Source organism: Yoonia sp. SS1-5 (assembly GCF_038443705.2).
GTDB lineage: Bacteria > Pseudomonadota > Alphaproteobacteria > Rhodobacterales > Rhodobacteraceae > Yoonia > Yoonia rhodophyticola.
The window spans coordinates 862929-975821 of sequence record NZ_CP151767.2; the positions used below are offsets into that span (position 1 = coordinate 862929).

Here is a 112893-nt window from a genome sequence, read left to right on the forward strand (position 1 = left end):
ATTTTCGAACACCAAAACGCCGTTCCGCTCGACCGCGTCAAAACCATAGGCCAGCATCAAGGGCTGCAAGGCTGCCCGGGCCGACATGCCGTTTGGCACGCCATAGCCGCGCAGGACGCCGTAGAGCCGGGACACATCAAACTGCGTCACACCTGACTGGGAACAGATCTCGGCCACAACAGAGGCCAGCGATCTGTTCGTTGCCCGCCCATTCAGCCAATGCCCCCGCACATAATTGTCGCAATCCGACCACAGGGCGCGATTGCCGGGAAAAAACGGAAAAGGCCGCGCATCCCAGGCCCAGACATGCATCCGGTCGGTTGCGATCATTGACCCGTCATATTCGATAGAGACCGGGTTATTCGCGGGGTCCTCGAAATGCGCATGTACCGCACGAATATATTGCATCTGGATGAAATCATCCCGATTGCCGTTTGAATAATATGGCAATTGCGATTCAGATGATTTCGGGTCCAGAAACTTGTTGGGCTGGTTGGCCCCCTTGTCTATCGCCGCGCAGCCAAACTCGGTAAACCAGATCGGCTTGCTTTGCGGCAACCAGGGCGACGGGGTGGATTGGCGCACGCCACCGATCCGGTCATGGTGCTGATTGGACCACCAGCCGACAAAATCCTTGTAGCGCCAGACCCATGGCTCCCCCGCACCATCGGTAATGGCGGTGCGACGTTGCGCATCCCGCGCCTCGGGCGTGCTATAGAACCAGTCATATCCCTCGCCGCCAGCAACATTTGATTGCAAGTAGCCAAGGTCGTATATCGACCCCGCAGCGGCATCGAGATGCGTCTCCCCATCCCGCCAATCAGCAAGCGGCATATAATTGTCGACGCCGATGAAATCGATATTCGGGTCCGCCCATAGCGGATCAAGGTGAAAGTACTTATCGCCCGTCCCGGCAGGTTGGTAACCGTGATATTCGGACCAGTCGGCAGCATAACTGATCTTGCAATCAGGCCCCAGAATCGCCCGAACGTCAGCGGCAAGCTGGCGGAACGCAGCCACCGCGGGGAATGATCCAGCCGCACCCCGGATCTGCGTCAGACTGCGCATTTCCGATCCGATGCAGAACGCCGGCACACCGCCGGCGGCAGCACAAAGATGCGCATAATGCAGGATAAATCGACGGTAGCCCCATGCGTCCGGACCGGCGTAATTCACCCGGGTGCCGACAATGGTAAAATCATCAATCGCGGCGGTCCCCATGAACGCGTCAACTTCGGCAGCGGCGGCAGCTGTGCCATCGACGGTTCCGGCCAGGGTCGGCGCGAGGGATGTCGTGATCCGCCCGCGCCATGGCAAGGCGGGCTGTCCCACCTCCCCCGTCCACGGATTTGGCAGGGCGTTGTCATCAAGCTGATCCATCAGGATGAAGGGATAAAACACCGGGTCCAGCCCACGCTGTTTCATATCCCGAATGGCCTCGACGACAGAGGCATCAGTCGGCGTTCCGCCATAAACCGGCTGACCGTCGCGCAAGGGGATACGGGCCGCCTGGGCGCGGGTGACACCCGCGACACGCCACGGCATCGCATCCGCATCAACGTCTTTCTGCTCGACCTTTGGCTGGACGTTACAATCGGCGCAGCGCAAATCATCACCGAACCAGGACACAACCGTCATCACCGATTTGCAGCGCGGCACCTCATCCTGCAAGGCCTGCATCGAGACCGCAAAATCTGTGCCGCCAAGGGGGGTATTTGTGTTGATCGGGACAAACGCGCCATATGAGGGGGACAGGTAAACCGGCGTTGTCGCCATGGCATATTCGCCCGTCCCGGGGATCAACGCGACGGCCTGCACGGTGTCATGCAGATCATCCGCCACGGCAAGGCCGGACGGTCTGGCAACCTCGAACGTGAACTGTGGAATGCGGTTGCCGAACTGACCCAACGCGAGATCTTCGAACACCACATAGGCCGTCCCACGATAGGCGGGCGTATTCTCCAAACCTTCAACCGCCGCGATTTTCGGATCGGGCAATTGATCTGGCGATCCGGGATAGACCCGCATGTTCAGATCGCCCGGCGACACTTCGACGCCGTCGGCCCATACCCGCCCCACGCGGCTGATCTCACCCTCACATAATGCGACGGCCATACTGACACTATAGGCATAGGTCGTCGTTTTTGGCTGCGGGGGGCTGCCCTTGCCGCCGCCCTGGGTCTTGCTGGTTTCGCGAAACTGGCTGGCCCAGATCACCTGCCCAGGCACGCGCATCCGGCCATAGATCTGCTGAATATCAGCGCCCTCACTGGCACCGGTCAACCGAAAGCGGTCAATCCGACCGGTCTCTACCGGTTCGCTGCCCGCCCCCATGATCTGCTGGTCAATGCGCCGGCCAATCATGGCACCGGCGGCCCGGCCAATCGTGGCCATGGAAAGGCCCAGAACCGATCCGCCGATAGACCCGCCAAGGGCCATCCCCGCCGCAGATAATGCAATCGTAGCCATCAATATGTTCCTTCTGAAACGGCAAAGCGAGCGGCGATCCGGCGGCGCCACGGGGCGGAAAGCGGGCTTTCGATCACACCGTGACCCGCATAGGCATGAATGAAGGTCGGGACGACGCCTGCTTCGGCCAGAATGCCCAGATGCTTGGCAACCGCACCCTGACGCATCCGAAACAACAGCACCTGCCCCGATTGCAAAGGTGTATCTGTCAAAGGCGTCATATGACGGCAGGCAGCCTCGAACAGCAGTTCGCGCCCCTGCGGCTCGGACCAGTCGGCGGTATATGACGGCACTTTTTCAGGCTCTGCGCCAAAGACATCCGCCCAGACGCCCCGCAAAAGACCCAGGCAGTCGCAGCCAGCGCCTTTGACCGCGGCCTGATGCATATATGGGGTGCCGATCCAGCCCCGCGCGGCATTGACAAGGGCGCGCGTCATCGGCTTCGGCTTCCGCCGGTATTCTGGCCATCGTTTCGGGGGACATCCATCAGCCAGTCTTCACCGGGGATATCCGGAAAACCCTGAAAATTGATCAGGTTGGAAAACTTCTGCGCGCAGGTCTTGGAACGCTTGTCACAGCCGGCCGTCACCCGCACGAGATCACCCGGCATCACCGCAGCGCCCAAGGGCTGCCATAGGGTCATCATACGATCCGCGAGCCCCGTCTTATCGGCCTTGATAACCGCCGACAGCCCGGCAGCGGCGCCGGACAGGACACGAAGCTCGCCAGCCTCAAACCAGCGATCGTTAAAGCCCGCGATGTCAGTGAAACCAAAGAACTGGCTGGACTGCACCGTGGTGACGGGCTGCTCAAAGAAATAGGCAGGGTCTGCCAGATCAACCGTACAGCGCGCATCGCCAAGAATTGCACTGCAGTTGCGCAGGAAAGATCGGCCCTGCGGCTGGTTCAATGCATCCGTCAGGCCACGCAGCTCGGCCTGAAAACCACCATCGGCACGGGTCATCTCGCCGATCGTCCCGACAAAGCGGACCACGCGATTGTCGATGCTGTCCCATTGGACCAGCCACGTGGTAACGGTGGCGCCATCATAGCGGCCTGCCTCGATATCGGCTTCGGTGATGGCATCATCCTGCAGAACACCAATCGTCTCGGTGTTGTTGACCGACAGACCTGTGGTGCTGGACAACGCGCGGGCGCTCAGCCCGCTTTCGGGCATGAAATCAATGCCATCGAACTGCAGCGGCAGGTCATGATCCGTGAAACCCAGCGTGACACCGTCGCGACGGTTGATGGCCCAGCAGTTACACACATGCGTCGCGCCGGTTGCGAGATGGGCGATCAGATCATCAGCCGTCATACCCGGACCTCGACAATCGGCACATTGGGGGCTTCGCCAGCCTGAAAATTCGAGATCGCGGCCATGATGGCATCGGTGTCAAACCGGACCGGCACGTCAAACTCATACCCGGCGCGGACCTCTGCGGCGATATCGGGCGGGTGCAGAAAGGTCACCAGCCCGGTGAGATGATCCACGGTGTAGTCAATCGTCTCCTGCAACGGATCGCCGCCAATCGCGATGCGGACTGTTCCAGCCACTGGCTTGGTGATGGGACGCAGATAGATATTCTCACCGGACCGGTAGGTTTTGGTCAGCGGAAACACCGTCTCGACCTCATCACCGATACCGATCAGCTGATCGGTTGGCGTGATTTCCGCCGAAGGAAGGGCGGACTTGTAGTCGCTCCAATCTTTCCAGCGAAACCCGATCAATTGGCCTTGCCGGGCCTCAAAGAAGGCAATGACGGTCGCGACGTCGTCCAGCGAGCGCAAGCCCAACCCGGCGTCATAGCGGCGCCGCGAATGCGCCCACGGGGTGTTGCGTTCCTCAAAGCCATTGGCAAGGGTCACGATGTCAGTGCGCCGCTCGGGGCCGCCTACAGATCCAAAACTCAGATTGGCCGGAAATCGTATCTCATGAAACGCCATGCGTGCTGCCCCTTATCTGTTACGTTGACCGCGACCCAATGCACGGGTCATCTGGGCCGCAATCTGACCCTGGCTGCGCTGAAAACCCTGCGCGTCGGGGGTCGAGATATTCATGTTCACGGTCACGTTGGACCCACCCTGGGTGCGGACCCCCAGTCGGCCATCCGCACCGCGGGCCAATGGCATGATGGCCTCGGGTCCGGCTTCGCCCATCAGCCCCGTGCCGCCGCGCATCGGAAATGTTGTGGGGGCGCTGACAACGCCGCCCTTTGCAAATGGCATGACGCGGCCCTGGGAAAACGGGGCGCCATCGGCATAGGGCATCACGCTGGATATCGCGGCGTTCAGACCATCTGCTAATGCGCCGCCAAAATGATCGGTGATCGGGCGCATGGCGGCGGAATAGGCTGTATTCACCATGGATTGCGCCAGACCTCCCAACACATCCGAAAGCTTGGCGCCGTCCAGCACCAGACCGTCAATCGCCCGGCGCAACCCGGCCGAAAAGCCACGTTCCAGATTGCCCAGATCTCGGGTGGTTTCCGTAAGTGTCGATTGGACGCCGCGCAATTGATCATCAAATGCAGACGTCATCGCAGCCGTGTCACCCAAGGTACGCTCCAGCGCGCTGATATCGCTATCAAGCGCGTCCAGCCTGTCCAAATCATCCATCATTCATATCCTTTGGTTCGTCGGGGAAGGCATCCAGCAGTGATTTCAGCCTGTCGCGCCCCATCGGTTGCGCCGTCGGCGATAGACCCAGCATCAACTGCAACTCTGCAGGCGTCAGCGCCCAGAATTGGGCCGGGGTCAGGCGCAAACCATGCAGGCCGGAACGCATAAGCCCCGCCCAATCCAGACCGGTCATGTGGGCAGCGCAAAAGCGCGCGCCAGCAACGTCGCGGCAATCCGGGCGGCCCCAACCGGGCCACCCTCAATCTCGGCGCTGATCAGGTCCTCGGACCGGCCCGTCCAGCCGCCGCCACGCAAGCCGGCCACAATAACGGCCATGACGTCGCGGCTGGAAAAGGCCCCCGTCTCGAAACGGCGGATCAGATCGACAAGCGATCCGGTCCCCAAACCCGCCTCAAGCTCTGCAAGGGCGCCCAGCGTCAGCTTGCACTCGCGCGGTGTGCCATCAATGGCCACACTGACCTGCCCCGCCCAGGGATTGGCCATCAGATCAACGCCGTAAAGGTCAGCGCACCAGCCGAGGCCAGAGACAGCTCGTAGGTCGCCTCCCCGTTATGCGAGCCTGCATATTCGATTGATGTGATCTGGAACGGGCCTTCGACCGTGCCAAAATCGGGGATAATAACCTGAAAGTCAGGGGTCTCCCCGTCAAAGAATATCTGGCGGGCACGCTCGTCAGTCGATTCGTCCTTGAACACGCCAGAGCCCGAGATCGAGGCCGTCTTTACCCCCGCCCCGCCCAGCAGCTGACGCCAACCGCCGGTACTTTCCAGGCTGGTGACGTCCACACTTTCGGCGTTGAAGCTTAGGCGCGTCGCGCGCAAACCGGCTGCAGTTTCAAACAATCCGTCACCGGTCATATCAATCTTTACAAGCAGGTCTTTTCCGTTTTGGGCTGGCATGGCCATCACTCCTTCGAGGCATTTGGATTAAGTGTCGTCGGCAACGCGGGCACGAAAAATCAGGTTGATCTGGCGCATATCGCCCGTGCCCACCCGCGCCGCCTTGGCTTTGTAAAAGCGCAGCGAAACAAGGCTGCCGCGTGTCAGGCTGAGAGGTGCGTCAACCAACGCATCAGAGACTGCCGCGGCGGCCGTCTTGGCCGACGAAAATCCGGCACTCTCTGTGACGACCGTGACCGTGAACTCATGCAAGGCGCCGCCACCTGTCTTGTCCGATGCATCACGCACATCTTCAGGACCCAGCACCACGTAAAGCGATGGCAAGCTGCCGGCGGGCAGCGCATCGTAGATCGCGGTACCAACCAGGTCCGCCAACGCCGTGTCAGCTGCGAGGCGCTGAAATACGGCAGCCTGCAGCGCCGAGGACATCGCATAACTCATGAGACAACCTCTTCCTCGGCAAAGCACAGCAAATACTGGGCGTTGGCATCGCGCTCGGCGACGGCGTTGATATGAAAAAGTCGCGCGCCATCGCGAAAGCGCTGACCGGCGGTCGGCCGGGACGCGGCACCATGGGGTGCGGCCCGCACGGTGATGCGGCAAGGAACGCGGGACACTGTCGCAGCAAAGGCTGCCGTCTCGCGACCTGATCCGGCCTTCACCTCCGCCCAAAGGACGCCAAGGGTCTGCCAATCGCTGGTAAACCCGCCGGCCCCGTCCGAAACACGTGTCGGGGCCTCCAGCAAAAGGGACCTGTTCAAGCGGGGAACACTCATGCGCGTGACCCCAGAAACAAGCGAACCGTGCGATAACGCTCAATCAGCGACGACACGCCAAAGGGCATCGCAGTTGCGCCGGTGCTGACGTCATGGCGATATTCATAATAATGGGCTGCCAACATCAAAACGGCCTGCGCCAGATCAGCGGGTAAATCGCCCCATTCGGGGCCGAAACCCGCCAGCATCTCGATGCGGACCGATCCATTTGCGGGGATCGCGGGAAGGCAGGCGGCAACAGCCTTAAGGCTGGGGCGCTGTTGATCCAGTTCCAGATACCAGGCGTCGGTATCGGCAATTGTCTCGTCACCGGTCACATCCAGCAGGGTAACGGCCGCAATAGCACTGACCGGGGCCACTGGCAGCGGTTGGCGACGATCATCGCGCCATGCGGTCAAGGTCCAACTGAATTCGCGCTCGATCAGGACTTTGCCAGTCCGGGCCTCAATTGCGGCAATGGCGGCACGCAAGTAGCTCTCCAGTATCGAATCTTGAAACCCGTCATCCGAGAACCCCGAGCCCAGGCGCATATGGTCTTTGAAAATTGCGACCGGCAGCGCCGATTGTGGCACGGTGGTCTCTTCGACTAACATCATGGAAATTCTCCGAAAAATCACTGACCCCAGCAGATCAGGTCGTCAGAACCCGGGCGCACGCCCCCCGCATCACTCGGACGGAAGGGAGCAGCTAGACAATGCGGGGATTGCCTTGCGCGCGCCCGGGGTGGTGCCGCCCCCGGGACAGAGAGCAGCACCGTTTCACGCCAACATCAGCTGGTCGCGAACCGCAAAAGCTTGATGGCCGCAAAATCGCTCACCGCGCCGCCGACACGCTTTGTTGCATAGAAAAGGACATGCGGTTTGGCGCTGAACGGATCGCGCAAAACGCGCAGATCGGGGCGCTCGGCGACCGTGTAACCAGCCGTGAAATCACCAAACGCAATAGAATAACTGTCCTCGGCGATATCCGGCATATCTTCGGCGATCAGCACGCGATACCCCATCAGGCGGGCGGGCTCACCAACCGCCAGGCCGTCGACCCAGACGAAGCGACCGTCATTATCCTTCAACTTGCGGACATGTCCGGCAGTCTTGGAATTCATCACGAATGTACCATTTGCGCGGTACTCAGCCCCAAGCGAATAGACCAGATCGACAATCGGATCCGCGCGGGTGATGCCGCCTGCCGTGCCGGACGCCACATAGCCAATATTGCCCCAATCCCATGTGTCATTCTCGACAGCGGGATAGCTCAAAAGCCCGGTAGGTTTGTCAGCACCATCACCCGAAATGAAGGCCGCTGCCTCTGAACGGGCAAACTTGTCGGCGATGCGCCCGGCCAGCCAGGTCTCGATATCAAAGGCGCTGTCATCCAGCAGACGCTGCGAGGCCTTGGGCAATGCGGACAACTCATGCAGCGGGATCGTGATCCGCTCGATCTGCGGGGTTGTCGTCTCGGTAATGGTGCTGGCTTCGGTGGCCCAACCAGCGCCCAGGTCCGAATGATCCACCAGCACATCATAAGAGGTCGCATCGACATTAACGACATTTGCAATCGCACGAATGGATGCGGTTGAACTCAGCGTGTTCTGGATCGTCTCTGCGGTCTGCGGATCCACCAGATAACCACCTTCGGCCGCGATGGTCGTCGCTAAGGCCTTACCCTCGATCTCCAGGCCACGCAGGGCGTCATCGTCGCCAGAGCGTAGATAGGCGGCAAAGGCCTTTTGATGCGGCGCTTCCTCGCGCGCAGCGGCCGACAGCGCGGGACGGGCAGCAATCATCGTCTTTCGGTCCAACTTATTCATCCGGTCATCCTGTCTTTGAAGTTTGGCGCTAACGCCGTTGGAGAAGTCTTTGAAATCGTTCATGAAGCCGGCAATCGCGCGGTTCAGTTCCTCGGCCGGAGACATATCTTCCCCAGCCTGAGACTTGGTCTCAGTTTTACGCATCTTTCATCCTTTGGTTTTGGTACTGGGCGGGGTCAGTCCCGCGCCATCACGCGGCGCGCAGTCTCAAAAGCGGCGGCCAAATCACGCATCAGATCAGCTTGGGGCGCATCACCCTTTGCTGCCACACGCGCATCCGGAAGCATCGGGAATGTGACAAGCGACACCTCCCAAAGCTCCAACTCGGACAAAAGGCGGCGCCCCTTGTCATCCTTGTGGGATTTCACAGTGCGATATCCGATCGACAGGCCGTCAATCGCCCCTGCCCCGATCAGCGATGCAGCCTCACGGCCTTTGGCAACATCCGTCAGCAAGCGGCCCTTGACCCAAAGGCCCTTGGCGTCCTCGCGGACCTCATCCCAGACGCCAATGGGCTGTGCGGGATCATGTTGCCATAACATCTTGACTGACCGCTGATTGGTCAGTGATGTGGCATAGGCGCCGGCAACAACGGTATCGCCGCCCTGATCGGGTTTCCCGAATAGGGAGGCATAACCGCTGATGATCGTCCCATCGGTCACGGTGACCTCCGTGCCCAACGCGCAGAACTTGTGTTCCAAACTCATACCGGTCTCCCGCTCAGTGTTTTTACAATTTCAAAGATCAGCAAACCAGCGCAGCTGCAGACGATCACCCAAATCTGCCATTCCAGCCGGGACACCATCTGCTCGATCCGGCTTAGGCGGACATCGACCTGCGCAAACCAGAAGTCAGACACTGGTGGCGGCGAATACTGGCGAGGGCGCCCTTTGAGGTCGACGATTTTATCGCTCATCGCCAGCCTCCAATGCCGGTAGCCCCAGCAGGTTGCGCTTTTCGGCATCTGTCAGGAATGCCGCTTCGGAAACGCGGCGCCATTGTGCATCGCGTTCCACCGACAAGGCCGGGATCTGATCAAGGTCGGGCCGAAGCTGAACCTGCTCGCCATGATAGTCCGACAACCAGTCAGCAAGGGCGCTGGCGACACGGGTCGCCAGTGGCAGAACCGTTAATCGGTAAAAGGCGCGGTTGGCCTCCTGATAATTCGCATATGTGGCGTCCCCCGGAATGCCCAGCAACATTGGCGGGACACCAAAAGCGACCGAGATTTCGCGGGCGGCGGCCTCTTTGGTTTTCTGAAACTCCATGTCGGACGGGGAAAAGCCCATCGGCTTCCAGTCCAGACCGCCTTCCAGCAGCATCGGCCGGCCCGCATTCCGGGCGCCCTGGTGCTGGGTCTCCATCTCGCCCAACAGCCGGTCATACTGATCCGCGCTCAGTGAGGCCTGACCATCCGCGCCGCGATAGACAATCGCGCCTGATGGGCGGGCGGCATTGTCCAGCAAGGCCTTGGACCAACGGGATGCGGCGTTATGCACATCAATGGCACTTGCGGCGGCCTGCAAAGGCGAGAATCCATAGTGATCGTCTTGGGGATGAAAACTCTTGATATGGCAGATCGGGCTGTGATCGGGGGACACGGCAAAACGATGCTTGCGACCACCAACATTATACTCATAGGCCGCCGGCCAACCATCGGGACCAGGCACAATCGACATCCGGTCCGAGCGCAACACGTGCAACTCGACAGGCAAGTCCTCATCCGCTACCGCCTCGAGATAGCCGTTGCCGGTCAACAGGATCTGGCCAAACAACGCCTCCAGCAACTCCGCGCGGCCCTGCCCGCTATTCGGACGGGCAAGCAAAGTCTGCACCGGGTGCATCTCATAGCGACGTTCGGCATCCTGCAAGACCAGCGGCAGGGCCGCGGCCGCCTCCGCAATCAGCTTGACCGCACGAAAGCCGATGGGATTGCCGGTGAACCCGGCCCGCGTCAGCGATGTGACGTCACGCGGACTCCACACCACACGGCCTGCACCCTGCATCGCCATGACACGGCCAGTCGCCGAGGCCTTGACCTCGGCAGCGGGCACATCAGGCTTTGCACGGTTTAGAAAATCAAACATCAATCACTCCTTGGTCCGGGCCAGTCTGACCGGCTGCAATCCACGAAAAACAATTTGCGTCAGAAGAGTTACAAAGAAGAAACGGGTCCGTACGGGGATCGGGCAACACCCTCAAAGGCCGCGAATACGGGGGTCCCGCCACTTTGCAGCCGGATCAATCATCAGATCCTGCAGGGCCCAGACCAATGCATCAACACGGTCCGGGGACCCCTGCCCGGCATAGCCCCTGATGGTCATTTGACACATCTGATCCTCCAACGCGCCTAAACCGTGCAAATGCGATACACGGCCCTGCTCATACAAGGCGGCAACAGGTTCGGCGCGGGCCGACTTGCTACGGGTCGCGTGGACAGATCTGTAAGGCACCAAAGGATCCACCTGACGGATTACAGCCTCAACCATGTCGCCACCCTGATTGACCTCTGCAACAAGACGGTCGGCATCATGACGCCGCATGGCCGCGATGGCTGCCTTGGCCCATTCCGCAGGTCGGGCCGCATGCATCGTGGCATCCTCAAGCACGATGGCCCGCCAATCCTGGATCGGGCCAGACATATCGACACCAGCAATGATGATCCCGCATTCGTCCGATTTGGCATGAGATGTGCCGGGGGGGTCAATGGCGACAACAACGCGGGTCAGTGACGGGGCTTTTGCAATCTGCGCCGTGGCAAGCTGCTTGGGCGTCCACAAGGCATCATCAACCTCTGCCTGCATGATGCCATCAATCTCTTGCCGACCAAGGGATGTGCCACCGTATCGGGCCTCGACCTCTGTCAGAAAACTCGCCGCCAGATTGGCCCGATTGGCATATGTCGACGCATGGGTCACCACGGTTGTTTCCTGCTCAAGTATATTGGCCAAAACGGCAGATCGCCGGGGGGTCGTGGTCACGCAAACGCGGGGATCCACGCCAAGCCGTACGGCAAACTGCAGCATGTCCCATGGATCACCGGTCAGGGGCCATTTCGCCAGCTCATCTGCCCAGGCCGCATCAAATTGCGGGCCACGCAATGCCTCCGGGGCGTGGGCCGAAAAGGCCTGCGCGCTGGCACCATTCGGCCATATCAGCATTTGACGACCGGCAATCCATGTCGGTTTTCGGTCCGCGGGGGACACGGCCATGATCCCGCTCTCCCCAAAGATCATGACCTCGCGGGCTTGCTCCAGCGTATCGGCGACAAGGGCCACACGGGCCGAAATACCGGGGGCCACACGTGTGGGGCCCTCTACCTGCTGACGGACCCATTCCGAACCTGCACGGGTCTTGCCCGCACCACGGCCGCCCAGAACCACCCAGTTGCGCCAGGCGCCAGCCGGGGGGATCTGGTGCGGCATGGCCCAGAACTCGAACAGGTAAGGCAGGGCTTCAAGCTGCCGGGGGGTCAGTGTCTTCAAGAACGCTGCTTGCGTCGGTCGTGTTGCGGATGCGATCAAGCTGGCGCCCGATCTCAATCCGGATTGCATCAAAGTCGGGGGTTTCGGCTGTGTCGAGCTTTCCATAATGGACGTCAAACGCCTCCTCTGCCGACAACACCTTGAGGTGTGCGGCTTGCAATTCATTCATTTTTGTCACGATTGATTTTGGTGTATCGCCTTGAGTCGTGCCCAAGGTTTCAAGCATATGGACAAGCGTCTCCCGGATTTGTCTGAACAGCTTCTTGGTCTCCGCAACACGTGTTGCGGGGTCGTCATGGGCACCGATGGCCCGTTTCTTGGGTTTCGTCATGATAAACTGGCCTGTAAGGATGCTTCCGTTACAGTCGAGAGCCGACGCTACATACTTTGGTAACTTCGCCTTCTAGCCATTAAGAAATACGGCAAAACACTGAAAAATGTCAAACAATCTGGGGTTGTGGCTCGGGCCGCGCGTTAGTAATTCGTTAACATTTGCAGAAGGTTAACCATCACTGGCGCGCTCGGCCTCGATCTCGCGCCAGCGCGCAACGTTGCGATTGTGATCATCCAGATTGGTGGCAAACGCGTGGCCACCCGTTCCGTCAGCAACAAAAAAGATGTAGTCTGTCGTGTCAGGGTTCAGCGCGGCTTCAATACTCGCGCGACCCGGATTTGCGATCGGCGTCGGGGGCAATCCCTCAATCACATATGTGTTCCACGGGGTCTCGGCGCGCAACTCGCTCTGCCGCAAACCACGGCCCAGAACACCTTCGCCCTGCGTGATACCATAGATGACCGTCGGGTCGGTTTGCAGCCGCATGCCTTGATTGAGACGGTTCACAAATACGCTGGCAACCTGACGGCGTTCATCGGCAATGCCCGTTTCCTTCTCGACAATGCTGGCAAGAACAAGCGCCTCTTCCGGGGTTTGCAGCGGCAGGCCCTCGGCGCGATTTTCCCAGGCCTCGGCAAGAATGGCTTCCTGCTTTGTGGTCATGCGCGCAAGCACGGCCGATACAGGCTCACCGGGGCGCAACTCATAGCTTTCCGGCGCAAGTGATCCTTCCGGCGGGGTCTGGTCCACATCGGCTTGCAACACGTCCAGCTCGCTCAAAGAATATGCAATCTGCCAGCTGGTGACACCTTCGGCAATCGTCACCTGATAGGTGGTGTCACTGCCTTCGCGGACCTCGGCATATTCGGCCGGGCGCGGATCGTCCACCGCATCAAAGCTGGCAATCTCGACAAATTCATTTGTTGCAGGATCAAGCTCGCGGACATCGACCAGTGTCCGGTTGATCCCAACACGATAAATGACCTGCGTGCCGCATGTATTGCGGCCACCACGGGTCACGATGTCGACAATTTCTTCCATCGACGCCTGTGGGGGAACACGAAAGCTGCCGGCTTTCAACTGGCCGGACTTTTCCGAATAATCGGCACCGATCTTGAAGATCGACGGCGAAGTGACCGCGCCGTTTTCGACCAGCTGATCGGCGACCGCACTCATGTTGGACCCGCTGGGCACCTGCAAACAGATCGCTTGGCCCAGAGGGCCGGGATCACGAAATTGCTTTGTGCCCCAGCCAATTGCGCCAACAACCAGAAACAATGCGACCGTCAGAAACGTCAGCGCATTTGCGGCGATGTGGCGCCACATCAGGTGACTTTCCCAAAGATGACGCTTGCATTGGTGCCACCAAACCCAAAGGAGTTTGACAGCGCGACATCAATCTTGGTTTCGCGTTTTTCGTTGGCGCAAAGATCGACAACTGTTTCGACCGCCGGATTATCAAGGTTGATTGTGGGCGGGGCCACCTGATCGCGGATCGCAAGGATTGAAAAGATCGCTTCAATCGCCCCCGCCGCACCCAGCAAATGGCCCGTTGCGGATTTCGTTGATGACATGGTCAGCTTTGCAGCCGCCTCCGGGCCGACAAGGCGCTCTACCGCGCCAAGCTCAATCGTGTCGGCCATGGTCGAGGTACCATGCGCATTCACATAGTCGATCTGCGACGGCTCGATACCGGCATTGCGGCAGGCAGCGCGCATAGCGCGCTCCGCACCTTCATGATCCGGCGGCGGGGCGGTGATATGGTGGGCATCGCCGCTTAGGCCATAGCCCAATATCTCGGCGTAAATTTTGGCGCCGCGTGCCTTGGCGTGCTCATACTCCTCCAAAACGACCATCCCGGCACCCTCACCCATGACAAAGCCATCGCGATCTTCGTCCCATGGACGGCTGGCAATCTTGGGGTTGTCATTATGCTTTGTACTCAATGCCTTACAGGCATTAAACCCGGCAATACCCACCTCGCAAATCGCGGCTTCGGCACCGCCAGCCACCATGACATCGGCATCGCCATGCTGGATCAGACGCGAGGCATCGCCAATTGCATGCGCGCCAGTTGAACAGGCGGTCACAACAGCGTGGTTCGGGCCGCGGAAGCCATATTTGATCGACACCTGCCCAGATATCAGGTTGATCAGCGCACCAGGCACAAAGAATGGCGATACCCGGCGGGGGCCTTTCTCGGCCATCATCACGGCGGTGTTGGCGATGGAATTCAGCCCACCGATACCCGACCCCATCAAAACCCCGGTGCGTTCAAGGCTCTCGCGATCCTCCGGCATCCAGTTGGCATCCTTGATGGCCTGCTCTGCAGCGGCCAGGCCAAACAGAATGAAGGTATCGACCTTTCGCTGTTCCTTGGGTTCCATGTATTTGTCGGCATTGAACGTACCAGCGGTCCCATCACCCAGCGGGACCTCACACGCGTATTGCGTGGTCAGCTTGCTGGGATCAAAACCCGTGATTTTACCTGCACCTGACTGACCATCCAGCAAACGGCTCCAGGTGTCGTCCACACCATCGGCAAGCGGGGTTACCAAACCCAACCCAGTGACTACAACGCGACGCATATTCTGCCCTCACCTCTTGGCGTATTTACGGACACTGATACATCAGGCCTTGGCAGAGGGGCAAGAGGACCCGCGCCATTCGGCAAGAGAACGCAAGGGCATGGTTCAGCTTACATTAACCAATCTGACCTAAAGAAGAGCGGTGTGGGCAGGCGGATCAATCAGTACGATTATTTGCGATCATCTTTACGTTCTGCGTCAACATCATGGGAATGCCCGCCTTTGCGGATCAAAGCTGCGCTGTGATGATCGGTCTGTACAATCTGCACTTTGCACAAGACAGGCTTGCGCGGGGGTACGATCAGACCAGCTTTGCATTCGACGTCAGTTTCCTTGAACGGCAGGTCGGTGTTTTTTCGCAAGGGCTGGATGCAACATCATTGGGGGTCGAGGCGCAGTCATCCGCACATCTGACATTCGAACGATTGATTGACAGCGCAAGGCATGCTGTCAGGGCAATTGACCCATCCGACCCGAACACGGCGGCCACGTATTTCGATCAGCCACAGGTGCGTCAAACACTGGCCGCCGCAGATCATCTGCTGGCAAAGATGCATTGCGCGCGGGTCGCCTCAGAACGGCCGGGTCAAACGTCCGCACAGCCACATTTCGACGAGGCCCCAACCCCGGCGCGGCCACCATCAACGACAACGCAGACCCGTGGCGGAACCACAGACAGCGATGATGGGCCCGCTTCGCCGATCAAGGCATCCTATGTGACGTTGATCTTGTTGATCGGCAGCATCATCGGCACAATCATTGCGGTGCGGCTGATACGGCGGCATTTACAGCGCAAACGCAGACGCGCGCGGCGATATCCGGCGCTCTACGCAACGCGGTACACGCGCGAGGGGCGCGAATATGAGGGCGTCCTGCACGATATCAGCGGCAACGGCGCAAAACTGGCGCATGACGCCGAGAATGCGCCGAAACTTAAAACCGCCATCGCGATCATGATCGGGGCCGATTGGCATCACGGTGTCATCGCGTGGAATAACCAGCACTACAGCGGGATCCTCTTTAACAAAGCCCTCAGCGCTGCGCAGGTCGCGGACATCCGCAATTCCGCCGGCATTTCAAAGACACTCGCTCAAACGCAACGCGGCGCCCCATTGGACGCCGCATAAACGATCAAGATATGTGGTGGGCAGTTACTGCGCGCCGTTGATGAACTTTACTGCGTCACCAAAGGTTTGAATGGTTTCAGCAGCGTCATCAGGGATTTCGATACCGAACTCTTCTTCAAAAGCCATCACCAGCTCAACAGTATCAAGGCTATCTGCGCCCAGATCATCAATGAAGGAAGCCGATTCCGTCACTTTATCTTCTTCAACACCAAGATGTTCTACAACGATCTTGCGTACGCGCTCAGCAACGTCGCTCATATCAATTCCTCATGTCTTTCTGGGCTTCGGCCCGTTTTCACTCTGGGCATTCGCCCTCTTCGTCGATCCGGTTGTTTCCGGACCAATACCAATCTGCGCAGAGACATCTGACGTCGGGTCACATGCACATTTTGGCAAATCTGCGTGGCCTATAACAGAGAATTCCGTATAGGCAAACGATTTCACCTCCGCGCCTAGAACATGGCCATGCCGCCATTCACATGCAAGGTCGTGCCGGTCACATAAGCGGCCTCAGGGCTAGAAAGATACAGTACAGCAGCCGCAATTTCATCGGAATCGCCCATCCGGCCCGCAGGAATCTGGCCCAAAATTCCGGCCTTCTGATCATCTGTCAGCTTCTCGGTCATGGCGGTTGCAATAAATCCGGGCGCCACACAATTGACGGTAATGCCGCGGCTGGCGACCTCATAAGCGATGGATTTGGACATACCAACCATACCGGCCTTCGAGGCCGCATAGTTCGCCTGTCCGGGGTTGCCCGTCGCACCGACAACGGACGAGATGTTCACAATCCGGCCCCAGCGGGACTTCATCATGCCGCGGATCACACCTTTGCACAGGCGCATGGTCGACGTCAGATTGACCTCCAGCACCGATGCCCATTCCTCGTCTGACATGCGCATAAAGATGTTGTCGCGGGTGATGCCTGCATTATTCACCAAAATATCGACCGCGCCCATCGCATCGGCGGCCTGTTTTGGCAGCGCATTGACCGCATCTGCATCGCTCAAATCGCAGGGCAGGACATGCGCCCGTGACTCCAAATCAGCGGCCAGCGCCTCTAATGGGGCAACACGGGTTCCCGACAGAGCGACAGTTGCACCAGCGCCATGCAGCGCTGTCGCAATCGCATTACCAATCCCACCAGAGGCACCCGTCACAAGTACATTTTTTTCTTTTAAATCAAACATCTGAAAGACCCTATTCTAGTCCTGAAAAGCTGCGGCAGCGGCGCGCACATCATCCGGCGTACCAATTGCTTGCGGTGTGACGGCACGATCAATCCGCTTGATCATCCCTGACAGGGCCTTGCCTGCGCCAATTTCATATATGTCACTCACACCCTGTGCGGCCATAAAGGCGACGCTTTCGCGCCAGCGCACGGATCCGGTGATCTGTGCTACTAACAGCGTCCTGATCTCTTCGGGGTCAGTCACCGCCTCGGCTTTGACATTGGCAACAACCGGCACCATGGGGGCATTGATCTGCACGTCGGCCAGCGCGGCAGCCATAACATCCGCAGCCGGGGCCATCAGGCTGCAATGGAATGGGGCGCTGACAGGCAGCAACACGGCGCGTTTGGCCCCCTTTTCCTTGGCAATGACCAATGCGCGTTCCACGGCCGCCTTATGCCCTGAAACGACGACTTGCGCGGGGTCATTGTCATTTGCAGCCTCGCAGACGTCACCTTGCGCAGCCTCCGCGGCGACAGCGGAAGCCGCCTCAAAATCCAGCCCCAGCAACGCGGCCATGGCACCAACACCAACGGGAACGGCCTCTTGCATCGCGGTGCCGCGGGCGCGCAACAGGCGGGCCGTGTCGGCAATGCTCAGCGCATCCACAGCCGCAAGGGCTGAATATTCGCCCAGGGAATGACCCGCGACAAAAGACGCCGAGGTGACGCTGACGCCCTCGGCCTGCAGGGCGCGCAGGGCCGCCAGCGATGTGGCCATCAAGGCCGGTTGCGCATTGCGGGTCAGCGTCAGATCGGCGATGTCGCCCTCCCAGATCAATGCCGACAGATCCTGATCCAGCGCGTCATTGACCTCTTCAAACACCGCTTTTGCGGCTGGATAGGCCTCTGCAAGTGCCTTGCCCATGCCGATGGTTTGCGCCCCCTGGCCGGGAAATACGAATGCGCGCATCTGCGCCCTCCTCTTGATCTGGGTCTTCACGCAGGCTTAGCGCGCCCAGCCGGGGCGCACAAGCAACCCACCCGATGCACAGGGGCTGCGCATTTCTTGCACTGTGCGGTCAGCCGCGCGGATGATAAAAGCAGCCAAGCAAACAGGAACGGGATCTGACCATGTCAACAGCGAACACCCAGACAGTTTACGGCAGCGTAACAAAGACCTTTCACTGGCTCACCGCACTTCTGATTATCACCATCATTCCACTGGGGGCCATCGCCAACCGGCTGCCATTTGAAACAGATGCGCAGATCGCACTAAAGGCGACCCTGTTTTCCCTGCACAAAACACTGGGCATCATTGTGTTTGCTGTCGCCTTGGGGCGGATCATCTGGGCGATCACCCAAACCAAGCCCGGGCCGCTTCACCCCGAACGCAAGGCCGAAACCTTGTTGGCCGAGATCGTGCATTGGCTGCTTTACGTCTCACTTGTCGCGGTCCCGCTGACCGGCTGGATTCACCACGCAGCAACAACCGGCTTTGCGCCCATCCTGTTGCCAATCGGGCAAGGACTGCCGCTTGTGGGCAAGGATGAAGGCACGGCAGAGCTGTTTGCGGGTCTGCATTGGATCTGGTCGAAAATCATGGTCGGCGCGATCCTGCTGCATATTGCGGGCGCGTTGAAGCATCAGATCATTGACAAGGATGCGACGTTGCGCCGGATGTGGTTCGGGCAGTCCGAAACGCCTGCTGTCGGCCCGCATCACAGCAGTCTCGCCCCTCCGCTGGCGGCCGTGCTGATTTATGCCGCAGCAACAGCCGCCGGTGCGGGCGCGGGCATTCTCAGCCACCAATCCGAACAAGGTGGCCCCGCCCTTGATGCGGTGGCCTCACAATGGCAGGTCACGAATGGTGAGATAGCGATCACCGTCGCCCAACTTGGCAGCCCCGTCACAGGCAGTTTCGAAGACTGGACATCCAGCATCACATTCGATCCCGACGCCCAAGGCAAAATGGGCGAAGTGACAACGACAATCGCCATTACATCGCTCAAGCTTGGCTCTGTGTCCGATCAGGCAATGGGCGCCGACTTTTTTGACGCCACAACCTTCCCCACCGCGGTTTTCCAGGCCGACATCGTGCAAGACGGCGACGGTCTTCGGGCAGAGGGAACGTTGCGGATCAAGGAAAACGAAATGCCAGTCAGCCTGCCTTTTGATCTGACAATTGCGGGCGATGATGCCGAAATGTCGGGGGGGACAACGCTTGATCGGCGGGACTTTGCAATTGGTCAAAGCATGTCCGACGAAAGCAGCCTTGGATTTAACGTTGAGGTTTTGATTTCCCTCAACGCAACGCGCACGGCCGAATAAGGCGCCACACGCACAAGAAAAGGGCCGCCACTGCGATAGTGGCGGCCCTTTTTGGTACCTTTCGTCAGGCGCTCTTATTCAGCCTTGGACGCCTCGATTGAGATATTCACTTCAACTTCGTCGCTGACGAATGGCGCAAATGCACCAACTTCAAAGTCAGAGCGGAGAAGTGTTGTTGTCGCATCAAATCCAGCCCATGGTTTTTCGCGCTGCGGGTGAACACCCACCTGGTTCAGCTTGGCGTCCAGAACGACGGGCTTCGTGATGCCGTTCAGCGTCAGATCGCCCGTGATCAGCGCGGTGTCATCACCGGTCACTTCGATAGCGGTTGATGTGAACGTCACCATTTCGTCCTCTGCCGCAGCAAAGAAATCGTCGCTCATAAAGTGGCCAAAGCGGGCTTCCCAGCCTGTCAGCATGCTTCTGACGGGGAATGAGACACTGACAGAGGATGCGGCAGGATCTTCCTGGTCAAACGCGATCGTGCCTTCAAAGCCAGAGAACATGCCATATGTCGTGGAATAACCCAGGTGGTCATAGCTAAAAACGATCTGGCTGTGGCTTGCATCCAGAACATAATCCTCTGCGGCAGCAAAGGCAGGCGTCGTCAACGTGGCTGCGACCAGCGTCGCAGCAGTCAGAAGGGTCTTCATCGTGATCTCCTCAGATGTGTGTTACGCAACCCTTAAGATAGTGCGCAACGGTCCAAGGCAATTCCACAAAATCGAACACGCATTGTTCGGCAGCCCGCGCAGCGGGATTTGGTCAGGCGGCGCGGGCCTGCGAAAACGACCCGCCAGCGGCGGTACACACCATCAAATCACGCGCCAATTGGTCCCGAAGGCCGATCAACTGCGCCTCGGTGCCTTCGGCGACAGCAACGGTTTGCACGGTATTGCGGTAGCGCAAGACGAGCGTCGAGAGGGACGATTCCGGATCAGTTTCGATGAAAACACCACCAATCGTGTCAAAACCGTAGCAGCCCACAGTGGTCGGCTTGCCCGCGCGGTTACAGATGACCTCGCGAATTTCGCCAACGGCATTGTCAACGTGAAGCTCGGGACGGGTGCCGCGGCTGGCGAACCATAGCAGGTAGAATGCAACGGCGCCGAACAATGTCGCCGCACCAACGCGGAACGCGCCTGTGCCGCCATCAAAGGCAATCGAGGGCATCAAAAGAATGCCGAAACAGGCCGTCAGGAAACATGCGCCAAAGAAAAATGACGCGATCTGCGACATCACAACGCTTAATGACGGGCCACGGCCGGACCGAACGACATAACCCCAATAGGTATCTTCCACCGAAAACGTCGATGGGCGGGCTAGATGTTGTGCGCCACCAGGCACTGCGACATTGATATTGGTCATCAGCCAATCCTCACCACTGCGATACGATATTGCTGCATGTCAAACTTGACAATAAAGGGGCAAGCTCAAGGCATCGTTAAGAAATTTGCGATTGTTGCCATGCTGTGGCATTTGGGCGGCACACAAGGGTTGCATCAATGGCATCGGGCTGTATAAGGCCGCATTCTTCCGCAGAACTTATGAACTGCGCAGTCTCTCGTGGATGGGGGGCGGAAGATGCAAACGCCCCATCCTTTGAAATGCGCCGATATATGAACTGGAGTACGCATGCCGCTATACGAGCATGTCATGATTGCGCGTCAGGACTTGTCCAACACGCAAGCTGAAAGCCTCATCGAACATTTCGGAACCGTTCTTGCCGATAACGGCGGCAAGTTGCTGGAAAACGAATATTGGGGCGTCAAGACGATGGCCTACAAGATCAACAAGAACCGCAAAGGGCATTATGCCTTTCTGCGCACAGACGCCCCTGCCCCTGCCGTGCAGGAAATGGAACGCCTGATGCGCCTGCACGAAGACGTCATGCGTGTGCTGACCATCAAGGTTGACGCCCACGAAGAGGGCCCATCCGTGCAGATGCAAAAACGCGAAGAACGTGGCGACCGCCGCGAGCGCCGTTGATCTAGGAAAGGACAAACAATCATGGCAACCAAACCATTTTTCCGCCGTCGCAAGTCTGATCCGTTTGAAGGCGATAACGCCCCAAAGATCGACTATAAAGACACCCGCCTTTTGCAGCGCTACATCTCTGAGCGCGGCAAAATCGTTCCCGCCCGTATCACCGCTGTCGGTGCCAAGAACCAGCGCGCGCTCGCCCGTGCGATCAAACGCGCCCGGTTCCTTGCCCTGCTGCCCTACGCTGTAAAGTAAGGACATATCATGGATATCATTCTACTTGAGCGCGTCGCAAAGCTGGGTCAGATGGGCGAAGTGGTTTCCGTCAAGGAAGGCTACGCGCGCAACTTTCTGCTGCCACAGGGCAAAGCCCTGCGGGTGAACGCCGCCAACATGGCGCGGTTCGAGGCTGAAAAGGCCCAGATGGAAGCCCGCAACCTCGAAAGCAAAAAAGAGGCCGATGCGCTGGCCGCAAAGCTGGATGGACAAAAGTTCATCATCATCCGCTCTGCATCTGACGCAGGCTCGCTTTATGGCTCGGTCACCACACGCGATGCGGCTGATGCGGCAACTGAGGCTGGCTTTACCGTCGACAAAAAGCAGGTCGTGCTGCAAGGCGCGATTAAAGAGCTGGGCTTGCATGACGTCAGCGTCATTCTGCACCCCGAGGTTGAGGCAACAATCACGCTGAACGTTGCGCGCTCTGTCGAAGAGGCTGAACTGCAAGAAGCCGGCAAATCCATTGCCGAGCTGGCCGCAGAAGAAGAAGCCGCCGCTGAATTCGAAATTCAGGAACTGTTCGACGATATCGGTGCTGCGGCATCTGATGACGAAGAACTGGCTGAAAGCGCTGGCGTCGAAACGGCTGATGAGCCCGCCGCTGACGACAGCGACGACGACTAAACGCCAGCAGCTTAGAAGATCTGAAGGCCGCCCCAACATTTGGGGCGGCCTTTTCATTTGCATCACCCCCCGACCACCGACATCAATGGAGGCGGCGCGCGTCATCACGGGGGCAATTCCATGGACCACCCAGAAATAATCCAAACCATCACGGATGCAATCATCACGAAACCTCAAATCCGGGCGTTGTTTCTGGGCGGAAGCTATGGAACCGGCATGGCGGATGCCTATAGCGATATTGATTTTGTCATCGTGACCCCCGAAGGCGCCACAGACGATATTGCCGCAATCTGGCAGGACGCCATCGCGCAAACCGGCGAGATTGTCCTGTGGTGGGATCGAAAACCTGTTCCAGTCCTGATCAACGCAATCACTGATGACTGGACCCGCACAGACGTGATGATCCTCAAACCCGATCAGATGGGCGCCCAATCACAAGCCAACCTGAGGCCACTATTCGATCATGACGGTATCCATGATCGCTTGAAGGAACGACCCGCGCCAACAAAACCTGACCTGAAGAAGGCAAAATATCAGTTTGAGGAATTTATCCGTATTCTCGGCCTTCTCCATCTGGTTGTCGGGCGCAAGGAATACATCAACGGCGTTTTGGGCGTGTTCCACTTGCGCAATCTGCTGGTGGATCTGTTGATCCAGGAAACCGACGCGCCACATCGGGGCGGGCAATTGCACCTCAACCGGCTGATCACAGATGAACAAAAGGCGTTGCTAGTCGCGCTGCCGCCGCCGGTTGCAGACCGGGACCAGTTGATCGCGGCCCACCTCGCTTATGCCAAGGCGTATCTACCGCGCGCCCGAAAAAGGGCCGCCAAGTTGGGCATCGCATGGCCCGACCGGTTCGAGACCGCGACTTGGGCCAAACTGCACGCGGACCTCGGGACCACGCGGCCTTATGATCCGGTCCAGTGAACCGGATCACCACGGCGCTGAGATGCCTCAGATACCGACCGCGTTAAAGGCCGACCGGACCACAAGGCTCATCAAACCCTTGCGGAACCGCTCCAGCCGGGCCTGTGACAGGCCAAGCGCCTTGAGGGCATGCATCTTGGCAAGCGATTTCTGACCACCGACAAGAAACTCGAAATCATCCTTTGAAATCGTGCCGGCTTTCAGCGCCTCACCCCAGCGCTTGATGGATTTTTTGTTCAGCTCAACAAAGTCCTTCGCGTCCGAGCGGGCGTGATCCACAGCATCACCGACACTGTTCTTGGCAAGTGTCTTTACGCCATCCTCGACGCCCTGGACAAAGCCATCCCAATCAAATGTTACAGCCATGATAATCTCCTTAAAATAAATGGTTTAGCAGTCAGCAGGGCGCTTCTTGGTGACCTCGACGCAAATAATGATGTCGTAAGCTTCGGCGATCTGAATGGAACTTTCACCGGCCAGAAATGTACTCAACCTGCCCTGCTCTTCCCACCGGGCGGCAAAACCACCCAAAAGGTTCTCCTCGGGATCACGCAACGTGTCCCACAGCCGGGTCGACACGTCATTGCGCGGACGGCCCTTGGCAAACTCATAGGCCGCATCCACATCAACAAGCAGTTGTTCAACGGCATCCTGATGCTGGGCATAAGGTTGGTCGGCCTTGGCAATGATCGCCAAGCTTCGCGCCTTCAGGCTGGTCGCGCTCTTGAAAGCTTCCTGACTGAATGGGCTGATGAATGGCCCGCAAGAGGCCAACAGGAATAGCAGTGCAAAAAGCGCTGCTCCTTTGCGTTGCAAAAAATGTCTCATGAAAATCCTCCGTGCAATGAGGGCATCATAGGCGACATCGGCAAATTCACAAAGTAAGGCTATCCACCATCGCGGCAGCGGGGGCAAGCATTGCCAGCCCCCGCCGCGTTTGCGCTATGATATTGTGTACTGGAACGACGCGCCCTGGCCTCTGTTGCGGCGGATCGTCAATGTGTCGCCGCTGCGTTCCCAGACCTGGCAGTCTTCCGGTGACGGGCCACGCGGCCCCGCCGTCAGCGTGCGACACCAAAAGCCATCCTTGACCTGCCATGTGCCGCGGGTATCGGCACCCGAGAACATGCCGCTCAACGTGCCATCGGCGTTCATGACGGCGAAATCCGTTTCATTCAGCCGCAAGGTCTTGCCCACCAAAGGGGCAAAATCAGCCGCCGTTGACAGCTTGCCGGCGGCGGGCGCCGGATCAGTCATTTGGCAGGCGGACAGCAAAAGTACGGAAAGGAATGCGATTTTCTTGAACATGGAAATCCTCACTATCTCAACAATGGTGAAAGGCTACGGCGATCCACGGCGCAAAGCAACGGTTCAACCGCCGAACGGTTTTCTGGGTGGGTTGCGCCAGTCCAACGGCAGATCATCAAACAAGGATGAAGGCCCCCCACCCCATTCGCGCATCCAGCGCGAAACCGGCGCAAATGATGCGGCACGTTCCCAGGTGAAATAGCCCAACGCGCCCTTGGCCGGAATGGGATCACACATGGCCGCATGATCCAGAACCAGTCCCATCTGGCCACCAAACCATTCGCTGTCGCTTTCAGAAACGATATCGACAACATCCACCGCGCCAATAATGGCACCGCGGACCAACTGATCAGGCCGGGGGCAATCCAGACCGTGACGCGCCAACCGCCACGCGCCCCAGTCATATTCATCCTGCTTAAGTCCACTGGCCGCATGGATCGCAATCCGGCGACAGGTCATACCACCGGCCCGGATCGAACCGGCAGAGCGATTCTCGATTTTCTTGTGCCCTGCCACAATCGCCCAGGCCCAGGGTTGCCGGACAGACAGCGCGCATGAAGGAAGATCAACCATGAAAGACAATTAGCGGAATTCCGGCAAAGGCAACCAACATCCTCTTGTGAGCCGGGCCATTCATCGGTCTACTGTGGGCATATCACACATTGGGGGTTCACAAATGTCATTGCGTCTCAATCGCCGTCACTTCATCGCCGGGTCTGCCGGGCTGGTTGCCATGCACCCATTCTCGGTCAATGCAGCCACCGGGCAGGCCCATCTGCGCCTGATGGAAACAACCGACCTGCATGTCCACGTTTTTCCCTATGATTACTATGCGGACAAACCTGTCGACACAGTCGGGCTGGCGCGAACCGCCAGCATCATCGAAGGCGTCCGGGCGGAATCCACCAATTCACTGCTGCTCGACAATGGCGACTTTCTGCAGGGCAACCCGATGGGTGACTACATCGCCTACGAGCGTGGTATGAAAGAAGGCGACATGCACCCGGTCATCACCGCGATGAATACGCTCGGGTTTGACGGCTCTACCTTGGGCAATCACGAATTCAACTATGGTGTTTCCTTCCTGATGAAATCCGTGGCGGGCGCGGCCTTCCCGGTCGTCTCGGCCAATGTTGTCAAGGAAATGGGCGCGACGCCGACCGCAGACACAACGCTCGTGCCGCCCTACACCATTCTGGAACGCGAGATCACCGATGGGGATGGCAATACAGCCCCGATCAAGATCGGCCTGATCGGCTTTGTGCCGCCACAGATCATGAATTGGGACCGCAAACATCTGGAAGGCAACGTGCAGGCCCGCGACATCATTGAAAGCGCGCGCGCCTATGTCCCGCAGATGAAAGAGCAAGGCGCCGATATCATTGTTGCACTTTGCCATTCAGGGATCGGGGCTGCCAATGCCGAGGATGGGATGGAAAACGCCGCAATCCCGCTGGCCGCGGTCGACGGGATTGATGCGATCCTGACCGGGCACAGCCATCTGGTCTTCCCCTCGTCGAACTACGATGACTGGGCCGGGGTTGATACCGCCGCAGGGACCATCGGCGGCAAGCCCGGTGTGATGGGCGGCTTCTGGGGCAGCCACATGGGGCTTGTCGATCTGCTGCTAGAGCGTGATGGCAACAGCTGGCGGGTCCTGTCCCATACCGCCGAGGCGCGGCCGATCTCCAAACGCAATGAAGACCGCAGCGTGACCGCACTGGTCGAGGATTTCGCGCCCGTGCTGGCATCCGTGCAGGATGTGCATGACGAAACACTGGCCTATGTCAGAACCGCCGTCGGCAAGACCGCAGCCCCCCTGCACAGCTACTTCGCGCTGGTGGCCGATGATCCCTCGGTGCAGATCGTCTCCAATGCGCAGATGTGGTATATCAAGGATCAGATGGTCGGAACCGAATATGAGGGGCTTCCGATCCTGTCGGCTGCGGCACCGTTCAAGGCGGGTGGGCGCGGCGGGCCGGACTATTTCACCGACGTCCCCGAAGGCGATGTGGCGATCAAGAACGTGGCTGATCTTTACCTTTACCCCAACACGGTCCGGGCGGTGAAAATCACCGGCGCCGAGGTCAAGGACTGGCTGGAACGGAGTGCAGGCATGTTCAATCAGGTCGATGCTGGGGCCAGTGACGCCACACTGCTGAACCCCGACTTCCCAAGCTACAATTTCGACGTGATGGATGGGGTCACCTATGAAATCGACCTGACGCAACCGTCGAAATTCGACCGGGACGGGAATGTGATCAACGCAGATGCCAACCGGATCGTGAACCTGCAATATGATGGGGCGCCTATCGACCCTGATCAGACCTTTATTGTTGCCACGAACAATTATCGGGCGTCAGGGGGCGGCAGTTTCCCCGGGGCCAAGGGCGACACGGTTATCTTCGAGGGGCCGGACACCAATCGCGACGTCATCGTGCGCTATATCGTCGATCAAGGCACCGTGGATCCAAAGGCCGATGCAAACTGGTCATTCAAGCCGATGCCCGGCACGTCCCTGATGTTCGAAACAGGGCCTGCAGGGGCGGCATATGCGGACAGCGTGGCAGGGATGAAGATCGCACCCGCCGGGACGTCCGACAGCGGCTTCGCCCTGTTCCGGATCGAGATGTAAATCACAAATTCACGCAACGGCCGGGACGTCTGGCCGTTGCGCGTTCGGAATGACACAACTATCTGGTTTTACGTCATTTTGACCAGGAAGCCTACGTGCAGAACCCGTACACACGGCGTACATACAAGTGCACAACGACGTACTTGAAGTCAGGCTCTTTCCGTTCATCTACAACCCAGTGCCAAGCGAACTGAAGAGTGCGTCTTACCATGGGCGAGTTCTGGGGAATTGTTGGGGATAAACAAAAAACCGTCGCATGCCCGATTAGAACTCAAAGTCCCGAATGCTGCGGGTTATTACACCAACGGCAGTACCGCGCAGAAAGCAGACATTGCAAAGTTGCGAAACTTGGCAAGGCTAAGCAGAAACCAGACCGGCCCTGTCGAAGTTCCACGGTGTCTAGAGCCATCGACTTAGAAGATTTATGCTACCTATGGTAAGGCATTGGTCAGGATCACTAGTTGAGAGGATACAATCGTGCCAATTTCACCGCCTAACGCGTCTGTTGCCAAGGAACTCGGCCGGAAAATCTATCTCTCTTTGTTGCAGCAGGTCCCGTTCGTGGGTGGTCCATATTCGGCTATGGTTGACGTCATGCGACCGGGAGATCATCAGGTCGAAAACGAGCGATGGCAAGAGGAAGTGACTGCGGTTTTGAACTCACAGGAAGACGCGATAAGGATCCTTACGGCCTCCTTTCCGTTGTCGGACGACGCGAGTTACCTTGGTAAATGGCTGTGCGAGAAATCGGAAACGGGCGGGCGCTTCGACAACTTTGACAACAGCCAAATCGAGGCACAGTTTCAGGACGCTTCGAGCAATGAAATCATGGACGCTGTAGGTGAGTTAGAACTCAATGGCATGATTTCTGTGTCACACGCACTTTCACATCGATTCAGAAGTGTTCGACCACTAACCAAACTATTTGAGGTCTTCGACCCGATAGTTCACGATGTTTCCCCTCGAGCAGATGCAGTAACTGTTGCGGAAGTTATCTTATCTTCAGAAAAAAGTCAGGTTTCTGCATCGGATGTCGAAGCAAAGTTCAAGTGGTCGACACGGCGCACCAACCCTGCGTTTTCCATAGTCGGTGAATTTATTGGCGAAGGTCGGAAGAGCTCGCCCTTGGGACAACCCTATGTCTATAGATCGATGTGGGCAAACTCTGCTGAACGAGCTTCGCTAAAGCGGTTTGTTTCTGAGGCTCATGGTAAGCCGTAGGAGAATCTAGGTGGACCACTCAAAAGTGGTAAGTGAAGGCCAAGACATGAAAGACGGAGCTGTCAGCTGATCGGTCAGAGGGACCGCATATCCAATGTCCGGTTTGGGCTGATTTAGGCGGAGAATTTCATTTTCGTTCCGCGGTCGGCGCGGGATTTGAATTCGACAATGGATCCACACTCATGCTGTCATGGGACCATCGCTCCAACGGCGACACACGCGCGACCAAACCCGGACTAGAAAATTTGTCGGTCCGCTACGCGGTCAGTTTGAACTAATGACGTTTGTCACATCATAAGTTATCTACCGTGCAGGCGACTTGATCTTCATAGGCGCCTTAGTTTTATCAATCCTTGGTGCCTTTCACGGCAGGCTCCACCGGCCACACAAAATAGGATGACATCATGGACGGTACACTTGGTCTGATCTGGGTGCTGACAAGTTTCACAGATATGGCGTTGAATGATTGCCCCAGCGGTTGCCTTGATACCGAAAAGCAAGCACCACAGGTGCTTTATCAGCTGGGTAATCTGCAATCTGATGGATTTCAGAGCGAGAATGAGGCCTACCTTGGCTACGACAGCCATCGTCGACGCGGCCCCTTTCGCCCCACTTACGGTCTTTCGTTCACCACCGATGGGGCCGCATGGTTCGGGATCGGCTGGAAATGGAGCACCCAATACATCTACGACACCCCATTATTCATCGAAACCTCGATGATGCCCGGTGTCTATAGGCAAGGTGACGGCGCTGATCTTGATGGAACTCTGCAGTTTCGATCGGCACTTGGTATTGGCTATACGTTTGACAACGGCAGCAAAGTGACGATCAGCTACGACAGCATGTCCAACGGGGATTTTCGCGATGCACGCCCGAGCCGCGAAACGCTCGCCATCCGTTGGTCGACCAACTGGGAGGGATAGATCCATCTTTCGAAGATGGCGTGAGGATAGCGATATCCAAGCGACGCAGCCTCGTCTTTCGACAGTAATGCCAGGCGCAATGGGTCGCTATTATCGGTCAAATTGGCAATCTTCACCTTTAATGCAGACGTTGGCCCGGACCGCACAAGGTGATTGATACGTTCATCCCAAGTCGCCTTTGGGCTGGCTGCGGTCATCATAAGGCAAGCAGCGGGTAACGGCACAGTTCTGCAAACTGGCCAACGCCGAAACAAAAAAGGGGCACCTACACGGACGCCCCTTTTTCATAGAATATTCAGATCGCTTTACTCTTCTTCCAGCTTCTCAACAGCCTTCTGCAGGTCGTCTTTGCTGACCTCTTTGTCTTTCACGGCAGCCTGTTCAAAGATGTGGTCAACAACTTTGTCCTCAAACAAGGGCGCCTGCAACTGCTGGCGGAACTGCGCGTTCTGCTGCACGAAGTCAAAGAACTGACGCTCCTGACCGGGGTACTGACGCGCCTGGTTCATAATCGCTTGCGTCATCTCCTGATCCGAGACTTTCACATCCGCTTTCTGACCGATATCCGCCAAAAGCAGGCCTAGCTTCACGCGGCGCTCGGCCAGTTTTGTGTGCTCGTCGGTCGGCTTGATTTCCGGGTGATCATGGCCTTCAACCTCGGGGTTTTCCTCATGCCACAGCTGGTGTGCAATCTGGTTTGCCTCGGCCTCCACCAGCGACGCAGGCAATTCGAAGGACACTTTCTTGTCCAGCACATCAAGCAAGCCGCGCTTTGCAACAGCCCGGGAGGCACCGGTATACTCGGCTTCCAACCGCTCCGAGATCTGCGCCTTCAACCCATCAAGGTCTTCTGCGCCGAACTTCTTGGCCAGCTCATCATCCAACTTCGGCTTTTTCGGACCTTTGACTTCCTTGATCGTGCAGCTGAAGACAGCTTTCTTACCGGCCAGATTTTCGGCCTGATAATCATCGGGGAACGTCACTTCGACGTCTTTTTTGTCACCCGCCTTGACCTTCAGCAGGCCATCTTCGAACCCGGGAATAAAAGAATTTGAACCAAGCACCAGCGGATAATCCTCAGCCGCGCCACCTTCAAATGCCTCGCCATCAACCTTGCCGACGAAATCCAGAATAACCTGGTCGTCTTTCTTGGCCTGGGTCTTCTTGGCTTCGTAGCTCACCGCTTGCGGGCTCTCTGCGAGGCTATCAAGCGCTTCCTTGACAGAGTCTTCATCGGCTTTGACAACCATGCGCTCCAGCTTGATCTTGGTGAAATCCACATCCTCGATCTCTGGCAGCTTTTCGTAAGAGACGTCGACATTCACGTCATCGCCTTCTTTCCAGTCCTCGTTGGTCATCTTCATTTCGGGCTGGGCCGCGGGGCGATCACCTGATTCCTCCAGATGCGATGTCAGCGCGCCATCAATGGCTTCCTGCATCGATTCGCCCATCAGGCGTTGGCCGAACTGCTTGCGCAGCAGAGCCATCGGCACTTTCCCTTTCCGAAAGCCCTTCATTTCGATCGTGGGCTGTGCCTCTTTCAGCTTCTCTTCGACTTTGGCGTCGAGCTCGGCTGCGGTGACCGTAATCGCGTAACCACGCTTGAGGCCTTCATTGAGGGTCTCAGTGACCTGCATTGATATGTCCTTCTACATATTTTGGTGCGGGTGAAGGGACTTGAACCCCCACGCCTTGCGGCGCCAGAACCTAAATCTGGTGCGTCTACCAATTCCGCCACACCCGCATGATCAAGAAGGGGCAAGCACAGGCCTGCCCCAAGTTTGGCCGCTGTCTAACAAAGGTCGCTGTCGGATGCGAGCGGAAAATTGATCACGAAATGAGCATGAAATAAGCCGCTCGTTAACGTTTTCTCGCCACGTTTCACAGGCCTATTGGACGCACTGCCAAAAACCGGAACAAAGCTCATGCAATCCAGCGCTCGCCAACATCCTGTCAACCCGGCCAGTCTCGTCAGAACCGATCTGGGGCTTTGTGCGGGAACATGCCTGATGACAACAGACGGGGAAATCCCGGTTGAACATCTGACCACCGGCGACCGTATCATCGTGCGCGATGGCGGGATTGCGATCTTGCGCGAGGTCAAATCGCGACAGGCCAGGATCAGCCCGATTGTGATCAAGGCCGGCTCATTGGGCCATACCAAGCCGGGCGTGGACATGACGGTCACTCCTGCCACCCGCATCCATGTCCGCGACTGGCGCGCCTCAGTTCTGTTCGGCCAGCCCAGCGCCGATATTGAGGCGCGGCGCCTTGCGGACGGCGAATTTGTCGCGCGCAGGCCCTCTCGACTGATGCAGTTGTTTGACCTGCATTTCGACACGGATCAGATTGTCTATGCTGATGGCGTCGAAATCATGATCCCCGCCGCGGCCTAAATCCCCAACTCGCGGAACAGTTTCGGTAGTTCTTCGGGCAGATCTTCCGCGATCAGCCCCGGCCCGAAAGACAGCGCGCATTCGGTGTGTAGCCACGCCCCTGTTTCCGCCGCTTGCATTGCGCCGAAGCCCCGCGCCAGCAAGCCAGTGATGAACCCGGCCAACACATCCCCCGACCCTGCGGTCGCAAGCCACGGCGCGCTGCGCTCGTAAACCGACGCATTGATGCTGCAACGCCCGCTTGGATCGGCGATCACCGTATCTGGCCCTTTGAACAGAACAACGCAGCCTGCCCGTTTGGCGGCCTCTCGGGTCGCATCGACCTTGGAATAAGCCGGGCCTGTCGTCGCGGGGGCGTTCAGCTTTTCGGCGATCTCGGGGAACAGACGGGCGAATTCGCCAGCATGGGGTGTCAGGACACAATTGGCATGGAGTTCGTCAAACAAGGCCCGGTCCTGCGCCAACAATGTCAGCGCATCAGCATCCAAAACAGTGGGGCGGGGTTCCTCCCCGCCCAACACACCGGCCACCAGCGCCGCCCCCCGATCATTCAGTCCCAACCCTGGCCCAATACACAGCGCATTGATGCGGGTGTCTTGCAACAGCACGCGCAGCGCATCCGGGTCCTTGAGCGACTGCAACATGATGGCATTCAGTTGTGCGGCATTCTCAATCAGCGCGGCAGGCGGGCTACCTAGCGTGACTGCACCTGCCCCCACTCTCAACGCACCCCGCGCCGCCAGGCGCGCCGCACCGCCTTTTCCAACCCCACCAGAGAGGATGAAAGCATGGCCGTGGGCATATTTGTGACCCTGGTTCTTTGTGAAGTAACGGATATCAACACTGAAGAATGGCCGCTCATCCGGGACCATCCGCCTCTTGCCGATCAACGATGTGCGGGGAAATCGCACAACATGGCCGCGCCCGGTATGCGGGTTTGGCTTATGCTCACGAAACTGCCGGACGCCGATATCCTTCACAACGATCCGTCCGCAGTGATGCGGCCCATCACCGACAAAGTGACCGCATTTGGGGCTGTCAAACGTGACCGTCAATCGGGCCAGGGTCGCTGTAGGGACACGCGCACGCGGATTGGGTGTCACAACGCGCCCGCTATCGGCACAAAGCCCTGACGGCACATCCACGGCAACCATGCGCGGGCGGTAGTCGTCACCCCCATAGCCACCAAGATGTCTGAGCAGCCCCGCCAGATCACCCGCGACCGGCCGGGTGAGCCCGGTTCCAAACAGCGCATCAACATACATGTCTGCGAAGGCAACCTTTCGAAAGGCCTGCTCAGTTAGGGCAGTGACCGGCGCGATCTTCACCCAGCGCTCATGATTCACCTTCGCATCGGGCGGCAGCTTCTCGGCATCCCCATAAAGAAACACCTCAACCTGCCATCCCGCGTCGCGCAAAAGCCGCGCAACAACAAACCCGTCGCCGCCATTGTTCCCCGGACCGCAGAGCACGACCGCACGACGCATCTCATTATCATCTCGCTCCAAATACTCCGGGGGTGAGCCGCGCAGCGGCGAGGGGGTGGAACCCCCTGCCCCGCCCGCCGCAGGCGCAGAGTGTTTTGGCATCGCCAATTCCGGCCACTCGGCAAAAATCGCATCCACCACGCCTTGGCCCGCGCGCTCCATCAGTTCCAGCCCGGTCACCTCGCCGCTCTCGATCGCCGCTTGTTCGATGGCGCGCATTTGGGCAGCTGTCAGCAATTCAGTCACAGGTTTTTCACCTCAAGTTTTCAAACCGCATAATTTGCGATCTAGTCGCACAAAATTTAGGCAACGCCTGTTCTTTCACTCAGACTGCATCCATACAGGTTCCGCCACGAATTGTGTGCATGCAACAGAAATGGTCTCACCACGGACGAAATGCAAAGGGAGTCGTGATCTGATGAAGAAGATCGAAGCGATCATCAAACCATTCAAACTTGACGAAGTAAAAGAGGCCCTGCAGGACGTTGGCGTGCAGGGTCTTTCCGTCGTCGAGGTCAAGGGCTTCGGCCGTCAGAAAGGGCATACCGAACTCTATCGGGGTGCGGAATATGTGGTCGACTTTCTGCCCAAGGTGAAAATCGAGGTGGTGCTTGCCGACGATCAGGTCGACGGTGCGATCGAGGCCATCATCGGTGCGGCAAAAACTGACAAAATCGGTGACGGCAAGATTTTCGTTTCCCCAATTGAACAAGCGATCCGCATCCGGACCGGCGAGACCGGCGACGAAGCGCTTTAAACACAAGATATCTAACAGAGGACCCCACACTTATGGACAACAAAGCTGTTCTGAAATTGATCAAGGACGAGGAAGTCGACTATGTCGATATCCGCTTCACTGACCCGCGCGGCAAGCTGCAGCACGTGACCGTGGTCGCCGATCTGGTTGACGAAGACTTCCTGGAAGAAGGCTTCATGTTTGATGGATCATCCATCGCTGGCTGGAAATCCATTGACCAGTCCGACATGAAACTGATGCCACAGGCCGACAGCGCCTATCTGGATCCGTTCTACGCCGAAAAGACGGTCTGCATTCACTGCAACATCGTTGAACCCGACACAGGCGAAGCTTACGACCGTGACCCGCGCGGCACCGCCGTCAAGGCAGAGGCCTACCTGAAATCCTCCGGCATCGGCGATGTGGCCTATTTTGGCCCCGAAGCGGAATTCTTTGTCTTTGATGATGTGCGCTTCAGCGTATCCATGAACAAAGTGTCTTACGAAGTAGACGCAATTGACGGCGCGTGGAACACCGACACCGAATACGAGATGGGCAACACAGGCCATCGTCCCGGCGTCAAGGGCGGCTATTTCCCGGTCAACCCAATCGACGACGCGCAGGAAATGCGCTCCGAAATGCTGTCCACGATGAAGCGGATGGGCATGAAGGTCGACAAACACCACCACGAGGTGGCGTCCTGCCAGCACGAGCTTGGGCTGATCTTTGGGTCGCTGACCACGCAAGCGGATGAGCTGCAGAAATACAAATACGTCATCCACAACGTCGCCCAGGCCTACGGCAAGTCGGCCACATTCATGCCAAAGCCCATCGCCGGCGATAACGGTACCGGCATGCACGTGAACATGTCGATCTGGAAAGATGGCAAGCCCTTGTTCGCAGGCGACAAATATGCGGATCTGTCGCAAGAGGCACTGTATTTCATCGGCGGTATCCTCAAGCACGCCAAAGCCTTGAACGCGATCACCAACCCATCCACAAACAGCTACAAGCGCTTGATCCCGGGCTTCGAAGCCCCCGTGCTGCGCGCCTATTCCGCCCGTAACCGGTCGGGCTGTGTCCGGATCCCATGGGCCGAAAGCCCCAAGGCAAAGCGTGTCGAGGCCCGCTTCCCCGATCCGGCAGCCAACCCATATCTGTGCTTTGCAGCCCTGCTGATGGCTGGCCTTGACGGGATCAAGAACAAGATTGATCCGGGCCCGTCCTCTGACAAGGATCTCTACGATCTGCCCCCAGAAGAGCTGGCTGCAATCCCAACGGTTTGCGGATCGCTGCGTGAAGCGCTGGAAGCCCTCGAAGCAGACCACGAATTCCTGCTGGCCGGTGACGTGTTCACCAAGGACCAGTTGGAAGGCTATATGGAACTGAAATGGGAAGAAGTGTACGCGTACGAGCACACACCACACCCCATGGAATACAAGCTGTATTACAGCTGCTAAGGCCTGGCTGGCGAAATACGCCGCCAAATCATCTGGGCGCCTCCCGCAAGGGGGCGCCCTTTTTCGTATTCATGCGGTCTTAAAACTTGATCGCTATAAGGCGACGGATGAGCGCCCGCGACACACCCCTGCCCGGCTACAGCCATTTTGATGCGACCCGTGATGCGCGTATGGGCCAACGGGTCAAGCTGCCAGAAGTGCTCGGCGCGCTCAGCCATGCGCTTGATCTGACGCAGGGCCAACCGCGCGGGCACGCGCTGCGGTGCTGCTGGATTGGGACGCAGATCGGCACGGCACTGGGGCTGACGCCTGAACAGATGGCTGACCTTTACTACGTGCTGCTTCTCAAGGATCTGGGGTGCAGCAGCAATGCGGCCGCGATTTGCGCGCTTTATCAAACGGATGACATCGCCTTTAAACATGATTTCAAGCTCGCCGATGGCAATCTGGGCGCGATTCTACGGTTTGTCCTGTCGAAAACCGGTGTGGGTCTGGGCGTTGCTGACCGGATGCGCGCGACGCTGAAGGTCATTCGCAAAAGCGACAGGATCGCACAAAACCTGATCCAAACCCGCTGTCAAAAAGGCGCGGATATTGCCGAACGGCTGCGGTTTTCTGCGGCTGTGCAGGATGGCATCCGATGCCTTGATGAGCATTGGGATGGCAGCGGACGACCGCAGGGATTGGCGGGGCACGCCGTGCCGTTGGCGGCCAATATCGCATTGCTGGCGCAAGTTGTTGATGTGTTCCATCAGGCAAATGGCCGATCAGCCGCCGCTACCGCGGTCCGCTCTCGCGGCAATAGCTGGTTTGATCCTTCGCTTGTCGACGTGTTTTTGGCGTGTGCAGCCCAAGACAGCTTTTGGTCAGGGGTCGAAGATCCACAGATTGAAACGGTCGTTTTCGCCGCCGCACCGGCCCGCGCCGACCCACCGATGGATGACACCTATCTTGATGACATCGCCTATGCCTTTGCAGACGTGATTGACGCCAAAAGCCCGTTCACGGCTGATCACAGTCGGCGCGTCATGCTTTATGCTGACATGATTGCGGGGGAGTTGGGTTTTTCTGCCGATCATCGCACCTGGCTCCGGCGGGTGGCCTTGCTGCATGATGTCGGCAAGCTGGCGGTCAGCAACACGATCCTCGACAAACCGGGCAGGCCAAGCCCGGCAGAATGGGACGTGATCAGAAGCCACCCCACACTCAGCGCGGAAATCCTGACCCGGGTCAGCGTCTTTGCGGATATGGCGCCCGTTGCGGCAGCCCATCACGAGCGGTTGGATGGCAAGGGGTACCCCAACGGGTTAAACGCTAAGACGCTGAGCATAGAGGCGATGGTGCTGACCGCCGCAGACGTTTTTGACGCGCTGTCGGCGGATCGCCCCTATCGGTCCGCTTTGCCCGTTGGTGAGGCGTTGCAGATCATGCGCGCCGGCGCCGGGACGATCCATCATCCAACATGTCTTGACGCCCTCGAACGCGGCCTCGCGCGGCTGGGCCAGAGTGACGAACTTGATCTGCAGCATGGGCATATTCCTGCCGAAAATGCGCCGCGGCACCCCGGCACCTCCATGTCGGGCTGATGCGGGTTGGCAATGATTGAACAGGTCGCGAAATTCGACTAAACAGCAATGATTGGGGATGTCGGGGAATGAATATTGTGATGACGATGACAAAGTTTGCAAAGCTTGGCTGCGTTATGGCTGGCGCTGTCTTGATTGCGGGATGCGAGGTTGCACCGGATGGCTCGCGCGGGATAACGGATACCGGGATTGATGGCGGACCGCTGGAAGACGGCGTTGCGTCCATCTGGGTTGATCCGGATGGCTGCCAGCACTGGTTTATTGATGACGGGATCGAGGGCTATATGTCGCCGCGATTGAACCGGGATGGCACGCCACGCTGTGACGCACGCGAGGATACCCGCACAACGATGCTGACCAAAGACGGCAGCTCCATCATCATGGAACCGGAACCAAACCGCTAAACGCTGACGGCGCGTTGTGACTGTTTGAAAACCGCGGGCGCGGGCGTCCGTGCACGCAATGTGTCGCGACCATAGCGCCAAAATGTCGGTGTCAGACAGGACCGGATGTTTTGCTGCTGCAACCCTTGACCGGGCGTCAAAGGGTTGTGGCGATGAATACGCATTACAGTGATATCCGCAAAATTGATCCCACCAGGGGCAGCACCCTTGGCGATGGGACCCCCAATAATGATGACCGGATGGAGATCGGGCCGACCCGGCTTGCCTTTGCGGAATGGGCCGCCGCTGGGCTGGTTCTGCCGAACCTGCCGGACATGCGCGCGTGGCGTCACAAGCGTCTGACCGACGCCGTCGTGACCCGGGACTATGGCGGAATACTGATGTTTGACCCGCTCAACATCCGCTACGCCACGGACAGCACCAATATGCAATTGTGGAACAGCCATAACCCGTTCCGCGCCTGTCTTGTTTGTCCGGATGGATATATGGTCGTGTGGGATTACAAGAACGCGATGTTTCTCACCTCATTCAATCCGCTTGTGGCCGAGCAGCGCACTGGCGCGGATTTGTTTTATTTTGATCGCGGTGATCAGCTTGGCCCCGCTGCCGAACGCTTTGCCAGTGAGGTGCGTGACATCGTCCGCGAACACGGCGGGGGTAACATGCGTCTTGGCGTGGACAAGGTCATGCTGCATGGGTTGCGCGCCCTTGAGGCTACGGGTTTTTCGGTACATCCCGGCGAAGAACTCACCGAAAAAGCGCGCAGCATCAAAGGGCCCGATGAAATACATGCGATGCGCTGCGCCTCTTATGCTTGCGAGGCTGCCTGCGAAGCCATGGAAACAGCGGCCCGGCAGAATGTGCCAAATGGGCAAATGTCGGAAGACGACATTTGGGCCGTCCTGCATGCCGAAAATATCCGGCGCGGTGGCGAGTGGATCGAAACGCGATTGCTGTCCTCTGGCCCCCGCACAAACCCGTGGTTTCAGGAATGTGGCCCACGCATTGTCCAGAACAATGAAATTGTCGCGTTTGATACAGATCTGGTTGGCGCCTATGGCATCTGCATTGATATCAGCCGCACATGGTGGATCGGCGACCAGAAACCACGCCCCGACATGATTGCGGCGATGCAAATCGGCGTGGAACATATCGCCCATAACAAGGCGCTGCTAAAACCCGGTGTTTCGCTAAACGACATCACCCATCATTGTCACGCACTGCCCGAGATCTATCAGGTTCAAAAATATGGCTGCATCATGCATGGGGTCGGCCTATGTGATGAATGGCCGCTGATCGCCTATCCTGATCGCTGGGTCCCCGGCGCATTTGACTATCATCTGGAGCCAGGGATGACCTTGTGCGTCGAGGCGCTGATCAGCCCGGAAGGGGGCGATTTTTCGATCAAGCTGGAAGATCAGGTTCTGATCACCGAGACCGGCTATGAAGATCTGACCCATTATCCCCATGATCCGGCGCTGATGGATACCGCCTGACCACAAGCCGGGATGGATTGAAATCCATCCTACGGCGTCAGCCGCATATCACCGACCACCCCCCGATGATCAGACCCAAGATAAGGCCGGTAGCGCACAGCCCCGCCGCCCGGCCCGTGTAAGTGGTCAAGAAAAAGTGGTGTACCCTGCAAATGATAGGTTGCCCGCAACGGTCCGGCGGTACGCAGATCAGCGACCTGCCTGATCTGCCCAATACTGGCCGCCCAAGGGAATATGTTGAAATCACCCCCAATCACCATGGGTCCGTCAAACGCTGCGATCATGCGGATCACAGACGCCGTCGCACCCGCATTATTATAGGGGTGGGGCCAAAACAGATGCGTCGACACCACCCAGACAGGGCTGTCATCATGCATAATCTGTGCGGCCGTTGCCGCACGTCCATCGGTGCAGGCGGTCTGTAGGAATGGCGCGCGTGAGAGCACCGCAATACCGCTCCATCGTGCCGATCTGCACAGGTGCTGGTGTGGATAGCCCTCTGCCAACAGCGCCAAGAGTTGGTCGTTCCGCGTCGAGACCTCTTGCAGCAAAACCACATCTGCGTCGCTTTCCATGATATCAGCGGCTAGCGCGGGAAGCTCTGCGTTCCGATACCAGACATTCTTGGTGTAGACCCGGAGCGATCCGCCCTCATGTTGCATGACGAAATACGGCAATGTGGTGATCGCAGCCGCGACCCCAACCCCCGTCACCGCTAGGCGCACCACCGCCCCCCAGTTCACCAAGATGCCCAACAGACACAGCAGCCCGAATGGAAACCGCAAAAGCGACACACTATCGGCAGCCGGATGCAGCCGGCCTGCAAAGCCCACCAAAGTGGTGGCAGCAATGACCAACAGGCCCAGTCGCAGACCCCAACGCAATACCTTCATCTTGGTAACATCTCTCACCTTGCCGCGACCTGCCCGGTGCCACACTTGTCTGCGCCCGCCGGACTGGCCATGTCTGCCCCAAGTGAAAAGAAAGGTCCATGCAACATGCCAACCGAAAAACTCTCTTTTAAAGGTCATGCGGGCGACACGCTGGCAGCCCGCCTGGATTTGCCACAAGGACCGCATCTGGCAACCGCCTTGTTTGCCCATTGCTTCACCTGTTCCAAGGATATCACCGCCGCCCGCCGCATAGCTGCGCGCTTGTCCGCCATGGGCATTGCCGTGCTGCGTTTTGATTTCACCGGCCTAGGCCATTCGGCAGGCGAATTTGAGAATACCAGCTTCAGCTCGAATGTTGACGATCTGCACGCCGCCTATCAGGCTCTGGATGCCCGCGGCATGACGCCTTCCCTTCTTATTGGCCATTCTCTGGGCGGTGCGGCCGTATTGAAGGCGGCCCCGGATATGCCCGCGATCAAGGCCGTGGTCACAATCGGTGCCCCGTTTGACCCCGGACATGTCACCCATAATTTTGCAAACGCCATTCCCAAGATCGTTGATGAAGGCGTGGCAGAGGTCACATTGGGCGGCCGGCCGTTTCGGATCGGCAAAGGGTTCGTCGAAGATGTGTCGCAGGTTGCGTTGACCCGATCAATTGCCAAGCTTGGCGCGGCCTTGCTGGTATTGCATGCCCCGCGCGACGCAACCGTCGGGGTCGAGAATGCCTCTGATATCTTTCTGGCCGCCAAACATCCCAAAAGCTTTGTGACCTTGGACGACGCGGATCATCTGGTCTCGCGTCCCGCTGATGCGGAATATGCGGCAGATGTTATTGCGGCCTGGTCCAAACGCTATCTCGCCCTCAACACCCCCGCGCCGGCCCCGGATGTTCCCGAAGGGGTCACCCGCGTGACCGAGGCAGACGCAAACGGATTCTTGCAGGATATCCAATCAGGCCCACATCACCTGCCCGCCGACGAACCGGTCAAATTTGGTGGCACAAACAAGGGGCCAAGCCCGTATGGGCTGATTGCTGCCGGTCTTGGGGCCTGCACCTCTATGACGGTCAGGATGTATGCCCGCCGGAAAGGATGGCCCCTGTCCGGCATCAGTGTCGATATCATGCATGCAAAGGAACATGCCGAAGATGCGGCGGATCCGGGTGCGAAGGTCGATCACTTTGAACGGGTCGTGCATCTGACAGGCGATCTCAGCGATGATCAGCGGGCGCGCTTGCTGGAAATTGCCGATAAATGCCCTGTGCACAAGACACTCGAACGCAGCTCAACCATCAGTACACGGCTGGGCTGACGACCCTGCGGAACAAAAAAGGGTGCCGAATTTTCGGCACCCTTTTTGTTGTCATTGAAGTCCGCGTTATTGACGGGCGCTTCCGAAAAGCTTCCAAAGCCCCGGCACCAAGAGTGCGGCCAGCCCCAGCTTCAGCGCATCACCGATCAGAAACGGTGTCAAACCCCAGGCAAGGATCGGTTGATCCCAACCGTAGAGCGTCCCAAGCCATGCGAGACCTGGCAGATAAATCAGCACATTGCCGATCAACATAGCCGCCGCCATCAGCAGAACAGAGCGATCCCAGCCTGCGCGCGCAGCCCACCCCAATGCGAGGGTGGCCAAAACATACCCCACCAGATAGCCGCCCGTGCCGCCCATCATATAGGTCAGACCGTTACTCTCGGCTGAGGATCCGGCAAAAACGTCAAAACCCAGGGCGCCAATAATCATGTAGCCAAAAATAGTTGCGAACCCCAACCGCGGGCCATAGGCCGCACCGATTGTCAGCACGGCAAATGTGCCCATGGTGATCGGCACCGGCCACATCGGGATTTTGATCTTTGCGGCAATGGCCAGCACGGCAATGCCAAGCACAACCATCGCCACCTGTTTGATCCGCAAGGCGCTGCCTTCGGATGGGCCAAAATTCTCTGTTAGAACGCTGTCATTGAGCGCGAGGGCCATGCGACACTCTCCCTTATTTATGTTATCTTGCGCTTTTATTGCCTGATGCCGCAACGCGGCGCAAGTCAGATAGCGCCAACATCCCGACGGCGTAGGATGGGTCTTGACCCATCCTACCTCAGGAATTCGGTGATCGCCGTGTAATTCTTGCGCGGTCCATTGACCACCCAAACCGCGCGCCAGCGCGGCCAATGCACAAAATCATATCGAACGGTATAGGTATCCTCGCCACATAGATGGTCAGTCCCCGACACGTATCCTTGCGGCACAAAACTGTGAAATGGGCCGCCATCAGCAAACTGCATATCAACGCCGGTTTCGGTGAACACCCAGATATAGCTTCGTGTTGCGGCCATCTGCGGCCCCTGCCCCATCTGCAGCGTGCCGGTCTCATCATAACGCAGGCGATCAGCAGCTAATTCAGTAAAAACAGCCCGCCCCTTCATCTGGCCCGCCTGCGCAGCCTGCTTGTCGGTGATCTGCCGGTCTAAAGACCATTCGCCGATGAAATCAGTCGGTTTCAACATCTATTCTATAACCATCCCATCCGTCATGCTACCATCCACACCAATAAAGCGAATTTTGCCCGGCTTGACCATGACATCATAGCAATCCCAACCATCGCTCGGCGGCCATTGGCTGCAATATTGATCGCCACGCACAGCCCAATATCCCCAACTGGCTTCGCCCGCATCATACACCGTACGTCCAGAGGCGAAAAATGACTGCGTGGCATTGTCGTAAATCAGCGATTGGTCGCGCAAGGCCGCACTGATCGCGGGACCATCAGCCCATTGCCAATCCACAGCCCCCGCCATGGCGGGCATCAGAACCGCCATCATCGCAAATCTGAACATCGCATCTCTCTCTTGAGGGTTCTGCCCACCGGGCTTATGACCGCACCGAAACGTCTCATGCCCCTCCATAAAGGTTTCCATATCATGATCCCACGCTACGCACGCCCCGAAATGACAGCAATCTGGGATCCGGCAACCAAGTTTCGGATATGGTACGAGATCGAGGCCCATGCCTGCGACGCACAAGCCGCGATTGGCGTGATCCCCAAGGAAAACGCCGCCGCCGTTTGGAAAGCCAAGGACGTTGAATTTGACGTGGCCCGCATCGACGAGATCGAGGCCGTGACAAAACATGACGTGATCGCCTTTCTGACGCATCTGGCCGAACATATCGGGGCAGAGGATGCGCGCTTTGTGCATCAGGGCATGACCTCCTCCGATGTTCTTGACACAACGCTGAACGTCCAACTGGTGCGCGCCGCGGACATTCTGCTGGCGGACATGGATCGCGTGCTTGCGGCACTGAAAACCCGCGCGATCGAGCATAAGGACGACGTCCGGATCGGGCGCAGCCATGGTATCCATGCAGAACCAACCACGATGGGCCTGACCTTTGCGCGCTTCTACGCCGAAATGGATCGGGGTCGCGCACGCCTGCTGGCGGCCCGGGCCGAAATCGCAACCGGTGCCATCTCGGGCGCGGTTGGCACATTTGCCAATATCGACCCTTCGGTCGAGGAACATGTGTGTGCGAAAATGGGCCTGACCCCCGAGCCGATCAGCACCCAGGTCATCCCCCGTGACCGGCATGCGATGTTCTTTGCCACGCTGGGTGTCATCGCCTCAAGCATCGAAAATATCGCAACCGAAATCCGGCATATGCAGCGGACAGAGGTCCTTGAGGCCGAAGAGTTCTTTTCCAAGGGGCAAAAGGGCAGCTCTGCCATGCCCCATAAACGCAATCCGGTCCTGACCGAGAATCTGACAGGGCTCGCCCGACTGGTGCGGATGTCGGTGGTGCCGGCACTTGAGAATGTCACCCTCTGGCACGAGCGCGATATCAGCCACTCCTCGGTTGAACGGGCCATAGGTCCGGATACGACGATCACGCTGGATTTTGCCTTGAACCGGCTTGCAGGCGTCATCGAAAAGTTGGTGATCTATCCCGGCAACATGCTGGCAAATATGAATAAATTCCGCGGTCTGGTCATGTCGCAGCGTGTGTTGCTCGCACTGACCCAGGCTGGTGTCAGCCGCGAGGACGCGTATCGGCTGGTCCAACGCAATGCGATGCGGGTCTGGGAGCAAGGGGCCGATTTCAAAACAGAGCTTCTGAACGATGCCGAGGTCAAGGCAGCGCTGTCATCGGCCGAAATCGAGGAAAAATTCGATCTTGGGTATCATACCAAACATGTCGATACGATTTTCGCCCGTGTGTTTGGCACGCGCTAGGAGAAAGTGACCGGCCGTATGTCCCGACCGGCCGGTCACCAGTGTTTCATCTAGATCACCGAGGGCGCATGTACTGGCAGTTGCTGCGGCACATGTGTCGCGCGCGGAACCTGCGATGGGATCACGTTCAATGTATCGGACTTGCGTCGATTGATTGCGCTTGGCACGGTTGGCATGCTCACACAGGCATAGCGGCGGCCATCTTCGGCATTGCGGTAGGGATCACCGATTCGCACCGCATCGTAGCCCAGCTTGCGCAATGTCCGCGCCATCGCCAGCGGTGAAAGTGACATCAGTTCTGTCGCACCCTGCTTGCGGGCCACGCCGATCGCGCCATCCAGCATCAGTGACAGGCACTCCGACCGTTCGGCCCCTGTTGTGACCTCGTCCGAAATGACGACCCGGGTAACTTCCCAGACATTCGCCGTGGCATCTGCTTTTGGCAAAATATCCGCTGGAATCCCGATGAGCTTTCCTGCGACAGCATCACGCAGCATATACGTATGCGAACCCCATTTGGCCGTTGTGGCCATGACACGCGCGCCGCCTACAACTTCGCCGTCACGCAACGCCAGCGAATAGTACGCAGTGGGGTTGTCGTACTGGTCCATCTCGACATCGTCATCATGCGGGATCTGCCATCCAAGCTGATCTACAAAGAACCGCTTACGCAGTCCCAGGAAATCATAGAATGCGGAGCCATACTTATGAAGCTGCGCCAGATTAAACGTAATATTTTCCATAGTGATCTTTCTCTCTGCTATACGGCGAGTGGGGTGTTGATCCACAGCCATTGATTGTTGCGTGTACTACAGCAGCTACAAATTAGCTCGAATTGTTCGGAAAGGTGAGAAAAATCAACGTCAACTTCGAAACTGTTCAAAATTGGCGCTTAATAGCAGCTTAAAGGCTATATCAGCCCGTATTGACTCGCCAAGGTCGCGGCCTGCGTACCGGTCTTGGCACCAAGTTTCAGCTTGGCATTTTTCAGACGTTGCTTGACAGCACCTTCGCTGACACTCAACTCATGGGCGATTTCCTTGAGGCGTTTACCATCCTTTACCATGCTCAAAGCTTCCAATTCAGCACGAGTCAAGTTGGTCGGCGGTGCCGTTTCATTGTGCCGTCTGGTCAGAAACGCCTTCAACAGCTTGACTTCCAAATCGGTATATTCGCGGTCAGAACGGGTGAAAGACCCAAAGGAACGCTGCCCATCCGGGCTGCCATCAAAAATGGAAATCGTCACGCCGTACCGCATGCCAAAGGCCTGCGCCTGCCTGACGATTTTTTTCGGATCGTCCAGCGGAAGATCGCTCCAACGGCAGGTGCCGACATTGCCGTATGCCCATCTAACAACTGGATCAAAAAGCATAAAACGATGGTTGGTGTAATGCTCAACCCAGTCGGGCGGCAGTTCATTAACCTCTTCCATCGGGAATGCAAACCCGATCCTTAGTGCTATGTAATATCCCGCTGGAGCTAGCTGTCTAATCTCCTCCGGGCCCATGAGTGCCGACATTCAAGTACCTCGAGGCTTCCTTTTCGCATAAAAGCCTTGTTGCCTTTGCACTGTTATACCTACAATGGCGATACGCAATGCCCTCATTGAGAGTATTTCGAACGTAATGTGTTTGGCAACCGGAAAGCGAGTACCAGAATGTCTCGGACGCAAGTGGAGATCAGTGGGGTCTTGGGCGAGTTAAAAGAGTTGGCACCGGCCGGGTACGCGATTGGTCTGCAGATCAAATACACAACGCCGAAATTCATGTTTCAAAGCTACAGCAAAGACTGGCTCAACTACTACTCACAAAATGGTTTGCTGATGAACGATCCCACGCTTGGCTGGGGTTTCGAGAATGTCGGCGCTGTGCGCTGGTCCAAACTGGCTGACCAGGACACGGCTGGCGTTCTCAAGATGGCGGCGGAATATGGCATCAATTTTGGAATCACCTGCGCCAAGGAAACCAATGACAGTGACGGCATTCGCAGCATTGGCAGTTTTGCCCGCGGCGACAGGGACTTCACCGATGATGAGGTCCGCAAGATTTCTTTGGCATTTGACGAATTGCACGATGGCACCGAACATCAGGCGCAACTGTCCCCCGACACGGTGACGCAGCTGAAAAACATGTCGGTCATGGTCACACATCCGGGGTCCTGATCCCCTTTTGTTCCTAACCATTCCTTTACGCTAGCGCGCTATGAATCCGGCATGGATTTTTCAAACAATACTGCCGGTACGGCCGCACTGACCCGCCGACGCAAGGCGGCGATGATTGTGCAAATGCTCATCAGTGATGGTGGCAGCCTGTCTTTGTCGCGCCTGCCCGAAGGGTTGCAAGAGGTGCTGACCGGGGAACTGGGCGCAATACGTCTTGTGGATAAGGGCACCGTCTCTGCCGTTGCCGAAGAATTCGTGACAGAGTTGGAGGCCGTTGGCCTTGCCGCCCCCGGAACCCGCGATGGCGCGATCATGGCGCTGGCGGACCATCTTAGCCCCTCGCTGGCGGACAGGTTGCGCGCGCAAACCGATGGCGTGCGCAACGGGGATCATTGGCCGCGCATTGTCGACCTTCCCATCGAAACCATTGTTGACATGATGACAGCGGAAAGCATCGAAATCTGCGCGGTCGCCTTGTCGAAACTGCCTGTGTCAAAGGCCGCAAACGTCCTGGCCAAAACGCCGGGCGACCGCGCGCGCCGCATCACCTTTGCGATGTCAAAAACCGCCGACATCACACCCGATGCCGTCCGGCGCATCGGCGCATCGCTGGCCAAGGAATATGGCCGCCCCCGCGACATCGCCTTTGAAAAGGCGCCGGTCCCGCGCCTTGGCGCGATACTGAATTCCACGGTCACCGACACCCGCGAGGACGTGCTGGAAGGGCTCACATCCATGGACCCCGGCTTTGCGACCGAAGTGCGCAAGGCTATCTTTACGTTCAAGGATATCGCCTACCGGGTCAAAGCGGTCGATATCCCCAACAGCCTGCGCAGCATTGATGGCGCGGATTTGACCAAGGCCCTGACCGCCGCGCTGGCCGGCGAAGAGGCGCTGCAGAAATCGGCCGAGTTCATATTGGCATCGCTGTCACAGCGCATGGCCACGCAACTCCGCGAGGAGGTGCAGGAATTCGGTAAGATCAAGAAGGCGGATGGTGAAACCGCGATGGCAGCGGTCACAAAGGCCATTCGCGATCTTGTAGATGCTGGCGTGATTACCCTGATCGACCCCGATGAACAGGATGAAGAATAGCGCACAACGACAGCAATCACGGGAATTGGGGCCAGCCATTTGGGTAAGGCGATCACCACCCTATTGTCGCCCTGTTCCTGAAGTTTTCGCATGATTGCCAGCGTTGAAAACGCATGGACAGCCACGCCGCATCTGTCATAGCCTTAGCGCATGACACAGACTGATGAACCATTTGACGGACGCCGCTGGCATGACATGGGCGGGCAGCCCGCGGGCCCTGTACCAGATGATCAGCACGACTTTTCCATATGGGAAAAACGCATTGATGCGCTGATGGTGATCAGTTCCACCAAGGGGTATTTCACCGTCGACGGCCTGCGCCGGGTGCTCGAGGATATGGGCCCGGATGCATTTGATACGATGACCTACTATGAACGCTGGATGGCCTCGATCAATCAAAACCTGATTGAAGCAGGCGTCTACAGCACCGCAGAACTTGCACAAAAAATGTCCGAAGTCGCATCGCGGGGCAACACCTATGGGGATGCCGCCGGTGGGTAAGCGCCATTATATGCGGGTCCGCGCCGACATGCCGCCCGGCCATGTGCGTACGCCGGCCTATCTGCGCGGCAAGACCGGATGGGTCGAACGCGTTCTGGGCCCCTTTCCAAACCCCGAACAACTGGCATATGGGCATCAGGGTGAGAACCTGTCCCTGATGCGTGTTCGCTTTACCATGGGGGACATATGGGGCGCTGCGGCGGAGAACCCGCAAGACACGCTTGATGCCGAAATCTATAGCCATTGGCTGGAACCAGCAGAGCCGCCGCATGCCACATGATCATCACGACCACCTGTCGCCATCGGGCCACCCCTACCGTCCGGACAATGACCAGCCGCTGACATACTGGCAGCAGATGGAAATCGCCGTGCGTGAAATCCTGATTGCAAAAGGCATCACAACCGCCGCCGAGATCAACGCGCAGATTGACGCGATGGACGCGCGCAACCCGGCGCATGGGGCCGCTGTGGTAGCGCGCGCCTGGACAGATCCGGCATTTCGTGATGATCTGATGGCCGATGCCAGTGCAGCCAGCGCCGCCATGGGTTTTGACATCGGGCCGATGAAACTTATCGCCGTCGAAAACACGGCAGAGGTCCATAACGTGATCGTCTGCACGCTGTGTTCCTGCTACCCGCGCAATCTGCTGGGATTGCCGCCGGATTGGTACAAGTCGCGCGCTTACCGATCCCGCACCGTCAAAGAACCGCGCAAGGTGTTGGCTGAATTTGGCGTCACCCTCCCCGAGGACGTGACCGTGCGGGTCCATGACAGCACAGCCGATATGCGCTACATCGTCATCCCCGCCAGGCCAGCTGACACCGATGGTTGGTCTGCCGATCAACTTGCGGGGCTGGTGACACGCGACAGCATGATCGGCACCGGGTTGGCCAAGACCCCGGCGGCGCTTGCCGGGACGGAAACAGGCGGATAAGCAGACATGTATGACCCGCCAAATCACGGATACACCGCCCCCCACGGGCTCTACCACTGATTGGCTGGCGGATCGCGCCTTGCGCGGCCTGATCAATGTTGTCCTCAAATTACCATATGAAACCCGGGTTCCGATGATGGGGTCTGCCTTGCGGCGCGCGATTGGGCCACTGACCGGTTACCGCCAACGTGCCGAAGACAATATTGCGCTGATCTATCCGGATATGGGCCCCTATGATCGGCGCGCAATGGCCGAGGCCTGTTGCGACAATTTCGGACGCACCATCATTGAAAACTATTCCTGGCAGGATTTCGGCAAGCGCCTGTCAGAAACAGCGCCCACCGGCCCCGGGCTGGCAGCGCTTGCGCAGGCCAGCGCAGACAAGCGGCCCGTCATTTTTGTCACGGCGCATTTCGGCAATCACGAAGCACCGCGTCAGGTATTGACCCGGATGGGGTATGAAATCGGTGGGCTCTATCGCCCCATGCAGAACAGCTATTTCAATGCCCATTACGCGGCCACAATGACCTCATGGGGTGGGCCGGTTTTTGCACAAGGTCGGCGCGGCACGATGGGCTTTACCCGACATCTGAAATCAGGCGGCATGGGCACGTTGCTTTTTGATGTCTCCGCCAAGGGTATTGCCCTGCCCTTTCTTGGCCAGCCTGCACATACATCAACGTCCGCCGCTGACATCGCCTTGCGACTGAACGCGGTCATTATCCCCTATTTTGGCATCCGACAGCCAGACGGTCTGTCATTCGCTGTCGAGGTTGAGGCACCAATTGCACATACCACCGCGCCTGACATGATGCTTGCGATCACCCAAAGGCTCGAGGCGCAGATCGCCCGCAATCCCCATCAGTGGTTCTGGGTGCATCGCCGTTGGAAAGCCCGCAAAAACGCCTCCAGCGTTTGACGAAATACCTGATACATCAAATATCCCCTAACGCGTTGAAATCTTTGATTTCAGGCAGCGTTAGGTAATTCAGGTTTTTCGCATAACGCTTTAGCGCAGCTCGGACGCACCAACAATCGGGCCGCTTCTGGCTTGCTGTACAATCACAACGATCGGATCATTGCCCGAGACCGTGGCCGAGATATCCAGCGCGGACGCGCCATCCCACTGGCCGATGACATCCCATGAACTGACAACATTGGCATAGGAAAGCTGCCGCCCGGCATTCTCACCACGCCGAATATCAACCGTTTCCTGCGGCGAATATCGCACAAGCTGCACAACATAGTCACCGCGGGCGGACGCCTCTGCCTGAATTTGCAAGGTGCTACCTGATCGGGACAGCGACACGTCAACCGGATCGACCCGCGCTTGATGGGCCTCGACGCGGCTCATCACCTGCCGCGGCCGGGATCCAACAACGTGGTCCTGTCCGTTAATCACCATCTGTGGGGTGTAAACCGTTGTCGCGCTGGCGGCCTGCGCATAGCCGTGCTGGCGGGCCGTGTATTGTGGGCTGGCAAAGACATCCTTCCAGCCGATATAGTCCCAGTAATCCACATGCAGCGCCAATGCGATCACATCATCGCGCTTGGCCAGCTCATGCAGGAATGCATCCGCTGGCGGACAACTGGAACAGCCTTGCGATGTATATAACTCGACCACAACAGGGCTGTCAGCCGCAGCTTGTGTTGTGTGCAGCAGGCCGGTCAATGCAAGAGCGGTTAATAGTGGGCGCATGGGAAGTCCTATTTGGCAGTCCCGTAACCTCTAGGCATGTTTGACTGAAATGGCCAATCAACGAATTGCGAGGGCGGTGTCATGATTGTTTCAAAGGCCATTCTCGATTCCAAACGAATTTGTGTGCAATGGTATACAATTGCCCCTTGATCGTTTCTCCCCCATGATGCAAAAGCCAGTCACAACCTTCATAGCCTATGCCAGGAAAGGGAATCGCCATGACGATCACAGTCGGCAAAGATACCGCCAATACCCGCAAAACTCTGACCGTCGGTGACCAATCCGTCGCCTATTATTCTATTCCCGCCGCAGAGGCCGCCGGTCTGGGTGATTTTTCGAAATTGCCCGCCGCGCTGAAAGTGGTTCTTGAAAACCTGCTGCGCTTTGAAGATGGCGGATTTTCGGTGTCCGTGGATGACATCAAGGCGTTTTCGGCATGGGCCGACAATGGCGGCAAGAACCCGATTGAAATCGCCTACCGCCCTGCCCGCGTGCTGATGCAGGATTTCACCGGCGTCCCTGCCGTGGTCGACCTTGCCGCCATGCGTGATGGGATCGTGGCCCTGGGTGGCGACGCTCAGCAGATCAACCCGCTGAATCCTGTTGATCTGGTCATCGACCATTCTGTCATGATCGACGAATTCGGCAACCCACGTGCGTTCCAGATGAACGTGGACCGCGAATATGAGCGCAATATGGAACGCTACCAGTTCCTGAAATGGGGCCAGGGCGCGTTCAACAACTTTCGCGTGGTCCCCCCCGGCACCGGCATTTGCCACCAGGTGAACCTTGAATACCTGGCCCAGACCGTCTGGACCGACAAGGATCAGAATGGCGAAGAAGTCGCATATCCTGACACGCTCGTCGGCACTGATTCACACACCACCATGGTCAACGGCCTCGCCGTGCTTGGCTGGGGTGTTGGCGGGATCGAGGCTGAGGCCGCCATGCTGGGTCAGCCCGTCTCCATGCTGATCCCCGAAGTCGTGGGTTTTGAGCTGACAGGTCAAATGGTCGAAGGCACCACCGGCACGGACCTGGTCCTGAAAGTTGTCGAAATGCTGCGCGAGCTAGGCGTTGTGGGCAAATTCGTTGAATTCTATGGCGCAGGCCTTGATGTACTGCCGCTGGCCGACCGCGCGACCATCGCTAACATGGCGCCCGAATATGGCGCGACCTGCGGCTTCTTCCCGATCGACGGCGAAACGCTCCGCTATCTGCGCAACACGGGCCGTGACGAAGATCGGATCGCCTTGGTAGAAGCCTATGCCAAGGAAAACGGTTTCTGGCGCGATGCGGATTACGCACCGGTTTACACCGACACGCTGCACCTGGACATGGGCACCATCGTGCCTGCAATTTCCGGCCCCAAACGCCCACAGGACTACGTGGCGCTGACCGACGCAAAATCGGCCTTCGCCAAGGAAATGGAAGAGACCTTCAAGCGCCCAATGGGCAAAGAAGTGGCCGTCGCTGGCGAAGATTATACGCTGGAAAGCGGCAAGGTCGTGATCGCGTCGATCACGTCATGCACCAACACATCCAACCCATACGTCATGATCGGTGCGGGGCTTGTGGCACGCAAAGCGGCGGCCTTGGGGCTGGACCGGAAACCATGGGTCAAGACATCGCTGGCCCCCGGCTCGCAGGTTGTGTCGGAATATCTTGAGGCCGCGGGCCTGCAAGACGACCTCGACAAAATCGGGTTCAACCTCGTCGGCTACGGCTGTACCACCTGTATCGGCAACTCTGGCCCGATCCAGAAAGAACTGTCCGAGGCCATTGCAGAGGGCGATCTGGTTGCGACCTCCGTCCTGTCCGGCAACCGGAACTTCGAAGGGCGGATTTCGCCTGACGTGCGCGCAAACTATCTGGCCTCACCTCCGCTGGTGGTGGCCTATGCGTTGGCGGGCACCATGGACATCGACCTGGCAAACGATCCGCTGGGTCAGGATCAGGACGGCAATGATGTGTTCCTGAAAGACATCTGGCCCACCTCTGCCGAGATCAACGAACTGGTCGAACAAACGGTCACCCGCGAGGCCTTCCAAAAGAAATACGCTGACGTGTTCAAGGGCGATGAAAAATGGCAATCGGTCGAAACCACCGATAGCGAAACCTATGACTGGCCCGCCACGTCAACCTATGTGCAGAACCCCCCTTACTTCAAAGGCATGTCCAAGGATCCGGGCGATATCCACGATGTTGAAAACGCCAAGGTTCTTGCCATGCTGGGCGATATGGTCACAACCGACCACATCAGCCCTGCAGGGTCCTTCAAGGACACCACACCAGCCGGCAAATACCTGATCGAACGTCAGGTACCTGTGCGCGAATTCAACAGCTACGGCTCACGACGCGGCAACCACGAAGTCATGATGCGCGGCACCTTCGCCAACATCCGCATCAAGAACGAGATGCTGGAAGGCGTCGAAGGCGGCTACACCAAAGGGCCCGATGGTACGCAAACCTCGATCTTTGACGCAGCCATGGCGCATCAAGAAGCAGGCACACCCTTGGTCATCTTTGCCGGTGAGCAATATGGGGCCGGATCATCGCGCGACTGGGCAGCTAAGGGCACGGCGCTGCTGGGCGTCAAGGCCGTGATCGCCGAAACGTTTGAGCGTATCCACCGGTCCAACCTTGTTGGCATGGGCGTGGTACCGTTCGAATTCACCGGCGGCGACACGCGCAAATCACTGGGTCTGACAGGCGAGGAAACAGTGACCATCGCGGGCCTGGGCGACGTGAAACCACTGCAAGAAGTGATCGCAAACATCACATTTGCGGATGGGACGACCAAAGACATCACCCTGAAATGCCGGATCGATACAGCGGTCGAGATCGACTACATCAAGTCCGGCGGCGTGCTGCACTACGTGCTGCAGAACTTGGCGAAAGCGGCTTGAGGATGGATAGCCCCGGCGGAAACGCCGGGGCTTTTCTATTCGGAATGTCTGTAAAGAGTCCATTATGTGAATTTGATTTTCTCGCTGCGTGCGCACGCAGCGCAGAAAATGCGGCACGTGCATGATTATGTCCGCTGCAATGCGGAGGAGAAACCGGTCATTGATTCTGGTCGCAGCGAGAAAGTTTGCCCCAATTAACGAGATGTGGGACAAACCCGTGGTTGGATCTGAAGTCTCGGTAGCTGATTAGCTCTATGCCCAGTTCGTCAATGCACTTTCAGAGACACTAGGTGTTGGTGCCTTCGGACGACGGCCATTCAATCCGATGATATATTCAAGGCGTCAGCGCGGTGCTGATGTCTGGGTATGGAGGGAGGATTGGAGGGCATACTATGCCAAGAGTCCAACTTCCCGCAGTCACCCCTAAACGCAAAGCCTGGAACAAGGGGCGGATCATCGGGCAGAAACGACCGCTGCTTCCCAAACAGGTGTGGGCAATCCGCGCGCGGCTCGAACTTGCCGGCTATCTTCGCGACCTTGCGCTGTTCAACGTTGCGATTGATAGCAAGTTGCGAGGCTGTGATCTGGTCAATCTCGCCGTGACCGACTTGGTCAAAGATGATCGCGTTCGCGAACGGGTTTCGGTGATCCAGAGCAAAACCAAAAGGCCAGTTCAGTTCGAATTGACTGAAAACACAAGAGATACTGTCACTGCCTGGGTGAGTTCACCCGAGATGATCGGTTGCCACTACATGTTCCCTAGTCGCTTCCACGATCGTCCACATATCTCAACGCGTCAGTATGGTCGGCTTGTTCGTGATTGGGTGACAGCGATCGGATTGGAACCGAGCGGCTACGGTACCCATTCAATGCGCCGGACCAAAGCTGCGGAGATCTACCGCAAGACGGGCAACCTTCGGGCTGTGCAACTTTTACTTGGCCATACGAAGGTCGATAGCACGGTGCGTTACCTCGGTGTTGAACTCGAAGATGCTCTAAGTATCGCCGAGCGCATCGACATCTAAACTATATTGGCGGACGACATCAGCTGTTCGCCAACTTAAACGACCAAACCGCGGCGAAAGCGAAGTTCGACCCCGATGTATGAATTCGTTTTCTCGCTGCGCGAGTTCGCTCTGCCGAAAAATAAGGTCGATGCATGATCACCAGCGCTGCTACGTGGCGTAAGACCCGGCCATTCAGGCGGTAATCACCCACTTTGATGGGCTTCACAGCACTGCATCTGCAGCAATTCTTGCTGCTCTCGGACGCAAGGCAGTCCTCGTGATGAATATGCTACGCCTCGTGATTGCGAGTGAAGTCGCTCGGTTGAATTTGCGTGAAAGAAACGAAGCGTAGAAAAAAGACTTTAGGTCTTGTCGCGGAGTGACCGGTCATATGCAACTCTTGATCCCATCACAGTATCAAAACTGCCCGCCGCCCACGTCACGAGTGGTTTCAGGACGCCAACCAACTCCCGTCCAAGCGCCGTCAATTCATACGACACGGCCAGCGGCGGGCCTGCGTGAACTGTGCGGGTGATATATCCGTCGCGCTCCAACGATCGCAGGTTTTGCGTCAGTACCCGCTGGGTGATGTCGCCGATCAACCGCTTGATCTTGCCGAACCGCTCTGGCCCGTCCTCAAGCGCGAGTAGGATCAGGCACTGCCATTTGCCTGTGACTTTGGCCAAAATATTGCGAACGGGGCAAAGCGCGCTGTCCTCATCCGAGGCGACGGTGATCTGAAGCATACCAGGTTCCTTTAAAGTGCGTAATTGATACTAGGTTCTGATTTGATACCAATATGTCACTCACACATCAATATGATTCGAAAGGACCTATCATGACCCCAACGGAAATCGTTCTCGCCGCTGCGACCGCTATTTTCATCGACTTTGATGTCGATGCTGCAAAGGCCTTGCTGGCACCTGACTATATTCAACACAACCCTGCGGTACCGACCGGCGCAGACCCGATCCTTGGCATTATCCCAGTCTTGGCAGAAAGCGGGATTACGGTCACGCCACACCGCGTAATCGCCGAACGCGATATGGTTGTTGTCCATTCGACCTATGACAACGCCCAGCTGTTGGGCGGCGAGACGCTTGTGGCATTCGACGTGTTCCGCGTGGAAGACGGCAAAGTGGCTGAGCATTGGGACAATCTACAACCGCTGGCCCCGGCCAATCCGTCAGGCAACACGATGACGGATGGCGCTCTTGAGATCACCGATCTGGAAAAGACTGAAGCCAACAAAGCACTGGTTGTCGACTTTGTCGAAACCGTGCTGCAAGGCGGCGATGCCTCGAACATCACTGACTTCATCGCGCCCACGCAATACATCCAGCACAACCCGCAGATCGCCAATGGTCTGGACGGTTTGGGTGCTGCCTTAGGGGCGATGGCGGCAGCTGGGATTTCGATGGTCTACACCGACACACCGCTCGTCGTCGCACAGGGGAACTTTGTCTTCACAGGCTCTGAGGGCACGTTTGGTGGCGCGCCGACTGCCTTTTTCGATTTGTTCCGTGTAGAAGACGGCAAAATCGTTGAGCATTGGGATGTCGTATCTGAAATCCCGGACGAAATGGCCCATGACAACGGCAAATTCTAAGCCACCCTCATGAAATCAACATCACAGCGGCGGGTCCATCCATGTCGCTGTGATCGTCCCACTTACGGCCAGTCCGAAAACCCGCGCCGCAAGTCTTGCAGATCATCACTGTCAGGCCGAGACACCACCGCACGGTATGCCCCCGGCGATAGATCGGTGCGGCGTTTGAAAAAGTGGCTAAAGCGCGAGGCATCCGAGAATCCCAAATCTGCCGCAATCTTCTTGAGCGGCAGACCCGAATTCTCCAATCGCGCTTTGGCCTCTGCAGTGATGCGCTCATGTACCAGCTCAGCCGGAGACCGACCCGTATCGCGTTTGCAGATCCGGTGCAGGCGGTCGTATTCAACGCCAAGCGTGTCGGCGTAGCGGGCAACTTTCCAGTGTTCCTTGTAGTGCAGCTCGACCAGATGGCGGAACTGGCGCAGCACATTCGTGGCATCAGCGCTGACGGATGTGTCTTCCGGCGTATGGACCCGAAGGGCCGCGATGAGCAGCAGGCGCAGGAACGCAGACATCGACATGGGCGAGCGGCGTTCAGGTTCTTCAAGCTCATGGGCAAACCAGTCAAAAAGCGTCTCGATTTGCGGGACTTTGGGGTCTTCAGACATCGTGGCGGAGAATGGCGTTTCGACCAGCATCCGCAAATGCACCGATTCCGAACGTGCGCCGATGGCGTCCAAGATAATGGCGTCGCTCAGCCCCAAAAGCCGCGCGCTTGCCCCTGCTTTCAGTGTTAAGACGTCACGACTGTTGCCCGGCCAAAAGAACAGCGCCGGACCATGCCGTTCATTCTTGTCCTCCCCAATCAGCAAGGTGCCGCGAGTCAAAAACAAAAGCGTTGCGAATCCGTCAGGAAACCTGCGGCGCAAGGACCGATTATGCAACGCATCGCGCTCGTCTTGCAGTGTGGCGTAAGCATCTTGCATCACAAATCCTAGAATTTCACATTTAATGACCAGAAATTAACATTACATGCAAGATATTCCTAATCTAGCATTATTGACGGGAGGACGGACGCAAATCCGTTAAGAGTGCATGATAGCTTTGACATCGTCACAATTGGCTGCTGAGCCGAGCGTTATTGCGCGCAAGAACCCGGCGACAGGGGATGTGGTCAGCCGCGAGATTGCGCATGACTTGGCCGATTGCCTGCGGTTTGTGTCGCATGCGGCGGCTGCGTTTCCTGCGTGGTCTGCTTTGGCGGTCGATACCCGTGCGGATTATCTGCGGGCGCTCGCGGATCAGTTAACCGCAGATAAAGACGCCCTGTGCCAAGCGATGTGTGACGAGATCGGAGCGCCACAAAAATGGGCTGCGCATAACGTCGCCTTTGCCGCCCGTCTTCTGCGAGGTGTCGCGGATCAAGCTGACGCCCTGCACCATCCCGAAACACTGACGACCGACAATGCTATCATCAGCCAAGCCCACCGCGTCCCGTGCGGTGTGTGCCTTGGCATCGCGCCTTGGAATGCGCCGTTGATCTTGGGTGTTCGCGCCATCGCCGCCCCTTTGCTTTGTGGCAATACGGTTCTGCTGAAAGGCAACGAGATTGCGCCGCGCACCTTCCGCCTGATCGGCGATGCGGTGGTCCGGGCCGGGTTTCCTCAGGACGTCGTGCAGGTGTTCTTGAGCCCGCAGGAAGAGAGCGAGCGGATTGTTGATGCATTGATCGAGCATCCTGTGGTGCGCCGCGTGAACTTTACCGGGTCCACACGGATTGGTCGCCGGATCGCAGAACTCTGCGCCACACATCTCAAGCGGCCTTTGCTAGAGCTGGGCGGGCAGGCCCCTATGGTCGTGCTGGACGATGCTGATCTCGACCTTGCCGCGTCAGAGGCGGTCAAGGGGGCGTATCTCAACCAAGGGCAGATATGCATGTCCACGGAACGGTTGATCGTGCAGAACGACGTTGCAGATGTGCTGATCCAAAAGATCGAAAAGCTGCGCAGGGCTTTGGTGGTCGGTGATCCCAATGATGCCGCGACAGATATCGGGCCGGTCATCAGTATCGGTGCGGCCGAGCGTCTGTCAGGTCTGCTCAGCGATGCAGTCTCCAAAGGCGCGCGCCTTGTTGGCGGCGGCAGAATGCGCGACGCCTTCTTTGACCCGACGCTACTTGACGGTGTTGAGGCGGACATGCGGCTTTACACCGAAGAAACATTCGGGCCGATCCTGTCCGTCACGCGCGTCGCGACCGACCAAGAGGCGGTGACGGTGGCCAATGACAGCGACTACGGGCTGGCGGCATCGGTTTTCAGTGAAAACCCGAACCGCGCGGACCAGATCGCAAATCAGATTCACACGGGCATTTGCCACATCAACCGCTGCACCGTGGATGACGACCCACTTGCCCCGTTCGGGGGGGTGAAAGCCAGCGGCTATGGCCGGTTCGGCGGGCGGTGGGCCTTGGACGAATTTACCGAACTACGTTGGATTACAAAGAGGAAAGACCCCTGAATTCAGGGGCGTAAGGGAGGAAACAATGACAAGAACATTCACGCGGCGCGCGGCGCTCGCGACCGGAACAGCTGTGCTTGGGACATTTGTACTTGGTCGGTCTCGGGCAGTCGCACAATCATCGGACATACTCAAAATCGGTTTTATCAGCCCCATCTCCGGCCCGCTTGCCGGGTTTGGCCAAACCGACGGCTATGTGCTGGACCAAGCACGCACTGCGCTGGCAGGTGGCGTGACGATCAACGGCACGGCTTACGGTGTTGAGCTGCTGGACCGCGACACGCAGTCCGATCCAGCCCGCGCAGGCCAGCTTGCCCGTGATCTGATCAATAACGACGCTGTCGATCTAATGGTCGCCGTCTCCACGCCTGAAACAATCAATCCTGTTTCAGACGCCTGCGAGGCCGCTGGCGTGCCCTGCATCTCAACCGTGATGCCGTGGGAGGCGTGGTATTTCGGGCGCGGTGCGGTGTCCGGAGAAGAAAGCCCGTTCAAATACACTTACCACTTCGGCTTTGGGGTGGACGAATTCTATCAGGCCTATATCTCTCAGTGGGATCTGGTTGAGACCAACAAACGCGTCGGCGTGATGTACCCCAATGACGCCGACGGCAATGCGATCCGGGCTGTACTTGCACCGAAGCTGGTGGAGGCAGGCTACGAGGTTATTGATCCGGGTGCCTATGAGACGGGTACCACAGATTTCTCAAGCCAGATTGCGACTTTCCGCGAGGCGGGCATCGAGATTTTCAACACCTTCCCGATCCCGCCGGATTTCGCTGCGTTCTGGCGTCAGGCAGCCCAGCAGGGTTTGCACCGTCAGGTCAAGATCGTGCAGCTTGCCAAAACGGGTCTCTTCCCTGCTGATATCGAAGCCTTGGGTGGTTTGGGCAACAACATGGCAAGTGCCGCCTATTGGCACCGTGATTTTCCGTACAGCTCGCCCACAACAGGCCTGACCGGTGCAGCCCTCTGCGATGGGTATGAAGCAACAACGGGCAACCAATGGACCCAGCAGCTTGGTGCCAGCCTGTCTGCGATTGATGTGGCCATGGCCGCTTTGTCGGCGGCAAGCGATCCCAAGGACCGCGAAGCTGTGGCCGCCGTGCTGCCGACCCTCAAGGCAGACACCATTGGGGGCACCGTCGATTTCACCGCCGGGCCGGTCAAGAACGTCGCGCATGGCCCGATTATCGGCACGCAATGGCAGGCCGCTGAAGGGGGTGATTTCCAGTTCGACTACGTCATCACCGAAAACGCCACGGATATGAGCGTGCCCGTCATAGGGGAGCTTCGGGCCTACAACGCCTGAGACATTTCCATGACACAGACTGACACTCTCATTTTGCAGGCTAGCGGTCTTTCGATGGCATTCGGAGGCTTCAAAGTCCTCGAAAACATCGATCTGCGCGTGACGCAGGGCGAGATTGTCGGCGTGCTTGGCCCCAATGGGGCTGGCAAAACCACGCTGATGAACCTACTGACCGGTGCCTATGCGCCAACGGCCGGTCGCGTACATATGATGGGTCAAAATGTGACCGGCCTCGCGACAGCCGCGCGGTGTCGACAAGGTTTGGGGCGCACGCATCAGGTGCCGCGCCCCTTTTCGGGCATGACCGTGTTCGAAAATGTGCTGGTGGCGGTGGGTCATGGCCGCACGACCCCGGCACATGATCCGATTGCGGTGGCTTGGGACGTTTTGCACGATACCGGGCTTGCGATGGTCGCGAACCGTCAGGCCAGTACATTGGGTCTGTTGGATCGCAAACGGCTTGAGCTTTCCCGCGTGCTAGCCACCGATCCACAGGTCTTGCTGTTGGACGAGATCGGCGGTGGATTGACCGAAGGTGAGGGCGACAAGCTGGTTGCGCTGATCCGCAAAATTCACGCGCGCGGTGTCACGATTATCTGGATCGAACACATCATGCGCATGCTGATGGACAGCTGCTCACGCTTAATTTGCATGGCTGGCGGCCAGATCATCGCCGACGGCGCACCGAACGAGGTCATTGACGCGCCCGCCGTACAATCTGCTTATTTTGGAGCGGCAGCATGACCACGCTTATCGCCCAGAACATGAGTGCCGCCCACGGCCAGCTAACGGCGGTGCGTGACGTCAGCCTGTTACTGGAACCCGGCGAGATGTTGTTTTTGGTCGGCGCAAATGGCGCTGGCAAAACAACACTTTTGCGCACGATTGCGGGTGATCATGCGCAGGGCAGCGGGGCGATCACGCTGTCGGGCGTTGATATTTCGGATCATCCTGCGCATCTGCGGGCACGCTCCGGTCTGGCGCTTGTACCCGAGGGGCGGCGGTTGTTTCCCAATATGACTGTGCGTGAAAACCTCATGCTTGGCGCATCCACATCCCGCGAAGGGCCTTGGACTGTCGCCGCGATATACGAGGCGTTCCCGAATTTGGCCAGGCTCGACCGCGCGCTGGCGGGCAGACTTTCGGGCGGAGAACAACAGGCGGTGGCCATCGGGCGCGCGCTTATGGGCGATCCCGTGGCGATTATGTTGGATGAAGTGTCTTTGGGCCTGTCTCCGGCTGCGGTTGATTTGGCCTATGACGCTTTGAGAAAAGTCCGCGACATGGGGCTGGCATTGCTGGTCGTCGAGCAGGACCTGAACCGGGCAATCGCACAGGCGGACCAAATTGTCGTGATGTGCGAGGGGCGCGTCACGCTCCGCACACGGCCGCAGGACACAACCGTTGCAGCGCTCGCAGCGGCCTCTTTCGGGCAGGTAGCAGCATGATGGGACTGGTGATCAGCGCGGCCTTGCTGGGCGGGTATTATGCCATCCTCGCGACAGGTCTGGCGTTCATGTATTCGGTGATGAACATCATCAATCTGGCGCATGGCGCGTTGATCGTCATGGCGGCCTACGGGCTTTATGTGCTGGGGACGCTGGGTATCGCGTTGCCCTTGGGCATCGCAGTGATGTCCGTGGCAATGTTCGCTTTCGGGATGATCTTGCACAGGACTGTCCTGTCACGCGCATCGGGTGGTGGAGAACTGCTGCCACTGCTGGCGACCTTTGGCATTGCGATTATCCTCGACAATTTGATGTTCCAGATGTTTGGGGCGGACAACCTGTCGTTGGCCCCTTTTGTGGGTGATTTATCTTGGGCCTCTTTCGAATTGCCGGGCGACATCTTTGTCGGCCAGTTGAGCGTCTATATCCTTGTTGCGGCCCTTATGATCATCGCGCTGATCGAGGCGATGATGCGTCGCACAGATCTTGGGCGGCGCATTCAAGCGACATCACAAGATCGCGCGACTGCCTCGCTTCTGGGAATCAACACGGGCCGCACTGCCGGGATAGCGACCGGCATTGCCTTGGCCGCAGGAGTGTTCGCTGCTGCAGCCATGGGTCTGCGCAGCGCGTGGGGGCCGTATTCGGGATCGGCCCAGCTGCTATTCGCGTTTGAAGCCGTGGTAATCGGCGGGATGGGCAGCATGTGGCGCGTGTTGATCGGCGCTATGGTTCTGGCATTCGCGCAATCCATCGGCGCTGCGATCCACCCGCAAGGGTTCCTGATCGGGGGCCACCTGACCTTTCTGATCGCGGTCTTCTACCGGCTGCCCGCATGGCGTGTCGCCCTCACAAATTTACGTCAACCGAGGGGCCCGGCATGAGAACGCGCGCGCCCATTACAGTCACACGCAGCGGCGCGACCGCACATATCACGCTGGTCCTGCTGGCTTTGGCCGCCGTGGGCGTGGCGTGTCTGCCGTGGTTGTCCGGGGTCGGCGGGTCCGGGCGCGCTGTGGCCTTGCTGGTCTATATCCTGCTGGCGGTCATGTGGAACGCGCTTGCGGGATTCGCGGGGCTGGTGTCCATCGGGCAGACGCTGTTTTTCGGCGTTGCCGCCTACACGACCATTCGCCTCGCTGATGCGGGCGTTGACCCGTATCTGGCGATCCTGTTGGCCATCGCTGCTGGGGCTCTGCTGGGGTGGATCACATCGCTGTTCATGCTGTCGCTGTCGGGGGGCGAGTTCGCCATCGGCATGTGGGTGCTGTCGTCTCTGGCGCATCTTTGCGTCAATCTTGACCCGCTGATCCAGGGGGAAACAGGCACATCGCTCATTGCTTTAAACGCCTACGCGATTGAGACACGCAGCGCGTGGACGTTGTGGCTGGCCTTGGCGGTGACACTGGCCGTTCTAGCGGCGCTTTTGGTGTTGCTGCGCAGCAGTACTGGTGCCGCCATCACCGCGATCCGGGATGATGAGGTCGGTGCACGATCCATCGGGGTGGACGTCATGCGCACCAAACGCATCGTCTTTGTGCTTGCGGCCACGGGCACGGCGGCGGCAGGCGCGCTTTGGCTTGCGTCAAACACCACGTTCCAGCCGCGTGCCTACTTTGGCGTACAGTGGACGGCCTATATGCTGTTTATGGTTCTCGTCGGCGGGCTTGGCCGGATCGAGGGCGCACTGATCGGCGCTCTGCTCTTCTTCGTTATTGAAACGCTCTTTGGCGCTTATGGCGCGTGGTATCTGGTCGGGCTTGGCGCGGTTGCGGTGGGTTTCGCGCTTTTCTTGCCAAATGGCCTATGGGGCTGGATCGGTCCCCGCCTGCCGGGAGAGGCGATCCCGACCGGCTATCTCATCACTGAAATCAACAAGACATCCAGGGAGGAAATCTGATGCTTTTGGGAAAGAACATTGTTGTCACCGGGGCCGCGTCAGGCATCGGGCAACGCACCGCCGAGTTGGCGCAATCGCAGGGGGCCAATGTGTTCTCGGTCGACAGGAACACGCCAGACAACCAGGTCGGGCATTTCATTGCTGCTGATCTTGGTTCCGCAGAGGGTGTCGAGGCTTTGGTGAACGCATTGCCAAACGGGATCGACGCGCTGGCCAATGTCGCAGGACTCTCGGGCACGCCGGGCAAAGTGCCGACGATTGCGGTGAACTTTCTGGGGTTGCGTGCATTGTCGTTGGGGCTGGCACCCAAGATGAACCAATATGGGTCGGTCATCAACGTGGCGTCCATCGCGGGTTTCGGCTGGCGCGGCAATCTTGAACGGACGCGCAAGGCCATCGACGTCGAAGGCTTCCCCGATCCTGCGCAATTCTGCGCGGACCACAACATTCAGGATGAAACATCCTATCCAGACAGCAAGGAACTGCTGCTGATGTGGACTTTCCGCGCGGCCCACGATCCGGTGTTCAAGGACCGTGGCATCCGGGTGAACGCCGTCAGCCCCGGCCCGGTCGAAACCCCGATCCTTTTGCAGTTTCGCGATGTGCTGGGCGATGACCGCGTCAACAGCGACATTAACCGCGTTGGCCGTGCGGGCACGGCAAACGACATCGCGCCATCCATCCTGTTTCTGGCATCTGACGGGGCGCGTTGGGTGAATGGTACGAACATTGCGTGTGACGGTGGCCTTGAAGCGTCCGTCATGTCTGAAGCCATGAATTTCTAAGGAAAATCAAATGACTGTAGAACTTTTGATCGGTGGCCGCGAGGTCACCGCACAGGACAATCGTACCTTTGAACGCCGTGATCCTGTCACAGGTAAGGTGGCCACGACGGCTGCTGCTGCAAGCGTGGCGGATGCTTTGAAGGCGGTCGATGCGGCTGCAGCGGCGTTTCCGGCGTGGGCCGAAACGGGGCCGGGGGCGCGGCGCATGTTGCTGCTCAAAGCCGCAGATGCGCTTGAAGTCAGGACCGATGACATCATCAAACTAATGATTACCGAAACAGGTGCCACCGGGCCTTGGGCTGGTTTCAACTGCATGCTCGCCGCCGGTATGCTGCGCGAGGCGGCTTCTATCACCACACAGATCACCGGCGATGTGATCCCCGCCAACAAACCCGGCAGCCTTGCCATGGCACAGCGCAAGCCACTGGGCGTGTGTCTGGGCATCGCGCCGTGGAACGCGCCTGTTATTCTAGGCGTGCGCGCGGTTGCTACAGCAATTGCCTGCGGCAACACGGTTGTGTTGAAAGCGTCCGAAATGTGCCCGGCTGTGCACAGTGCCATCGGGGCTGTGTTCAAGGACGCAGGGGTCCCCGATGGGGTGCTGAATGTCGTGACAAATGCGCCTGAGGATGCAGCGGTTGTGGTTGATGCGCTGATCGCAGCGCCTGCCGTGCGGCACATCAACTTTACCGGTTCAACCAATGTGGGGCGGATCATCGCGCAAAAGGCAGCGGCGCATTTGAAGCCTGTCCTGCTCGAACTGGGCGGCAAGGCCCCGATGGTTATTCTTGAGGATGCCGATCTGGAAGGTGCCGTGAACGGTGCCGCATTCGGGGCGTTCATGAATCAGGGTCAGATTTGCATGTCCACCGAACGGATCATTGTGCACGAGAGCATCGCGGATGATTTCGCCCGCGCTTTTGCGGCCAAGGCGGCCAAGCTGCCCGCAGGCAATCCGCGCGACAAGGTCGTACTGGGCTCGCTCGTGACATTGGGCGCGGCAGAGAAAATGGACGGGATCATCGCAGATGCCGTGGCCAAGGGCGGCAAGGTGCTGGCCGGTGGCACGCGCGACGGGTCCGTGGTCACGGCGACCGTGATCGACAACGTCACGCCCGAGATGCTGATCTATCAAGAAGAGAGCTTTGGCCCGGTCAAACCCATTATCAGGGTGAAAGACGATGCTGAGGCTGTGCGCGTGGCCAATGACACCGCTTATGGTTTGTCGGCGTCCGTCTATAGCGCCGACATAAGCCGCGCGATGAAGATCGCCGATCAGATTGAAAGCGGGATCTGCCACATCAACGGCCCCACCGTCGGGGACGAGGCGCAGATGCCCTTCGGTGGCGTCAAGGACAGCGGCTATGGCCGCTTTGGCGGCAAGGCGGGGATCGACAGCTTTACCTCAACACGCTGGGTCACGATCGAAGACCCGGCACAGCATTACCCGTTCTAGCCATGGCTGATCTGGAACAGAACAAGCGCAATGTCATCGCATTCTACGAACAGATGTTCAACGACTGCGATCCGCGTGGTGCCGTAGCCGAATATGTGGGGGAGGAGTACATCCAGCATAACCCCCATGTGGAGACCGGCAAAGCCGGGTTCATCGCGTATTTCGAACGCATGGCGGCAGAGTTTCCGGGCAAGCGTGTCGTCATCAAACGCGCGCTCGCCGAAGGCTGCCACGTTGTTTTGCACTGCCACCAGGTCTGGCCGGATGGCCTTGAATACGCGGGTATCGACATTTTCCGGCTCAATGAGGGCGGGAAGATCACTGAGCATTGGGATGTCTTGCAGGAACTGCCGACGACCAGTGCTCACACCAACGGGATGTTCTGATGAATTTTCTCAAACGGCTGTTCGGATTGGGCCGAACCGAACCACAAAAACCCAAATCAACTGAAAGTCCAAAGGGAGGAAAAACCATGGCTGGAAGACTAGAAGGCAAAGTAGTGCTGCTCACAGGAGCGGGTGGCGGATTGGGGCAGGCGCAAGCGCGGCTGATGGCAAAGGAAGGCGCGATTTTGATGCTCGCTAACTTGCCCGAAGACCCGATTATCGCCGAAGGTAAACCCGCAACAGGTTTGTGGGACAACGCGCAAAACGTTGCCAAGGAAATCCGCGATGCTGGCGGCAAAGCCGATGTTGTCGCACTTGATGTGACCAAGGAAGACCAGTGGGACGCAGCGGTCGCTAAAACCGTTGCCGCCTTTGGCAAGCTGGACGTCCTGGTGAACAATGCGGGTATTTATTACCACGCGGGTCTGCTGGATCACACGGTCGAAAAATTCCATCAGATTGTGGGCGTAAACCAGCTGGGTACGTTGCTGGGTATGAAGGCCGCGGTTCCTGCGATGAAGGAAAATGGCGGCGGGTCGATCATCAACTTTGCCTCCATCTACGGCATCGCTGGTGCAGGCGTCTCAACCGCTTATCAATCCACCAAGGGTGCTGTCCGTCTGATGACCAAATCCGCAGCACTTGAGTTCGTGGGTGACAACATTCGCATCAACTCGATCTGTCCGGGCATGTTCGACACGAACCTGTTTGAATCCTCTGTCCCCAAGGAGGCATGGGGCCCGTTGGTCGATCTGGTGCCAATGAAGCGCTTCGGCAAGCCTGACGAGATTGGCTATGGCACCGTGTTCCTCGCCTCGGATGAATCCTCGTTCATGACGGGATCCGATCTGGTGATCGATGGCGGTTACACCTGCCCCTAACCAACAGGGGCCGCGCGGTGATGCGCGGCCCTCCCTTTTGTCTCAAGCAATCAGGACCAAACATGAAAACCCAAGTTGCAATCATTGGCGGTGGCCCATCGGGTCTCTTGTTGTCTCAGCTGCTGCACACACACGGGATCGACTCCATCGTGCTGGAGCGCAAGACCAAGGACTATGTGTTGTCACGCATCCGCGCGGGCGTGCTGGAGCGTGGCTTGGTCAGCTTGATGAAAGAGGCAGGCGTATCCGAGCGGATGGATGCCGAGGGCTATCCCCATCATGGCACCATGATCTCATATGGTGATGAGATGTTTCGTCTGGAATTTAGCGAGCACACGGGCCACGCGGTGATGGTCTATGGCCAGACCGAAGTGACGCGCGACTTGTATGATGCGCGTGAAAAGGCGGGTGGCAAGATTGAGTTCAACGTCGAGGATGTGGTGATCTGTGATGCCAAATCCGAGACGCCTTATATTACCTACACCATTGATGATGAGCCGCGCCGGATCGATTGTGATTTCATCGCCGGCTGCGATGGGTTCCACGGTGTCAGCCGCAAGACAATCCCTGAAGATGTGCGCACCGAGTTTGAGAAAGTCTATCCATTTGGATGGCTTGGCATCTTGTCTGAAACGCCGCCGGTGAATGACGAATTGATTTATGCCACGTCCGATCGCGGCTTTGCCCTATGTTCGATGCGCAATGAAAACCTAAGCCGTTATTACATCCAATGCGATATGTCAGACAGCGTTGATGACTGGACAGATGATGCGTTCTGGGCTGAACTCAAACGCCGCATTCCCGCCGATCAAGCCGCAAATCTTGTGACTGGTCCAAGTATTGAAAAATCCATCGCGCCTTTGCGCTCTTTCGTGTGTGAACCGATGCAATGGGGCAAGTTGTTTTTATGCGGTGACGCAGCCCATATTGTGCCACCTACGGGTGCTAAGGGATTGAACACTGCCGCCTCAGACGTGAACTATCTGTTCCGTGCGCTCTGCGACTTCTACGAAAACGGCGATAGTGCAGGGATCGAAGCCTATTCCGAAAAAGCACTATCGCGCGTCTGGAAGGCCGAGCGGTTTAGCTGGTGGTTCAGCTCCCTGATGCACCGCTTTCCCGATCAAGGCGGATTTGAGCAAAAGATGCAGTTGGCCGAACTCGCGTTTCTGCGGTCCAACAAATCGGCCCAACAGGCGATGGCGGAAAACTATGTAGGCTTGCCCTACTGATGCAAATTTTCGCACGTCCATATGGGGGATTACACTGGCGTGAAGACGGTGATCCGGCGGGGATGCCATTGGTGTTTGCAAACTCGCTTGGGACCGACTTGCGCCTGTGGGACCCGTTGTTGCCACATCTTGCGGCGGGCTGTCGCATCATCCGCTACGATCTGCCGGGACACGGACTATCCAGCGGCCCCGATGGCCCTTATGCGATGGAAGGTCTGGCGCAGGATGCGGCTGACCTGATTGAACATCTTGGAATTAGCAACCCGATTTTTGTTGGCTGTTCTATAGGTGGCATGATCGGTCAGGCCCTGGCTGCCACGCGCCCGGACCTGATTGACGGGTTGGTTTTGTGCAACACAGCGGCCCGAATGGGTAATGCAGCAATGTGGCAAGACCGGATTGCGCAGGTAAATGCAGCCAGTCTGGATACCATTGCAGATGCGATCATGGAGCGGTGGTTCAGCCCCGCCTTCCGCGCCACGCAGGACGTTGTTTTGTGGCGCACGATGATGGCGCGCACGTCGGCTGCGGGCTATGTTGGGTGCTGCCATGCGCTCGCGGATGCCGATTTCACCCAGTCAAACCCGAAACTCGACATGCCCGTTTGTGCTGTTTCTGGAGAGCTGGATTTGGCTTGCCCTCCTGACCACGTCCGCGCAACTGCGGCTTCGGTCAAAGCCGCATCATACCACCAGATTGCAGATATCGGGCATCTGCCGAGCATTGAGGCCCCCGCCACATTGGGCCGATTGATTTCAGATTTTATCGACGAGGTACATCACGATGGATCGTAAAACAGCAGGCATGAAAATACGGCGTCAGGTTTTGGGCGATGCCCACGTTGACCGCGCAGAGGCGGCAAAAGGCCCGTTGGACACCGCTTTCCAAGACCTAATCACCGAAGGGGCGTGGGGCACGGTCTGGGCAAGCGATGGTATCGCACAGCGTGAGAGATCCATGTTGACATTGGCCTTGCTGGCAGCGCTTGGCAACTTTGACGAACTGCCGATGCACATTCGGGCCACCGCCCGCACAGGGGCAAGCAAGCAAGACGTGGTCGAGGCGTTCCAGCATGTCGCAATTTATGCGGGCGTACCTCGGGCGAACCGCGCTTTGCATATCGCCAAAGAGGTGTTTGCCGAAATGGAGAAAGGAGACACGCCATGAGCGCGCTAAAACCACTCAAACCCCGCGACCGCGATTGGCACCCGCCTGCAGATACGCCTGACTACAAAACCACCCGTGCGCGTGCGCCGCGTCAGCCCTTGGTGTACCTGCCGCAAACCGCAAGTGATCTGTCTGGGCCGACCTTTGGCCACGACGATATTTTGCCGGGCGATAGTGATTTGCTGACCAATTACGCAGCTCCCGGAAGCAGCGCCATTGGGCAACGCATTTTGCTGCATGGCCATGTGCTGGATGAAGATGCGCGGCCAATCCCGGACACGCTTGTCGAAATCTGGCAAGCCAACGCGGGTGGGCGTTATCGTCACAAAAACGACAGCTACCTTGCGCCGCTTGACGATAATTTTGGCGGATGTGGGCGTGCGCTGACGGATGGGACAGGGGCTTACCGCTTCCAAACGATCCTGCCTGCACCTTATCCGTGGCCCAACGGTCCAAATTCTTGGCGGCCCGCACATATCCACTTTTCGGTCTTTGGGACCGCCTTCGCGCAGCGCCTGATCACGCAATGCTATTTTGAAGGAGACCCGCTGATTGTACATTGCCCGATTGCCAAAGCGATCCCGAGTGCGGCGGCAATTGATCGGCTTGTTGCCCGCCTTGATCTGGAAGCTGCGACACCGTTTGACATGCTCGCCTACCGGTTCGACATCGTGTTGCGGGGACGGGAGGCCACGCTTTTTGAAAACCGCAAGGAGGGGATGTGATGAGCACGGATTTCAAGGAAACACCGTCCCAAACTGCTGGCCCCTACGTGCATATCGGGCTGATGCCGCAGGACTGCGGCGTGTCAAAGCCTGCGCAATTGGGTGCTTTGCGTCCAACCGGCACGCAGCCCATCGAGATCACAGGAACCGTTTGGGACGGCGATGGCGCGCCGGTCAAAGACGTGCTGATTGAAGTTTGGCAAGCAGATGAGCAGGGCCAGACCACGACCGATGGCCATGCGTATTGGCAGCGGGTTGCCTCCGACTTTGAAACGGGCAAGTGGCAGATCAACACGGTGAAACCCGGCACCATCGGCAATGCCGCCCCTCATCTTACACTCTGGATCGTGGCACGAGGGGTTAACATCGGCTTGCACACGCGGCTCTACTTCCCAGACGATGCGCTTGATGCTGTCTTGCAATCGCTCCCTGTGGACAGACGCGCAACGCTGCTCGCGCAGCAAGACGGCAATAATCCCGCGCGTTACACCTTCAACATTCACCTGCAAGGTGACAAGGAAACGGTTTTTTTTGATGTCTAGGAACACACAAAACCCCTGTATTATCTGCGTGGCCATCACAGGATCGCTGCCCCGCAAAGCGGACAACCCGGCCGTCCCCACCAGCGTCAGCGAACAAATCGAAAGCACGCAGGCCGCATTTGAGGCCGGTGCAAGCATCGCGCACTGCCACGTGCGCGAGGACGATGAAACACCCAGCTCTGACCCAGTTAAATTTGCCCTGCTCAAGGAAGGGATTGAGACCCATTGTCCGGGTATGATCGTGCAGTTGTCAACCGGCGGTCGGTCCGGTGCAGGCCAAACCCGAGGTGGGATGCTGCCGCTGGCACCGGATATGGCCTCGCTATCAGTTGGATCGAACAACTTTCCCACGCGGGTCTATGAAAATCCGCCCGATCTGGTGGACTGGCTGGCGTCAGAGATGCGCAAGTACAAGGTCAAACCCGAGATCGAGGCCTTTGATCTCAGCCATATTCACCATGCGGTCATGATGAATCGGGACGGGCGCATCCCCGGCAAACTTTATATTCAGTTCGTGATGGGTGTGAAAAATGCGATGCCCGTCGACAAGGATGTCTTTGATTACTACATCGAAACTGTCGAACGGTTGGTACAGGATGCGCAATGGTGTGCCGCAGGCATTGGCCCGCATCAGACTACACTCAATGAATGGGCCATTGCTGCCGGGGGTCATACACGCACCGGACTGGAAGACAATATCCGCATGGATCGTGACACCCTTGCGCCGTCAAACGCTGCATTGGTGCGACGGGCCGCCGAATTGTGTGATAAATACGAACGCCCCGTCGCTACCTGGCAAGAGGCGAGGCAAATTCTTGAGCTGCCGTTGCGTGCAGGTTGAGCGATGACCCCTGATCCGTTTTCACACCCTATCATGGGTGGGCTTTATGGTGATCGCGAGATTGGCGCCTTTTTGGGTGTCGATACGACCTTGCAAAATATGCTTGCTGTCGAGGCGGCCTATGCGCACGCCTTGGGACAAGCGGGCAAAGTCCCGATCAAAGTCGCGCAGCGCGCTGCCGAAGAGATTGCGACCTGCCAGCTTAACCTCGCTGATCTGCGTCAGGGCATGGCCGTCGACGGTGTCTGCGTCCCTGCGATGGTCAGGCAGTTAAAAACCAAACTGCCGGACGACCTGCATGTTGCCTTGCATAGTGGTTTGACTTCTCAGGATGTGATTGACACCGCGTTGATCCTGTCACTGGTGCCGATCTTGGCCATATTTGAGACACGGCTGAAGGTGTTGGAAGCCGCGCTCAGCTCTTTAATTGATCAATTCGGGGCGCAGCCCCTGCAAGGTCGCACAAGAAAGCAGGCGGCTTTGCCGATCACTGTCGCGGATCGCATTGCAGCTTGGACGAGACCGCTTGCTCGCCACTTAAAGCGGCTTGATCAAATGAAAACGGATTTATTGGCGCTCCAGCTTGGCGGGCCTGTTGGAACCCGAGAACAGTTGAATCCCGAGATCGCAAGGCATCTTGCCCATGGTCTTGGCCTCTTTGACCCAGGTTCGGCATGGCACACAGACCGCAGCGCACTTACGGATTTTGCCGATTGGCTGTCGCTGGTCACGGGCGGGATTGGTAAAATCGGTGAAGACATATGCTTGATGGCGCAGCAGGGCTTCGACGAGATCTCTGTTGCAGGCGGGGGTACGTCCTCGGCCATGGCGCACAAGGCAAACCCGATCCTTGCAGAAACGCTGGTGACACTGGCGCGCTACAATGCGACGCAACTGCCCGGCATGCATCACGCTTTGGTGCATGAACAGGAACGCTCCGGCAGCGCATGGGCGCTGGAATGGATGGTTTTGCCATCAATGATAGTGGCCACGGGAACGGCCCTGAACACGGCGATCAGTTTGTGCGGGAACATTAAACAGATGGGGAAATGGGATGGCAAAAGCCTCAGCTAGGGTTCAGCCAACCAAGACGAATGTTGGAAATATCTATATGCTCGAAATCTAGAGTTACTAGTCAGAATGACCGGTTCGGTGAAATGTGCCGCTTTGCTCAATAAGCCCCGCTGCACAAGCGAAAGCATTCTGCGCTAGCAATAGCCGCAGCTGCACAAGTCCGGTTTGTCCCGCATAGCGGGCATCTGTACTCACTCCGACGCGTTCGCCAACTCAGGCAGAAACCGCTGCTCATAGTCCGACCCAACCAGCGGCCCGGCAAACCGGTAGAGCACCGTGCCGTCCCCATCCACGATGAAGGTTTCGGGCGGTGCCGTCACCCCCCAGTCGATCGCCACCCTGCCGCGCAGATCGAACCCGGTTGCAAAGAACGGGTTGTCATAGTCCACCAGATAAGACCCGGCCTGATCCTGCTGATCGCGGAAATTGATGCCTGCGACGCGGTAGCCTTGGGCCTCTAAATCCAACAGGTTCGGGTGTTCCGCCCGGCATGGCGGGCACCAGCTGGCCCAGAAATTCACGATAGTCACATCGCCTGATCGCAGGTCATCATCCGTCAGTTGCGCGGTCCCCTGAACCGCCTCAACCGGGACCGCAGGGGCCGGCTGCCCGAGATAGGTTGATTGCCGCTCATCCGGATTCTCGCGCAATATGCCCGCAACAGCCAGTCCGGCAAATGCAGCAAAGAGCACGGGCGGCAGGATCATCAGAGGGGACAATCTAGCCATTTTTCTCGACCTTCCTCAGGGCCGCGCGAATGCGGACATAGCGCCGCCAGCTCAGCCCGACAATGCCCGCAAGCAGCGCGATGCTGACAGCATAGGCCGATAGCACTTCGGTCGCGTATTGACCCAGATCAGGCACGGTTTGCCCTCGCTTGCAGGGCGCGGATGCGACGCGCGCGAATTTCAGTCCGGGTGCGCATCAGCACCAGCGCAACGAATAACAAAACGAACCCGGCGATACACGCCAATAGCGGGAACCAGAACACATCGGCCACGTTTTCCTCCTTATCCAGCGACAGGGACGCGCCTTGATGCAGGCCCTGGTTCCAGAAATTCACCGCATAGCGCGACAGGATCGCAAATACCGATCCCACCATGCACAGCACACTTGTCAGGTCAGCCGCGGTGTCGGGATCCTCGATTGCTTCCCACAAGGCGATATAGCCCAGATAGAACAGAAACAGGATCAGAAATGATGTCAGCCGTGGGTCCCAGGCCCAATATGTCCCCCACATGGGCTGCCCCCAGATCGCACCGGTGAAGAGCGCGATCAATGTCATCGTCAGCCCCACTGGCGCCGCCGCCCGCGCCGCCAGGGCCGAGACATGATGCCGCCTTATCACCCAGATCAGCGACGCCACAAGCATCATGACCCAGGCATTGATCGCCATCATGGCCGCTGGCACATGCAGATAGATAATCTTGACCGTCGACCCCTGCCGGAAATCATCCGGTGTAAAGAAAAAGCCCCAGACCAGCCCCACAAGCAGGCAGGCCGCCGACAAGGCACAGCACCAGCGCAGCACCGGCGCGGTCCAGCCCATGAACTTTTTCGGATTGGCAAATTCCCACAACGACATCCGGCTTATCTACCCTACTCTTCCCATGCATCAATCCCCGATCACCGCAGATTGATGCGCAAAACTGCCGCAGTCGCAAAAGGCAGCAGCGCAAAGCATCCTGCCGTGATCCCGCCCAACAACAGCAGCGCGCCGGTCGGGTCCAGCCCATCCGCGCCCCGCCGCACCGCCTCGGCCCCAAAGATCAGCGTGGGCACATAAAGCGGCAGGACCAGAAGCGACAGCAAAAGCCCGCCCCGCCGCAGCCCCACCGTCAGCGCCGCCCCGAACGTGCCGATCATCGACAAGGCTGGCGTGCCGATCAGCAGCGACAGCAGCAAAAAAGGATACGCATCCGGCGCAAGCGACAGCAAAAACCCCAGCGCAGGTGCCGCGATTGTCAGTGGCAGGCCGGTCGTCATCCAATGCGCCAAGGCCTTGATCAGTCCCACCGCCTCTAGCGGCAGCGGTGAGGTCGCCAGCAGCGGCAGCGACCCATCCTCGAAATCCAATGCAAAGATCCGGTCCAGCGACAAAAGTGCGGCCAGCAAGGAGGCCACCCACAACATCCCCGGCGCAATCCGCTGCAGCAACGCGGTTTCCGGCCCGACCCCAAAAGGCACAAGGACCACAACGATCAAAAAGAACGCAAGCCCCAGCCCAAAGCCGCCCCCTGCCCGGATCGCCAGACGCAAATCGCGCCGCAGCAGCGCAATCACAAGAATGCCTCGTCTGCGCCATCTGCGGCATCCAAAGGGGCTTTGAAGGGGCTCAGATCAAGTTCTGGCGCGCTAAGTCCCAGATCAATATGCGTCGCGACAACGGCGCAACCGCCTGCCCCAAGATGGTGATCCTGTAGCCAGTCAGCAAACAGCTTTACCGAAAACCGGTCTAGTGAGACGGTCGGTTCATCCAGAAACAGGACCTTGCGACCGATGACCCCCAGACGGGCCAGACCAAGGCGGCGCTTTTGCCCGGCTGACAATGTGCCGCCAAGCCGGTCCTGCAAGTCGACCAAATCAAACTTGGACAGGCTTGCCGCAACAAGATCACGGGTGCCGTGTATGTCGGCCCAGAACGTCAGGTTTTCGGTCACCGTCAACGCAGCCTTGATCCCATCGGCGTGGCTGGCATAGGCGCCTGTATCCTCGGGATACGCGATCTGCCCGCTGGCTGCCGGCTGCAACCCGGCTAGGGCGCGCAGCAGCGTTGTTTTCCCGATGCCGTTCGGCCCCCGCAAGATCAGCGCCTGTCCCGCTGCCACTTCAAAGCTGACATCTGACAGGACCGGCACGCCACCGCGGGCGCAGGACAGGCCCGAAACACGCAGCATCCTAGACCGGGATCAGCGCAACCGCCACGCGCCGCCCTTCTGACAACAACACATTGTAGGTCCGACAGGCGGCTGGTGAGGCCATCGGCTCAACCCCGATATGCGCATCATCAAAGGCCTTGCGAAAATCAGCTGGCAGATGCGCAATCTCGGCACCGGTCCCGACAAAAATGACATCCACCTGATCTGCCATATCCAGCAATGTGGCGATGTCATCGTACCCCCCCCAGGGTTTCACCCCGGACGGAAACAGCGCAATCGGGCCGTCCACGCGTTCGCCGGCGATGCGAAAGAAGCCGGGGCCATAGCCCTCGATCGGGACACTGTCATTATAGTCGATTTCATTCAGACGCATGGGCAGCCCCTATGTGTCGATATGGCCGTACCGGGTGCCGGCGCTGGGGTCTTTCTTGGACCAGTCGCGCTTGACCCCGAGAACCAGCAAAAGGGCCGAGGCCACAAAGATGGAGGAATAGGTCCCGATCACCACGCCCCAGATCATCGCAAACACAAAGCCACGGATCACGTCGCCACCCAACACAAACAGCGAAATAAGCGCCAGCAACGTGGTGACAGATGTCATCAATGTCCGGCTGAGGGTTTCGTTGATGGACAGGTTCAGCACCTCTTTGAGGTCCTTTTTCTTGTATTTGCGCAGGTTCTCACGAACCCGGTCAAAGACAATCACGGTGTCATTGATTGAATAGCCGACAATCGTCAGCAATGCGGCAATAATTGCCAGATCAAACTTGATCTGCAGTTCCGAGAAAATACCGATGGTCAGGATCACGTCATGGGTCAGGGCCAGCACCGCACCCACCGCAAACTGCCATTCAAACCGCAGCCAGATATAAGCCAGGATCGCCAACACAGCCAGCGCAACAGCCAGGGCGGCGGTTTGGATCAACTCGCCCGATACTTTGGGCCCAACCGATTCCACAGATGGGAAAGTCATCGCCGGATCAACGCCTTGCAGCGCGCTTTGAATAGCGGAAATCGTCTCGGAGGCGATGCGCTCATCCCCCTCCTGAGCCTGAACACGCACCATCGCGACATTCTGGTTTTCGTCAAAATTCGGATCGAAAACCTCGGTAATAGATACATCGCCCAGATCCAGCGGCTCAAGCGCGCCGCGGTAGGCTGCAACGTCAACAGGCTGCGCCGACTGGGTCCGGATGCTTGTGCCGCCCTGAAAGTCGATGCCAAAATTCAGCCCCTGAATCATGAAAGACCCAAACGCCACAACCATCAGCACCATCGAGATACCAAGCCACAGCTTGGCCCGGCTAAAGAAGTCAATCTTGGTATTCTCGCGAACCAGCTTCAGACGCATATCAAACCTCGATTGTCTTTGGACGGGTGCGCCCAAACCAGATCGCAATGATCGACCGGGTCACGAAAATAGCGGTAAACACCGATGTTATGATCCCGAAACCCAATGTGACGGCAAAACCGCTGACCGGGCCGGACCCCATGGTGAACAGAATAACCGCCGTGATGAATGTGGTGATGTTGGCATCCACGATGGATGACAACGCCTTTTCATACCCCAGCTCGATTGCGCGCGCCGGTCCCTTGGCCGTCTTCAGCTCTTCCCGGATTCGTTCGAACACGATCACATTGGCATCAACCGCCATCCCGATAGTCAGCACGATACCGGCAATACCCGGCAGTGTCAGCGTGGCGCCGACAATACTGAGCAGGCCAAAAATCAGGCCGACATTGATGATCAGCGCAATATTGGCAAAGACGCCAAAAAGCCCGTAGCTGAGGATCATGTAGATCAGAATAGCCAATCCGGCGACGATACAGGCGATCTTGCCCGCATCAATACTGTCCTGCCCCAGTTCGGGGCCAATGGTGCGTTCTTCCAGAAATGTCAGCTCGGCCGGGAGGGCACCTGCACGCAGAAGCACCGCCAGATTGGTGGCCTCTTCAACGCTGAAATTGCCGGTGATAATGCCCGATCCACCGGGGATATGGCTTTGGATCGTGGGGGCCGAGATCACCTCGTCATCCAGCACAATCGCAAATGGCGAGCCGATATTTTCCAGCGTGAAATCACCAAATTTCCGGGCCGCAGATGTGTTGAACCGGAACGCAACGGCGGGTCGGCCATTCTGGTCGAAATCAAGCTGCGCATTTTCCAGATCCTCGCCGGTCACAACCGGACGACTTTCAAGAATGTAATATGTTCCCGGGTTATCAATGGATGGCACGATCGTGTTGCCGCTACCGGGCGATTGGTTTGCATCGCCGGTCACGTTGACAACCGGATTGAAGGTCAGCTGTGCGGTTGTGCCAAGAAGTTCGATAATCTCTTGGGCCGATCCGACACCCGGCACCTGCACCAGAACCCGTTCGCCACCCTGCCGCTGGATCGTCGGCTCGCGGGTGCCGACCTCATCAATACGGCGGCGAATGATTTCCAGCGTCTGCGCCATCGTGCGCTCGTTCATTGCCAGCAGTTCCGCTTCGCTCAGCGTGATCGTCAGGATGGTCCCACTGACCGAAACCTCGATATTGTTAGACAATGTGCCGGTGAACGAGGGCACAGGCTGGCTGAGCCCCCGGATCAGTTCAAACGCGCGGTTAACGCCGCCCGGTTCGGAAATGCGCACGCGCAATTCGTCGGGCGGGCTGTCCTCGCGGGTGACAAGGCCGACCGTGTCACGCTCTGCCACCAGAACATCCCGGACCTCGGGCCAGAACCCTTCCATGAATGATGCATGGACATCGGACAGCTTCACCTCGACAAGCAGATGCGCACCGCCCCGCAGATCAAGTCCCAGATTGACCAGACCCGACGGCAGAAACGCAGGCCAACCAGCCGCCATCTGCTCGACCTCCGGCGCTGTGGCGCCATTGTCGATCAGGGCCTGCGGATTGGTCAGCGCGTCATTGTGCCCTTCTACCCGGCCATAGAACCCGTTGGGCATGGCAAATGTCAGGCCGACAATGACGGTCAGCCAGATCATCACTTGCTTGGCGAAAGAGATTTGAAGCATCAGATCAGGTTTTCGCAGGTTCGGTCTTGTTCATCACGGTTGTGATCGTCGATTTGATCACCCGCACCTTGACGCCATCGGCGATTTCGACCTCGACCTCGTTACTGTCATCCTTGACCTTCACGACCTTGGCGACCAGCCCACCCTGCGTGATCACCTGATCGCCGCGCCGCAGGGCGGCAAGCATGGTCTGGTGTTCCTTCAGTTTTTTCTGCTGCGGCCGGATCAACAAGAAGTACATGATCGCAAAGATCACCAAAAGAAGTATCAGATCAGCTGGTCTCATATCCCGTCCCTTATTGGTCTTAGCCGGCGTTAAAGTCGCGGCAACTTATGTCCGCCACCTGCGAATGGCAACAAGCCTTTCACGCCATATGGGGGCAGCTTTTGGGGAAAGCAATCGGTGGGCGCTGAATTTGCAGAAACCGTGATGCGGACACCAACAACAGCCCAAAGACGAAAAGAGCTCGCAGTATAGCGAGCCCTCAGTTTTTGTTTAATGATATGCGCTTAGAAATATGATCCTGAACCCATCAGACTGTCGTCAGTCGTGTCTTGCTCAAACTGGTTATCAAGCCGCAGGCGGTCGCCCATTTCAAAGGATATGGCTGCCTGGATGCGATCAACCTTTTCGAATTCGTCGCCAAAATCAATTTGGCCATAGTTGACGTCTATCCATGCGCCATCGACAAATTCGTACCCGCCGCCAATCGTGTAAAACGATACATCAAATTCTTCGTCACCAACAACCGTTTCGTACAGCGCCGAGATACGGAACATATCTGCAACCTTGTAGCTGCCGCGCACCGCAAAAAAACCGGACTCAGCCTCTGTGTTGCTTTGATAATATGCGCGCGCATCGATCAGGTCGTTGTCGTAGTCAGTGCTCAGCATATAACCCGTGCCATCAAACTCGGAGTCCTTCCAAATCACGGCCCCAAGCTCCACTTCGGGCGTGACCGATACCTGGCCGTTCAGAATGGTACTAATGTTGTCTTCTTCGAAGTCGAGCTGTGCGACGCGCACGCCAATCCCGAATTGGTCAGTCGTGTACTGGCCAAAGAATTCTGCGCCATTGGTGTCCTCATCGCCGAATGACGCCCCAGTCAGACCAAGACCGGCCATGATCTCTGGCGTTGCCACAAAACCAGCCCAAACGTCGTAGACAGTGAGGCTGCTTTCATCGCTGACATCTACCGCAAAGTTTGTTAAATTCGCGCCCAGAACAAACTGGTCAATGCTATATTCAAACTCACCTTGGAAAACACTTGTCTTGATATCGTCAGCGCCTGAATCGTCGCTGAAATTGTTGAGGTCATAGCTGAAGCGGGCATAGTTGAGGCCATCGGCCATCGCGGTACCCGCGGTCAGCGCCAAAATCGCTGTCGTTGTTATTGTTCTAATCATTAACTTTCCCTTCGTAATGATTACAATTGCATGTGATTTTCTGCAGCGCGTTGCAATCTTTGTGTAATGCAAAACAGTGCGTGTTGCATTATGGCGCCAACCGCAGATTGCATAAGACCCAAGTGTTCAATTCGCCAACCAGCTGTCGGGCAACGCGTTTTGGGGCCACGCTGTACCAGCGCAAGTCTGACTGTTGTTTTCCGGTTCACTCCGCCACCGCAATCGGGCATATCACCGGCACCAAAGCACCAAAAAGGACCGGACCCATGCATGATATCCGCACCATCCGTGACAATCCCGCTGCCTTTGATGCAGCCCTGTCGCGCCGTGGGATTGCGCCAATGTCCGCGGATATCCTTGCGATGGACGAAGCCCGACGCGCCAAGATCCAGGCCGCAGAAACCGCGCAGGCCGAGGCAAACAAGGCCGCCAAAGAGGTGGGTGCCGCAAAGGGACGCGGCGATGAGGCCGAATTTGAACGGCTCCGCGCGCTGGTCGCTGAAAAGAAATCCCAGATTGCCGCGCTGAATGACGACGCCAAGGCGGATGATGCCGCCCTCAGGGATCTGTTGATGGGCATCCCCAACCTGCCGCATGATGATGTCCCCGACGGCGCGGACGAAGAGGATAACGTCGAAATCCACCGTTTCGGCAACGTTCCGAATTTCGCATTTGACCCGTTAGAGCATTATGACATCCCCGGCATTCGGCCCGGTATGGATTTCGAAACGGCGGCCAAGCTGTCGGGCAGTCGTTTTGTGCTGATGTCGGGTGCTGTCGCGCGCCTGCACCGGGCGCTGGCCCAGTTCATGCTGGACACCCATGTCGAAGAACATGGGCTGGTCGAGACGATCACACCCGTCCTTGTCCGCGAAGAAATGATGTATGGCACCGGTCAATTGCCGAAATTTGGCGAAGACAGTTATCAGACCACCAACGGGTGGTGGTTGATCCCTACCGCAGAGGTTACATTGACCAATATCGTTAATGGCCTGACCGTCGACGAAAGCTACCTGCCCCGCCGATACGTGGCCCATACCCAATGTTTCCGGTCCGAGGCCGGATCAGCAGGGCGCGACACATCAGGCATGCTGCGCCAGCACCAGTTTGAAAAGGTCGAAATGGTCAGTGTGACAACCCCCGATGCAAGTGCGGCCGAGCATCGGCGGATGACAAAATGCGCCGAGGCCATCCTCGAAAAGCTGGAATTGCCCTATCGCACGGTCGTCCTTTGCACGGGCGATCTGGGTGCGGGCATGCGAAAGACACATGATATCGAAGTGTGGCTACCCGGACAAAACACCTATCGCGAGATTGCGTCGGTTTCGGTCGCGGGTGACTATCAGGCGCGTCGGATGAATGCCCGCTACAAGCCCGCCGAGGGTGGCAAACCGCAATTTTTGCATACGCTAAACGGTTCGGGTCTTGCGGTGGGGCGGACCCTGATCGCGGTGGTCGAAAACGGCCAGCAAGAAGACGGGTCAGTTGATCTGCCCGCCATCCTGCATCCCTATTTGCGTGGCAAAACGCGGATCACGCCTGACGGACAACTGGCGTAGTGTCATCATTGGCGGCGGCTGGCATCTCATCTGCCAGCAATGCCGCCAGCACCAGTTTGACCGTGTCGGGTTGATAAACCCCCGCCAGCCTGCGCGCGCGTTCACGAACCGACCAATGCACCGAACCCGGATCGTCCGGACCCTTGCGCCATTTGCGCAGATGCGGCGCAACCGCATAGACAAGGCCTGGATCGGTCAGTTCCTTGGTTTCAAACAAGGCGTCACCATCATGGTCCGGCAGCTTGGGCGTTTCCTTGATCGCCAGCCCGACATCCCGGGCCCCATCGGCAATGAATGACAGCGGGTAAGACACAAGACCGCGGCTGTCACTGCTGCCGCCCACGATGCTGTGGCTGCCAATGAACCAGACCTGCTGGTAAGGGCGGGTCTCGCTGATGTCGCCCTTGTTCAGCCCATCTGGCCCGGTCAGGTTGTTCCATAGGGAGGGCTCGTAAAAGACCCGCTGCTCATCAAGGGCAACCGCGTGCCGGGCTGATTTGACAAGGCTGGACAGTTCGGTGTCATGAAACTTGTAGCGCCAGTTCCATAGCCGCGCCAAGGGGCCAACCAGCCCTTCGGGTATTCCCAGCGCGCCGACAGTATCCCAGACCCCCAGATAGGCGATATTCACGATATGCCCGCCCTCATTGCCATCGGCGATGCGGCGGGTCAGATCCTTTTCTGACGTGGCAACATTGGGCGACAGACGTTGCCGGATGGGCCAGACGATATCCCCGTCAGGATGATTTTTCTTGCCGGCCTTCTTGTAGACCTGCCATGCGCGGGCAAGCTTGACGACGCCGATATCTTCCTTGGGGATAATCCCGCATTTCCGGATCATGCCCGCAAGCGAACGGGCGGTGTAGGCACCGCGGGAAAATCCGAAAATGTAGATCTTGTCGCCTTCCTCGTACACGCGGCACAGCTCGGCATAGGCCTGTTTCACATTCCGGGCCAATCCCCAGCCAAATGCGCCCCCGGCCAATTTGTTGACCCAGGTTTTGATGGTCGACCCCAACTTGCCCACGCCGACGCCGGGCATATAGATCACGACTTGCTTGTCATCATCTGCACAACTCTGGGACACGCGAAATACACTGGTCGGTTCCGGCATTGTGGGCGAATTCCACGTGCCGTCGCAAAATATTGCTATGTTTTTCATCTCAAATGCTCCCTTGAATGCAGGAATGTTGACGCAACGGCATCAAAGCAGCAAGTCTGCATTTCCTGACCCGGTCAAGAATTGATCTGGAACCGATGGCAGGTCAGCTTAGTTTGCTGTTCATGAAACACACCTTCGCATATGTGACCCTCGCCCTGACGATCAGCTTTGTCGTCTCTCCCGCACTCACGGATCCGTTCAGCGGTTTCCGGGCCGATCAACTGCCGATTCCGCAAATTGACCCACCTGTTCAGCCTGCAGGATATGCTTTTGCAATCTGGGGGCTAATCTACGCCTGGCTGCTGGTCTCTGCCCTGTTCGGGGTGTGGAAGCGGGCCGATGACGCAGGGTGGACAGCCGCCCGCCTGCCTTTGATCGCAAGCCTGGCAATTGGGACCCCATGGCTGGCCGTTGCCAATACAAGCGCCATCTGGGCGACGGTTATGATCTTTGCGATGGCCGTCACAGCGATTGCGGCGCTGATGCGCAGCCCGGCCTATGACAGGTGGTGGTTGCGCACGCCCGTCGCCATCTACGCCGGATGGTTGACGGCGGCGTCCTTTGTGTCGTTGGGCAGTACTGCGGCTGGATACGGGCTTGTGACGGACGCGCTGGGATGGGCCTATCTGGGTATCGCGCTGGCCGCAGGCAGCGCAGGATATGTCCTTTGGCGCACGGGGTCGGTCGCTTACGGCGCAACGGTGATCTGGGCGCTTATCGCCGTCATCGTGGCAAATGGCGCCGAGCTGATCGGCGTCAGCAGCGCCGCCACCGCAGGGATCGTCGTGATCAGCGCGTTGATTGCGCGCAACGGCATTACCGCTCAGCCGGTCCCTTCTTAAGGTGTTTGGACAGGCGCGAGGGCTGCGATGACTTCTTGTCCTTATAGGGGTTCTTGTCACCCTGATCGCGCAAATACAGGCGGATCGGCGTTCCGGGCATATCAAAATCGACACGTAAGCCATTGATAAGGTATCGCTTATAGCTTTCTGGCATCATGTCGGGATGCGAGGTCATGACAACAAATGCCGGTGGCCGGGTCTTGACCTGCGTCATGTAACGCATCTTGATCCGTTTGCCGCCGGGTGCGGGCGGCGGGTGCTGTTCCAGCATTCCGGTCAGCCACCTGTTCAGGTTGGCGGTGCTGATCCGGCGGTTCCAGACATCATGCGCGCGCATAATCGCCTGCTGCAAACGGTCCAGCCCCTTGCCCGTCTTTGCCGATACGGTCACCAGCGGGGCGCCACGAAGCTGAGGCAACAGCCGCTCGAAGCTTTCGCGCAATTCACGCAATTTGACCTGTTTGTCGTCCTCGATATCCCATTTGTTCACCGCAACAACAACCGCACGGCCCTCACGCTCTGCCAGATCGGCGATGCGCAAATCCTGTTGCTCGAACGGAATTTCGACGTCCAGCAAGACAACAACCACCTCGGCAAACTTGACGGCCCGCAAGCCGTCGGAGACAGACAGTTTTTCCAGCTTTTCCTGTACCTTGGCCTTCTTGCGCATGCCGGCGGTGTCGAAGATGCGCATCGGCACGCCGTCCCAATCCTGCTGCACAGAAATCGCGTCACGGGTGATACCCGCCTCCGGCCCGGTCAAAAGGCGCTCTTCACCGATGATCTTGTTGATCAGGGTCGACTTGCCCGCATTGGGGCGGCCAACAACGGCAATCTGCAAAGGCTTGGCGCGTGTGGGAATACGGGCGGCGTCCTCATCATCTTCACCGACATCCACGTCAATTTCGGGGGCATCTGCAGCGGCGCGTTCCGCACCTTTTTCGGCGATGGGGCGCAGGACATCCAAAAGCTCGCCCATACCCTCGCCATGCTCGGCCGACATGCGAATGGGTTCACCCAACCCCAGCGCATATGCCTCGAGTATCGAGGCATCGGCGGCTTTGCCTTCGCCCTTGTTGGCCGCAAGGATCACATTGGCGTTCTTCTTGCGCAGAATATCGGCAAAGACCTCATCCGCAGGCAGCACCCCTGCCCGCGCATCAATCATGAACAGGCAGACATCGGCCATCTCGACGGCGCGCTCGGTCAGGCGGCGCATGCGGCCCTGAAGGCTGTCATCCGTCGCCTCTTCCAGCCCGGCGCTGTCAATCACCGTAAAGCGCAAATCAGCCAGACGGCCTTCGCCTTCGCGCAAGTCGCGGGTCACGCCCGGTTGATCATCCACAAGCGCAAGCTTGCGGCCGACCAGTCGATTGAACAAAGTCGATTTGCCCACATTGGGACGGCCCACAATGGCGAGGGTGAAGGTCATATCAGCGCTCCTGACGGGTTCAGACCGTGCGCCTACACCAAATATTCGTCAACGAAAAGCGTGCAATTGACCGGTTTTGCTGACCACGTAGAGCGTCTGCCCCGCAACAACCGGATGTGACGCGGCACCGCCTTCGATGGCGATATCCCCCAGCGCACCGCCGGATCGCGGATCAAACTGCCGGATCACCCCGTCCGACGAGGCGACAATCAGCCGTCCGCCCGCAAGGATCGGGCCGTAATGGGCAACGATGCGGTTTTGCCGGCGGGTATTTTCCCCCCGGAAGGTCGGCAAGGACGTGCGCCAGATCGGCTGGCCGGTGCTTGCGTCCAGACGTACCAGCTGGTTCAGATCATTGACAAGAAACAGACTGCCCCCCGCCGGCCAGACAGGGCTGATCGCGCCCTCGCCCGCAGTCCAAAGCCTGTCACCGTTAAATGTGTCGAACGCGGCAACACGACCGCCAAAATTCGCGACATAGACGCGGTTGCCTTCGATCACCGGATCACCGCCAATATCAGTGATCACCGAGGCCGCCCGGCCCAACCGTTCGCCTGATATCACGCTGGACCAACGACGCAGGCCACCTTCTGGGAAGGTGGCGATGATTTCGCCCGATGGAAAGGGCAGGATCGCGATACTGTCATTGACTGCGGGCGCTGCACCGCTGGAAAAATTGGCTGTCGATGGGGTGCCGGATACCTGCCATTGAACCCGGCCATTTGTCGGCTCAAGCGCCCAGGCGGTGCTGTCGCGGGCAATCACATAGACCAGCCCGCCGCGCACGGTCGGGGGCGCCAGCGCCGGCGCGTCGAGGTCCTGCACCCAGCGCGTTTCACCGCTTGCGGCGTCCAGCGCCGTGACCGCGCCAAACGCGGATGTCACATAAAGCTGCCCGCCGCTGACGGCCAGCCCGCCACCGGATGCATCCGACAGGTTATCGCTTCCCGGCGCGACATTGCGTTGCCAGAGCAACTGACCGGCGGTCGAGGTTGCAGATACTGTCGCCCGCGCATCCAGCGTGTAGATCACCCCACCGGCAACAACCGGATCGGCAGTGATCCGCGCCCTGCGGCTGTCGCCTTCGCCGATGGCGGTCACAAAGACAGGCTGCAGGTTGCTGCCAAGTGCAGGATGCGGGATCAGATGATCCGCATCACCGTTCCGGTGTGTCCAGTCCGCGTTTGCACGGGGGGAGGTCAGGCTGACGGCCCGCACCTGATTGACCTCCTGCGCCTGTGCGCGCAGGTCGAAACGCTCGCCCGGCAGGATCAGATCCTCCTCGGTACATCCAGCCAGGACGGTCAGGGCCACACCGGCAGAGATCAGAAATTTCGCGCTCACTGAGGTGTCCAATCCTGCTTTATTCGGTCTCGGTCTGCGTCTCGGGCTCGGGCAACGGCTCACCCAGGGCGACCATCAGGCTCTGCACGCGTTCACGCAGGCCGCGGGTCACACTTGCATCCTCTTCGATCTGGCGAAGCGTGGTCAACGCAGCATCCGTCTCGCCACGCTCCAGCGCCAGATAGGCCAACTGTTCCAGCGCCAATAGGCGAAACGGCTGACCGGGCTGCGACAGCGCATCCAGCGATGCCTCGCGCGCGGCCGTGTCGGCGATGGGCAGCATGGCGGCCTTGATTGCGGCAAGGTCTTTGTAAATCGGTGGAATATCCGCATTCGTCACGACGCCGCTTAACGTGGCATGCGCGGCCTCGATCTCGCCCGTTTCCTGCTGGGTGGCAGCGGTCAAAAGGGCGGTAACGGCCGCAGCCGCGCCTTCTGTCTGGACCTCGGCAATGCGGGCGGCGCGGGCTGCGGGCTCATTCTCGTTGAGCGCCTCAAGCAGGGCGTCGCCGGTTGCCTCTGCAGCACTGCCGGCCTGAGCATTGCGATATTCGTTGAAGGCCGCGCCCCCCACCAACAGCAGAACGCAAGCCACGGCAATCCAGCCATAGCGACGCAGATAGCCATACAGTTTCTCACGGCGGACTTCCTCCGTGACTTCGTCGATAAAACTGTCTGAATTGCTCACCTTGGCCCTCGCTGATCTCAGAATGCAGCATTCTGTCCGGGGGTACATATCGTGAAGGCTGGCCAATGGACAAGGGCCGTCTGCATCCGGTCCGGTCACGATCCGACGAGCCGTTTAAAACTGACCTTGCGGCAGACGGCGGAACTGGCTAAACTGAACTGAGCGGTTCAGTACGAATATTTGATCTGGCCGGTCTGTTATGACGTAACAATGACGACACCAACCATATAGCAGCGCAAAGTTGTGACGCGTTCAAGGGGCTTAAAATGCGTATCATGTCGGTAATCAGCGCCATTGCGGTGCTGGCTGTCCTCTACTTCGTGGTTTTCGAACGCGATCAGCTTTTCCAATTTGCGCAAGGTGCCGAAGCAGCCGAAGCCGACATCGCAGCGGACGAAGCGGTGGCTGCCGAGACGGCAGAGACCGACGCGCAGGAAGGCGCGGTTGGCGTTGTGGCCATCCGGTCGGTTGCCCAGACCATTGACAGCGCCGTCATCCTGCGGGGCCGCACCGAAGCTGCCCGGCAAGTGACTGTCGCGTCCGAAACATCGGGTCTTGTCACCTCCGAACCCCTGCGTAAGGGCGCGTTTGTGAACGCTGGCGACCAGCTCTGCCAGCTTGATCCCGGAACGCGTCAGGCCTCGCTGGCCGAGGCGCGGGCACGTTTGGCCGAAGCCCGCGGCCGGGTGCCCGAGGCGCAAGCCGCCGTTGCAGAAGCATCCGCGCGAGTGCGCGAGGCCGAGATCAATCTGAACGCCGCATCGCAATTGTCCCAGGATGGTTTTGCGTCTGAAACACGCCTGGTCAGCGCCCAGGCCGCGATGGATGCGGCCAAAGCCGGGGTGCAGCGCGCAAATTCCGGCGTGGCCTCTGCCGAGGCGGGGATCGAATCCGCGCAGGCGGCCGTCGCCTCTGCCGAACGCGAGATCGAGCGTCTGACAATCACCGCCCCCTTCTCGGGACTGCTGGAAACAGATACGGCTGAATTGGGCGCGTTGATGCAGCCCGGCACGCCATGTGCGACGATTATTCAACTCAACCCGATCAAACTGGTTGGCTTCGCCCCCGAGGCCGATGTCAGCAAGATCACCGTCGGGGCCATCGCCGGCGCGCGCCTGACCAATCAGGCACAAGTGCAGGGCGAGGTCACGTTCCTGTCGCGCAGCGCCGATGAGACGACCCGCACATTCCGCGTCGAGGTCACCGTGGACAATGCTGATCTGGCTATCAGCGACGGGCAGACGGCCGAAATTCTTGTGGCGTCGGAAGGTCGCAGCGCCCATCTGCTCGCCCAATCGACGCTGACACTGGATGATGACGGGGTGCTTGGGGTTCGGGCAATTGATGATAACGGGGTGGCGACCTTCATGCCGGTGACCCTGCTGCGCGACACTGCCGAAGGCGTCTGGGTCACCGACCTGCCCGAGGAGGTGGATATCATTACTGTGGGACAAGAATTTGTGGTGGACGGGGTCCGGGTGACCCCCACGTTCCAAGAGGCTAAAGGATGACTGGATTAGTTGACTGGGCCGCCTCTCGGGCCCGCATGGTGCTTGCCTTTATTGCCCTCTCGCTTCTGGCGGGGGGAATGGCATATGTCGGACTGCCCAAAGAGGGAGAGCCCGACATTGAAATCCCGGCGATCTTTGTGTCGGTCCCCTTCCCCGGCATTTCGGCCGAGGACAGCGAAACCCTGCTTGTCAAACCGATGGAGACAGAGCTTTCCGACCTTGATGGGCTCAAAACAATGTCCTCTACCGCCGCCGAAGGCTATGCCGGTGTCGCGCTGGAATTCGAATTTGGCTGGGACAAGACCAAGATCCTCGCCGATATCCGGTCGGCCATGAACACCGCAGAGGGGCAGTTCCCCGCCGGGGCCGATAAATACTCGATCAACGAAATCAACTTTTCCGAATTCCCGATCATCATCGTGAACCTGACCGGTCAGGTCCCCGAACGGACCCTGATCCGCGTCGCCAAGGACCTGCAGGACCGTATCGAAGGCCTTGATGCAGTGCTTGAGGCGGGTCTGGCCGGGACACGCGACGAGATGCTTGAGGTCGTGATTGATCCGCTGCGGCTGGAATCCTACAACGTCACCGCGGGCGAACTGATTGGCGTTGTGACCAACAACAACCTGCTGATTGCGGCTGGCGAGGTTGAGACCGCCCAAGGGACCTTTGCGGTCAAGATACCGTCTTCCTTTGATGAGCCGCAAGATGTCTACAACCTGCCGGTCAAGACAAATGGCGACCGGGTCATCACACTGGGTGACCTGGCAACAATCCGGCTGACATTCGAAGACCGGGCCGGAACCGCCCGGTTCAACGGGGTCAACACGGTTGCCCTGCAGGTGGTCAAGCGCAAGGGGTTCAACCTGATTGATACAAGCGCCTTGGTCGCACAGGTGGTTGAAGAAGAGCGCGCCGAATGGTCCCCCGAATTGCAGGCCGCAATCGAGGTGGGCACATCCAACGACCAGTCCCGCAACGTGGCATCCATGGTCAGCCAGTTGGAAGGGTCCGTTCTAACAGCCATCGCGCTGGTGATGATTGTTGTTCTTGCAGCGCTTGGCACACGACCCGCCCTGCTGGTGGGCTTTGCGATTCCAACCTCGTTTCTGTTGTGTTTCGCCCTTCTGGCGGTGATGGAAATCACCATCTCGAACATCGTGATGTTCGGCCTGATCCTGGCGGTGGGGATGCTGGTGGATGGGGCCATCGTGGTTGTTGAATACGCTGACAAGCGCATTCGCGAAGGTGTTGGCCCGATGCACGCCTATGTGGAAGCTGCCAAGCGGATGTTCTGGCCGATCATTTCTTCCACCGCGACGACCCTCTGCGCCTTTCTGCCCATGCTGTTTTGGCCCGGCGTGCCGGGACAGTTCATGGGCATGCTGCCCGTCACGCTGATTTTCGTGCTCTGCGCATCACTTGTTGTGGCCCTGATCTACCTGCCCGTGATGGGCGGTGTCACCGGACGGATGAGCCGCACATTCAGCAATATGTCCGATGGGCTGCGCGCTAGACTTCCCTGGGTCATCCGGGCCGCGTTGGTCCCGCTTGGCGTGCTGATCGTTTTCACCGGCGCCATGTTGACATTGAACCCCGGCTATCTGAGCGGCGAGGCTGTGCAGACCCAGGGGTTTGGTGATTCCTTCGGCGGCATCCTGCTGTTTATGGGGGGTGCGATGTTCCTGTCGGTCGCGATGGGTGCGGCACGCATCGAACGCAAGGCCAAGCGGATCAAAGCGGGTTACCGGCGCTCGCCCTTTGGGCATCTGATGTATTTCATCACCGGCAATCCCATCATGCCGCTTGTATCAGTGGGTGCGGTCATATTCACCGTGATTTCGATCTTTGGATATTACGGCGCCAACAACAATGGCGTTGAATTCTTCGTGGAGTCCGAGCCCGAGCAGGCCATCGTCTATGTGCAGGCCCGCGGCAATCTCAGCCTGACGGAGAAAGACCGCCTGCTCGAGCAGGCCGAACAGATCACGTTTGCGCAGCGCGGGATTGAAAGCGTCTTTGCCTTTGCAGGCGATGGCGGGCTGAATTCCAATACCGGCGGCGCAGAAGGCCCCGCCGACGCCATCGGTCAGATCCAGCTGGAACTGATCCCGTGGGACGAACGGCCCCGGGTGTCCGAACGGACAACATTGCTGGGCTTTATCCCCTGGACCAGCACGCAGGTTGACCCCGCCTATGATGGCGACCTGATCATCGCAGAGCTGGAAGAAGCGCTTGGCGCCCTGCCCGGCATCCGGCTGGAAATTCTGAACCTGTCGCGTGGCCCGGCCTCGGCCAAGCCTGTGCATCTGCGCCTGAAAAGCGACAATTGGGAAGACCTGATTGCGGCCACCACAGCGGCGCGCGCGCAGTTTGATGCCACACCGGGGCTGATCACAATCGAAGACAGCCTGCCCCTGCCCGGCATTGACTGGCAGATTGACGTGGATGTCGAAAAGGCCGGGCGCTACGGCGCGGATGTGGCCTCTGTCGGTGCCATGGTTCAGATGGTCACGCGGGGTATCCTGCTTGATACGATGCGGGTCGATAGCTCGGACGAGGAAATCGAAATCCGGGTGCGTCTGCCGGAACAGGACCGGGTCCTGTCCACATTGGACAGTCTGCGCGTGCGGACAAATCAGGGGCTGATCCCGCTGTCGAACTTCATCACCCGCACGCCCGTCGACAAACTGGCCGAGATCAGCCGGGTCGACCAAAAGCGGTATTTCGATGTAAAGGCCGGGGTCGAAACCGGGCTGATCAATCTGATGGATGACGACACCCCCGTCGCCGTGGCAAAAGTGGTTGATGAGGCCGCCACCGGCATGGACCGCTACGATATTGTGGCGGTCAATGGTGACGCGACACGCGCCAGCGTATCCGCCCTGATTGAGGATGGAGCGGTCACGGAAACCCCGATCAACGCAAATGAACGGATTGCGCTGCTGACCGAATGGCTGGACAGCAAGCCGTTCGCCAATGGTATTGAATGGGAATGGACTGGTGATCAGCAGGATCAGGCCGAATCCGGTGCCTTTTTGCAGGTTGCATTTGCCGGCGCGCTTGGGCTGATGTTCATCATTCTGCTGGCGCAGTTCAACAGTATCTACAACTCTGTATTGGTGCTGATGGCGGTTGTCATGTCCACGGCCGGGTCGCTGGTCGGGATGCTGGTGATGGATCAGCCATTCTCGATCATCATGACGGGCACCGGGATCGTGGCGCTGGCCGGGATCGTGGTGAATAACAACATCATCCTGATTGATACCTATCAGGAATACAGCCGCTACATGCCCCGGACCGAGGCTATCACCCGCACCGCGGAAGATCGGATCAGGCCGGTTCTGCTGACCACAATCACCACGATGGCCGGGCTGGCGCCGATGATGTTCGGGCTAAGCCTTGATTTCCTCAATGGTGGCTATTCGGTGGATAGCCCTACCGCCTTGTGGTGGAAACAGCTGGCGACGGCTGTGGTCTTTGGGCTGGGTATCGCGACGGTTCTGACGCTGGTCTTCACACCGTCGATGCTGGCTGTCCGGGTCTGGGTTGTGACCTACGCCCAATGGCTGGCGCAATTGCTTGCCAAGCTGTCGATGGGACGCAGCAGCCGGGCCGCCCGGGATTGGGCGCTTGCCCGTCGGGCGCGCCGGATCAAGATGCCCGACCTTATCTGGACCGATGATGCGGCCGAGCCGCCCCTGAAACTGACGCAGCCCCTGCAAGCGGCAGAATAATCACCCCTGCACCGCGCCCGTCTGGGCGTGGTGCAGCACCTTCAGGGTGCGCAAGGCAACCGCCAGCGCCAGCAGGGCGCATAGTGCAATCGCCCCGATCATCGGCACCGCCGTTCCGTCAAAGAACAGCCCCGTGATCACAACCATCACGCCCCCTGTCACCATCTGCAGCGTCCCCCCAAGCGACGAGGCGAGGCCTGCAATATCCCCATGCGGGTCAAGCGCCATCACCATTGTTGTCGGGATGATCAACCCAAGACAGGCATTGGCCAGAAACAGGCCCGCCACCACCACCGGCAGACTGGCAAACCCTGCAAGTCCGACCACCCATAATCCACCCGAAAAACAGGCAAACCCGATGACGGCCCAGCGGATAACCGGCAGAATACCGCATCTTTCGCTCAGCGGACCTGCGGCCTGCGACGCTGCGAAAAAGCCAATCGCGTTGATCGCAAATGCCAGGCTGAACCCAGTCGGGTCGAGGCCGAATTCCCCTGTATAGACAAATGACGCACTGGCGATAAACACCATGAAACTGGCAAACCCAAACCCGCCAATGAATGTCAGCCCCATGAAAACCGGATCACGGACAAGCACCTTGGTCCCCTGCCAAAGCTTGGCAATATTCGCCGGTATGCGGTTGGCCGGATCCAGCGTTTCGGGCAGCGTAAAGGTGGTCAGCGCAAAGCTGAGCAATGCCGCGACGGCCAGCGCCCAAAAGATCAGCCGCCAATCGCCGATGGCAATCAGACCGCTGCCCGCGAGCGGCGCCAGCATGGGCGAGATTGAAATCACCAGCATGACCAGCGCCATCAGCTTGGTCGCAGCGGCCCCTGTATGCATATCGCGAATGATCGCCCGCGGCACGACCATCAATACAGCCCCACCCAGCCCCTGCAGTGCCCGGAATGCAATCAGCCAACCGATTGTCGGGGCAAGGGCACAGCCAACCGTGGCAACCCCGAAGATCGTCAGCCCGACATAAAGCGGCCGTTTGCGCCCCGCCTGATCCGCCCAGGGCCCATAAACCAGCTGCGCCAGCCCGAAGGCCACGAAATAGGCGGTCAGGGTCAGTTGAACCTGTGCGACCTCAGCCCCGAGCCCCGTTGCAATCGCGGGCATGGCAGGCAGGTACATATCAATGGCAAACGGGCCAACAGCAGATAGCAGGCCCAGGATCAGGGCCGCGCGAAACATCGACATAGGGAACACCATAAATTTGGATCTGGGTACAGCCTAGGCTGAATCGCCGCGAATGATAAGCCTATTGCGGGCGGGTCGATGAATGACTAGGCCGGTTCATCCTCGGACTGCCGGTTCCACAGATGCGCATAGCGACCGGCGGCGGCCAGAAGATCATCATGTTTGCCCTCTTCAACAATCACGCCCTGTTCCAGCACCACGATCTGGTCCGCATCGGCAATGGTCGACAGCCGATGTGCAATGGTAATGACGGTCCGGCCCTCGCCCATGGCTTTCAGTTCGGCCTGAATTTCCATTTCGGTTTCGGTATCCAGGGCGCTGGTCGCTTCATCCAGCAGCAGGATCGGCGGGTTTTTCAGCAGGGTCCGCGCGATCCCAACCCGTTGCTTTTCACCGCCGGACAGCTTCAGCCCGCGCTCGCCTACCGTAGTCTGATAGCCATCAGGCAGGCCAACAATGAAGTCATGGATTTTTGCAGCCTTGGCTGCGGCAATGATGTCATCCTCTGTTGCATCCGGACGGCCATAGGCGATGTTGTAATGCACCGTGTCGTTGAAAAGCACCGTATCCTGCGGCACGACACCGATCTGGGCATGCAGACTGGCCTGCGTGACATCGCGCACATCCTGCCCGTCGATCAGCAGCGCGCCGTCGTTCACGTCGTAAAACCGAAACAGAAGGCGCCCAATCGTTGACTTGCCCGACCCGGAAGACCCGACAATGGCCACTGTCTGCCCCGGTGCCACATCAAGGTTGATGCCGCGCAGAATGGGCCGGGCGGGATCATAGCCAAACGCCACATCGCGCAGGGCCACATGCCCGCCAGTTACGTTCAGGTCTGTGGAACCCGGCGTGTCCTGCACTTCGGCGGGTTGGCCGAGCAGGTCAAACATATCGCCCATGTCGATCAGCGCCTGCCGGATTTCGCGATAGACCGTCCCCAGAAAGTTCAGCGGCATGGTAATCTGGATCATGTAGGCGTTGACCATGACAAAATCGCCGACGGTCAGATCACCGCGCTGCACCCCAAAGGCCGCCATGACCATGACCACGATCAACCCGCCGGTGATCAGAAACGACTGGCCAAAGTTCAAAAAGGCGAGCGAATAATTGGTACGGATCGCGGCATTTTCGTAATTGGCCATGGCGGCGTCATAGCGATCAGCCTCCCATTTCTCGGCGCCGAAATACTTGACCGTCTCAAAGTTCAACAGGCTGTCGATGGCTTTTTGATTGGCGTCCGTATCCTGATCGTTCATCTCTTTGCGGATCTTCACCCGCCACTCGGTCACCTTGAACGTGAACCAGACATAGAGGGCAATGGTCAGAACAACGATCGCCAAATACCAGACATCAAAGAGAAAAAACAAAATGATGGAGATCATCAAAAGCTCAAGAACCAGTGGCCCCATGCTGAACAGCAGGAAACGTAAGAGGAACTCGACACCCTTGACCCCGCGTTCAATCACGCGGCTCAGCCCGCCGGTCTTGCGGGTGATGTGATAACGCATCGACAGGCGGTGAATATGGGTAAATGTCTCTAGCGCAAGCTGGCGCAACGCCCGCTGGCCCACCCGGGTAAAGATCACATCGCGCAATTGCTGAAAGCCGACTGTCATCAGCCGGGCAAGACCATATGCGACCGTCAGGCCAATCGCGCCCAACCCCAGGAAAGTTGCCGCATCAGCCCCCTCGGGGGCAAGCGCGTCGACAGCCTGTTTGTAGAAAATCGGCGTGCCGACCGCGATCACCTTGGACAGAAGCAATACCGCAAGGGCCAGCACGACCCGGCGTTTGACCCATGCCTGCCCATCCGGCCAAAGATAAGGCACCACGCGCTGAATAACCGCCCAGCCCTGCACTTGTGCATCATTGAGGTTGGCAGTGGTCTTGGGCAGGCGGCGCATCGGCTTCTCCGGGTATCAGCCCCTTTACGTAGGATGCCGTACCCGGGATGACCAGCCCCCTGGTCGCTATTGTCCAACCTCGGGGATCCGGAAAATCTGACCGGGGTAAATCAGGTCAGGATCCTTGATCAGGTCAGCATTCGCGGCAAAGACCTCGACATAGAAAATACCGTCACCAAGGTTCTCTTCGGCAATCGCCCAGAGGGTCGCGCCGGGTTGCACAGTTTTCACGGCCACTTCGAAACCGTCCTGCCCGGTCTCTTCGGCCAGCACGGCGGCCACATCTGCGGCTTCCTCGCGTTTGAAAGGTGTCTCCAGCCGGGACACCACATCGCCTTCGCCGTCCACTTCGTCGATCCGCAGGGTGTAGACGCCGGTGTCAATCTGGGGCAGTTCGATGCGCCAATCGCCGCCTTCGGTCACCGGAGATGTCGAAATGGGCTGATTGTCGAGGTAGATCTGAACAGCCCCGTCACCCTGCGCCCGGCCTGACAATTGCACCTCGCCTGCCGGATCATATGTAATCGCGTCCAGCGCGACATTGGCCGCCGTCACGGGGGCCACGGGCGCGTTCTGCACGACGCGAACGCCGCCCGCGTCAGCCTGCAACACGGTCGGCGGCAATGGTGATGCGGCCTGGGCCACGCTGACCTGCGGGACGGCAGGCGTGCCGGGTGCAGGCACCTCTTGCGCGGCGGCGACACCCGCAGGGACATCACCGATGGTCGCCGAGGGATCAATTGGCGCATCGGGGTCCGTGGCATCAACGGTTGGGTCAGCGACCAATGCAAGCGGGGCGGCGATGGGTGACACAATAAAGCTTGCCTGCGAGGCAATGGCATCCCCCTCGGGGTCTGCAAGCAATGACAGTTTTCGCGGCTGATCAGACGGCCCCGCCTGTGGGAGGGCTACGAAATTGCCCGCGCCATCGGCCACGACACGGGCCAGAACCTCATCCGCCAGAATGATATCAACGATCTGCCCCGGTGCTGCGCGGCCCGCAATGACCATATTACCGTCGGTTTCCACGCGGAATGTATCAAATACCGGCCCTTCCTTGGGCGGTTCCGGTGTTGGTGCGGGGGCTGCAGGCGCTGCCACTTCGGCCACATCCGCAGCCGGGGCAACCGCTTCTGCCGGGTCAGGCGTTTGCGCAATATCGGCGCCGGGTTCTGCAGTGGGCGTGGGTGCGGGCAAGACCATCACTACGGCAACGGCAACCGTCACAGCGGATAGAACGCCCAAAGCCGCGCGCGCATAGTTGAGATATGGTTCGTCAGCCACGGTCCGTCCCTTTCACGGCACAAAGCCCCTTATGGCAGCCCCATCCCACGGTTGCGCCAACATAACAACAGCGCTATGGCCGGTCAAAGCCAAGTCTTTGTGAAGGGTTACGCGATGTCCACAGTTTTACGCTCGGTCTGTGTTTATTGCGGCTCACGCGACGGGAACGACCCCGCGTTTGCCGATGCCGCCGGCGACACGGGCCGCATGCTGGCCGGGAATGACTGGCGGCTGGTCTACGGGGCGGGCGATGTGGGGCTGATGGGCCGTGTGGCCAATGCGGTTCAGGCCGCGGGCGGCAAGACATTTGGTGTCATCCCCACGCATCTGCTGGATTGGGAGGTTGGCAAACGCGATCTGGACAGCTTTGTCATCACCGAAACAATGCACGAGCGCAAAAAGGTGATGTTCATGAATTGCGACGCGGTGGTTGTGCTACCGGGTGGGGCGGGATCACTGGACGAGTTTTTCGAAGCGCTGACCTGGCGCCAACTCGGGCTGCATGAAAAGCCGATCTATTTGCTGAATGTCAACGGGTTCTGGGATCCGCTTGCAGGGCTGCTATCGCATGTGGTCGATCACGGCTTTGCCGGCGACAATATCCTGCGCTATGTCACGGTGATCGCGGATGTCCCCGCACTCGAGGCCGCTTTGCGCGAAACGCTCGCCTGATACGGCATCCCGCGTCACTGCTGGCGCATGATCTCGTGGTATCGCGCAAGCCCGATATTTGATCCGCAGGCAATGATGCCAACCTGCTGGCCATCCAGTTCATCCCGCAACGGCCCCAGCACCGCCGCCAATGATGCCGCACAGGCCGGCTCTGCGGTTATGCGCAGCTTGTCCTGATAGAGGCCCATCGCCTGACGCATGTCGTCATCGGCAATTTTCACAATACGGTCCACATGGGCCTTTGCGACCGCAAATGAGTGGGGCATCGCCATGGGCGCGCCCAGACTATCGGCAATTGTGTCAACACGGTCCAGCCGCACCGGCCTATCAGCGGCAAAGCTGCGTGACATGCTATCGGCCCCAAAGGGTTCCACCCCGATGACCTTTGCATGCGGGGCCAATTGCTTGATCGCGCAGGCCATGCCCCCGATCAGCCCGCCGCCACCGACAGGAACCACAAAGACATCAATGTCAGGTGTCTGTGCGAGATATTCCGCGCCCAAGGTCGCCGCGCCAAGGGTCATGTAGGCCCCCTCAAAAGGGTGTATCATCACCCGGCCTTCCTCCGCCGCCGCGTTCATCGCAGCAAATGCATCCGCCATCGTGTCATACAGCATCACGGTCGCGCCCAGCGCCTTGCAGCCCGCGATCCGGGCCGGGTCAACCGCACGCGGCATCGTGATCAACGCCGCGACCCCCGATGCCTTTGCGGCCCAGGCAACAGCCATTGCATGATTGCCACCACTGGCCGCAACAACCCCAGCGGCGCGTTGTGCCGCATTCAGCGCGGCAATGCCCAGATATGCACCGCGGGCCTTGAAAGAACCCGTCTGCTGAAACAGTTCCAGTTTCAGCGTCACGCCGGCAGAGGGTGGCAGCACATCGGACCACAACGCATGGGTCAGCGGCAGCACAGGGGTGCGGATGATGTGATCACGCACTTGCGCAGCTGCCGCGTCTATGGCGGATAAATCTGGCCCGACCATCATCTTTCACTCCACGAAAAAGGCCCGCGAGATGTCTCACGGGCCTTCGGACTTGTCTATCTTGAAAAGGTCACAGGCGCGAGGCCACGTTTTCCCAATTCACCAGATTATCAAGGAAGTTGGTCAGATAGGCCGGGCGCTTGTTCCGGAAATCAATGTAGTAGGAATGCTCCCACACGTCGCAGCCCAAAAGTGCGGTTTGACCAAAACAGAGCGGGTTCACACCATTTTCCGTTTTGGTCACAGCCAGCGATCCGTCGGCATTCTTGACCAGCCAGCACCAGCCTGATCCGAACTGGCCGGCACCCGCAGCGCTGAACTGCGACTTGAACTCGTCAACCGATCCAAAGCTTTCGGTGATCGCCTTTTCCAATTCGCCGGGCATCGCGCTGTCGCCGGGGGCCATCATTTCCCAGAACTGATTATGGTTCCACAACTGGCTGATATTGTTGAAAATACCATTCTGGGCCACGGCGGACTTGTCGTAGGTGCCAACGATGATCTCTTCGAGGGATTTACCCGCCCACTCGGTGCCTTCAATGGCCTTGTTGCCATTGGTCACATAGGCGTTGTGGTGCAGGTCATGGTGATATTCGAGCGTTTCCGCAGACATGCCTTTGCCGGCAAGCGCGTCATGTGCATAGGGAAGATCGGGGAGTGTAAAAGCCATTTCTCATATCTTTCTGAGTTAAGGACGGTATGCACCGATACATGTCACATGATGGGGCGAGGTCAAGACCAGCCCCGCACGTTTCGATACCACCGACACCACCGGCCAGCGCGGGCGATTGTCAGGCCAGACCGTCCGACAGGTCAATCCTGCGGGAAATGCCCAACCGCGCCTGCATTGGCGCTCGCCACAAGCAGGTCGAACGCATATTCGGCAACGGACCGAAAGCAGATCACCGCAAAGCTGTCATCGTCGGGCATCCAGAAGGCAGCAGCAATCTGACCAAGACGGCTGCGCCGGAAATCGCCGGGCTCAAACGCCATCGGGTGCAGATCAACCGGGGCCAGTTTGGCGATCACCTCGCGGGCGAATGCCCCCTCGACCCGGATCAGCGCCCGCGCATCCGAGACATTTTGCGCAAGATAGTGTTTGCCCGCCAGTGCCTTATCAAGACTAGCCAATGCCTCGTTCACCTGCGCATAAGGCACCAGCACCAGAACCTCATCGGGCGACATCCAGCACAGACCCTGCGCCCCCTCGCAATTTGCCAACCCCTGATCGGGAAAGGCCTGCCCGGTCAGGGTTTTGCAGATCGAACCCAATTTCTTGTCGGACAGATCGCCGCGCAACGTGATCATGCCCTGCAGGCCTGCATCCGTTATGGTGACGTCGCTGGTCACGGATTTGCCGCGTAATGCGGTGAGTGCGTCAGACATCCTGCTTGGCCCCCGCCTTGTCATAGACAACCGGATCAACGATTTTCGTCTTCACCGTGCCGCCATCAACCTTGTTGAACTGGATGATCTCCCCCATCCGGTCCGGCCCGTGCAGGACCAGTCCCATCGCAATCCCGCGCCCCAGATTGGCCGAATAATAGGTCGAGGTGACCCGCCCTTGCGTATTGCGTTGCCCGTTGGCGTTGGTGCCGTCGGCAAGCGCGTAAGCGCCATCTGGCAGGACCGAACCATCCAGCGTTTCCAGCCCGACCAGCTTCCACCTGTTGGGATCGGCCATATGCGACCGGGTATGCGCGCGCTTGCCCAGATAGTCCTCTTTCTTTTTCGACAGCGCCCATGACAGGTTGAGGTCCTGCGGGATGACCGTGCCATCGGTTTCGTCCCCGATCATGATGAACCCTTTTTCGGCGCGCAGGATATGCAGGCATTCGGTGCCGTAGGGCATGACGCCAAACGGTGCGCCCGCCTGCATCAACGCATCCCAAAAGGCCTGCCCCTGCCCGGCCGAAACCGCGATTTCGTAGGATAGCTCACCCGAGAACGATATTCGGAAAACCCGCGCGTCAAAACCGCCGATCTGGCCATCGGCCCAGTGCATGAATGGCAGCGCATCCGCAGATACATCCATGCCACCCAGTTTTTCCAGCACCTTGCGCGCGTTTGGACCGACCACCGCAATCTGTGCATATTGTTCGGTCACATTGGCGACATAGACCTGCCAATCCCACCATTCGCATTGCAGCCAATCTTCCATATGGGCGTGAATATGTTCTGCCCCGCCGGTGGTGGTGTGGCAAAGCCATGTATCCTCGGCCATGCGGACGACAACGCCGTCATCCATCAGAAACCCGTTTTCGGAACACATCAGCCCATAGCGGCATTTGCCGACCGGCAATGTGGACATCATGTTGGTATACATCATGTCCAGAAACCTGCCCGCATCAGGCCCTTTGACGATCAGCTTGCCAAGGGTGGACGCATCCAGCAGCCCAAGGTTTTCGCGGGTATTCCTGACCTCGCGATTGACAGCGTCATGCACGGTTTCGCCGGCGCGCAGATAGGCATAAGGCCTGCGCCATTGGCCGACAGGTTCGTTATCAGCGCCATTGGCATTGTGCCAATCCGATAAAGGGGTCTTGCGCACTGGCTGGAACAGATCGTTCTGTGCAACCCCCACAATCGACCCCATGGAAATAGGCGTATAGGGGGGGCGGAACGTTGTTGTTCCCACATTCGGAATATCCTCACCCAATGATTGCGAAAGGGTCGCAAGACCATTGATATTGCTTAACTTCCCCTGATCCGTCGCCATTCCCAAAGTGGTGTAGCGCTTGGCATGTTCGACGCTTTCGAACCCTTCCTGTGCGGCAAGCTGGACGTCACTGACTTTGACGTCGTTTTGAAAATCAAGCCACGCCTTGGCGCGCAGGTCTTGCGGGGCATTTTCGGGCATCAGCCAGACTGGTGAAATCGGCCCCTCTGCCAGGTCATCCCCAAGCGGGGCAGTCCCACCGCACAGCATGTGACCGGCTGCTTTGGCAGCGGCGCGGCCGGCGGCCCAGCCATCCCCCACAACCTCTGCTGTAAACAGATGCCCGTTGGCGGTGCCTGCCGTCGCCACAAACGCGGCACCGGATGCGCCTGTCGGCGGACGTTCGGGATCGGGGCGGAACATGACCTGATCGGGGTCCCACATCAATTTACCGCTGCAATGAGACCAAAGATGCACCACGGGCGACCAGCCGCCGGACATGGCGACACAGTCACATGGGATCTCCTCGGTCCCGGTCCCATCACCGGTCTGGTCGCAAAGGGTCACACCGGTGACCCGCTTGCCCCCCTGCACCTTGGCGATCCCCTGACCGGCAGCAACCCTGATCCCCATGTCATGCGCTTTTGCGATCAGCGGACCGTCTGCATCCTTGCGCGTATCGACGATGACAGGCACGGAAAGCCCCGCCTCTTTCAGCATGATCGCCGTGCGATAGGCATCATCATTATTGGTCACGACAACCGTATTCTGGCCAATGGCCACGGCGTAATTGGCGACATAGTCGCGCACCGCCGAAGCCAGCATGACACCCGGCAAATCATTCGCCGCAAAGGATAGCGGACGCTCGATTGCGCCGGTTGCGGTCACAATCTGCCTGGCCCTGATTTTCCAAAGACGGTGCCTGGGGTGATCGGACACAGGGGCATGATCCGTCAGCCGCTCATAGACCAGCGCATAGCCATGATCGTAAACCCCTGCCCCCATGCAGCGGGTGCGCAGATCCACATTGGGCATCTCTTTCAGCGCAGCGACTGTCGCATCAATCCAGTCCCGCGCTGGCATCTCGTCAATCATCGGTGTGTCAACAACCGCGCGGCCACCCCAATGGGGGGTCTGTTCGACCAAAAGAACACGCGCGCCACGCTCCCCCGCAGCCAGGGCAGCGGCAAGCCCGGCAATGCCGCCGCCCACGATCAGCACGTCGACATGCACATGAAAATGCTCATAGGTATCGGCGTCGCGATCCTTGGGCGCCTTGCCCAGACCAGCCGATTTGCGGATGAACGGCTCGTAGACATGTTTCCATAAGGGGCGCGGATGTATGAACATCTTGTAGTAGAAACCCGCTGGCAGAAAACGGGCCAGCCGGGTATTGATCGCGCCCACATCAAATTCGAGGCTGGGCCAGTGGTTTTGCGATGTGGCCGTCAGCTCGTCGAAAACCTCTGTCGTGGTGGCGCGTTGATTTGGTTCGAACCGGCCACCCTGTCCCAGATTGACCAGCGCGTTGGGCTCTTCCGCCCCGGACGCGACCGGGCCGCGCGGGCGGTGATATTTGAATGAACGCCCCATGAGCATCTGATCATTGGCCAGCAGGGCCGATGCAAGGGTGTCCCCCTCATATCCCGTCAACGCGGTGCCGTTGAATGTGAACGTAACCTCTTTGCCCCTGTTCAAGACGCTGCCGCCGGTCTGCAAACGGACGCTCATTGCAGCGCCTCCCATGACCAATCGGGATATTTGGCGGTGATGGCGTCCTTGACGTGCTGGGGCGGCGCCAGGGTCTGGGCGGCATAGGTGCCGAACACCTCAAGTGTTGCGGTGCAGCGGGCAGCCAGAAACCACTTGCCGCACCCGTAAACATGCTGCCATCTTTCCAGATGCACCCCTTTGGGGTTGTGGCGCATGAACAGGTAATCCTCGAACGCGGCATCGGTTGATCCGGGACCTTCCCGTTTCAGATGCGCCTCGCCGCCGGCGTGCAGCTCTGTCTCGTCGGCATCCACGCCACAATATGGACAATGCAGGATCAGCATGGGCGTGCCTCGTTTGACTGGTAGGCCGACACAGCAAAGCCGGGCGCGAAAATGCACCCGGCTTTGCGTTGTGGTTGGTGAGTGGTGTTATTCGGTGGCTGGGGCCGCTGGTGCGATTTCCTCGGCTGCTGGGGCTGTTGTGCCATCTGCCGCTGGTGCCGCTTCTTCGGAAAGGCCGACGCTTGCCGGATCGGCCGTCGGGCTGACGGATCCACCCGCGAAGAGCGCATAGAGCAGAACCAGCACCACGATAACGGCCGCGATGACAAATCCGGCGCCGCTGCCTGAACCTGTGGTGGTCTTTGTACGTGTGTAATCAACCATAGAGAATCCTCCTTTTCAGATGTGTTCATCGAAACACACCTGCGAAAAAGAGGAATATGGGCGGATTTCCCCGGTCTTTTTCGGCCAAGGATGGCCGAATCCGCCGATATCATTGGGCCAACCCCCGCCGGGGTCGCAATGCCAGTGCGAACAGGTAATCTGATTGCATGGAATTGCTGCTGATCATCCTTGGGGGGGCGTTGAGCGCTGCAATCATCTTTACGATGATAGAGCGTCTGCGTGGCCCCGGTTTCGACGAAGACGATGAGGGCTTCGACAATGTCAGCTTTGATGACAGGGCGATGACGCCCGAGTTGCGCGCCTATCTCAAGCGGATCAAATCCAAACGATAGTCCCGCGACGTTTTCACCCCCCACAAACATCAATGCGCCACCCCCGCAGCCACGCTTTCGTCGATGAACTTGCCTTCGCGAAAGCGGAACATGCTGAATTCGTCGGTCAACGGGGATTGCCCCTTGGCGATCAGCTCTGCCATCGCCCAGCCAGAGCCGGGGATCGCCTTGAAACCACCCGTGCCCCAGCCGCAATTGACAAAAACACCGCCGACCGGCGTCTTTGACAGGATCGGGGACCGGTCGCCGGTCACATCGACGATCCCCCCCATTGGCGCAACATCTTCAGCCGGGACAGCATTGGAAATGTCTCGACCAGCGCGCGCACGGTTTCCTCGACATGATGGAACGACCCGCGCTGCGTGTAATTGTTGTGGCTGTCGGTACCGCCCCCGATCACCATTTCGCCCTTGTCGGACTGGGATAGATACCCGTGTACCGTATTCGCCATCACGACCACATCCATGCATGGTTTGATCGGCTCTGACACCAGCGCCTGCAAGGGCACGGATTCAAGCGGCAACCGAAACCCGGCCATCTGTGCCAGCACGCCCGAATGGCCGGCCACCACCAACCCAAGCTTGTCGCAATCAATCGGCCCTTGGCTGGTCTCAACCCCAACCACCTGATCCCCGTCCCGGCGCACGCCCACGACTTCACATTGCTGGATAATGTCCATGCCCATGTCAGAGCAGGCCCGGGCCAAGCCCCAGGCCACGGCGTCGTGCCGGGCCGTGCCCCCCCGCGCCTGCCACAGGCCGCCCAGCACCGGATAGCGCGGCCCGTCAATATTCATGATGGGGCATAATTCCTTGACCCGTTGCGGGCCAATCCATTCGGTTTTCACCCCTTGCAGCGCATTGGCCTGGGCCGTGCGTTGATACCCCCGGATTTCATGCTGTGTCTGTGCCAGCATGATCACCCCGCGGGGGCTGAACATGATATTGTAGTTCAGGTCCTGACTTAGGGTCTCGTACAGGCTGCGGGATTTTTCGTAGATCGCAGCCGACGGATCCTGCAGATAATTTGACCGGATGATTGTCGTGTTGCGCCCGGTATTACCGCCGCCCAGCCAGCCCTTTTCAAGGATAGCAACATTGGTGATCCCGAAATTCTTGCCCAGATAGTAGGCCGTCGCCAGACCGTGCCCGCCTGCGCCCACGATGACGACATCATACCTGGCCTTGGGCGCGCGTTTCGCCCACGCCCTTTCCCAACCGGTATGATTGCGCATGGCCTCTCTGGCGATGGCAAAGGCGGAATAGGTTTTCATGCGCGGGCGTCTCCTGCCGGGGCCGTGTTGACCGCTTTGTTTTGGACCGAACCGGACATGGCTTGGATGCTCGCAGCGGCGTCTGTCGGACATTTTACGACATGTGTTCGACCGCATAAAAGCCGTCTTGTCACAGGGGCTTTCCATAGCACAACTGCATCATTAGGTAAGGCCCTGGGAAGGGAACCGGTCTGAATGCTTTTTTGGGTAGTGTGTAGTGTCATGACGCTGGTCGTCGCCGCAATTGTGGTGACCCCCTTGTTGCGCCCGGGGCAACCGGTTTCCGATGGGACAGATATTGAAATCTACCGCGCGCAACTTGCCGAGATTGATCGCGACGTGGCCCGCGCATTGCTGGCCCCCGAAGAGGCCGAAACCGCCCGGGCAGAAGTGGCCCGCAGGCTGCTGGCCGCAAGCAAGACTGTCGCGGCACCGCAGCTTGCAGGCCGGTCCCGGGGATTGTCCATCGCGCTTGTGGGCTGCATCGGGCTGATCGCGGTTGGCACATACTGGCAGATTGGCGCCCCGGGCTACGGGGACCTGCCGCTCGCGGACCGATTGGCGACAAGTGCCGCGATCCGGGCGGACCGGCCGGATCAGATCGCGTTAGAGGCTGCGGCCCCGCCTGTTCCGCCTGTCGACGTGCCCGATGAATATCGCGAGGCCGTCGCACAATTGCGCATCATCGCCCCGACCCGTCCGGACGATCTGCAGGCATGGGAATTGCTGGTCATACATGAAACCGAGCTGCGCAATTTCGCCAGCGCCGCCCGCGCACAGGCGCAGGTGATCCAGATAAAGGGGGCGCCGGCCGAGATTGCCGATCAGGCCCTGCAACTTGACCTGATGGTGTCCGCCAGCGGCGGGCTGATCTCGCCCGAAGCCGAGGCCCTGGCCCGCCAGATGCTCGCCACCGATCCGGCGCATCCGACCGCACGGTTCTATCTGGGTGTTCTGTTTGACCAGACAGATCGCCCGGATCTGGCATATCGGTTCTGGCGCGAGATGGCCGAAACCGGTGATCCGGAGACGTTTCATGTGGCCCGCGCCCGGGCGATGATCGAAAGTGCGGCCTTCCGGGCCGGGATTGACTACACGCTGCCAACTGCGCGTGGCCCGTCCCTGCAGGATATCGAGACAGCGCAGGACATGACCCCACAGGACCGCGAAACAATGATCGGGAATATGGTTGCCGGCCTTGCGGATCGCTTGGCAAATGAGGGCGGAACCGCCGCTGACTGGGCGCGGCTTATCCGGGCATATGGGGTTCTGGGCGACCGCGACAATGCGCAAATGGTCTGGACCGAGGCGAAGGACGTGTTCGGCGCCCGCGAGGAGGCCATAGCAATCCTGACGGAAGCCGCGCAGGCAGCGGGGCTTTTGGAATGATCTGCGAAACGCCTCAGGCGTTCCGGGCCGCCCTGCCGGAAACTGGTGCAATTGCAGGGCTTGATCTTGGAACGGTCACGCTTGGGGTTGCGGTGTCTGATAGCATGCGCGCCATCGCGACGCCGTTGCAGACGATCAAGCGCAAGAAATTCGGTGTGGATGCAGGCAAGCTGCTGGAACTGACAAGCGCCCGTTTGATCCAGGGGCTGGTTCTGGGGCTGCCGCGCAATATGGACGGGTCCGAAGGGCCGCGATGTCAAGCCACGCGGGCCTTTGCGCGTAATCTCGAAAAACTCACGCCGCTGCCAATCGCCTTCTGGGACGAACGGCTGTCAACGGTCGCCGCCGAACGCGCCCTGCTGGAGGCCGATACGTCACGCCGGAAACGCGCAGATCTGATCGACCACGTGGCCGCGGGATATATCCTGCAAGGGATGCTTGATCGGCTTGCACATATGAAGGACGCAGGATGAACAAACCCGTTGACACCGACGCCATCTGGCAACGCGATGAGATTGAAAGTCCCTGTGTGAAGATATGCGTTATTCATCCGCAAAGCCGTCTATGCGCAGGCTGCCTGCGCAGCATTGATGAGATCGGCGGATGGTCACGGATGAGCCCGGATCAACGCCGAGAGGTGATAGATGCACTTCCCGATCGGAAAGGTCTGGTCAGCAAACGGCGCGGTGGACGCGCGGGCCGAAAAGGACAGGCATCGTAAGATGGATTTAAATCCATCCTACGCCCTCAGCGTCTGGGGAAAACGAAGCAGCGATCGCGCCGGATCATGATCCACAATGCGGTCCCGGCCTGCGGCAGGAACACAGACGGGACAGAGGCGCGCAGCATTGACCCGTCAAAATCCATGCGAAATTCCACAAGACTGACTGCCCCCATAAAGCGGGCCCGCTGCACCACGCCGCGCGCTGCGGTTCCATCCTGCGCCGTCGGGTTCGGCCCACGCCCCTGGCGGTCAAAGTCGATCTTGAGGTGCTGTGGTCGGATCACGATATCCACCTCCGTGCCGTCAGCCACCCCGGGTGCAAGGAATTGCCCAAAGGGCGTATCCGTCAATGCCCCTTCAACCTTACCCCGTATCACATTTATATCACTGAAAAAACTTGCTGCATCCAGATCAGTTGGGGCGTTGTAGATATTGTAGGGCGCACCGCGCTGGACGATCCGACCGTCCCGCATCAATGCGATTTCATCGGCCATCCGCATGGCCTCCCCCGGCTCGTGCGTGACCAACAGCACTGCCGTGCCTTCGCTTTTCAGGACATCCAGCGTTTCATCGCGAATATCATCCCGTAGGCGATCGTCCAGCCCCGAAAACGGCTCGTCCATCAACATGATCTTGGGCCGCGGCGCCAACGCACGTGCAAGTGCGACGCGCTGTTGCTCACCTCCGGACAACTGATGCGGATAATCGTCGCGGTAGCGCGACATCCCCACCTTGGCCAATAGTCCCGCAACGCGCTGATCCCGGTCTCGCCCTGCCAGCCCGAAGGCCACATTCTGGCGGACCGTCAGATGCGGGAATAGCGCAAAATCCTGAAACATCAGCCCAATTGACCTGTCCTCAGGCGGTTTGCGGGTCACGGTGTCGCACACAAGTTCGCCGTCGACATGAATAGTCCCGCTATCCTGCATCTCGACCCCTGCGATAATCCGCAGGGTCGTTGACTTGCCGCACCCAGACGGCCCTAGCAAGCATGTCACCTGCCCGGGCATCACCGTCAGGTCAACATCGTCGACCACACGACGACCGGCAAACTGCTTGACGATATTGCGGATCTCCAGTCGGGGAGTATTCATCGGCGCGGGGCAATCCCTGAGTCATTTCATTGGGTGTTGCGCACCTAACAAGCCAGCCGCGCAGGGGCAAGTTCAATGCAATGCAAAGGGCGTGGAGGCGATGATCCGGCCATTAACCTGCAGATGAAGCACATGCGCACCGGGATAAAGTTTGAAGGTCGTCGCAGTGTCCTTGAAATGATGCCGCTTGTTCAGGCTGATCAGCTGGCCTGCTTTGGCCTTTAGCACCTTCATCTTGAACACCTTCGGCGCGGTCTTCCCATTTGCCTTCATGAAATCAACCACATAGTCAACAATAAGCGGCGCATCATCCTGGCAGATGAAAGACACTGCGATCTCGGCCGTATCACCACGGGTCAGATCGGTGGGGGTCATCGACAACTGAATATCCGCCAGGGGCAGATCCTGCCGATATCCCAGATGTGCCATGGTCGCGGGATGCCCGGCCTTGATCAGGCCGCGCAATGCGTGGCGCTGCATCCAATCCAATTCTTTGTCGGCTTGCAGACCCTTTGACTGCCAGTCAGCCAACCGATCAAGAACGGCGTCAGGGTTCTTTTTGGTGATGTCATTGAGATGATTGGCCACGGACCGGGTCACAAAACGGGTCGGATCCGCATGCAGGCGATCCAGCAGCGGCAAAGTCTGCGCCTCTGTCAGCCCGACATTCTGACCCCATGGCAATCGCGGGCGGGTCCCCTCACTGACCAATCGGCGCACATGGTAGTGATCATGTGCCAGCCAGTCCTGCATCCGCTCTAGCGTTTCACCCTGCCAGCGGTTGAGAAATGCGCGAATAGAGAATTCCATGGAAAAGCGCTGGGTAAGGGCTTCGAGCAAATCCAGACTGCGGTCGCGATGATGTTCCAGACCATGCGCTTCGACAAAGACGCCCAGCGGAGCATAGATGAAATGGCCAAAATCATCATCGGTCCGGGTGGGATCAAGCGGCGGGGGCAAAGCCCCTTCAATGGCCGCAGCGGCGGCGGTAAAATCATCGGGAAGGTAGCGCCCCAAAACCTCGGCGATCAGATTGATCCGCGCCTTCAATTCCAAGGGCGCAAGTGCGGCCATCACATCCGCCACAAAAGGTGCCGCGTCAAAGACCCCTGCGGCCTCAAAATGACCGGCAAGCCGCCCGATAGTGTCGGCATTGAACAGGTCGTCCTTCAGGCTGAATTTTTCGGCCATCGGTCAGATCGTGGCGTTAATGGCGCCGCCATCAAGCACGATGTTCTGGCCCACGATGAACCCCGCATGCTGCGAACACAAAAACGCGCAGGTCGCGCCAAATTCGGCAGCGGTGCCATAACGGCGGGCTGGAATTGTCGCTTCGCGTTGCGCTTTTGCCGCAGCCAGATCAATACCTTGTGATTTTGACACGGCCGTATCGAGGCTGACGGCCCGATCAGTCGCATGGATACCTGGCAACATGTTGTTGACGATTACGCCATGCTGGGCCACCTGACGCGCGGTTCCGGCGACAAAACCGGTCAGTCCCGCACGCGCGGCGTTCGACAGGCCCAATTGCGGAATAGGCGCTTTCACAGAGCCTGACGTGATGTTCACGACCCGTCCCCACCCGCGGTCAATCATCCCGGGCATCAGTGCGGTCATCAATGCAATTGGCGCCAGCATATTGGCATCAAGTGCTGCAATATAATCATCCCGGTCCCAGTCAGACCAGACGCCGGGCGGCGGACCGCCTGCGTTATTGACAAGAATATCAACACCTTGCGCCGCATCCAACAAGGCAGTGCGACCATCCTGGGTCGATACGTCTGCCGCAACTGCAACAACCGAGACACCGTATGTGTCGCGCAGCGCCGCCGCTGTGGCCTCAAGCGCCTCTGCACCACGTGCGTTCAGCACCAGATCAACGCCGGCCTCGGCCAGCGCCTCGGCACAGCCCCGGCCTAACCCCTTGGATGAAGCACAAACCAGTGCCTTCTTGCCTGCTATTCCCAGATCCATCCGATCCCCCTGTCGCAAGTTACGTCGTTATCTTCGACCTAACATCCTCTGCACCCACCGGCAATGTGGCCAAATTATGGGCGACAAGACTGTCCTTTTTGATAGCTGGGATATTAACCAATTGCCTGTAAGCCTATGCGCATGATGGAAAAGATACGCGATCTTTCTGCATTCCGGGCACGTGATTTTTGCGTGACCGATGGCGTGGCGTTGGGCGAATGCCTGTCAATGCCGGGCGGTGTGGTGCTTGATGATGTCTATCAACTGTCGCACCGGTCCCAGCCGATACCGTTGCGCCACAACACGGCGACCGACGCAATCAGCGACCATTTGGGGCGGGATTTGACGGCAGCGGGGCGCATGGCACTGCTTGCCCCTGATGGCAGCGTGCAGAATGTCATTATCTTGTCAGCACCCGACGGTCAGCCAGCCGATGCCGGTTATCTTTATCCAATCGACGGTTTTTTGCCCGGTCGGCCCTACCGTCTGATCAGCGTCGATATTGGTTGCGCACGCCAGGATATGTCTCGTGCATTGCTGGCGGCTTTTGGCCCCGATGTGCCGATCCGCATGGGCGATGGCCAGACAAAACCGGCAGGACTTTTGCGGCAGGGCGATCACATCATGACCCGGAAAAGCGGGCCACAACCGATCACCTGGATAGACCGTACCCATTGTCGCGCCCGCGATGCCTATGCACCGGTCGAGATTGGACCCGGGGCCGCTGGCAATGATGATAAGTTGATATTACGCCCCGATCATCGGCTGTTTCTGCGCCGCGCGCCGCGGGGGTTTGGCGCCAAGACCGGTCAGGTACTCGCAAAGGCCCGCCAACTGGTAAACGGAACTACCATCCGCCAACGGCAGACGGGCTTTGTCGATTACGTGCAGCTTCAGCTTGCGACGCCTTGCGATATTTCTGCAGCCAGCCTGTGGGTCGAATCGCATGTGGTCGATCCGCGCGCATGGCACAACACGGTGGCCCCCGCACCGGACGCCCTGCCAAGAATGGCAACACTCAGTGGTCAGGGTGCGTCCCCAACAAAGGTGCCGTCGAAAATCGCAACACCATCTGGCCCAGTCACATCGCCGAATATAACACCGGCAGTGGCATCCGCGTTGCGCCCGTAAAAATCGCCCGCGATGCCCCCGGTGACCACGTAATCCTGCCCCGCGTTTTGCAAATCCCCGCTGACATCTGCACTAAACTGAAATTCAGTGTCCGGATCTGCATCGCGTAACAAACGGCTGTCTTCAAGCGTCAGGCTGCCTGCAACCGCGCCCGCGTTGTTCTGCAATGCGTCGATCACGCCCTCAACCGGTGCAACACCCCCCGCAAAATCCACGCGCAACTGTAAATCACCAATATGGGTCAGCGGCGCGCCCCCAGACCCCCACGGCAATCCCAGGCGGACCATGCCTTGATAAGTCACCACCCCTTGCGTGGGCAATTGCGGACCGGGTGTAACATCGCCCCCCGCTATCTGCACAAAGCGCGCGTCAAAGCTGGTCAACTGCGCGGGAAATGAGGCGGTCTCACCGCCGCCCCCGCCGCAGGCCGCCAAAAGAGGCACCGTGATGATATATCGAAAGAAGTTGCGCCCGGGCATGGCGCGAGCGTCGGGCCTTTCGCTTAAAAGATGGTTAATCGTCGCCGGTCGCCTCGGCGATGATGGCCAATAAACCGGTTCGTTGGCCCGCATTTGTGGCAATCGCAGCCTCTAAATCAATGCCCGCCAAGGCGTTTGCATCCGGTCCGAGCACATCACCGGCGATCTGGCCATCAACCGCGATTGTCTGCTGCGTCGAGGTCAGCGCCCCGGCGTAGTCTATCTGCCACGTATTCGGCCCATCGGCGCCAACCACGCCGTCACGCAACAAAATCTGACCATCATAGTCGCGCAGCACACCGTCTGTACCGGTACCAAAGGCATTATCAAGAACACCCGACCCGGTCGCGGCACCAAAATCGACATTCAGGCGAGCATCCCCCGCAATCACAGATGCGGCCGGGGTCGTTTCGACACGTAATGTAAATGAGCCCGCAAACGTCACCTCACCCGTGGTTGGCATATCCACGACCGGTGTCGGTGACATGCCAACCACGCCCGCGCCCGGGTCCCCCACGACCCGGATGCGTTGGCTTTCATAGATATCAATCCGGGCGAGCCGCGGATCAATCCCGCTACCCGGGCTGCCGCCGTCGCCGCCCCCACCGCCACCACACGCGGTCAAAAGCAGCGACGCGACCAAAAGCCATCGCGTCATTCCAATCACCCTTAAGCTCCCCTTGCACAGGGATATCCGAAAATACCAAAGCTTCCGTTAAGGGCGGCACCGCATTGCCCTTTTCCGACCAAGCGCATAAAGCGATGCCATGACAAATCGCCCTGAACTGCCGCCTGAAATCGCCCGCCGCCGCACCTTTGCGATCATCTCGCATCCGGATGCCGGCAAGACGACGCTAACCGAAAAATTTCTGCTTTATGGCGGCGCCATTCAGATGGCCGGACAGGTCCGCGCCAAGGGCGAGGCACGGCGCACACGGTCGGACTTCATGCAGATGGAAAAGGATCGGGGGATCTCTGTTTCGGCCTCTGCGATGTCCTTTGATTTCGAAAAATTCCGGTTCAATCTGGTCGATACGCCCGGCCACTCGGACTTTTCCGAAGACACCTATCGCACGCTGACGGCTGTGGACGCCGCCGTGATGGTCATTGACGGGGCAAAGGGGGTGGAAAGCCAGACCCAGAAACTGTTCGAGGTCTGCCGTCTGCGCGATCTGCCGATCCTGACATTCTGCAACAAGATGGACCGCGAAAGCCGCGATACGTTTGAAATTATTGATGAAATTCAGGAAAATCTGGCGATTGACGTGACCCCTGCCGCCTGGCCAATTGGTGTCGGACGCGAGTTCATGGGCACCTATGACATCCTGCGCGACCGGCTGGAACTGATGGATCGGGCAGATCGTAACAAGGTCGCCGAAAGCATCGAAATCAGCGGGTTGGACGACCCGAAACTGGCCGAACATGTGCCAGCGCATCTGCTGGAAAAGTTCCTTGAAG

The 112893-nt window shown here is 58.5% G+C and carries 121 protein-coding genes, 1 tRNA gene and 2 pseudogenes (2 of these 124 running past the window's edge); 55 read left to right on the top strand and 69 right to left on the bottom strand.

Annotated elements, in window-relative coordinates; genetic code table 11:
* The 19 genes from AABB31_RS05785 to fabF all read right to left on the bottom strand — a co-directional run.
* Window positions 1-2469: the 5' portion of a glycoside hydrolase TIM-barrel-like domain-containing protein gene (locus AABB31_RS05785; protein WP_373635513.1), read on the bottom strand. Its footprint begins 1431 nt before the window's first position; the window shows 2469 of its 3900 coding nt (coding positions 1-2469); the start codon lies at window positions 2467-2469; the stop codon falls past the left edge of the window.
* Entirely contained in the window at window positions 2469-2906 is a 438-nt protein-coding gene (locus AABB31_RS05790; protein ID WP_342075404.1) for an NlpC/P60 family protein, read from the bottom strand. Before AABB31_RS05790 ends, AABB31_RS05785 begins: the two co-directional genes overlap by 1 nt.
* Window positions 2903-3787 carry a DUF2163 domain-containing protein gene (locus AABB31_RS05795; protein WP_342075403.1) on the bottom strand — a complete coding sequence of 295 codons (885 nt, stop codon included), beginning with the start codon at window positions 3785-3787 and terminating at the stop codon, window positions 2903-2905. The genes AABB31_RS05790 and AABB31_RS05795 overlap by 4 nt, the downstream gene beginning before the upstream one ends.
* Window positions 3784-4416, bottom strand: coding sequence for a DUF2460 domain-containing protein (locus tag AABB31_RS05800; protein ID WP_342075402.1), 633 nt, complete (start codon window positions 4414-4416; stop codon window positions 3784-3786). Before AABB31_RS05800 ends, AABB31_RS05795 begins: the two co-directional genes overlap by 4 nt.
* Window positions 4417-4428: 12 nt before the next feature.
* The gene (locus AABB31_RS05805) at window positions 4429-5088 is read right to left on the bottom strand and encodes a phage tail tape measure protein (RefSeq protein ID WP_342078886.1); all 660 of its coding nucleotides are present in this window, start codon (window positions 5086-5088) and stop codon (window positions 4429-4431) included.
* The gene (locus AABB31_RS05810) at window positions 5081-5284 is read right to left on the bottom strand and encodes a rcc01693 family protein (RefSeq protein WP_342075401.1); all 204 of its coding nucleotides are present in this window, start codon (window positions 5282-5284) and stop codon (window positions 5081-5083) included. The genes AABB31_RS05805 and AABB31_RS05810 overlap by 8 nt, the downstream gene beginning before the upstream one ends.
* Window positions 5281-5595 (bottom strand): gene transfer agent family protein, encoded by a 315-nt coding sequence (locus AABB31_RS05815; RefSeq protein ID WP_342075400.1) that lies wholly within the window; start codon window positions 5593-5595, stop codon window positions 5281-5283. Before AABB31_RS05815 ends, AABB31_RS05810 begins: the two co-directional genes overlap by 4 nt.
* Window positions 5595-6011, bottom strand: coding sequence for a phage major tail protein, TP901-1 family (locus tag AABB31_RS05820; RefSeq protein WP_373635514.1), 417 nt, complete (start codon window positions 6009-6011; stop codon window positions 5595-5597). The genes AABB31_RS05815 and AABB31_RS05820 overlap by 1 nt, the downstream gene beginning before the upstream one ends.
* A gap of 27 nt (window positions 6012-6038) precedes the next feature.
* Entirely contained in the window at window positions 6039-6452 is a 414-nt protein-coding gene (locus AABB31_RS05825) for a DUF3168 domain-containing protein (protein ID WP_342075399.1), read from the bottom strand.
* On the bottom strand, window positions 6449-6787 hold the full coding sequence (locus AABB31_RS05830; RefSeq protein WP_373635515.1) for a phage head closure protein: 339 nt from the start codon (window positions 6785-6787) through the stop codon (window positions 6449-6451). Before AABB31_RS05830 ends, AABB31_RS05825 begins: the two co-directional genes overlap by 4 nt.
* A complete protein-coding gene (locus tag AABB31_RS05835) occupies window positions 6784-7383 on the bottom strand; it encodes a head-tail connector protein (RefSeq protein WP_373635516.1) in 600 nt (199 codons plus the stop codon). Before AABB31_RS05835 ends, AABB31_RS05830 begins: the two co-directional genes overlap by 4 nt.
* Window positions 7384-7556: 173 nt before the next feature.
* Window positions 7557-8738, bottom strand: coding sequence for a phage major capsid protein (locus tag AABB31_RS05840; RefSeq protein ID WP_342075397.1), 1182 nt, complete (start codon window positions 8736-8738; stop codon window positions 7557-7559).
* Between the two features lie 32 nt (window positions 8739-8770).
* Window positions 8771-9301, bottom strand: coding sequence for an HK97 family phage prohead protease (locus AABB31_RS05845; RefSeq protein ID WP_342075396.1), 531 nt, complete (start codon window positions 9299-9301; stop codon window positions 8771-8773).
* Window positions 9298-9510 (bottom strand): hypothetical protein, encoded by a 213-nt coding sequence (locus tag AABB31_RS05850; protein WP_342075395.1) that lies wholly within the window; start codon window positions 9508-9510, stop codon window positions 9298-9300. The genes AABB31_RS05845 and AABB31_RS05850 overlap by 4 nt, the downstream gene beginning before the upstream one ends.
* The gene (locus AABB31_RS05855) at window positions 9500-10681 is read right to left on the bottom strand and encodes a phage portal protein (RefSeq protein ID WP_342075394.1); all 1182 of its coding nucleotides are present in this window, start codon (window positions 10679-10681) and stop codon (window positions 9500-9502) included. The genes AABB31_RS05850 and AABB31_RS05855 overlap by 11 nt, the downstream gene beginning before the upstream one ends.
* A gap of 111 nt (window positions 10682-10792) precedes the next feature.
* On the bottom strand, window positions 10793-12148 hold the full coding sequence (locus tag AABB31_RS05860) for a DNA-packaging protein (RefSeq protein WP_373635517.1): 1356 nt from the start codon (window positions 12146-12148) through the stop codon (window positions 10793-10795).
* Window positions 12051-12410 (bottom strand): hypothetical protein, encoded by a 360-nt coding sequence (locus AABB31_RS05865; protein WP_373635518.1) that lies wholly within the window; start codon window positions 12408-12410, stop codon window positions 12051-12053. The genes AABB31_RS05860 and AABB31_RS05865 overlap by 98 nt, the downstream gene beginning before the upstream one ends.
* 171 nt (window positions 12411-12581) lie before the next feature.
* On the bottom strand, window positions 12582-13739 hold the full coding sequence (mltG, locus tag AABB31_RS05870) for an endolytic transglycosylase MltG (RefSeq protein ID WP_373635519.1): 1158 nt from the start codon (window positions 13737-13739) through the stop codon (window positions 12582-12584).
* On the bottom strand, window positions 13739-15001 hold the full coding sequence (gene fabF / locus AABB31_RS05875; RefSeq protein WP_342075393.1) for a beta-ketoacyl-ACP synthase II: 1263 nt from the start codon (window positions 14999-15001) through the stop codon (window positions 13739-13741). The genes mltG and fabF overlap by 1 nt, the downstream gene beginning before the upstream one ends.
* A gap of 206 nt (window positions 15002-15207) precedes the next feature.
* Between fabF and AABB31_RS05880 the strand changes: the two genes are divergently transcribed.
* On the top strand, window positions 15208-16128 hold the full coding sequence (locus AABB31_RS05880) for a PilZ domain-containing protein (protein WP_342075392.1): 921 nt from the start codon (window positions 15208-15210) through the stop codon (window positions 16126-16128).
* A gap of 24 nt (window positions 16129-16152) precedes the next feature.
* On the opposite strand, the gene AABB31_RS05885 is transcribed toward AABB31_RS05880, so the two are convergent.
* The 3 genes from AABB31_RS05885 to fabD form a co-directional block, all read right to left on the bottom strand.
* The gene (locus AABB31_RS05885) at window positions 16153-16386 is read right to left on the bottom strand and encodes an acyl carrier protein (RefSeq protein WP_342075391.1); all 234 of its coding nucleotides are present in this window, start codon (window positions 16384-16386) and stop codon (window positions 16153-16155) included.
* Between the two features lie 194 nt (window positions 16387-16580).
* Complete coding sequence (fabG, locus tag AABB31_RS05890) at window positions 16581-17318, bottom strand: 3-oxoacyl-[acyl-carrier-protein] reductase (RefSeq protein WP_342075390.1); 738 nt, start codon at window positions 17316-17318, stop codon at window positions 16581-16583.
* Between the two features lie 15 nt (window positions 17319-17333).
* Window positions 17334-18272 (bottom strand): ACP S-malonyltransferase, encoded by a 939-nt coding sequence (gene fabD / locus AABB31_RS05895; protein WP_342075389.1) that lies wholly within the window; start codon window positions 18270-18272, stop codon window positions 17334-17336.
* 161 nt (window positions 18273-18433) lie between these two features.
* Here fabD and AABB31_RS05900 point away from each other — a divergent pair, with 161 nt between their 5' ends.
* Entirely contained in the window at window positions 18434-19630 is a 1197-nt protein-coding gene (locus AABB31_RS05900) for a cytochrome b/b6 domain-containing protein (protein ID WP_342075388.1), read from the top strand.
* 74 nt (window positions 19631-19704) lie between these two features.
* Here the strand turns inward: AABB31_RS05900 and AABB31_RS05905 are convergent, their stop codons facing one another.
* Both AABB31_RS05905 and AABB31_RS05910 read right to left on the bottom strand, forming a co-directional pair.
* Window positions 19705-20283, bottom strand: coding sequence for a YceI family protein (locus AABB31_RS05905; protein WP_342075387.1), 579 nt, complete (start codon window positions 20281-20283; stop codon window positions 19705-19707).
* Between the two features lie 112 nt (window positions 20284-20395).
* Window positions 20396-20998, bottom strand: coding sequence for a hypothetical protein (locus tag AABB31_RS05910; protein ID WP_342075386.1), 603 nt, complete (start codon window positions 20996-20998; stop codon window positions 20396-20398).
* 267 nt (window positions 20999-21265) lie between these two features.
* On the opposite strand from AABB31_RS05910, the gene rpsF reads away from it, so the two are divergent.
* From rpsF to AABB31_RS05930, 4 genes are all read left to right on the top strand, one after another.
* The gene (rpsF, locus tag AABB31_RS05915) at window positions 21266-21619 is read left to right on the top strand and encodes a 30S ribosomal protein S6 (RefSeq protein WP_108387027.1); all 354 of its coding nucleotides are present in this window, start codon (window positions 21266-21268) and stop codon (window positions 21617-21619) included.
* A gap of 21 nt (window positions 21620-21640) precedes the next feature.
* Complete coding sequence (gene rpsR, locus AABB31_RS05920; RefSeq protein WP_008235217.1) at window positions 21641-21868, top strand: 30S ribosomal protein S18; 228 nt, start codon at window positions 21641-21643, stop codon at window positions 21866-21868.
* 9 nt (window positions 21869-21877) lie between these two features.
* Complete coding sequence (gene rplI / locus AABB31_RS05925; protein ID WP_342075385.1) at window positions 21878-22516, top strand: 50S ribosomal protein L9; 639 nt, start codon at window positions 21878-21880, stop codon at window positions 22514-22516.
* A 120-nt stretch (window positions 22517-22636) separates the two neighbouring features.
* A complete protein-coding gene (locus tag AABB31_RS05930; protein WP_342075384.1) occupies window positions 22637-23446 on the top strand; it encodes a nucleotidyltransferase domain-containing protein in 810 nt (269 codons plus the stop codon).
* A 27-nt stretch (window positions 23447-23473) separates the two neighbouring features.
* Here AABB31_RS05930 and AABB31_RS05935 read toward each other — a convergent pair whose 3' ends face one another.
* The 4 genes from AABB31_RS05935 to AABB31_RS05950 all read right to left on the bottom strand — a co-directional run bounded on the left by AABB31_RS05935 (window position 23474) and on the right by AABB31_RS05950 (window position 25327).
* Complete coding sequence (locus AABB31_RS05935; RefSeq protein WP_342075383.1) at window positions 23474-23812, bottom strand: hypothetical protein; 339 nt, start codon at window positions 23810-23812, stop codon at window positions 23474-23476.
* Window positions 23813-23836: 24 nt separating this feature from the next.
* The gene (locus tag AABB31_RS05940; RefSeq protein ID WP_342075382.1) at window positions 23837-24274 is read right to left on the bottom strand and encodes a hypothetical protein; all 438 of its coding nucleotides are present in this window, start codon (window positions 24272-24274) and stop codon (window positions 23837-23839) included.
* A gap of 114 nt (window positions 24275-24388) precedes the next feature.
* Complete coding sequence (locus AABB31_RS05945) at window positions 24389-24754, bottom strand: hypothetical protein (protein ID WP_342075381.1); 366 nt, start codon at window positions 24752-24754, stop codon at window positions 24389-24391.
* Window positions 24755-24817: 63 nt separating this feature from the next.
* Window positions 24818-25327 (bottom strand): hypothetical protein, encoded by a 510-nt coding sequence (locus AABB31_RS05950; protein WP_373635520.1) that lies wholly within the window; start codon window positions 25325-25327, stop codon window positions 24818-24820.
* Window positions 25328-25430: 103 nt separating this feature from the next.
* Between AABB31_RS05950 and AABB31_RS05955 the strand changes: the two genes are divergently transcribed.
* The 4 genes from AABB31_RS05955 (at window position 25431) to AABB31_RS05970 (ending at window position 29533) form a co-directional block, all read left to right on the top strand.
* Window positions 25431-27389, top strand: a complete 1959-nt coding sequence (locus AABB31_RS05955; protein WP_342075379.1) for a bifunctional 2',3'-cyclic-nucleotide 2'-phosphodiesterase/3'-nucleotidase — start codon at window positions 25431-25433, stop codon at window positions 27387-27389.
* A 477-nt stretch (window positions 27390-27866) separates the two neighbouring features.
* Window positions 27867-28610 (top strand): hypothetical protein, encoded by a 744-nt coding sequence (locus AABB31_RS05960; protein ID WP_342075378.1) that lies wholly within the window; start codon window positions 27867-27869, stop codon window positions 28608-28610.
* An 89-nt stretch (window positions 28611-28699) separates the two neighbouring features.
* Window positions 28700-28888 (top strand): acyloxyacyl hydrolase, encoded by a 189-nt coding sequence (locus AABB31_RS05965; protein WP_373635788.1) that lies wholly within the window; start codon window positions 28700-28702, stop codon window positions 28886-28888.
* 126 nt (window positions 28889-29014) lie between these two features.
* Window positions 29015-29533 carry an acyloxyacyl hydrolase gene (locus AABB31_RS05970; protein WP_342075377.1) on the top strand — a complete coding sequence of 173 codons (519 nt, stop codon included), beginning with the start codon at window positions 29015-29017 and terminating at the stop codon, window positions 29531-29533.
* A gap of 305 nt (window positions 29534-29838) precedes the next feature.
* Here the strand turns inward: AABB31_RS05970 and tig are convergent, their stop codons facing one another.
* Complete coding sequence (gene tig, locus AABB31_RS05975; RefSeq protein ID WP_342075376.1) at window positions 29839-31170, bottom strand: trigger factor; 1332 nt, start codon at window positions 31168-31170, stop codon at window positions 29839-29841.
* Between the two features lie 22 nt (window positions 31171-31192).
* Window positions 31193-31277, bottom strand: a tRNA-Leu gene (locus tag AABB31_RS05980).
* Window positions 31278-31458: 181 nt separating this feature from the next.
* Between AABB31_RS05980 and AABB31_RS05985 the strand changes: the two genes are divergently transcribed.
* A complete protein-coding gene (locus AABB31_RS05985; RefSeq protein ID WP_342075375.1) occupies window positions 31459-31929 on the top strand; it encodes a Hint domain-containing protein in 471 nt (156 codons plus the stop codon).
* Here AABB31_RS05985 and AABB31_RS05990 read toward each other — a convergent pair.
* Complete coding sequence (locus AABB31_RS05990; RefSeq protein WP_373635521.1) at window positions 31926-33662, bottom strand: NAD(P)H-hydrate dehydratase; 1737 nt, start codon at window positions 33660-33662, stop codon at window positions 31926-31928. The genes AABB31_RS05985 and AABB31_RS05990 overlap by 4 nt on opposite strands.
* Before the next feature lie 172 nt (window positions 33663-33834).
* On the opposite strand from AABB31_RS05990, the gene AABB31_RS05995 reads away from it, so the two are divergent.
* The 5 genes from AABB31_RS05995 (at window position 33835) to dddP (ending at window position 39098) form a co-directional block, all read left to right on the top strand.
* Complete coding sequence (locus tag AABB31_RS05995) at window positions 33835-34173, top strand: P-II family nitrogen regulator (protein ID WP_342078885.1); 339 nt, start codon at window positions 33835-33837, stop codon at window positions 34171-34173.
* A gap of 32 nt (window positions 34174-34205) precedes the next feature.
* Window positions 34206-35612: a type I glutamate--ammonia ligase gene (gene glnA / locus AABB31_RS06000; protein WP_342075372.1), complete on the top strand. Its 1407-nt coding sequence runs from the start codon at window positions 34206-34208 to the stop codon at window positions 35610-35612.
* A gap of 107 nt (window positions 35613-35719) precedes the next feature.
* The gene (locus tag AABB31_RS06005) at window positions 35720-37198 is read left to right on the top strand and encodes an HD-GYP domain-containing protein (protein WP_373635522.1); all 1479 of its coding nucleotides are present in this window, start codon (window positions 35720-35722) and stop codon (window positions 37196-37198) included.
* An 80-nt stretch (window positions 37199-37278) separates the two neighbouring features.
* Entirely contained in the window at window positions 37279-37602 is a 324-nt protein-coding gene (locus AABB31_RS06010) for a hypothetical protein (protein ID WP_342075370.1), read from the top strand.
* A gap of 152 nt (window positions 37603-37754) precedes the next feature.
* Window positions 37755-39098, top strand: coding sequence for a dimethylsulfonioproprionate lyase DddP (gene dddP, locus AABB31_RS06015; RefSeq protein ID WP_342075369.1), 1344 nt, complete (start codon window positions 37755-37757; stop codon window positions 39096-39098).
* A 29-nt stretch (window positions 39099-39127) separates the two neighbouring features.
* Here dddP and AABB31_RS06020 read toward each other — a convergent pair whose 3' ends face one another.
* Window positions 39128-39991, bottom strand: coding sequence for an endonuclease/exonuclease/phosphatase family protein (locus AABB31_RS06020; protein WP_373635523.1), 864 nt, complete (start codon window positions 39989-39991; stop codon window positions 39128-39130).
* 105 nt (window positions 39992-40096) lie between these two features.
* On the opposite strand from AABB31_RS06020, the gene AABB31_RS06025 reads away from it, so the two are divergent.
* The gene (locus tag AABB31_RS06025) at window positions 40097-41302 is read left to right on the top strand and encodes a bifunctional alpha/beta hydrolase/OsmC family protein (RefSeq protein WP_342075367.1); all 1206 of its coding nucleotides are present in this window, start codon (window positions 40097-40099) and stop codon (window positions 41300-41302) included.
* A gap of 66 nt (window positions 41303-41368) precedes the next feature.
* Here the strand turns inward: AABB31_RS06025 and AABB31_RS06030 are convergent, their stop codons facing one another.
* The 3 genes from AABB31_RS06030 to AABB31_RS06040 all read right to left on the bottom strand — a co-directional run bounded on the left by AABB31_RS06030 (window position 41369) and on the right by AABB31_RS06040 (window position 42825).
* A complete protein-coding gene (locus tag AABB31_RS06030; protein ID WP_342075366.1) occupies window positions 41369-41968 on the bottom strand; it encodes a biotin transporter BioY in 600 nt (199 codons plus the stop codon).
* A 113-nt stretch (window positions 41969-42081) separates the two neighbouring features.
* Window positions 42082-42495 carry a DUF6314 family protein gene (locus AABB31_RS06035; RefSeq protein WP_342075365.1) on the bottom strand — a complete coding sequence of 138 codons (414 nt, stop codon included), beginning with the start codon at window positions 42493-42495 and terminating at the stop codon, window positions 42082-42084.
* Window positions 42496-42825: a hypothetical protein gene (locus AABB31_RS06040; protein WP_342075364.1), complete on the bottom strand. Its 330-nt coding sequence runs from the start codon at window positions 42823-42825 to the stop codon at window positions 42496-42498.
* Window positions 42826-42909: 84 nt separating this feature from the next.
* Here AABB31_RS06040 and purB point away from each other — a divergent pair, with 84 nt between their 5' ends.
* Window positions 42910-44217 carry an adenylosuccinate lyase gene (gene purB / locus AABB31_RS06045; RefSeq protein ID WP_342075363.1) on the top strand — a complete coding sequence of 436 codons (1308 nt, stop codon included), beginning with the start codon at window positions 42910-42912 and terminating at the stop codon, window positions 44215-44217.
* Between the two features lie 50 nt (window positions 44218-44267).
* On the opposite strand, the gene AABB31_RS06050 is transcribed toward purB, so the two are convergent.
* Window positions 44268-44960, bottom strand: coding sequence for an acyl-homoserine-lactone synthase (locus AABB31_RS06050; protein ID WP_342075362.1), 693 nt, complete (start codon window positions 44958-44960; stop codon window positions 44268-44270).
* 167 nt (window positions 44961-45127) lie between these two features.
* On the bottom strand, window positions 45128-45649 hold the full coding sequence (locus AABB31_RS06055; RefSeq protein WP_373635524.1) for an autoinducer binding domain-containing protein: 522 nt from the start codon (window positions 45647-45649) through the stop codon (window positions 45128-45130).
* 225 nt (window positions 45650-45874) lie between these two features.
* On the opposite strand from AABB31_RS06055, the gene AABB31_RS06060 reads away from it, so the two are divergent.
* The 6 genes from AABB31_RS06060 (at window position 45875) to AABB31_RS06085 (ending at window position 49828) form a co-directional block, all read left to right on the top strand.
* Entirely contained in the window at window positions 45875-46378 is a 504-nt protein-coding gene (locus AABB31_RS06060; RefSeq protein ID WP_342075359.1) for an autoinducer binding domain-containing protein, read from the top strand.
* Window positions 46379-46429: 51 nt separating this feature from the next.
* Window positions 46430-47473 carry a FliG C-terminal domain-containing protein gene (locus AABB31_RS06065; protein WP_342075358.1) on the top strand — a complete coding sequence of 348 codons (1044 nt, stop codon included), beginning with the start codon at window positions 46430-46432 and terminating at the stop codon, window positions 47471-47473.
* Between the two features lie 150 nt (window positions 47474-47623).
* Complete coding sequence (locus AABB31_RS06070) at window positions 47624-47974, top strand: ScnB-like protein (protein ID WP_342075357.1); 351 nt, start codon at window positions 47624-47626, stop codon at window positions 47972-47974.
* Entirely contained in the window at window positions 47958-48254 is a 297-nt protein-coding gene (locus AABB31_RS06075; RefSeq protein ID WP_342075356.1) for an SH3-like domain-containing protein, read from the top strand. The genes AABB31_RS06070 and AABB31_RS06075 overlap by 17 nt, the downstream gene beginning before the upstream one ends.
* Window positions 48244-48909: a nitrile hydratase subunit alpha gene (nthA, locus tag AABB31_RS06080; RefSeq protein WP_342075355.1), complete on the top strand. Its 666-nt coding sequence runs from the start codon at window positions 48244-48246 to the stop codon at window positions 48907-48909. Before AABB31_RS06075 ends, nthA begins: the two co-directional genes overlap by 11 nt.
* Window positions 48910-48919: 10 nt before the next feature.
* The gene (locus AABB31_RS06085) at window positions 48920-49828 is read left to right on the top strand and encodes a lysophospholipid acyltransferase family protein (protein ID WP_373635525.1); all 909 of its coding nucleotides are present in this window, start codon (window positions 48920-48922) and stop codon (window positions 49826-49828) included.
* Between the two features lie 90 nt (window positions 49829-49918).
* Here the strand turns inward: AABB31_RS06085 and AABB31_RS06090 are convergent, their stop codons facing one another.
* Complete coding sequence (locus tag AABB31_RS06090) at window positions 49919-50608, bottom strand: DUF1223 domain-containing protein (protein ID WP_342075353.1); 690 nt, start codon at window positions 50606-50608, stop codon at window positions 49919-49921.
* A 218-nt stretch (window positions 50609-50826) separates the two neighbouring features.
* On the opposite strand from AABB31_RS06090, the gene acnA reads away from it, so the two are divergent.
* Window positions 50827-53517, top strand: coding sequence for an aconitate hydratase AcnA (gene acnA, locus AABB31_RS06095; RefSeq protein ID WP_373635526.1), 2691 nt, complete (start codon window positions 50827-50829; stop codon window positions 53515-53517).
* 392 nt (window positions 53518-53909) lie between these two features.
* Window positions 53910-54542 (top strand): tyrosine-type recombinase/integrase, encoded by a 633-nt coding sequence (locus tag AABB31_RS06100; RefSeq protein WP_342075352.1) that lies wholly within the window; start codon window positions 53910-53912, stop codon window positions 54540-54542.
* A 344-nt stretch (window positions 54543-54886) separates the two neighbouring features.
* Here the strand turns inward: AABB31_RS06100 and AABB31_RS06105 are convergent, their stop codons facing one another.
* Window positions 54887-55270, bottom strand: a complete 384-nt coding sequence (locus AABB31_RS06105; protein ID WP_342075351.1) for a helix-turn-helix domain-containing protein — start codon at window positions 55268-55270, stop codon at window positions 54887-54889.
* A gap of 92 nt (window positions 55271-55362) precedes the next feature.
* On the opposite strand from AABB31_RS06105, the gene AABB31_RS06110 reads away from it, so the two are divergent.
* On the top strand, window positions 55363-56133 hold the full coding sequence (locus AABB31_RS06110; protein WP_342075350.1) for a nuclear transport factor 2 family protein: 771 nt from the start codon (window positions 55363-55365) through the stop codon (window positions 56131-56133).
* Window positions 56134-56195: 62 nt separating this feature from the next.
* Here AABB31_RS06110 and AABB31_RS06115 read toward each other — a convergent pair whose 3' ends face one another.
* Window positions 56196-57059, bottom strand: a complete 864-nt coding sequence (locus tag AABB31_RS06115; protein WP_373635527.1) for a helix-turn-helix transcriptional regulator — start codon at window positions 57057-57059, stop codon at window positions 56196-56198.
* A 109-nt stretch (window positions 57060-57168) separates the two neighbouring features.
* Between AABB31_RS06115 and AABB31_RS06120 the strand changes: the two genes are divergently transcribed.
* The 17 genes and pseudogenes from AABB31_RS06120 to AABB31_RS06200 all read left to right on the top strand — a co-directional run bounded on the left by AABB31_RS06120 (window position 57169) and on the right by AABB31_RS06200 (window position 72339).
* Entirely contained in the window at window positions 57169-58590 is a 1422-nt protein-coding gene (locus AABB31_RS06120) for an aldehyde dehydrogenase family protein (RefSeq protein WP_342075348.1), read from the top strand.
* 25 nt (window positions 58591-58615) lie between these two features.
* Window positions 58616-59902 (top strand): ABC transporter substrate-binding protein, encoded by a 1287-nt coding sequence (locus tag AABB31_RS06125; RefSeq protein WP_342075347.1) that lies wholly within the window; start codon window positions 58616-58618, stop codon window positions 59900-59902.
* A gap of 54 nt (window positions 59903-59956) precedes the next feature.
* Window positions 59957-60646 (top strand): ABC transporter ATP-binding protein, encoded by a 690-nt coding sequence (locus AABB31_RS06130; protein ID WP_342075346.1) that lies wholly within the window; start codon window positions 59957-59959, stop codon window positions 60644-60646.
* Window positions 60643-61350 carry an ATP-binding cassette domain-containing protein gene (locus AABB31_RS06135; RefSeq protein WP_342075345.1) on the top strand — a complete coding sequence of 236 codons (708 nt, stop codon included), beginning with the start codon at window positions 60643-60645 and terminating at the stop codon, window positions 61348-61350. Before AABB31_RS06130 ends, AABB31_RS06135 begins: the two co-directional genes overlap by 4 nt.
* On the top strand, window positions 61347-62234 hold the full coding sequence (locus tag AABB31_RS06140) for a branched-chain amino acid ABC transporter permease (protein WP_342075344.1): 888 nt from the start codon (window positions 61347-61349) through the stop codon (window positions 62232-62234). The genes AABB31_RS06135 and AABB31_RS06140 overlap by 4 nt, the downstream gene beginning before the upstream one ends.
* On the top strand, window positions 62231-63250 hold the full coding sequence (locus AABB31_RS06145) for a branched-chain amino acid ABC transporter permease (protein ID WP_373635528.1): 1020 nt from the start codon (window positions 62231-62233) through the stop codon (window positions 63248-63250). The genes AABB31_RS06140 and AABB31_RS06145 overlap by 4 nt, the downstream gene beginning before the upstream one ends.
* Window positions 63250-64035, top strand: coding sequence for a coniferyl-alcohol dehydrogenase (locus AABB31_RS06150; protein ID WP_342075342.1), 786 nt, complete (start codon window positions 63250-63252; stop codon window positions 64033-64035). Before AABB31_RS06145 ends, AABB31_RS06150 begins: the two co-directional genes overlap by 1 nt.
* Before the next feature lie 10 nt (window positions 64036-64045).
* A pseudogene (locus tag AABB31_RS06155) lies at window positions 64046-65443 on the top strand (aldehyde dehydrogenase); the annotation flags it as partial.
* A 50-nt stretch (window positions 65444-65493) separates the two neighbouring features.
* Entirely contained in the window at window positions 65494-65877 is a 384-nt protein-coding gene (locus tag AABB31_RS06160) for a nuclear transport factor 2 family protein (RefSeq protein WP_342075340.1), read from the top strand.
* 86 nt (window positions 65878-65963) lie between these two features.
* Window positions 65964-66758, top strand: coding sequence for a glucose 1-dehydrogenase (locus AABB31_RS06165; protein WP_342075339.1), 795 nt, complete (start codon window positions 65964-65966; stop codon window positions 66756-66758).
* A 62-nt stretch (window positions 66759-66820) separates the two neighbouring features.
* The gene (pobA, locus tag AABB31_RS06170; RefSeq protein WP_342075338.1) at window positions 66821-67990 is read left to right on the top strand and encodes a 4-hydroxybenzoate 3-monooxygenase; all 1170 of its coding nucleotides are present in this window, start codon (window positions 66821-66823) and stop codon (window positions 67988-67990) included.
* Complete coding sequence (gene pcaD / locus AABB31_RS06175) at window positions 67990-68784, top strand: 3-oxoadipate enol-lactonase (RefSeq protein WP_342075337.1); 795 nt, start codon at window positions 67990-67992, stop codon at window positions 68782-68784. Before pobA ends, pcaD begins: the two co-directional genes overlap by 1 nt.
* Complete coding sequence (gene pcaC / locus AABB31_RS06180; protein WP_342075336.1) at window positions 68774-69157, top strand: 4-carboxymuconolactone decarboxylase; 384 nt, start codon at window positions 68774-68776, stop codon at window positions 69155-69157. The genes pcaD and pcaC overlap by 11 nt, the downstream gene beginning before the upstream one ends.
* Window positions 69154-69882, top strand: a complete 729-nt coding sequence (gene pcaH, locus AABB31_RS06185; protein WP_373635529.1) for a protocatechuate 3,4-dioxygenase subunit beta — start codon at window positions 69154-69156, stop codon at window positions 69880-69882. Before pcaC ends, pcaH begins: the two co-directional genes overlap by 4 nt.
* A gap of 47 nt (window positions 69883-69929) precedes the next feature.
* Entirely contained in the window at window positions 69930-70424 is a 495-nt protein-coding gene (gene pcaG / locus AABB31_RS06190) for a protocatechuate 3,4-dioxygenase subunit alpha (RefSeq protein WP_373635530.1), read from the top strand.
* Entirely contained in the window at window positions 70417-71265 is an 849-nt protein-coding gene (locus tag AABB31_RS06195; RefSeq protein WP_342078884.1) for a 3-keto-5-aminohexanoate cleavage protein, read from the top strand. The genes pcaG and AABB31_RS06195 overlap by 8 nt, the downstream gene beginning before the upstream one ends.
* Window positions 71266-71268: 3 nt before the next feature.
* Window positions 71269-72339, top strand: a complete 1071-nt coding sequence (locus tag AABB31_RS06200; RefSeq protein ID WP_373635531.1) for a 3-carboxy-cis,cis-muconate cycloisomerase — start codon at window positions 71269-71271, stop codon at window positions 72337-72339.
* Between the two features lie 191 nt (window positions 72340-72530).
* On the opposite strand, the gene AABB31_RS06205 is transcribed toward AABB31_RS06200, so the two are convergent.
* From AABB31_RS06205 to AABB31_RS06250, 10 genes are all read right to left on the bottom strand, one after another.
* Entirely contained in the window at window positions 72531-73067 is a 537-nt protein-coding gene (locus tag AABB31_RS06205; protein WP_342075334.1) for a DsbE family thiol:disulfide interchange protein, read from the bottom strand.
* Window positions 73060-73203, bottom strand: a complete 144-nt coding sequence (ccmD, locus tag AABB31_RS06210; protein ID WP_342075333.1) for a heme exporter protein CcmD — start codon at window positions 73201-73203, stop codon at window positions 73060-73062. Before ccmD ends, AABB31_RS06205 begins: the two co-directional genes overlap by 8 nt.
* Entirely contained in the window at window positions 73196-73924 is a 729-nt protein-coding gene (locus AABB31_RS06215) for a heme ABC transporter permease (protein WP_342075332.1), read from the bottom strand. Before AABB31_RS06215 ends, ccmD begins: the two co-directional genes overlap by 8 nt.
* Window positions 73925-73965: 41 nt before the next feature.
* A complete protein-coding gene (gene ccmB, locus AABB31_RS06220) occupies window positions 73966-74622 on the bottom strand; it encodes a heme exporter protein CcmB (RefSeq protein ID WP_342075331.1) in 657 nt (218 codons plus the stop codon).
* Window positions 74619-75236, bottom strand: coding sequence for a heme ABC exporter ATP-binding protein CcmA (ccmA, locus tag AABB31_RS06225; RefSeq protein ID WP_342075330.1), 618 nt, complete (start codon window positions 75234-75236; stop codon window positions 74619-74621). The genes ccmB and ccmA overlap by 4 nt, the downstream gene beginning before the upstream one ends.
* 1 nt (window position 75237) lies before the next feature.
* Window positions 75238-75591: an Mth938-like domain-containing protein gene (locus tag AABB31_RS06230; protein ID WP_373635532.1), complete on the bottom strand. Its 354-nt coding sequence runs from the start codon at window positions 75589-75591 to the stop codon at window positions 75238-75240.
* Between the two features lie 9 nt (window positions 75592-75600).
* Window positions 75601-76569 (bottom strand): protein translocase subunit SecF, encoded by a 969-nt coding sequence (gene secF / locus AABB31_RS06235; RefSeq protein WP_342075329.1) that lies wholly within the window; start codon window positions 76567-76569, stop codon window positions 75601-75603.
* A gap of 1 nt (window position 76570) precedes the next feature.
* Window positions 76571-78244, bottom strand: coding sequence for a protein translocase subunit SecD (gene secD / locus AABB31_RS06240; RefSeq protein ID WP_342075328.1), 1674 nt, complete (start codon window positions 78242-78244; stop codon window positions 76571-76573).
* Window positions 78245-78248: 4 nt separating this feature from the next.
* A complete protein-coding gene (yajC, locus tag AABB31_RS06245; RefSeq protein WP_342075327.1) occupies window positions 78249-78530 on the bottom strand; it encodes a preprotein translocase subunit YajC in 282 nt (93 codons plus the stop codon).
* A gap of 224 nt (window positions 78531-78754) precedes the next feature.
* The gene (locus tag AABB31_RS06250; protein ID WP_373635533.1) at window positions 78755-79723 is read right to left on the bottom strand and encodes a hypothetical protein; all 969 of its coding nucleotides are present in this window, start codon (window positions 79721-79723) and stop codon (window positions 78755-78757) included.
* A gap of 194 nt (window positions 79724-79917) precedes the next feature.
* Between AABB31_RS06250 and serS the strand changes: the two genes are divergently transcribed.
* The gene (gene serS, locus AABB31_RS06255) at window positions 79918-81210 is read left to right on the top strand and encodes a serine--tRNA ligase (protein ID WP_342075324.1); all 1293 of its coding nucleotides are present in this window, start codon (window positions 79918-79920) and stop codon (window positions 81208-81210) included.
* Here the strand turns inward: serS and AABB31_RS06260 are convergent.
* Window positions 81185-82372 carry a DUF2235 domain-containing protein gene (locus AABB31_RS06260; RefSeq protein ID WP_342075323.1) on the bottom strand — a complete coding sequence of 396 codons (1188 nt, stop codon included), beginning with the start codon at window positions 82370-82372 and terminating at the stop codon, window positions 81185-81187. The two genes, serS and AABB31_RS06260, sit on opposite strands and share 26 nt — an antisense overlap.
* A 122-nt stretch (window positions 82373-82494) precedes the next feature.
* Here AABB31_RS06260 and AABB31_RS06265 point away from each other — a divergent pair, with 122 nt between their 5' ends.
* Complete coding sequence (locus AABB31_RS06265; protein WP_373635534.1) at window positions 82495-83214, top strand: hypothetical protein; 720 nt, start codon at window positions 82495-82497, stop codon at window positions 83212-83214.
* Here the strand turns inward: AABB31_RS06265 and der are convergent.
* The 3 genes from der to AABB31_RS06280 are packed head-to-tail and all read right to left on the bottom strand — an operon-like array spanning window position 83189 to window position 86678.
* Window positions 83189-84646, bottom strand: coding sequence for a ribosome biogenesis GTPase Der (der, locus tag AABB31_RS06270; protein ID WP_373635535.1), 1458 nt, complete (start codon window positions 84644-84646; stop codon window positions 83189-83191). The genes AABB31_RS06265 and der overlap by 26 nt on opposite strands.
* 48 nt (window positions 84647-84694) lie before the next feature.
* On the bottom strand, window positions 84695-85990 hold the full coding sequence (locus AABB31_RS06275) for a PQQ-binding-like beta-propeller repeat protein (protein ID WP_373635536.1): 1296 nt from the start codon (window positions 85988-85990) through the stop codon (window positions 84695-84697).
* 19 nt (window positions 85991-86009) lie between these two features.
* On the bottom strand, window positions 86010-86678 hold the full coding sequence (locus AABB31_RS06280) for a tetratricopeptide repeat protein (protein ID WP_373635537.1): 669 nt from the start codon (window positions 86676-86678) through the stop codon (window positions 86010-86012).
* 266 nt (window positions 86679-86944) lie between these two features.
* On the opposite strand from AABB31_RS06280, the gene AABB31_RS06285 reads away from it, so the two are divergent.
* Together AABB31_RS06285 and AABB31_RS06290 are read left to right on the top strand one after the other, a co-directional pair.
* The gene (locus AABB31_RS06285; RefSeq protein ID WP_373635538.1) at window positions 86945-88189 is read left to right on the top strand and encodes an efflux RND transporter periplasmic adaptor subunit; all 1245 of its coding nucleotides are present in this window, start codon (window positions 86945-86947) and stop codon (window positions 88187-88189) included.
* The gene (locus AABB31_RS06290) at window positions 88186-91926 is read left to right on the top strand and encodes an efflux RND transporter permease subunit (protein ID WP_373635539.1); all 3741 of its coding nucleotides are present in this window, start codon (window positions 88186-88188) and stop codon (window positions 91924-91926) included. Before AABB31_RS06285 ends, AABB31_RS06290 begins: the two co-directional genes overlap by 4 nt.
* Here the strand turns inward: AABB31_RS06290 and AABB31_RS06295 are convergent, their stop codons facing one another.
* The 3 genes from AABB31_RS06295 to AABB31_RS06305 form a co-directional block, all read right to left on the bottom strand.
* Window positions 91927-93123 (bottom strand): multidrug effflux MFS transporter, encoded by a 1197-nt coding sequence (locus tag AABB31_RS06295; RefSeq protein WP_342078883.1) that lies wholly within the window; start codon window positions 93121-93123, stop codon window positions 91927-91929. It lies immediately after the preceding gene.
* Between the two features lie 92 nt (window positions 93124-93215).
* Window positions 93216-95036, bottom strand: a complete 1821-nt coding sequence (locus tag AABB31_RS06300) for an ABC transporter ATP-binding protein/permease (RefSeq protein WP_342075317.1) — start codon at window positions 95034-95036, stop codon at window positions 93216-93218.
* A gap of 66 nt (window positions 95037-95102) precedes the next feature.
* Window positions 95103-96320 carry a LysM peptidoglycan-binding domain-containing protein gene (locus tag AABB31_RS06305; RefSeq protein WP_342075316.1) on the bottom strand — a complete coding sequence of 406 codons (1218 nt, stop codon included), beginning with the start codon at window positions 96318-96320 and terminating at the stop codon, window positions 95103-95105.
* 114 nt (window positions 96321-96434) lie between these two features.
* Here AABB31_RS06305 and AABB31_RS06310 point away from each other — a divergent pair, with 114 nt between their 5' ends.
* Entirely contained in the window at window positions 96435-96992 is a 558-nt protein-coding gene (locus AABB31_RS06310; protein ID WP_342075315.1) for a TIGR00730 family Rossman fold protein, read from the top strand.
* 14 nt (window positions 96993-97006) lie between these two features.
* On the opposite strand, the gene AABB31_RS06315 is transcribed toward AABB31_RS06310, so the two are convergent.
* The 6 genes from AABB31_RS06315 to AABB31_RS06340 all read right to left on the bottom strand — a co-directional run bounded on the left by AABB31_RS06315 (window position 97007) and on the right by AABB31_RS06340 (window position 103018).
* Complete coding sequence (locus tag AABB31_RS06315) at window positions 97007-97981, bottom strand: pyridoxal-phosphate dependent enzyme (protein ID WP_342075314.1); 975 nt, start codon at window positions 97979-97981, stop codon at window positions 97007-97009.
* Between the two features lie 67 nt (window positions 97982-98048).
* The gene (locus tag AABB31_RS06320) at window positions 98049-98648 is read right to left on the bottom strand and encodes a superoxide dismutase (protein ID WP_342075313.1); all 600 of its coding nucleotides are present in this window, start codon (window positions 98646-98648) and stop codon (window positions 98049-98051) included.
* 143 nt (window positions 98649-98791) lie between these two features.
* Entirely contained in the window at window positions 98792-99364 is a 573-nt protein-coding gene (locus AABB31_RS06325) for a sarcosine oxidase subunit gamma family protein (RefSeq protein ID WP_342075312.1), read from the bottom strand.
* A complete protein-coding gene (locus tag AABB31_RS06330; protein ID WP_373635540.1) occupies window positions 99357-102368 on the bottom strand; it encodes a sarcosine oxidase subunit alpha family protein in 3012 nt (1003 codons plus the stop codon). The genes AABB31_RS06325 and AABB31_RS06330 overlap by 8 nt, the downstream gene beginning before the upstream one ends.
* Window positions 102365-102694, bottom strand: a complete 330-nt coding sequence (locus tag AABB31_RS06335) for a sarcosine oxidase subunit delta (RefSeq protein WP_342075311.1) — start codon at window positions 102692-102694, stop codon at window positions 102365-102367. Before AABB31_RS06335 ends, AABB31_RS06330 begins: the two co-directional genes overlap by 4 nt.
* An 87-nt stretch (window positions 102695-102781) precedes the next feature.
* Complete coding sequence (locus AABB31_RS06340) at window positions 102782-103018, bottom strand: hypothetical protein (RefSeq protein WP_342075310.1); 237 nt, start codon at window positions 103016-103018, stop codon at window positions 102782-102784.
* A 167-nt stretch (window positions 103019-103185) separates the two neighbouring features.
* Here AABB31_RS06340 and AABB31_RS06345 point away from each other — a divergent pair, with 167 nt between their 5' ends.
* Complete coding sequence (locus AABB31_RS06345; RefSeq protein WP_342075309.1) at window positions 103186-103371, top strand: hypothetical protein; 186 nt, start codon at window positions 103186-103188, stop codon at window positions 103369-103371.
* 29 nt (window positions 103372-103400) lie between these two features.
* On the opposite strand, the pseudogene AABB31_RS06350 reads toward AABB31_RS06345, so the two are convergent.
* A pseudogene (locus tag AABB31_RS06350) lies at window positions 103401-104644 on the bottom strand (sarcosine oxidase subunit beta family protein).
* Between the two features lie 195 nt (window positions 104645-104839).
* Here AABB31_RS06350 and ccmI point away from each other — a divergent pair.
* The 3 genes from ccmI to AABB31_RS06365 are packed head-to-tail and all read left to right on the top strand — an operon-like array spanning window position 104840 to window position 106754.
* Window positions 104840-106033, top strand: coding sequence for a c-type cytochrome biogenesis protein CcmI (gene ccmI / locus AABB31_RS06355; protein ID WP_342075308.1), 1194 nt, complete (start codon window positions 104840-104842; stop codon window positions 106031-106033).
* The gene (gene ruvX / locus AABB31_RS06360) at window positions 106030-106506 is read left to right on the top strand and encodes a Holliday junction resolvase RuvX (RefSeq protein ID WP_342075307.1); all 477 of its coding nucleotides are present in this window, start codon (window positions 106030-106032) and stop codon (window positions 106504-106506) included. The genes ccmI and ruvX overlap by 4 nt, the downstream gene beginning before the upstream one ends.
* Window positions 106503-106754 carry a DUF1289 domain-containing protein gene (locus tag AABB31_RS06365; protein ID WP_342075306.1) on the top strand — a complete coding sequence of 84 codons (252 nt, stop codon included), beginning with the start codon at window positions 106503-106505 and terminating at the stop codon, window positions 106752-106754. Before ruvX ends, AABB31_RS06365 begins: the two co-directional genes overlap by 4 nt.
* Before the next feature lie 26 nt (window positions 106755-106780).
* Here AABB31_RS06365 and AABB31_RS06370 read toward each other — a convergent pair whose 3' ends face one another.
* From AABB31_RS06370 to AABB31_RS06380, 3 genes are all read right to left on the bottom strand, one after another.
* A complete protein-coding gene (locus tag AABB31_RS06370) occupies window positions 106781-107851 on the bottom strand; it encodes an ABC transporter ATP-binding protein (protein ID WP_373635541.1) in 1071 nt (356 codons plus the stop codon).
* 72 nt (window positions 107852-107923) lie between these two features.
* Window positions 107924-109042, bottom strand: coding sequence for a hypothetical protein (locus tag AABB31_RS06375; RefSeq protein ID WP_373635542.1), 1119 nt, complete (start codon window positions 109040-109042; stop codon window positions 107924-107926).
* Window positions 109043-109045: 3 nt separating this feature from the next.
* The gene (locus AABB31_RS06380) at window positions 109046-109825 is read right to left on the bottom strand and encodes an SDR family oxidoreductase (protein ID WP_373635543.1); all 780 of its coding nucleotides are present in this window, start codon (window positions 109823-109825) and stop codon (window positions 109046-109048) included.
* Window positions 109826-109966: 141 nt separating this feature from the next.
* Here AABB31_RS06380 and AABB31_RS06385 point away from each other — a divergent pair, with 141 nt between their 5' ends.
* Window positions 109967-110956, top strand: a complete 990-nt coding sequence (locus AABB31_RS06385) for a Hint domain-containing protein (RefSeq protein ID WP_373635544.1) — start codon at window positions 109967-109969, stop codon at window positions 110954-110956.
* On the opposite strand, the gene AABB31_RS06390 is transcribed toward AABB31_RS06385, so the two are convergent.
* Window positions 110851-111435: a hypothetical protein gene (locus tag AABB31_RS06390; protein ID WP_373635545.1), complete on the bottom strand. Its 585-nt coding sequence runs from the start codon at window positions 111433-111435 to the stop codon at window positions 110851-110853. The two genes, AABB31_RS06385 and AABB31_RS06390, sit on opposite strands and share 106 nt — an antisense overlap.
* Window positions 111436-111469: 34 nt before the next feature.
* Complete coding sequence (locus AABB31_RS06395) at window positions 111470-112093, bottom strand: hypothetical protein (protein WP_342075302.1); 624 nt, start codon at window positions 112091-112093, stop codon at window positions 111470-111472.
* Between the two features lie 109 nt (window positions 112094-112202).
* Between AABB31_RS06395 and AABB31_RS06400 the strand changes: the two genes are divergently transcribed.
* A protein-coding gene (locus AABB31_RS06400) for a peptide chain release factor 3 (RefSeq protein WP_373635546.1) crosses the window boundary here: on the top strand, window positions 112203-112893 show its 5' portion. 905 nt of this gene lie beyond the right edge of the window; only the first 691 of its 1596 coding nucleotides appear in the window; its start codon is at window positions 112203-112205; its stop codon lies beyond the right edge, outside the window.

Coding starts and splice junctions, on each gene's coding strand:
- AABB31_RS05790 (WP_342075404.1), bottom strand. CDS start 2,906: ATGACGCGCGCCCTTGTCAATGCCGCGCGGGGCTGGATCGGCACCCCA.
- AABB31_RS05795 (WP_342075403.1), bottom strand. CDS start 3,787: ATGACGGCTGATGATCTGATCGCCCATCTCGCAACCGGCGCGACGCAT.
- AABB31_RS05800 (WP_342075402.1), bottom strand. CDS start 4,416: ATGGCGTTTCATGAGATACGATTTCCGGCCAATCTGAGTTTTGGATCT.
- AABB31_RS05805 (WP_342078886.1), bottom strand. CDS start 5,088: ATGGATGATTTGGACAGGCTGGACGCGCTTGATAGCGATATCAGCGCG.
- AABB31_RS05810 (WP_342075401.1), bottom strand. CDS start 5,284: ATGACCGGTCTGGATTGGGCGGGGCTTATGCGTTCCGGCCTGCATGGT.
- AABB31_RS05815 (WP_342075400.1), bottom strand. CDS start 5,595: ATGGCCAATCCCTGGGCGGGGCAGGTCAGTGTGGCCATTGATGGCACA.
- AABB31_RS05820 (WP_373635514.1), bottom strand. CDS start 6,011: ATGCCAGCCCAAAACGGAAAAGACCTGCTTGTAAAGATTGATATGACC.
- AABB31_RS05825 (WP_342075399.1), bottom strand. CDS start 6,452: ATGAGTTATGCGATGTCCTCGGCGCTGCAGGCTGCCGTATTTCAGCGC.
- AABB31_RS05830 (WP_373635515.1), bottom strand. CDS start 6,787: ATGAGTGTTCCCCGCTTGAACAGGTCCCTTTTGCTGGAGGCCCCGACA.
- AABB31_RS05835 (WP_373635516.1), bottom strand. CDS start 7,383: ATGATGTTAGTCGAAGAGACCACCGTGCCACAATCGGCGCTGCCGGTC.
- AABB31_RS05840 (WP_342075397.1), bottom strand. CDS start 8,738: ATGCGTAAAACTGAGACCAAGTCTCAGGCTGGGGAAGATATGTCTCCG.
- AABB31_RS05845 (WP_342075396.1), bottom strand. CDS start 9,301: ATGAGTTTGGAACACAAGTTCTGCGCGTTGGGCACGGAGGTCACCGTG.
- AABB31_RS05850 (WP_342075395.1), bottom strand. CDS start 9,510: ATGAGCGATAAAATCGTCGACCTCAAAGGGCGCCCTCGCCAGTATTCG.
- AABB31_RS05855 (WP_342075394.1), bottom strand. CDS start 10,681: ATGTTTGATTTTCTAAACCGTGCAAAGCCTGATGTGCCCGCTGCCGAG.
- AABB31_RS05860 (WP_373635517.1), bottom strand. CDS start 12,148: ATGCAATCCGGATTGAGATCGGGCGCCAGCTTGATCGCATCCGCAACA.
- AABB31_RS05865 (WP_373635518.1), bottom strand. CDS start 12,410: ATGACGAAACCCAAGAAACGGGCCATCGGTGCCCATGACGACCCCGCA.
- mltG (WP_373635519.1), bottom strand. CDS start 13,739: ATGTGGCGCCACATCGCCGCAAATGCGCTGACGTTTCTGACGGTCGCA.
- fabF (WP_342075393.1), bottom strand. CDS start 15,001: ATGCGTCGCGTTGTAGTCACTGGGTTGGGTTTGGTAACCCCGCTTGCC.
- AABB31_RS05880 (WP_342075392.1), top strand. CDS start 15,208: ATGGGAATGCCCGCCTTTGCGGATCAAAGCTGCGCTGTGATGATCGGT.
- AABB31_RS05885 (WP_342075391.1), bottom strand. CDS start 16,386: ATGAGCGACGTTGCTGAGCGCGTACGCAAGATCGTTGTAGAACATCTT.
- fabG (WP_342075390.1), bottom strand. CDS start 17,318: ATGTTTGATTTAAAAGAAAAAAATGTACTTGTGACGGGTGCCTCTGGT.
- fabD (WP_342075389.1), bottom strand. CDS start 18,272: ATGCGCGCATTCGTATTTCCCGGCCAGGGGGCGCAAACCATCGGCATG.
- AABB31_RS05900 (WP_342075388.1), top strand. CDS start 18,434: ATGTCAACAGCGAACACCCAGACAGTTTACGGCAGCGTAACAAAGACC.
- AABB31_RS05905 (WP_342075387.1), bottom strand. CDS start 20,283: ATGAAGACCCTTCTGACTGCTGCGACGCTGGTCGCAGCCACGTTGACG.
- AABB31_RS05910 (WP_342075386.1), bottom strand. CDS start 20,998: ATGACCAATATCAATGTCGCAGTGCCTGGTGGCGCACAACATCTAGCC.
- rpsF (WP_108387027.1), top strand. CDS start 21,266: ATGCCGCTATACGAGCATGTCATGATTGCGCGTCAGGACTTGTCCAAC.
- rpsR (WP_008235217.1), top strand. CDS start 21,641: ATGGCAACCAAACCATTTTTCCGCCGTCGCAAGTCTGATCCGTTTGAA.
- rplI (WP_342075385.1), top strand. CDS start 21,878: ATGGATATCATTCTACTTGAGCGCGTCGCAAAGCTGGGTCAGATGGGC.
- AABB31_RS05930 (WP_342075384.1), top strand. CDS start 22,637: ATGGACCACCCAGAAATAATCCAAACCATCACGGATGCAATCATCACG.
- AABB31_RS05935 (WP_342075383.1), bottom strand. CDS start 23,812: ATGGCTGTAACATTTGATTGGGATGGCTTTGTCCAGGGCGTCGAGGAT.
- AABB31_RS05940 (WP_342075382.1), bottom strand. CDS start 24,274: ATGAGACATTTTTTGCAACGCAAAGGAGCAGCGCTTTTTGCACTGCTA.
- AABB31_RS05945 (WP_342075381.1), bottom strand. CDS start 24,754: ATGTTCAAGAAAATCGCATTCCTTTCCGTACTTTTGCTGTCCGCCTGC.
- AABB31_RS05950 (WP_373635520.1), bottom strand. CDS start 25,327: ATGGTTGATCTTCCTTCATGCGCGCTGTCTGTCCGGCAACCCTGGGCC.
- AABB31_RS05955 (WP_342075379.1), top strand. CDS start 25,431: ATGTCATTGCGTCTCAATCGCCGTCACTTCATCGCCGGGTCTGCCGGG.
- AABB31_RS05970 (WP_342075377.1), top strand. CDS start 29,015: ATGGACGGTACACTTGGTCTGATCTGGGTGCTGACAAGTTTCACAGAT.
- tig (WP_342075376.1), bottom strand. CDS start 31,170: ATGCAGGTCACTGAGACCCTCAATGAAGGCCTCAAGCGTGGTTACGCG.
- AABB31_RS05985 (WP_342075375.1), top strand. CDS start 31,459: ATGCAATCCAGCGCTCGCCAACATCCTGTCAACCCGGCCAGTCTCGTC.
- AABB31_RS05995 (WP_342078885.1), top strand. CDS start 33,835: ATGAAGAAGATCGAAGCGATCATCAAACCATTCAAACTTGACGAAGTA.
- glnA (WP_342075372.1), top strand. CDS start 34,206: ATGGACAACAAAGCTGTTCTGAAATTGATCAAGGACGAGGAAGTCGAC.
- AABB31_RS06005 (WP_373635522.1), top strand. CDS start 35,720: ATGAGCGCCCGCGACACACCCCTGCCCGGCTACAGCCATTTTGATGCG.
- AABB31_RS06010 (WP_342075370.1), top strand. CDS start 37,279: ATGACGATGACAAAGTTTGCAAAGCTTGGCTGCGTTATGGCTGGCGCT.
- dddP (WP_342075369.1), top strand. CDS start 37,755: ATGAATACGCATTACAGTGATATCCGCAAAATTGATCCCACCAGGGGC.
- AABB31_RS06020 (WP_373635523.1), bottom strand. CDS start 39,991: ATGAAGGTATTGCGTTGGGGTCTGCGACTGGGCCTGTTGGTCATTGCT.
- AABB31_RS06025 (WP_342075367.1), top strand. CDS start 40,097: ATGCCAACCGAAAAACTCTCTTTTAAAGGTCATGCGGGCGACACGCTG.
- AABB31_RS06030 (WP_342075366.1), bottom strand. CDS start 41,968: ATGGCCCTCGCGCTCAATGACAGCGTTCTAACAGAGAATTTTGGCCCA.
- AABB31_RS06035 (WP_342075365.1), bottom strand. CDS start 42,495: ATGTTGAAACCGACTGATTTCATCGGCGAATGGTCTTTAGACCGGCAG.
- AABB31_RS06040 (WP_342075364.1), bottom strand. CDS start 42,825: ATGTTCAGATTTGCGATGATGGCGGTTCTGATGCCCGCCATGGCGGGG.
- purB (WP_342075363.1), top strand. CDS start 42,910: ATGATCCCACGCTACGCACGCCCCGAAATGACAGCAATCTGGGATCCG.
- AABB31_RS06050 (WP_342075362.1), bottom strand. CDS start 44,960: ATGGAAAATATTACGTTTAATCTGGCGCAGCTTCATAAGTATGGCTCC.
- AABB31_RS06055 (WP_373635524.1), bottom strand. CDS start 45,649: ATGGAAGAGGTTAATGAACTGCCGCCCGACTGGGTTGAGCATTACACC.
- AABB31_RS06060 (WP_342075359.1), top strand. CDS start 45,875: ATGTCTCGGACGCAAGTGGAGATCAGTGGGGTCTTGGGCGAGTTAAAA.
- AABB31_RS06065 (WP_342075358.1), top strand. CDS start 46,430: ATGGATTTTTCAAACAATACTGCCGGTACGGCCGCACTGACCCGCCGA.
- AABB31_RS06070 (WP_342075357.1), top strand. CDS start 47,624: ATGACACAGACTGATGAACCATTTGACGGACGCCGCTGGCATGACATG.
- AABB31_RS06075 (WP_342075356.1), top strand. CDS start 47,958: ATGCCGCCGGTGGGTAAGCGCCATTATATGCGGGTCCGCGCCGACATG.
- nthA (WP_342075355.1), top strand. CDS start 48,244: ATGCCACATGATCATCACGACCACCTGTCGCCATCGGGCCACCCCTAC.
- AABB31_RS06085 (WP_373635525.1), top strand. CDS start 48,920: ATGACCCGCCAAATCACGGATACACCGCCCCCCACGGGCTCTACCACT.
- AABB31_RS06090 (WP_342075353.1), bottom strand. CDS start 50,608: ATGCGCCCACTATTAACCGCTCTTGCATTGACCGGCCTGCTGCACACA.
- acnA (WP_373635526.1), top strand. CDS start 50,827: ATGACGATCACAGTCGGCAAAGATACCGCCAATACCCGCAAAACTCTG.
- AABB31_RS06100 (WP_342075352.1), top strand. CDS start 53,910: ATGCCAAGAGTCCAACTTCCCGCAGTCACCCCTAAACGCAAAGCCTGG.
- AABB31_RS06105 (WP_342075351.1), bottom strand. CDS start 55,270: ATGCTTCAGATCACCGTCGCCTCGGATGAGGACAGCGCGCTTTGCCCC.
- AABB31_RS06110 (WP_342075350.1), top strand. CDS start 55,363: ATGACCCCAACGGAAATCGTTCTCGCCGCTGCGACCGCTATTTTCATC.
- AABB31_RS06115 (WP_373635527.1), bottom strand. CDS start 57,059: ATGCAAGATGCTTACGCCACACTGCAAGACGAGCGCGATGCGTTGCAT.
- AABB31_RS06120 (WP_342075348.1), top strand. CDS start 57,169: ATGATAGCTTTGACATCGTCACAATTGGCTGCTGAGCCGAGCGTTATT.
- AABB31_RS06125 (WP_342075347.1), top strand. CDS start 58,616: ATGACAAGAACATTCACGCGGCGCGCGGCGCTCGCGACCGGAACAGCT.
- AABB31_RS06130 (WP_342075346.1), top strand. CDS start 59,957: ATGGCATTCGGAGGCTTCAAAGTCCTCGAAAACATCGATCTGCGCGTG.
- AABB31_RS06135 (WP_342075345.1), top strand. CDS start 60,643: ATGACCACGCTTATCGCCCAGAACATGAGTGCCGCCCACGGCCAGCTA.
- AABB31_RS06140 (WP_342075344.1), top strand. CDS start 61,347: ATGATGGGACTGGTGATCAGCGCGGCCTTGCTGGGCGGGTATTATGCC.
- AABB31_RS06145 (WP_373635528.1), top strand. CDS start 62,231: ATGAGAACGCGCGCGCCCATTACAGTCACACGCAGCGGCGCGACCGCA.
- AABB31_RS06150 (WP_342075342.1), top strand. CDS start 63,250: ATGCTTTTGGGAAAGAACATTGTTGTCACCGGGGCCGCGTCAGGCATC.
- AABB31_RS06160 (WP_342075340.1), top strand. CDS start 65,494: ATGGCTGATCTGGAACAGAACAAGCGCAATGTCATCGCATTCTACGAA.
- AABB31_RS06165 (WP_342075339.1), top strand. CDS start 65,964: ATGGCTGGAAGACTAGAAGGCAAAGTAGTGCTGCTCACAGGAGCGGGT.
- pobA (WP_342075338.1), top strand. CDS start 66,821: ATGAAAACCCAAGTTGCAATCATTGGCGGTGGCCCATCGGGTCTCTTG.
- pcaD (WP_342075337.1), top strand. CDS start 67,990: ATGCAAATTTTCGCACGTCCATATGGGGGATTACACTGGCGTGAAGAC.
- pcaC (WP_342075336.1), top strand. CDS start 68,774: ATGGATCGTAAAACAGCAGGCATGAAAATACGGCGTCAGGTTTTGGGC.
- pcaH (WP_373635529.1), top strand. CDS start 69,154: ATGAGCGCGCTAAAACCACTCAAACCCCGCGACCGCGATTGGCACCCG.
- AABB31_RS06195 (WP_342078884.1), top strand. CDS start 70,417: ATGTCTAGGAACACACAAAACCCCTGTATTATCTGCGTGGCCATCACA.
- AABB31_RS06200 (WP_373635531.1), top strand. CDS start 71,269: ATGACCCCTGATCCGTTTTCACACCCTATCATGGGTGGGCTTTATGGT.
- AABB31_RS06205 (WP_342075334.1), bottom strand. CDS start 73,067: ATGGCTAGATTGTCCCCTCTGATGATCCTGCCGCCCGTGCTCTTTGCT.
- AABB31_RS06215 (WP_342075332.1), bottom strand. CDS start 73,924: ATGTCGTTGTGGGAATTTGCCAATCCGAAAAAGTTCATGGGCTGGACC.
- ccmA (WP_342075330.1), bottom strand. CDS start 75,236: ATGCTGCGTGTTTCGGGCCTGTCCTGCGCCCGCGGTGGCGTGCCGGTC.
- AABB31_RS06230 (WP_373635532.1), bottom strand. CDS start 75,591: ATGCGTCTGAATGAAATCGACTATAATGACAGTGTCCCGATCGAGGGC.
- secF (WP_342075329.1), bottom strand. CDS start 76,569: ATGCGTCTGAAGCTGGTTCGCGAGAATACCAAGATTGACTTCTTTAGC.
- secD (WP_342075328.1), bottom strand. CDS start 78,244: ATGCTTCAAATCTCTTTCGCCAAGCAAGTGATGATCTGGCTGACCGTC.
- yajC (WP_342075327.1), bottom strand. CDS start 78,530: ATGAGACCAGCTGATCTGATACTTCTTTTGGTGATCTTTGCGATCATG.
- serS (WP_342075324.1), top strand. CDS start 79,918: ATGCATGATATCCGCACCATCCGTGACAATCCCGCTGCCTTTGATGCA.
- AABB31_RS06260 (WP_342075323.1), bottom strand. CDS start 82,372: ATGAAAAACATAGCAATATTTTGCGACGGCACGTGGAATTCGCCCACA.
- AABB31_RS06265 (WP_373635534.1), top strand. CDS start 82,495: ATGAAACACACCTTCGCATATGTGACCCTCGCCCTGACGATCAGCTTT.
- der (WP_373635535.1), bottom strand. CDS start 84,646: ATGACCTTCACCCTCGCCATTGTGGGCCGTCCCAATGTGGGCAAATCG.
- AABB31_RS06285 (WP_373635538.1), top strand. CDS start 86,945: ATGCGTATCATGTCGGTAATCAGCGCCATTGCGGTGCTGGCTGTCCTC.
- AABB31_RS06290 (WP_373635539.1), top strand. CDS start 88,186: ATGACTGGATTAGTTGACTGGGCCGCCTCTCGGGCCCGCATGGTGCTT.
- AABB31_RS06295 (WP_342078883.1), bottom strand. CDS start 93,123: ATGTTTCGCGCGGCCCTGATCCTGGGCCTGCTATCTGCTGTTGGCCCG.
- AABB31_RS06300 (WP_342075317.1), bottom strand. CDS start 95,036: ATGCGCCGCCTGCCCAAGACCACTGCCAACCTCAATGATGCACAAGTG.
- AABB31_RS06310 (WP_342075315.1), top strand. CDS start 96,435: ATGTCCACAGTTTTACGCTCGGTCTGTGTTTATTGCGGCTCACGCGAC.
- AABB31_RS06315 (WP_342075314.1), bottom strand. CDS start 97,981: ATGATGGTCGGGCCAGATTTATCCGCCATAGACGCGGCAGCTGCGCAA.
- AABB31_RS06320 (WP_342075313.1), bottom strand. CDS start 98,648: ATGGCTTTTACACTCCCCGATCTTCCCTATGCACATGACGCGCTTGCC.
- AABB31_RS06325 (WP_342075312.1), bottom strand. CDS start 99,364: ATGTCTGACGCACTCACCGCATTACGCGGCAAATCCGTGACCAGCGAC.
- AABB31_RS06330 (WP_373635540.1), bottom strand. CDS start 102,368: ATGAGCGTCCGTTTGCAGACCGGCGGCAGCGTCTTGAACAGGGGCAAA.
- AABB31_RS06335 (WP_342075311.1), bottom strand. CDS start 102,694: ATGCTGATCCTGCATTGTCCATATTGTGGCGTGGATGCCGACGAGACA.
- AABB31_RS06340 (WP_342075310.1), bottom strand. CDS start 103,018: ATGGTTGATTACACACGTACAAAGACCACCACAGGTTCAGGCAGCGGC.
- AABB31_RS06345 (WP_342075309.1), top strand. CDS start 103,186: ATGGAATTGCTGCTGATCATCCTTGGGGGGGCGTTGAGCGCTGCAATC.
- ccmI (WP_342075308.1), top strand. CDS start 104,840: ATGCTTTTTTGGGTAGTGTGTAGTGTCATGACGCTGGTCGTCGCCGCA.
- ruvX (WP_342075307.1), top strand. CDS start 106,030: ATGATCTGCGAAACGCCTCAGGCGTTCCGGGCCGCCCTGCCGGAAACT.
- AABB31_RS06365 (WP_342075306.1), top strand. CDS start 106,503: ATGAACAAACCCGTTGACACCGACGCCATCTGGCAACGCGATGAGATT.
- AABB31_RS06370 (WP_373635541.1), bottom strand. CDS start 107,851: ATGAATACTCCCCGACTGGAGATCCGCAATATCGTCAAGCAGTTTGCC.
- AABB31_RS06375 (WP_373635542.1), bottom strand. CDS start 109,042: ATGGCCGAAAAATTCAGCCTGAAGGACGACCTGTTCAATGCCGACACT.
- AABB31_RS06380 (WP_373635543.1), bottom strand. CDS start 109,825: ATGGATCTGGGAATAGCAGGCAAGAAGGCACTGGTTTGTGCTTCATCC.
- AABB31_RS06385 (WP_373635544.1), top strand. CDS start 109,967: ATGATGGAAAAGATACGCGATCTTTCTGCATTCCGGGCACGTGATTTT.
- AABB31_RS06390 (WP_373635545.1), bottom strand. CDS start 111,435: ATGCCCGGGCGCAACTTCTTTCGATATATCATCACGGTGCCTCTTTTG.
- AABB31_RS06395 (WP_342075302.1), bottom strand. CDS start 112,093: ATGACGCGATGGCTTTTGGTCGCGTCGCTGCTTTTGACCGCGTGTGGT.